Source organism: Ralstonia sp. SET104 (assembly GCF_003851545.1).
GTDB lineage: Bacteria > Pseudomonadota > Gammaproteobacteria > Burkholderiales > Burkholderiaceae > Ralstonia.
This window is the reverse complement of sequence record NZ_BHVX01000002.1, coordinates 113,032-227,010: the sequence shown is the minus strand read 5'-3', so window position 1 is coordinate 227,010 and position 113,979 is coordinate 113,032. Positions and strand designations below refer to the sequence as shown.

General features: G+C 62.8%; 98 protein-coding genes, 5 tRNA genes and 1 other RNA gene (2 of these 104 cut by a window edge). 31 read left to right on the top strand and 73 right to left on the bottom strand.

The annotated features are described in order from the left end of the window. Both ugpA and ugpB read right to left on the bottom strand, forming a co-directional pair. Positions 1-365 carry the start of a sn-glycerol-3-phosphate ABC transporter permease UgpA gene (gene ugpA / locus PSUB009319_RS03670; protein WP_124380899.1) on the bottom strand. It extends 517 nt beyond the left edge of the window, so 365 of the gene's 882 nt are visible here — the first part of the coding sequence; it begins with the start codon at positions 363-365; its stop codon lies beyond the left edge, outside the window. A gap of 76 nt (positions 366-441) precedes the next feature. After that, a complete protein-coding gene (gene ugpB, locus PSUB009319_RS03665) occupies positions 442-1,764 on the bottom strand; it encodes a sn-glycerol-3-phosphate ABC transporter substrate-binding protein UgpB (RefSeq protein WP_124380898.1) in 1,323 nt (440 codons plus the stop codon). Between the two features lie 200 nt (positions 1,765-1,964). Here ugpB and PSUB009319_RS03660 point away from each other — a divergent pair, with 200 nt between their 5' ends. Then, positions 1,965-2,858 (top strand): HAD-IIB family hydrolase, encoded by an 894-nt coding sequence (locus PSUB009319_RS03660; RefSeq protein ID WP_124380897.1) that lies wholly within the window; start codon positions 1,965-1,967, stop codon positions 2,856-2,858. A gap of 211 nt (positions 2,859-3,069) precedes the next feature. Then, positions 3,070-3,399, top strand: a complete 330-nt coding sequence (locus tag PSUB009319_RS03655; RefSeq protein WP_124380896.1) for a hypothetical protein — start codon at positions 3,070-3,072, stop codon at positions 3,397-3,399. 115 nt (positions 3,400-3,514) lie between these two features. Here the strand turns inward: PSUB009319_RS03655 and ntrC are convergent, their stop codons facing one another. The 4 genes from ntrC to PSUB009319_RS03635 all read right to left on the bottom strand — a co-directional run bounded on the left by ntrC (position 3,515) and on the right by PSUB009319_RS03635 (position 8,389). Beyond that, positions 3,515-5,023: a nitrogen regulation protein NR(I) gene (gene ntrC / locus PSUB009319_RS03650; protein ID WP_124380895.1), complete on the bottom strand. Its 1,509-nt coding sequence runs from the start codon at positions 5,021-5,023 to the stop codon at positions 3,515-3,517. 62 nt (positions 5,024-5,085) lie between these two features. Further along, on the bottom strand, positions 5,086-6,285 hold the full coding sequence (gene glnL, locus PSUB009319_RS03645) for a nitrogen regulation protein NR(II) (RefSeq protein ID WP_124380894.1): 1,200 nt from the start codon (positions 6,283-6,285) through the stop codon (positions 5,086-5,088). A gap of 7 nt (positions 6,286-6,292) precedes the next feature. Then, positions 6,293-6,814 carry a DUF4124 domain-containing protein gene (locus PSUB009319_RS03640; RefSeq protein WP_124380893.1) on the bottom strand — a complete coding sequence of 174 codons (522 nt, stop codon included), beginning with the start codon at positions 6,812-6,814 and terminating at the stop codon, positions 6,293-6,295. Positions 6,815-6,973: 159 nt separating this feature from the next. Further along, positions 6,974-8,389, bottom strand: coding sequence for a 3-hydroxylaminophenol mutase (locus PSUB009319_RS03635; RefSeq protein ID WP_124380892.1), 1,416 nt, complete (start codon positions 8,387-8,389; stop codon positions 6,974-6,976). 473 nt (positions 8,390-8,862) lie between these two features. On the opposite strand from PSUB009319_RS03635, the gene PSUB009319_RS03630 reads away from it, so the two are divergent. Continuing rightward, entirely contained in the window at positions 8,863-9,339 is a 477-nt protein-coding gene (locus PSUB009319_RS03630; protein ID WP_124380891.1) for a rhodanese-like domain-containing protein, read from the top strand. Between the two features lie 16 nt (positions 9,340-9,355). On the opposite strand, the gene PSUB009319_RS03625 is transcribed toward PSUB009319_RS03630, so the two are convergent. The 6 genes from PSUB009319_RS03625 to hrpA all read right to left on the bottom strand — a co-directional run bounded on the left by PSUB009319_RS03625 (position 9,356) and on the right by hrpA (position 18,057). Then, complete coding sequence (locus PSUB009319_RS03625) at positions 9,356-10,174, bottom strand: competence/damage-inducible protein A (protein ID WP_124380890.1); 819 nt, start codon at positions 10,172-10,174, stop codon at positions 9,356-9,358. Between the two features lie 15 nt (positions 10,175-10,189). Then, positions 10,190-11,047, bottom strand: coding sequence for an EI24 domain-containing protein (locus PSUB009319_RS03620; protein ID WP_124380889.1), 858 nt, complete (start codon positions 11,045-11,047; stop codon positions 10,190-10,192). A gap of 82 nt (positions 11,048-11,129) precedes the next feature. After that, positions 11,130-12,104: a sterol desaturase family protein gene (locus PSUB009319_RS03615; RefSeq protein ID WP_124380888.1), complete on the bottom strand. Its 975-nt coding sequence runs from the start codon at positions 12,102-12,104 to the stop codon at positions 11,130-11,132. A gap of 1 nt (position 12,105) precedes the next feature. Further along, positions 12,106-12,936 (bottom strand): polysaccharide deacetylase family protein, encoded by an 831-nt coding sequence (locus PSUB009319_RS03610; RefSeq protein ID WP_124381068.1) that lies wholly within the window; start codon positions 12,934-12,936, stop codon positions 12,106-12,108. A gap of 11 nt (positions 12,937-12,947) precedes the next feature. Then, the gene (locus tag PSUB009319_RS03605; RefSeq protein WP_124380887.1) at positions 12,948-13,943 is read right to left on the bottom strand and encodes a cytochrome D1 domain-containing protein; all 996 of its coding nucleotides are present in this window, start codon (positions 13,941-13,943) and stop codon (positions 12,948-12,950) included. 115 nt (positions 13,944-14,058) lie between these two features. Further along, positions 14,059-18,057, bottom strand: a complete 3,999-nt coding sequence (gene hrpA / locus PSUB009319_RS03600; protein ID WP_124380886.1) for an ATP-dependent RNA helicase HrpA — start codon at positions 18,055-18,057, stop codon at positions 14,059-14,061. Positions 18,058-18,140: 83 nt separating this feature from the next. Here hrpA and argA point away from each other — a divergent pair, with 83 nt between their 5' ends. Continuing rightward, the gene (gene argA, locus PSUB009319_RS03595; RefSeq protein ID WP_124380885.1) at positions 18,141-19,538 is read left to right on the top strand and encodes an amino-acid N-acetyltransferase; all 1,398 of its coding nucleotides are present in this window, start codon (positions 18,141-18,143) and stop codon (positions 19,536-19,538) included. Between the two features lie 119 nt (positions 19,539-19,657). After that, on the top strand, positions 19,658-19,933 hold the full coding sequence (locus PSUB009319_RS03590) for an oxidative damage protection protein (RefSeq protein ID WP_124380884.1): 276 nt from the start codon (positions 19,658-19,660) through the stop codon (positions 19,931-19,933). Between the two features lie 70 nt (positions 19,934-20,003). On the opposite strand, the gene PSUB009319_RS03585 is transcribed toward PSUB009319_RS03590, so the two are convergent. Together PSUB009319_RS03585 and rpiA are read right to left on the bottom strand one after the other, a co-directional pair. Beyond that, complete coding sequence (locus PSUB009319_RS03585) at positions 20,004-21,554, bottom strand: methyl-accepting chemotaxis protein (protein WP_124380883.1); 1,551 nt, start codon at positions 21,552-21,554, stop codon at positions 20,004-20,006. Positions 21,555-21,775: 221 nt separating this feature from the next. After that, positions 21,776-22,462, bottom strand: coding sequence for a ribose-5-phosphate isomerase RpiA (gene rpiA, locus PSUB009319_RS03580; RefSeq protein WP_124380882.1), 687 nt, complete (start codon positions 22,460-22,462; stop codon positions 21,776-21,778). A 161-nt stretch (positions 22,463-22,623) separates the two neighbouring features. Here rpiA and tal point away from each other — a divergent pair, with 161 nt between their 5' ends. Continuing rightward, positions 22,624-23,583: a transaldolase gene (tal, locus tag PSUB009319_RS03575; protein WP_124380881.1), complete on the top strand. Its 960-nt coding sequence runs from the start codon at positions 22,624-22,626 to the stop codon at positions 23,581-23,583. A 14-nt stretch (positions 23,584-23,597) separates the two neighbouring features. Here tal and PSUB009319_RS03570 read toward each other — a convergent pair whose 3' ends face one another. The 3 genes from PSUB009319_RS03570 to rnr are packed head-to-tail and all read right to left on the bottom strand — an operon-like array spanning position 23,598 to position 27,733. Next, complete coding sequence (locus PSUB009319_RS03570; protein ID WP_124380880.1) at positions 23,598-24,347, bottom strand: NAD-dependent deacylase; 750 nt, start codon at positions 24,345-24,347, stop codon at positions 23,598-23,600. Then, positions 24,344-25,099 (bottom strand): 23S rRNA (guanosine(2251)-2'-O)-methyltransferase RlmB, encoded by a 756-nt coding sequence (gene rlmB / locus PSUB009319_RS03565; protein ID WP_124380879.1) that lies wholly within the window; start codon positions 25,097-25,099, stop codon positions 24,344-24,346. The genes PSUB009319_RS03570 and rlmB overlap by 4 nt, the downstream gene beginning before the upstream one ends. Positions 25,100-25,138: 39 nt before the next feature. Then, positions 25,139-27,733, bottom strand: a complete 2,595-nt coding sequence (gene rnr, locus PSUB009319_RS03560) for a ribonuclease R (protein ID WP_124380878.1) — start codon at positions 27,731-27,733, stop codon at positions 25,139-25,141. A gap of 70 nt (positions 27,734-27,803) precedes the next feature. On the opposite strand from rnr, the gene PSUB009319_RS03555 reads away from it, so the two are divergent. Further along, positions 27,804-27,888 (top strand) — tRNA-Leu (locus tag PSUB009319_RS03555). Between the two features lie 373 nt (positions 27,889-28,261). On the opposite strand, the gene PSUB009319_RS03550 is transcribed toward PSUB009319_RS03555, so the two are convergent. The 17 genes from PSUB009319_RS03550 to ndk form a co-directional block, all read right to left on the bottom strand. Next, on the bottom strand, positions 28,262-28,834 hold the full coding sequence (locus tag PSUB009319_RS03550) for a phosphoribosyltransferase (RefSeq protein ID WP_124380877.1): 573 nt from the start codon (positions 28,832-28,834) through the stop codon (positions 28,262-28,264). 116 nt (positions 28,835-28,950) lie between these two features. Continuing rightward, positions 28,951-30,291 (bottom strand): adenylosuccinate synthase, encoded by a 1,341-nt coding sequence (locus PSUB009319_RS03545; RefSeq protein ID WP_124380876.1) that lies wholly within the window; start codon positions 30,289-30,291, stop codon positions 28,951-28,953. Between the two features lie 95 nt (positions 30,292-30,386). Then, positions 30,387-31,550, bottom strand: coding sequence for an ATP phosphoribosyltransferase regulatory subunit (locus PSUB009319_RS03540; RefSeq protein WP_124380875.1), 1,164 nt, complete (start codon positions 31,548-31,550; stop codon positions 30,387-30,389). A gap of 57 nt (positions 31,551-31,607) precedes the next feature. Beyond that, the gene (locus PSUB009319_RS03535; protein WP_124380874.1) at positions 31,608-31,808 is read right to left on the bottom strand and encodes a DUF2065 domain-containing protein; all 201 of its coding nucleotides are present in this window, start codon (positions 31,806-31,808) and stop codon (positions 31,608-31,610) included. A 78-nt stretch (positions 31,809-31,886) separates the two neighbouring features. Then, positions 31,887-32,813: a protease modulator HflC gene (hflC, locus tag PSUB009319_RS03530; protein WP_124380873.1), complete on the bottom strand. Its 927-nt coding sequence runs from the start codon at positions 32,811-32,813 to the stop codon at positions 31,887-31,889. Between the two features lie 12 nt (positions 32,814-32,825). Beyond that, the gene (gene hflK / locus PSUB009319_RS03525; protein WP_124380872.1) at positions 32,826-34,202 is read right to left on the bottom strand and encodes an FtsH protease activity modulator HflK; all 1,377 of its coding nucleotides are present in this window, start codon (positions 34,200-34,202) and stop codon (positions 32,826-32,828) included. Between the two features lie 55 nt (positions 34,203-34,257). After that, complete coding sequence (hflX, locus tag PSUB009319_RS03520; protein ID WP_124380871.1) at positions 34,258-35,511, bottom strand: GTPase HflX; 1,254 nt, start codon at positions 35,509-35,511, stop codon at positions 34,258-34,260. A gap of 74 nt (positions 35,512-35,585) precedes the next feature. Then, positions 35,586-35,825 carry an RNA chaperone Hfq gene (hfq, locus tag PSUB009319_RS03515; RefSeq protein ID WP_004626316.1) on the bottom strand — a complete coding sequence of 80 codons (240 nt, stop codon included), beginning with the start codon at positions 35,823-35,825 and terminating at the stop codon, positions 35,586-35,588. Positions 35,826-36,125: 300 nt separating this feature from the next. Continuing rightward, entirely contained in the window at positions 36,126-37,469 is a 1,344-nt protein-coding gene (gene der / locus PSUB009319_RS03510) for a ribosome biogenesis GTPase Der (protein WP_124380870.1), read from the bottom strand. A 196-nt stretch (positions 37,470-37,665) separates the two neighbouring features. Next, the gene (gene bamB, locus PSUB009319_RS03505) at positions 37,666-38,844 is read right to left on the bottom strand and encodes an outer membrane protein assembly factor BamB (RefSeq protein ID WP_124380869.1); all 1,179 of its coding nucleotides are present in this window, start codon (positions 38,842-38,844) and stop codon (positions 37,666-37,668) included. A gap of 48 nt (positions 38,845-38,892) precedes the next feature. Then, the gene (locus PSUB009319_RS03500) at positions 38,893-39,528 is read right to left on the bottom strand and encodes a tetratricopeptide repeat protein (protein ID WP_124380868.1); all 636 of its coding nucleotides are present in this window, start codon (positions 39,526-39,528) and stop codon (positions 38,893-38,895) included. Positions 39,529-39,593: 65 nt separating this feature from the next. Further along, positions 39,594-40,916, bottom strand: coding sequence for a histidine--tRNA ligase (gene hisS / locus PSUB009319_RS03495; protein ID WP_124380867.1), 1,323 nt, complete (start codon positions 40,914-40,916; stop codon positions 39,594-39,596). Between the two features lie 61 nt (positions 40,917-40,977). Continuing rightward, positions 40,978-42,264, bottom strand: coding sequence for a flavodoxin-dependent (E)-4-hydroxy-3-methylbut-2-enyl-diphosphate synthase (gene ispG, locus PSUB009319_RS03490; RefSeq protein ID WP_124380866.1), 1,287 nt, complete (start codon positions 42,262-42,264; stop codon positions 40,978-40,980). Between the two features lie 52 nt (positions 42,265-42,316). Beyond that, positions 42,317-43,411: a RodZ family helix-turn-helix domain-containing protein gene (locus PSUB009319_RS03485; RefSeq protein WP_124380865.1), complete on the bottom strand. Its 1,095-nt coding sequence runs from the start codon at positions 43,409-43,411 to the stop codon at positions 42,317-42,319. Further along, a complete protein-coding gene (gene pilW, locus PSUB009319_RS03480) occupies positions 43,404-44,201 on the bottom strand; it encodes a type IV pilus biogenesis/stability protein PilW (RefSeq protein WP_124380864.1) in 798 nt (265 codons plus the stop codon). Before pilW ends, PSUB009319_RS03485 begins: the two co-directional genes overlap by 8 nt. After that, positions 44,198-45,349, bottom strand: coding sequence for a 23S rRNA (adenine(2503)-C(2))-methyltransferase RlmN (rlmN, locus tag PSUB009319_RS03475; RefSeq protein ID WP_124380863.1), 1,152 nt, complete (start codon positions 45,347-45,349; stop codon positions 44,198-44,200). Before rlmN ends, pilW begins: the two co-directional genes overlap by 4 nt. A gap of 43 nt (positions 45,350-45,392) precedes the next feature. After that, on the bottom strand, positions 45,393-45,818 hold the full coding sequence (gene ndk / locus PSUB009319_RS03470; protein WP_045204261.1) for a nucleoside-diphosphate kinase: 426 nt from the start codon (positions 45,816-45,818) through the stop codon (positions 45,393-45,395). Positions 45,819-46,185: 367 nt separating this feature from the next. On the opposite strand from ndk, the gene PSUB009319_RS03465 reads away from it, so the two are divergent. Continuing rightward, entirely contained in the window at positions 46,186-46,887 is a 702-nt protein-coding gene (locus PSUB009319_RS03465; protein WP_124380862.1) for a Bax inhibitor-1/YccA family protein, read from the top strand. A gap of 84 nt (positions 46,888-46,971) precedes the next feature. Here the strand turns inward: PSUB009319_RS03465 and rlmD are convergent, their stop codons facing one another. Next, positions 46,972-48,324: a 23S rRNA (uracil(1939)-C(5))-methyltransferase RlmD gene (rlmD, locus tag PSUB009319_RS03460; protein WP_124381067.1), complete on the bottom strand. Its 1,353-nt coding sequence runs from the start codon at positions 48,322-48,324 to the stop codon at positions 46,972-46,974. A gap of 160 nt (positions 48,325-48,484) precedes the next feature. On the opposite strand from rlmD, the gene PSUB009319_RS03455 reads away from it, so the two are divergent. Continuing rightward, the gene (locus PSUB009319_RS03455) at positions 48,485-49,348 is read left to right on the top strand and encodes an endonuclease/exonuclease/phosphatase family protein (protein ID WP_124380861.1); all 864 of its coding nucleotides are present in this window, start codon (positions 48,485-48,487) and stop codon (positions 49,346-49,348) included. 31 nt (positions 49,349-49,379) lie between these two features. On the opposite strand, the gene rpoS is transcribed toward PSUB009319_RS03455, so the two are convergent. Genes rpoS through surE form a run of 4 tightly spaced genes read right to left on the bottom strand, consistent with a single transcriptional unit; the run spans position 49,380 to position 53,066 of the window. After that, positions 49,380-50,516 carry an RNA polymerase sigma factor RpoS gene (rpoS, locus tag PSUB009319_RS03450; RefSeq protein ID WP_124380860.1) on the bottom strand — a complete coding sequence of 379 codons (1,137 nt, stop codon included), beginning with the start codon at positions 50,514-50,516 and terminating at the stop codon, positions 49,380-49,382. 8 nt (positions 50,517-50,524) lie between these two features. Continuing rightward, a complete protein-coding gene (locus PSUB009319_RS03445) occupies positions 50,525-51,349 on the bottom strand; it encodes a peptidoglycan DD-metalloendopeptidase family protein (RefSeq protein WP_124380859.1) in 825 nt (274 codons plus the stop codon). Between the two features lies 1 nt (position 51,350). Further along, positions 51,351-52,295, bottom strand: coding sequence for a protein-L-isoaspartate(D-aspartate) O-methyltransferase (locus PSUB009319_RS03440; RefSeq protein ID WP_124380858.1), 945 nt, complete (start codon positions 52,293-52,295; stop codon positions 51,351-51,353). 15 nt (positions 52,296-52,310) lie between these two features. Then, positions 52,311-53,066 carry a 5'/3'-nucleotidase SurE gene (gene surE / locus PSUB009319_RS03435; RefSeq protein ID WP_124380857.1) on the bottom strand — a complete coding sequence of 252 codons (756 nt, stop codon included), beginning with the start codon at positions 53,064-53,066 and terminating at the stop codon, positions 52,311-52,313. Positions 53,067-53,277: 211 nt separating this feature from the next. On the opposite strand from surE, the gene PSUB009319_RS03430 reads away from it, so the two are divergent. After that, entirely contained in the window at positions 53,278-54,252 is a 975-nt protein-coding gene (locus tag PSUB009319_RS03430) for an NADPH:quinone oxidoreductase family protein (protein ID WP_124380856.1), read from the top strand. 73 nt (positions 54,253-54,325) lie between these two features. Here PSUB009319_RS03430 and PSUB009319_RS03425 read toward each other — a convergent pair whose 3' ends face one another. The 7 genes from PSUB009319_RS03425 to PSUB009319_RS03395 form a co-directional block, all read right to left on the bottom strand. Further along, positions 54,326-55,432 (bottom strand): alkene reductase, encoded by a 1,107-nt coding sequence (locus PSUB009319_RS03425; protein ID WP_124380855.1) that lies wholly within the window; start codon positions 55,430-55,432, stop codon positions 54,326-54,328. A 98-nt stretch (positions 55,433-55,530) separates the two neighbouring features. Beyond that, entirely contained in the window at positions 55,531-56,160 is a 630-nt protein-coding gene (locus tag PSUB009319_RS03420; protein WP_124380854.1) for a TetR/AcrR family transcriptional regulator, read from the bottom strand. Positions 56,161-56,264: 104 nt separating this feature from the next. Continuing rightward, a complete protein-coding gene (locus tag PSUB009319_RS03415; RefSeq protein WP_124380853.1) occupies positions 56,265-57,056 on the bottom strand; it encodes an ABC transporter permease in 792 nt (263 codons plus the stop codon). A 21-nt stretch (positions 57,057-57,077) separates the two neighbouring features. After that, entirely contained in the window at positions 57,078-57,890 is an 813-nt protein-coding gene (locus PSUB009319_RS03410) for an ABC transporter ATP-binding protein (RefSeq protein ID WP_124380852.1), read from the bottom strand. Between the two features lie 64 nt (positions 57,891-57,954). Next, positions 57,955-59,004 carry an ABC transporter substrate-binding protein gene (locus PSUB009319_RS03405; protein WP_124380851.1) on the bottom strand — a complete coding sequence of 350 codons (1,050 nt, stop codon included), beginning with the start codon at positions 59,002-59,004 and terminating at the stop codon, positions 57,955-57,957. 98 nt (positions 59,005-59,102) lie between these two features. Beyond that, positions 59,103-60,320, bottom strand: a complete 1,218-nt coding sequence (locus PSUB009319_RS03400; protein ID WP_124380850.1) for a CaiB/BaiF CoA-transferase family protein — start codon at positions 60,318-60,320, stop codon at positions 59,103-59,105. A 22-nt stretch (positions 60,321-60,342) separates the two neighbouring features. Further along, a complete protein-coding gene (locus PSUB009319_RS03395; RefSeq protein WP_124380849.1) occupies positions 60,343-61,257 on the bottom strand; it encodes a LysR substrate-binding domain-containing protein in 915 nt (304 codons plus the stop codon). Between the two features lie 242 nt (positions 61,258-61,499). On the opposite strand from PSUB009319_RS03395, the gene PSUB009319_RS03390 reads away from it, so the two are divergent. Beyond that, the gene (locus tag PSUB009319_RS03390) at positions 61,500-62,816 is read left to right on the top strand and encodes a carbohydrate porin (RefSeq protein ID WP_374704180.1); all 1,317 of its coding nucleotides are present in this window, start codon (positions 61,500-61,502) and stop codon (positions 62,814-62,816) included. Between the two features lie 16 nt (positions 62,817-62,832). Here PSUB009319_RS03390 and recR read toward each other — a convergent pair whose 3' ends face one another. The 4 genes from recR to PSUB009319_RS03370 form a co-directional block, all read right to left on the bottom strand. Then, positions 62,833-63,453: a recombination mediator RecR gene (recR, locus tag PSUB009319_RS03385; protein ID WP_124380847.1), complete on the bottom strand. Its 621-nt coding sequence runs from the start codon at positions 63,451-63,453 to the stop codon at positions 62,833-62,835. Next, positions 63,453-63,752 carry an antibiotic biosynthesis monooxygenase gene (locus PSUB009319_RS03380; protein WP_124380846.1) on the bottom strand — a complete coding sequence of 100 codons (300 nt, stop codon included), beginning with the start codon at positions 63,750-63,752 and terminating at the stop codon, positions 63,453-63,455. Before PSUB009319_RS03380 ends, recR begins: the two co-directional genes overlap by 1 nt. A gap of 23 nt (positions 63,753-63,775) precedes the next feature. Then, a complete protein-coding gene (locus PSUB009319_RS03375) occupies positions 63,776-64,123 on the bottom strand; it encodes a YbaB/EbfC family nucleoid-associated protein (protein WP_124380845.1) in 348 nt (115 codons plus the stop codon). Positions 64,124-64,208: 85 nt separating this feature from the next. Next, positions 64,209-66,392, bottom strand: coding sequence for a DNA polymerase III subunit gamma/tau (locus PSUB009319_RS03370; RefSeq protein ID WP_124380844.1), 2,184 nt, complete (start codon positions 66,390-66,392; stop codon positions 64,209-64,211). Positions 66,393-66,529: 137 nt separating this feature from the next. Here PSUB009319_RS03370 and ffs point away from each other — a divergent pair. Beyond that, an RNA gene (gene ffs / locus PSUB009319_RS03365) (signal recognition particle sRNA small type) lies at positions 66,530-66,628 on the top strand. Between the two features lie 54 nt (positions 66,629-66,682). On the opposite strand, the gene PSUB009319_RS03360 is transcribed toward ffs, so the two are convergent. Further along, the gene (locus tag PSUB009319_RS03360; protein ID WP_124380843.1) at positions 66,683-70,204 is read right to left on the bottom strand and encodes an exodeoxyribonuclease V subunit beta; all 3,522 of its coding nucleotides are present in this window, start codon (positions 70,202-70,204) and stop codon (positions 66,683-66,685) included. Next, on the bottom strand, positions 70,201-73,071 hold the full coding sequence (locus PSUB009319_RS03355) for a PD-(D/E)XK nuclease family protein (protein ID WP_124380842.1): 2,871 nt from the start codon (positions 73,069-73,071) through the stop codon (positions 70,201-70,203). Before PSUB009319_RS03355 ends, PSUB009319_RS03360 begins: the two co-directional genes overlap by 4 nt. A 217-nt stretch (positions 73,072-73,288) precedes the next feature. Here PSUB009319_RS03355 and trxA point away from each other — a divergent pair, with 217 nt between their 5' ends. From trxA to PSUB009319_RS03305, 9 genes are all read left to right on the top strand, one after another. Continuing rightward, positions 73,289-73,615, top strand: a complete 327-nt coding sequence (gene trxA, locus PSUB009319_RS03350) for a thioredoxin TrxA (protein WP_004626253.1) — start codon at positions 73,289-73,291, stop codon at positions 73,613-73,615. Between the two features lie 198 nt (positions 73,616-73,813). After that, on the top strand, positions 73,814-75,076 hold the full coding sequence (gene rho, locus PSUB009319_RS03345; RefSeq protein ID WP_004626250.1) for a transcription termination factor Rho: 1,263 nt from the start codon (positions 73,814-73,816) through the stop codon (positions 75,074-75,076). A gap of 267 nt (positions 75,077-75,343) precedes the next feature. Continuing rightward, on the top strand, positions 75,344-76,717 hold the full coding sequence (locus tag PSUB009319_RS03340) for a sigma-54 dependent transcriptional regulator (RefSeq protein WP_124380841.1): 1,374 nt from the start codon (positions 75,344-75,346) through the stop codon (positions 76,715-76,717). Positions 76,718-77,809: 1,092 nt separating this feature from the next. Beyond that, positions 77,810-78,478 carry a response regulator transcription factor gene (locus PSUB009319_RS03330; RefSeq protein WP_009238433.1) on the top strand — a complete coding sequence of 223 codons (669 nt, stop codon included), beginning with the start codon at positions 77,810-77,812 and terminating at the stop codon, positions 78,476-78,478. A gap of 61 nt (positions 78,479-78,539) precedes the next feature. Then, positions 78,540-79,403 (top strand): zinc-dependent peptidase, encoded by an 864-nt coding sequence (locus PSUB009319_RS03325; protein ID WP_124380840.1) that lies wholly within the window; start codon positions 78,540-78,542, stop codon positions 79,401-79,403. Further along, positions 79,400-79,957, top strand: coding sequence for a hypothetical protein (locus tag PSUB009319_RS03320; RefSeq protein ID WP_124380839.1), 558 nt, complete (start codon positions 79,400-79,402; stop codon positions 79,955-79,957). The genes PSUB009319_RS03325 and PSUB009319_RS03320 overlap by 4 nt, the downstream gene beginning before the upstream one ends. Positions 79,958-80,159: 202 nt before the next feature. Next, on the top strand, positions 80,160-80,420 hold the full coding sequence (locus tag PSUB009319_RS03315) for a type B 50S ribosomal protein L31 (RefSeq protein ID WP_124380838.1): 261 nt from the start codon (positions 80,160-80,162) through the stop codon (positions 80,418-80,420). Between the two features lie 183 nt (positions 80,421-80,603). Next, positions 80,604-82,394, top strand: coding sequence for a glycosyltransferase family 39 protein (locus tag PSUB009319_RS03310; protein ID WP_124380837.1), 1,791 nt, complete (start codon positions 80,604-80,606; stop codon positions 82,392-82,394). 20 nt (positions 82,395-82,414) lie between these two features. Then, positions 82,415-83,761, top strand: coding sequence for an MATE family efflux transporter (locus PSUB009319_RS03305; RefSeq protein WP_124380836.1), 1,347 nt, complete (start codon positions 82,415-82,417; stop codon positions 83,759-83,761). A 104-nt stretch (positions 83,762-83,865) separates the two neighbouring features. Here the strand turns inward: PSUB009319_RS03305 and PSUB009319_RS03300 are convergent. From PSUB009319_RS03300 to gltX, 4 genes are all read right to left on the bottom strand, one after another. After that, positions 83,866-83,942, bottom strand: a tRNA-Asp gene (locus PSUB009319_RS03300). Between the two features lie 64 nt (positions 83,943-84,006). Then, a tRNA-Glu gene (locus PSUB009319_RS03295) sits at positions 84,007-84,082 on the bottom strand. A gap of 119 nt (positions 84,083-84,201) precedes the next feature. Then, positions 84,202-84,277: transfer RNA gene (locus PSUB009319_RS03290), tRNA-Ala, on the bottom strand. Between the two features lie 137 nt (positions 84,278-84,414). Next, positions 84,415-85,812 (bottom strand): glutamate--tRNA ligase, encoded by a 1,398-nt coding sequence (gene gltX, locus PSUB009319_RS03285; protein ID WP_124380835.1) that lies wholly within the window; start codon positions 85,810-85,812, stop codon positions 84,415-84,417. Positions 85,813-86,005: 193 nt separating this feature from the next. Between gltX and PSUB009319_RS03280 the strand changes: the two genes are divergently transcribed. Beyond that, positions 86,006-86,962, top strand: a complete 957-nt coding sequence (locus tag PSUB009319_RS03280) for a patatin-like phospholipase family protein (protein WP_124380834.1) — start codon at positions 86,006-86,008, stop codon at positions 86,960-86,962. 66 nt (positions 86,963-87,028) lie between these two features. On the opposite strand, the gene PSUB009319_RS03275 is transcribed toward PSUB009319_RS03280, so the two are convergent. The 5 genes from PSUB009319_RS03275 to PSUB009319_RS03255 form a co-directional block, all read right to left on the bottom strand. After that, positions 87,029-87,676: a C40 family peptidase gene (locus PSUB009319_RS03275; RefSeq protein WP_124380833.1), complete on the bottom strand. Its 648-nt coding sequence runs from the start codon at positions 87,674-87,676 to the stop codon at positions 87,029-87,031. A gap of 241 nt (positions 87,677-87,917) precedes the next feature. Beyond that, the gene (locus PSUB009319_RS03270) at positions 87,918-89,573 is read right to left on the bottom strand and encodes an ABC transporter ATP-binding protein (protein WP_124380832.1); all 1,656 of its coding nucleotides are present in this window, start codon (positions 89,571-89,573) and stop codon (positions 87,918-87,920) included. Continuing rightward, a complete protein-coding gene (locus PSUB009319_RS03265; protein ID WP_124380831.1) occupies positions 89,570-90,694 on the bottom strand; it encodes an ABC transporter permease in 1,125 nt (374 codons plus the stop codon). Before PSUB009319_RS03265 ends, PSUB009319_RS03270 begins: the two co-directional genes overlap by 4 nt. An 11-nt stretch (positions 90,695-90,705) precedes the next feature. Beyond that, positions 90,706-91,758, bottom strand: a complete 1,053-nt coding sequence (locus PSUB009319_RS03260; RefSeq protein ID WP_124380830.1) for a microcin C ABC transporter permease YejB — start codon at positions 91,756-91,758, stop codon at positions 90,706-90,708. Positions 91,759-91,774: 16 nt separating this feature from the next. Further along, entirely contained in the window at positions 91,775-93,661 is a 1,887-nt protein-coding gene (locus tag PSUB009319_RS03255) for an extracellular solute-binding protein (protein ID WP_124380829.1), read from the bottom strand. Positions 93,662-93,968: 307 nt separating this feature from the next. Between PSUB009319_RS03255 and fabI the strand changes: the two genes are divergently transcribed. Then, complete coding sequence (gene fabI / locus PSUB009319_RS03250; protein ID WP_124380828.1) at positions 93,969-94,763, top strand: enoyl-ACP reductase FabI; 795 nt, start codon at positions 93,969-93,971, stop codon at positions 94,761-94,763. 178 nt (positions 94,764-94,941) lie between these two features. Here fabI and PSUB009319_RS03245 read toward each other — a convergent pair. The 6 genes from PSUB009319_RS03245 to cysS all read right to left on the bottom strand — a co-directional run bounded on the left by PSUB009319_RS03245 (position 94,942) and on the right by cysS (position 101,257). Further along, positions 94,942-95,035, bottom strand: a tRNA-Ser gene (locus tag PSUB009319_RS03245). A gap of 139 nt (positions 95,036-95,174) precedes the next feature. Beyond that, positions 95,175-96,425 carry an aspartate kinase gene (locus PSUB009319_RS03240; protein WP_124380827.1) on the bottom strand — a complete coding sequence of 417 codons (1,251 nt, stop codon included), beginning with the start codon at positions 96,423-96,425 and terminating at the stop codon, positions 95,175-95,177. A 96-nt stretch (positions 96,426-96,521) separates the two neighbouring features. Continuing rightward, positions 96,522-97,949 (bottom strand): tRNA lysidine(34) synthetase TilS, encoded by a 1,428-nt coding sequence (tilS, locus tag PSUB009319_RS03235; protein WP_124380826.1) that lies wholly within the window; start codon positions 97,947-97,949, stop codon positions 96,522-96,524. Continuing rightward, positions 97,918-98,886 carry an acetyl-CoA carboxylase carboxyltransferase subunit alpha gene (locus PSUB009319_RS03230; protein WP_124380825.1) on the bottom strand — a complete coding sequence of 323 codons (969 nt, stop codon included), beginning with the start codon at positions 98,884-98,886 and terminating at the stop codon, positions 97,918-97,920. The genes tilS and PSUB009319_RS03230 overlap by 32 nt, the downstream gene beginning before the upstream one ends. Before the next feature lie 98 nt (positions 98,887-98,984). Next, positions 98,985-99,869: a DNA-3-methyladenine glycosylase gene (locus PSUB009319_RS03225; protein WP_124380824.1), complete on the bottom strand. Its 885-nt coding sequence runs from the start codon at positions 99,867-99,869 to the stop codon at positions 98,985-98,987. Then, entirely contained in the window at positions 99,866-101,257 is a 1,392-nt protein-coding gene (cysS, locus tag PSUB009319_RS03220; RefSeq protein ID WP_124380823.1) for a cysteine--tRNA ligase, read from the bottom strand. The genes PSUB009319_RS03225 and cysS overlap by 4 nt, the downstream gene beginning before the upstream one ends. Before the next feature lie 253 nt (positions 101,258-101,510). Between cysS and PSUB009319_RS03215 the strand changes: the two genes are divergently transcribed. The 4 genes from PSUB009319_RS03215 to PSUB009319_RS03200 are packed head-to-tail and all read left to right on the top strand — an operon-like array spanning position 101,511 to position 104,167. Next, positions 101,511-102,161 carry a hypothetical protein gene (locus PSUB009319_RS03215; protein ID WP_124380822.1) on the top strand — a complete coding sequence of 217 codons (651 nt, stop codon included), beginning with the start codon at positions 101,511-101,513 and terminating at the stop codon, positions 102,159-102,161. Between the two features lie 51 nt (positions 102,162-102,212). Further along, entirely contained in the window at positions 102,213-102,794 is a 582-nt protein-coding gene (locus tag PSUB009319_RS03210) for a peptidylprolyl isomerase (RefSeq protein WP_124380821.1), read from the top strand. Between the two features lie 51 nt (positions 102,795-102,845). Then, positions 102,846-103,352: a peptidylprolyl isomerase gene (locus PSUB009319_RS03205; protein WP_124380820.1), complete on the top strand. Its 507-nt coding sequence runs from the start codon at positions 102,846-102,848 to the stop codon at positions 103,350-103,352. Continuing rightward, positions 103,349-104,167, top strand: coding sequence for a UDP-2,3-diacylglucosamine diphosphatase (locus PSUB009319_RS03200; RefSeq protein ID WP_124380819.1), 819 nt, complete (start codon positions 103,349-103,351; stop codon positions 104,165-104,167). Before PSUB009319_RS03205 ends, PSUB009319_RS03200 begins: the two co-directional genes overlap by 4 nt. A 16-nt stretch (positions 104,168-104,183) precedes the next feature. On the opposite strand, the gene cysE is transcribed toward PSUB009319_RS03200, so the two are convergent. Together cysE and PSUB009319_RS03190 are read right to left on the bottom strand one after the other, a co-directional pair. Then, positions 104,184-104,930: a serine O-acetyltransferase gene (gene cysE / locus PSUB009319_RS03195; RefSeq protein WP_374704179.1), complete on the bottom strand. Its 747-nt coding sequence runs from the start codon at positions 104,928-104,930 to the stop codon at positions 104,184-104,186. Positions 104,931-105,079: 149 nt separating this feature from the next. Further along, entirely contained in the window at positions 105,080-105,973 is an 894-nt protein-coding gene (locus PSUB009319_RS03190; protein WP_374704178.1) for an RNA methyltransferase, read from the bottom strand. 133 nt (positions 105,974-106,106) lie between these two features. Here PSUB009319_RS03190 and PSUB009319_RS03185 point away from each other — a divergent pair, with 133 nt between their 5' ends. Next, positions 106,107-106,919, top strand: a complete 813-nt coding sequence (locus PSUB009319_RS03185; RefSeq protein ID WP_124380816.1) for an inositol monophosphatase family protein — start codon at positions 106,107-106,109, stop codon at positions 106,917-106,919. Positions 106,920-106,982: 63 nt separating this feature from the next. Here PSUB009319_RS03185 and PSUB009319_RS03180 read toward each other — a convergent pair whose 3' ends face one another. Both PSUB009319_RS03180 and PSUB009319_RS03175 read right to left on the bottom strand, forming a co-directional pair. Further along, a complete protein-coding gene (locus PSUB009319_RS03180; RefSeq protein WP_124380815.1) occupies positions 106,983-107,441 on the bottom strand; it encodes a DUF2846 domain-containing protein in 459 nt (152 codons plus the stop codon). Next, positions 107,438-107,824, bottom strand: a complete 387-nt coding sequence (locus tag PSUB009319_RS03175) for a hypothetical protein (protein WP_260392875.1) — start codon at positions 107,822-107,824, stop codon at positions 107,438-107,440. The genes PSUB009319_RS03180 and PSUB009319_RS03175 overlap by 4 nt, the downstream gene beginning before the upstream one ends. A gap of 428 nt (positions 107,825-108,252) precedes the next feature. Between PSUB009319_RS03175 and PSUB009319_RS03170 the strand changes: the two genes are divergently transcribed. Both PSUB009319_RS03170 and PSUB009319_RS03165 read left to right on the top strand, forming a co-directional pair. Beyond that, positions 108,253-108,957, top strand: coding sequence for a glutamine amidotransferase (locus tag PSUB009319_RS03170; protein ID WP_124380813.1), 705 nt, complete (start codon positions 108,253-108,255; stop codon positions 108,955-108,957). Continuing rightward, entirely contained in the window at positions 108,954-109,673 is a 720-nt protein-coding gene (locus PSUB009319_RS03165) for an MOSC domain-containing protein (protein WP_124380812.1), read from the top strand. The genes PSUB009319_RS03170 and PSUB009319_RS03165 overlap by 4 nt, the downstream gene beginning before the upstream one ends. A 12-nt stretch (positions 109,674-109,685) precedes the next feature. On the opposite strand, the gene PSUB009319_RS03160 is transcribed toward PSUB009319_RS03165, so the two are convergent. Both PSUB009319_RS03160 and PSUB009319_RS03155 read right to left on the bottom strand, forming a co-directional pair. Continuing rightward, positions 109,686-111,503, bottom strand: a complete 1,818-nt coding sequence (locus PSUB009319_RS03160) for a methyl-accepting chemotaxis protein (protein ID WP_124380811.1) — start codon at positions 111,501-111,503, stop codon at positions 109,686-109,688. A 61-nt stretch (positions 111,504-111,564) separates the two neighbouring features. Continuing rightward, positions 111,565-113,433, bottom strand: coding sequence for a methyl-accepting chemotaxis protein (locus PSUB009319_RS03155; RefSeq protein ID WP_124380810.1), 1,869 nt, complete (start codon positions 113,431-113,433; stop codon positions 111,565-111,567). 237 nt (positions 113,434-113,670) lie between these two features. Here PSUB009319_RS03155 and PSUB009319_RS03150 point away from each other — a divergent pair, with 237 nt between their 5' ends. Beyond that, on the top strand, positions 113,671-113,979 hold the start of the coding sequence (locus tag PSUB009319_RS03150; RefSeq protein ID WP_124380809.1) for a LysR family transcriptional regulator. 588 nt of this gene lie beyond the right edge of the window; only the first 309 of its 897 coding nucleotides appear in the window; it begins with the start codon at positions 113,671-113,673; the stop codon falls past the right edge of the window.

Here is a 113,979-nt window from a genome sequence, read left to right as displayed (position 1 = left end):
CCTGCCACAGCCGGCGCAATGGCATACGGCCAGATCAGCAGGGTCTTGTAGAACGTGGCGCCACGCAACGCGCGATCAGCAAAGTACGCCAGCGCCAACGAAGAACCCAAGCCGACGAGCGCGACGCCGATGGCGAACACGGCCGTGGTCTGGAACGACCCGAGGTAGGTCGGATCGTTGAAGAGATCACGAAAGTTCTCCAGCCCCACAAATTCGAGGTTGATGCCAAAAGCATCCTGACGCAGCAGCGACTGATACAGCGCCTGTCCTGCGGGCCAGAAGAAGAACACCAGAGTGACGACGATCTGCGGGGCGACCAGCACATAGGGCAGCCAGCGCGATCGGAAAACGACGCGTTTTTCCATACGACATTCCAAAAACGCACCGCCGGCCGGTGCAAGCGCACGAGGCCGGCGGTTGACGACAAGCGCGTTGTTGCGCTTATTCCTTAACGGTCTTCTCGAAGCGAACGAGCAGTTCGTTGCCGCGTGACACAGCCGTGTCCAGCGCTTCCTTCGGCGTCTTTTTGCCGGCCCAGACAGCTTCCAGTTCTTCGTCAATCACCTGACGGATCTGCGGGAAATTGCCCAGACGGATCCCGCGCGACTTGTCGGTCGTCTTCACGATCATCTGCTTGACGGCCACGTCGGCGCCCGGGTTCTTGTCGTAGTAGCCCGACTTCTTCGTCAGCTCATACGCTTCCATCGTGACAGGCAGGTAGCCGGTCGACTGGTGCCAATCGGACTGGATATCCGGGCGCGACAGGAACGTGAAGAACTTCGCCACCCCCTTGTACTCCTCAGCCTTGTGGCCGCCCATCACCCACAGCGAAGCACCGCCGATGATGGTGTTCTGCGGCGCACCCGGCACACCGGCTTCGTACGGCAGCGGTGCGGGGCTGAAGGCGAACTTCGTGCCAACGCCCTTGCGGATGTTCGCCAGGGCTGCCGACGAACCTGTATGCATGGCGCACTCACCCGCGATGAACTTCGCCTTCGGCTCATCCTTGCGGCCGGCGTAGGTGAAGTAGCCCTTCTTCTCCATGTCGAGCAGGTTCTCGATGTGCTTGATCTGCACCGGACCGTTGAAGTTCAGGCGAGCCTTTGCACCACCAAAGCCGTTGTTCTCGGTGGCGAACGACACGTTGTGCCACGCCGAGAAGCTCTCCAGATGCACCCACGACTGCCAATCGGTCGTGTAGCCGCACGGCACGCCAGCCGCCTTCAGCTTGGCCGAGTCGACGGCCACTTCCTGCCACGTTGCGGGCGGCTTGTTCGGATCAAGGCCAGCCTTCTTGAAGGCGTCCTTGTTGTAATACATGATCGTCGTCGAGCTGTTGAACGGGAACGACAGCATCTCGCCCTTGTTCGACGTGTAGTAACCCGCCACCGCCGGCACGTAGGCCTTCGGGTCAAACTTCTCACCCGCGTCTTTCATGATCTTGGCCACCGGCACGATGGCGCCCTTGGCGTTCATCATCGTTGCCGTGCCCACTTCGAACACCTGCAGGATGGCCGGTGCGTTGCCGGCGCGGAATGCTGCGATGCCTGCGGCCAGCGATTCATCGTACTGGCCCTTATAGACCGGCACGATCTTGTAATCGGACTGGCTGGCGTTGAACTTGGTGGCGATCTCGTTCACCTTGTCGTTCAAGGCGCCTTCCATCGAATGCCACCATTGGATTTCCGTCACTGCGTACGCGCTTTGCGCAAACGTACACGCGGCCAACACTGCCGCCGCCCCCGCAATCTTCTTGATCGACATCATTTCTCCTGTTTTTACGACCCCGGCGGGCTCCCTCGCTCCAACCACGGCGCGCCGACTCTAGTTCAACGATCGGGCAGTTTTATGACAGCGGGATGTTACGTGTCTTTTTGTCACAAAGAAATCGGGAAATCCCTCCAAGGTTTGGCTTGCAACGGCCGTTAGAATGGGTTGAAGCCATCCTCTATTGCACTCGCAGCATGCTCGCCCCGCCCGCTACTCCTGCCGCTCCGGACTCGCCTGAAACCACACCCGTCATTGCCGCGCAACGCGCTCCATTGGCGTTGCATCAGCTCTCGGATGATGCACTGCGCAATATCACCGGCGTCTTCACCGACGTGGACGGCACGCTCACCACGCGCGGCAAGCTGCCGGCGCAGACGTACTCGGCGCTGGAGCGGCTGCACCGTGCCAGCATCAAGATCGTGCCGGTAACCGGCCGCTCGATCGCCTGGTGCGAAGTCATCGCGCGGTTGTGGCCCGTCGACGCGGTGATTGGCGAGAATGGCGCGTTTGCCATGCGCGTCGATTCGCGTGGGCATCTGGCCACCGATTTCGTTGACGACGCACAAACACGCGCACGCAATCTGGAGCGCATCCGCGAAGTGGGTGCGGAGATCCGGCGCGCGGTACCGGGTTCAGCGCTGGCAACAGATCAAGCCTGGCACGCAGCCGACCTCGCAGTCGACCATGCCGAACAAGTCCCGCCGCTGCCGCAGCACGCCGTGCAGCACATCGTCGACATCATGCGCACGCATGGCATGCATGCCACTGTCAGCTCAATCCATGTCAATGGCTGGTTCGGCAAGCACGACAAACTGAGCGCCAGCGTATCCCTCGCCCGCCGCGCGTTCGGCATCGACTTGCACGCCGAGCGCGAACGCTGGGTGTTCGTGGGCGATTCGGCCAACGATGCGGCGATGTTCGAGTTCTTCCCACTCTCGGTAGGCGTGGCCAATGTGTTGGACGTGATCGACACGCTGCCCGTACCGCCCGCTTATCTGACCGAGGCTGAGGGCGGTGGCGGTTTTGCCGAAGTGGCTGAGCGCATCCTCGGTGCGCGCTCGCCCGCGCTGCCCGCCCCGCGCGACTGACGCCACCGACGCCACCGACGCCACCGACGCGACTGACGCGGCTGACACCCCTCTCGCACCGCAACAAGCGCTGGAGTTCCGGCGTCGCCTGCTGCACACGGCACGACGCTTGCGCCGAAGTTGGGCGTTGCACCGCTTTGCATCATGTGACGGCCTCATAACGGTGCATGCGGCGCCAACGCCCTTTTCTCGCAACCGACAGGAGCCCTCCATGCAAACAGAGAAACTGCGCCAGCGTTTTGAACATGCGGAAAGCACCATCGCTGAACTGGCCCGGACCTGCGCCTCGCACAAGGACGTGCCCGATTCACTAAAGCAATCGATCCAGCAACTGGACGATCAAGCCCGCCAATGTCACTCGCGCCTGGAAGGCGCTGACGACCAGCAGACCTTCGTCGAAGCCATCGACAAGCTCGAAGCGTGCTCCGACCGCGCAAAGATGGCGTGCCAAAACGCGAGCGGCAAGGTAGACCACTCCGTGGAAACTGCCGTCATGCGGGCCCACGAAGAGCTGTCGCAGCTGAAGCACAAGCTGCACTAAGCGCACCGCGCATTCACGGCGCAAAAAAAAGGGCGGATTCCGCAGTCGGAAATCCGCCCAATCCCAATCGCCAAGCTCGACGATATTCGGTTGGACTGGTCTTGCTGACGGCGTGTCAGTCGAAGCCCAGCTCCTGCAATTTGCGCGTGATGGTGTTGCGACCGATGCCAAGACGCGTTGCCGCTTCAACGCGACGCCCGCGCGTAACCCCGAGCGCAGCCTCCAGAATCGCTTTCTCAAAGCGACGCGTCAGCGCGTCCATCACGTCGGGCTGGCCCGCTTCGAGCATGGCCTTGGCCTCGCCCGCCAGCGCACGCTCCCAACCTGCGGCAATCGATGCGCCCACGGAGGCGCTGGAAAGCAATGTGTCCACCGACGGCGCAACGCCATACGGCTCTCCACCATGCGAAGGCTCACCGATGAAGACCGGCCGTGTGGTGGCATCGCCCATGGCCGGCAACATCTGCGCGTTGCCGCGCACGAGGTCGGCGGGCAAATCCTTGCTTTCGATGGTCTGCGCCGGCGCCATCACGGTGAGCCAATTGCAAAGATTTTCCAGTTGCCGCACGTTACCGGGGAACGGCAGCGTGGCGACATGCGCCAGTGCATCGTCCGACATGCGCTTGGGCTCCACGCCCAGTTCTTTGGCACTTTTCTGCAGGAAATGGCGCGCCAGCAGCGTGATGTCTTCCGGGCGCTCTCGCAGCGCGGGCAGGCGCAGGCGGATCACGTTCAGGCGGTGGAACAAATCCTCGCGGAACAGGCCGTCCTTAACGCGGGTTTCAAGATTCTGGTGCGTGGCCGCAATGACGCGCACGTTGGCCTTGAGCGGGTTGTGCCCACCCACGCGATAGAAGTGCCCGTCTGACAGCACGCGCAACAAACGCGTCTGCAAGTCGAACGGCATGTCGCCGATTTCATCAAGGAACAGCGTGCCGCCCTCGGCCTGCTCGAAGCGGCCGCGGCGCATGGTCTGCGCGCCAGTGAAGGCGCCGCGCTCGTGGCCGAACAGTTCGGATTCCAGCAGGTCTTTCGGGATCGCCGCCGTGTTCAGCGCAATGAACGGGCCGCTCGCGCGCGGGCTGTGTTTGTGCAGCGCGCGCGCCACCAGCTCCTTGCCCGTACCGGATTCCCCGGTGATCAGCACCGTCACGTTCGACTGCGACAGCCGGCCAATCGCGCGGAACACGTCCTGCATGGCCGGCGCCTGGCCGAGGATCTCGGGCGCGTCGCCCAAGCGGTCTTCGATCTCCTCTTCGCGCAGGCTTTCTTCCAGCGCGCGGCGAATCAACTCGACCGCGCGATCCACGTCGAACGGCTTGGCGAGGTATTCGAAGGCCCCGCCCTGGAACGCGGCCACGGCGCTGTCCAGGTCGGAATACGCGGTCATGATGATGACTGGCAGCCCCGGGTGCTTGGCCTTGATGGCCTGCAGCAGATCCAGCCCCGAGCCGCCCGGCATGCGCACGTCGGAGATCAGCACTTGCGGCGTCTCGTCATCCAGCGCATTGAGCGCATCGCGCGCATTGGTGAAGCTGCGCGACAGCAAGCTCTCCCGCGCCAGCGCTTTCTCAAGGACCCAGCGGATGGATTGATCGTCGTCGACTATCCAGATTGGCTTCATGTGTTGGTTCGTCTGCTTGACTTCATATCTCGACACTGCGGCCTGGTCCTTGTGCGCTGCCGTCAGTGCAGTGGCACGAGAATGCGGAAATCCGTCTGACCTGGCCTGCTCTCGCATTCGATCAGGCCATCGTGCTGCTGCACGAACGTCTGCGCGAGTGTCAGGCCCAGCCCACTTCCCCCCTCCCGCCCGGACACCAGCGGAAAGAAGATTCGTTCGCGGATGTCGTCCGGAATACCAGGACCGTTGTCCACCACATGCAAGTCCAATGCCAGCTTGTAAAGGCGTTTTGCAATCGTGACTTTGCGCGCGACGCGTGTTCGCAGAATGATTTCACCGTCGCCCCGCGCAATGCGAGGGCCAAGCGCATGCGCTGCGTTATGAACGATGTTGAGCACCGCCTGGATGAGTTGCTCCTTGTCGCCGCGAAACTCCGGCAGGCTTGCGTCGTAGTCGCGCACGATGCGCAGGCCTTGCGGAAACTCCGCCAGCACTACCGAGCGCACACGCTCCAGCACCTCGTGGATGTTCACGTCGCCAACAATGTGCGGATGCCGGTGCGGCTCCAGCAAGCGGTCGACCAGTGTCTGCAGCCGGTCAGATTCCTTGATGATGACCTGCGTGTACTCGCGCAAAGAGCGCTCGGGCAACTCGAATTCCAGCAACTGCGCTGCGCCGCGAATGCCGCCCAGCGGGTTCTTGATCTCGTGCGCGAGGTTGCGGATCAGTTCCTTGTTGGCAGAAGTCAGATCGAGCAGACGCTCTTCGCGCTCGCTGCGGATCTTCTGCTCGTTGGGCAGCAGCTCCAGCAGCACGGCGCCCGGCGCAAAGTCGATTGCCCCAACCACGGCATGCGCGTGCAGCGGCTCGTGGCCAGGTCGATCGAGCGACACGTCGCGCCGCTTGGCGTCGAACTGGCGGCCGGCAACCGTGGCGATCATCTCGGCAAGCCCGCTCGGATCGGCAAACAGTTCGTGCAGCGACATCTCCACCAACTGGCGGCGGGAGACCGCCAAGGCCGCTTCAGCGGCGGGGTTGGCGTAGAAGATCGTCAGCGCCGGATGGCGGACGAAGAGGATGGGATTGGGCACTGCGTCGAGCCCGGGGAACGACGGCGGTGCGCCATGTGAGAACGGAATTGGCGGCGGCCCGTCGACGGGCTCGCCTGCGGACACCCCCAGCCCGGCGGCGGCTGACGCCGCAGATGGCGTCGGCTGTTCCTGTTCATCGCGGCGTGCCGCTTTGCGGATCAGTCGACGCATCGTTCACCTACTCCTTGAGATTGCCCAGCTCCCGGCGGATCGAATCGACATTGGCCTGGCTGCGCTCGATGTCGCCCTTCAACTGCGCGGTGCGGTCCAGATACTTCTGATAGTTACGCTCATTGCCCTGGCGCTCGGGCTGACCGTTGTTGTATTCGGTCTTCAACGCCTGGAGCTTGCGCTCCTCGTCTGCCAACTCGGCTTCCAGCACCTGGCGGCGTTCGCCGTCACGTGCCTTCTGCGTGGCGTTGTCCACGCGCGGGAAACCGCCGCCCGCATTGTTCTGCGCCGGTGCGGTCGCAGCCCCCGCACTACGCGGGCTGCGCGTGCCCGGCACGGTCACCACATCGGGCAACGTCAGCTTCTTGCAGCCTTTCACGTTGCCGCTGTTGCGGTACTCCGGCACGCCGTTGGGGCCGGTGCACAGATAAACATCATCGGCGTACGCGGGCGCCTGCACGGCCAGAAGCCCAAGCGCCGACAGAGCGGCAAGCAGTCCGGTTGCGAAGCGCGGGGAAGGACGGAACATGAGATGGAACCTGGCGGATACGTCAATCGGGCGCCGGAGTCCGGCGGACGATCATTCTAGCCAGAAAATCCCACTTCATAAAAAGGAAGGGCGACCTGCGCCGCCCCTCCTCTCACAACCGTCTCTTCGCCCCGACACATCACCCGGGGCGCTCGCAGATTACAGCGAGTAGTACATCTCGAACTCGAGCGGGTGCGTCGTCATGCGGAAGCGCGTCACTTCCTCCATCTTCAGCTCGATGTAGGCATCGATCATCGCGTTGGAGAACACGCCGCCACGGGTCAGGAACTCGCGGTCCTTGTCGAGGTAGCCGAGAGCCTGATCCAGGCTGTCGCACACGGTCGGGATCTTTGCATCCTCTTCCGGCGGCAGGTCGTACAGGTTCTTGTCGGCAGCTTCGCCCGGGTGGATCTTGTTCTGCACGCCATCCAGACCAGCCATCATCAGTGCCGAGAAGCCCAGGTACGGGTTCATCAGCGGATCCGGGAAGCGCGTTTCGATACGGCGGCCCTTCGGGTTGGCAACGTACGGAATACGGATCGAAGCCGAACGGTTACGTGCCGAGTAAGCCAGCTTGACCGGAGCCTCGAAGCCCGGCACCAGACGCTTGTACGAGTTCGTACCCGGGTTGGTGATGGCGTTCAGCGCGCGAGCGTGCTTGATGATGCCGCCGATGTAGTACAGCGCGAATTCCGACAGACCGGCGTAGCCGTTGCCTGCGAACAGGTTCTGGCCGTCCTTCCAGATCGATTGGTGAACGTGCATGCCCGAACCGTTGTCGCCCACGACCGGCTTCGGCATGAACGTGGCGGTCTTGCCGTAGGTGTGCGCGACGTTCTGGATCACGTACTTTTGCAGTTGCGTCCAGTCGGCGCGTTGCACCAGCGTGCTGAAGCGCGTGCCGATTTCATTCTGGCCCTGGCCAGCCACTTCGTGGTGGTGCACTTCAACCGGAATGCCCAGCGATTCGAGAATCAGGCACATTTCCGAGCGCATGTCTTGGAACGTGTCGATCGGGGCGACCGGGAAGTAGCCGCCCTTCTTGCCCGGGCGGTGGCCCGAGTTGCCGTGTTCGAATTCCTTGCCCGACGACCACGGGGCTTCTTCGGAATGAATCTTCACGAAGCAACCCTGCATGTCAATGTTCCAGGTCACGCCGTCAAAGATGAAGAATTCGGGTTCCGGACCAAAGTAGGCGGTGTCGCCCAGGCCAGTGCTCTTCAGATAGGCTTCAGCGCGCTTGGCGATCGAGCGCGGGTCGCGGTCGTAGCCCTTGCCGTCCGACGGCTCGACCACGTCGCAGGTCAGCACCAGAGTCGGCTCTTCGTAGAACGGGTCGACGTGCGCGGTGTTTGCATCCGGCACCAGCAGCATGTCCGACGCTTCGATGCCTTTCCAGCCGGCGATCGACGAGCCGTCGAATGCGTGGCCGCTTTCGAACTTGTCTTCGTCGAAGTGCGAAACGGGGACCGAGACGTGCTGCTCCTTACCCTTGGTATCGGTGAAGCGGAAATCGACGAACTTGACGTCGTTTTCCTTCACGAGCTTCATCACGTCTGCAATGCTTTGGGACATGCCATTCTCCTGGTAGCGCAATAACGCAAAGTATTGTGAGCCGGTAGTGTGACGGATCGCCGCTCAATCGGCTGCAACTCGCCCTCACTCCGAAACATCTTCTTTCCAGCAAGGCCGTCCGACACGAACGGACGCCCCCGAAAAAGACCGCGAGAATCTTAGCAGAAACTATGCCAATTACCGCCTGACAATAGGCAAGCGTTCCCGCAAACAGTGCAGCGTCTTGCCAGCCCATGCCTGACACGGTGCGCAGGCCGCGCAGACTGATCGCCCCTCGCCGCACCGGGCCGCCCGCGAGAAGGGTCAAGGCTGTGCAAGCAGCATAGTCAGCGCACACTAAGAGTGCATAAGAACCAGTAATGCACTGTTTTCGTGCAATCAGACCGCGCACGCACCACCATGGGGATTTTCGCTCGCACCATGTGACGGCGGCGCTAGAATGAACGCCTCCCCTTACGCTCACCCTGATCGCCATGACTGCCACCACGCTCACCCGCGAGTCCCTGCTGGAAGCCGCTGCCGCCCGCCGCGAGGCTGACCAGTTGCCGTACTTCGGCGCGCTGTCACCGCAGGAGGCCGCCGCCCTGTTGGCCGCAGACCCACATGCGCGCCTGGTAGACGTCCGCACGCGCGCCGAACTCGACTGGGTCGGCACGCCAGACATTTCGCCCAAGCAGTTCGTGCATGTGGAGTGGAATCAGTATCCGGGCGGCGTGCGCAATGCCAATTTCCTGAGCGCGCTGGAAGCTGCCGTACCGAAGGATGCGCCAGTGCTGTTTCTATGCCGCAGCGCCGCGCGCTCCAAGCATGCTGCTGCGGCGGCCGCGCAAGCGGGCTATGCGGCAGCCATGGATGTGCTGGAAGGTTTTGAAGGCGCCAAAGACACCGATGGCCATCGCAAGACCGTAGAAGGCTGGTGCTTCCGTGGTTTGCCCTGGCACGGCGCATAAGGACCGCGGCTGAGCGTCAGGGTGCCGCCGTGGTGTCCGCCTCGAAAATCTCGCCGCCCAGCGCCAGCGCGCCTTCGCGCAGCATCACATAGGCGCGCGCCACGGCTTCGGGCAACCCTTTCACCCCCAGATCGATGTGCGAGCGGGCATAGCGCTCGCCGCGCGCCGCATCGCCCACGCTGGGGAGGCTGAACACCTTCACGCCATCGAACTCGGCTTCGATGCGCTCCATCAGCGGCGTGAGCCGAGACTCCGGCAAGCCAAACACCAGGAACGAGCGCTCCTCGCGCGGCGCGCGGTGGAATTGATCGGCGTAGTAGGTGTCGAGCACCCACTCCATCATCGGCCACGCCATCACCGGAAAGCCCGGCATGAAATGGTGATGCGCCACCGAGAATCCGGGAATGCGGTTGTAGCTGTTCGGGATGATGCGCGCGCCCTGCGGAAACTCGCCCATCTTGAAGCGGTGCTGGTTCTCGGGCGTGGAGACATCGGCCTTGACCGGATCGCCGTTGGCCGCTTCGGCAATGCGCAGGGTGATCTGCTCGCGCGCATCCGGATGCAGCGCCAGCGGTACGCCCAGCGCGGCAGCAGCGCACTGGCGCGTGTGGTCATCGGGCGTAGCGCCGATGCCACCGGTGCAGAACACCACGTCGTCGCTGGCAAACGTACGCTTGAGCACGCTGGTGATACGCGCGGGCTGGTCGCCGACATACTCGGCCCATTCCAATGCCAGGCCGCGCTCGCCCAGCACTTCGATCAGCTTGCGCAGGTGTTTGTCTTCGCGGCGGCCGGAAAGGATTTCGTCGCCGATGATAATCATGCCGAAAGCCATGTCAGTCCTTGTTACTTACTCGCGAGGCAGTTCGATGGACGTAACGTCGATGACGCTGACTTCGACCATACGTGCCGGCGGCGCCTCGGCGCGCAGACGCGCAAGCGCGCGCAGGCAGAAATGGCCAAACCACAGCGCTGAGAAAATGAAGATCAACACATACAGCCAGATGACGGCGATGGCGATGATCGGGAACAGCACAATGGTCACCACCGACGACACCCACAGCAGCGTCGGCGCCGAGCCCAGCATGCCGACCGCCACACCGATACCCAGCAACGGCAACCGGTAGCGCTGCATGATTGCGCGTCGCTCATCGGCTGTAGCGTGGTCAGCCAGTGCGTCGTATGTCATCAGGCGGTACGTGAGCCAACCCCAGAGCAGCGGCGGGATCAGCGCAAAGAATGGTGGGATGAGCCACAAGGGCAGCGTGACGATCGCCACCAGGATGAACACGAGCGTGCACAGCAGCGCATGCGTCAGGCTGCCCACCACCGAGCCCCCTTTGCGGCGCTCAAGCTGCGGATAGCTGCGGTCAAGAAAACGCATGACCACCGGCACCGACGCCACGCTCACCAGTACGAGAATCGATACGACAATCACCGGCACCAGCAAGGTGATGACCAGCAGCGGCGCAATGGCCGACCACAGCCCTGTCATGCCGATGGCGTTGAGGCCGCTCTTGATCCAACCCATGAAAGCCCAGCCTTCCACGGCGTTGCGAGCCATGCCGTTCATGGCATCCCAGCCGAAATACAGCACCCCGCCCCAGACCACCACGGCCACAACGAAAGGCAGCACCGTCAAGAACAGCATGCGCGGATGCAACTGCGAAAGCAGCGCGCGGCCAAATGAGCGAATCAGGTCGTTCATGCAGAAATCGGGAAATCAGGGAGCGGACAGCCTAGCACAGCATGCGGACATGACGCGGGCGCCGCCCCATCTGCCCTTTACGTTACGCGCGGCCAAACAGGCGTTTGAGGCCGAGCCACTGCTGTCGCAGCACGCCGCGCCCGTAGTCGCGCGAACTGCCCTGCGGCGCGGGCAGTTGATCGCGGATGCCGGTGGCGTGGTAATCCGGCGAAAAGATGGCGGTGCCGAACAGCATGTCCCACCACGGGAAAAGCACGCCGAAATTGCAACCGCCCAGCACTCCCGGCCTGCCCGGCACTTCATGCCCCAGGCCAATGGCGTGGTGCAGACGATGAAAGCGCGGCGAGATCAGCAGCCGCTCGCCCAGCCAGCCGAAATGCAGTCGCACATTGGCGTGTTGCAAGCTCTGCAGCAACTGCGAAATGGCGACCAGCAGCACGTACTGCGAGGGCTCCACCCCAATAACGAGCGCCGCGATGGCAAACACTGCGCCCCGCAGTACATCATCAAGGATGTGGTTGCGATCGTCCGACCACAACGTCATCTGCTGCTGGCTGTGGTGCAGCGAATGCAGGTTCCACCACCAGTGGAATTTGTGCGACAGGCGGTGGTACCAGTAGTCGAGCAGGTCGAACAGCACCAGATAGATGAGGAAACTGACAACGGCAACCGACGTGACGCCCGGCCACCAGTCTTCCACGTTCAGGTGCGCCCACCCCCAGAAACGCAGCTTGCCGTCCAGACTGTCGATCAGCGGCTGCAGGGTGAAGAACAGCAGCAACGGGAAGAAGCCAAGGCGATGGAACAACGTATAAATGATATCGGCGCGCACGGCCTTGCGATCCTGTATCGGCTCCACCGGGCGCCAGCGCTCGAGCGGGCGGAAGATCAGCAGCAGCACCGCGATCTGCACCAGCCCCATCAGCAGCCATTCGGTGCCGGGATACGCATCCTCAACGTAGCCACCCAGGCCGATGGCATAGGTGATCGGCATCACGACGTGCTGAAACAGCACGTCCTGCGCCTGCGTGAAGGTGTCGGCAATCCAGTCGAACATGTCAGCGGGCCGCCGCGTGTGCCGGGCGGGCAGCAAACCAGGCCTTGTACTGCGGATGATCGCGCAGCGTGGCGAAACAGAAACCCTTGCGCTCCAAGCCGACGATCAGCGGTTCCAGATCGGCCGGCGCCCACGGATCCTTGCGCGACCAGATGCCCAGATGCGCCATGGTGATGTCGCCATCACGCAGGGTTGAGAGCGCCTTCTGCAGCAGCGCGTCGTTCGGATAGCGCTCGGAAGGGAGCTCATCGCCCAGGAAGCCGGCTGGCGCCCAAGCTACGTGGGCAAACCCGCATTGCTTGGCCCAGGCTTCGGTCGTCGCTGACAGGTGGCCGCCCGGCGCGCGCCACAGCGGGTCCATCGCCTGGCCGGTCATGGTCTTGAAGCGCTCGGCGCTGTGCTTGAGTTCTGCGCAAAACTCGGGCTCGCCCCAGACGACGTTGCGACCGCTCTGCTCGCCAAATTGCGGGCGGAAGCGGACTTTGCCCGCTCCGGCCTCGCCCTTGTAGTAGACGTGATCGAAGGTGTGCGTGCCGAATGCGTGGCCATCGGCGGCGAGCGATTTCCAATACGGCACCCAGCCATCATCCAGCGTGCTGTCGCCGTGGATGGTCTTCTCGTTGGCCAGGAAGAACGTGGCTTGAATACGATGGCGACGCAGTGTGTCGGCAATCAACTGCGCCTGGCTCATGCTGCCGGTGTCAAACGTGAGGTAGACCGTGCCCTTGCACGCACCAGCGTTCACGCCGCCGGGGCCAGCCACAGCCAAGGTGCACAGCCCCAGCGCCGTCATAGCAGTTGCCGTGCGCAACATCGACAGGCCGGATTTCATCTTCGTCACACTCAGATCAACGGAGCGCGCGTGCGGAAATAAATGCCGTGCGGCGAGCGCCCGACCTTGATCTCTTCCACGACCTTGCGGCTTGCCACATCCACGATCGCCACGCGCTTGGCCCAACGGCATGTCACCCATAGCTGCTTGCCGTCAGCGGTCAACTCCATGTCATCGGGGCCGGGCGGCAGGCCGGTGATTTCACCCACCTTGGTCAGCGTTTGCTGATCGATGATGCTGATCGTGCCCGACACGCGGTTCGAGAGGAACAGGTGGCGCTTGTCGCCCAAAGCGCGGAAGTTGTGCGCGCCCTTGCCGGTTTGGATGCGCTTAACGCTGGTGTGGTTGCGCCAGTCGATTACCTCAACGTAATCCGCACCGGTCATGCCAACCAGCAGATATTTCTGATCATTCGTGACCCACACACCGGCCGGCGCGGAGCCAATGGTCATGCGCCACATCACGGTCTGCGTGGGCAGATCGATGGCCATCACCTCGTTGGAATCCTGGAGGGTGATGAAGGCGATCTTGCTGTCGGCGGTAAAAGCAATGTGGCTCGGCGTCTTGGCGGCCGGGATTTGCTTGGCGATGGTCAGCGCGTGACCATCCCAGCGGTAGATGTCAACACGGTCCAGGCGGTTGCCGGTGGTCAGGAACCATTTCTGGTCAGGCGAGAAGCCGATTTGGTACGGATCGTCGATGCGCGGCACGCGCTGCTGGATCTTGCCGGTCACGGGGTCGAGGAACACCAACTCATTACCGACCGCGTTGGCGACGATCAGTGACTTGTCGTCCGGCGTGGCGATCAGGTGGTGCGGCTCCTTGCCGATCGGGAACGTCTCTAGCACCTTGCGGGTGTCTTTGTCGATCAAAGAGATGCTTGCGTCGCCCGAGTTGAGCACGGTGACGACTTCAGCACGCGCCGCATGCGCCGCCATCAGGGCAGCGGCCGACAGGACAAGTGTGGAAAACCAACGGGGAGCAAACGAGGCGCGCGAGGCAGACATAGCAAGGAGATTCAGCAACTTAGCTCGCCATTTTAACGCTCGCACTTACACCATCGCTGACACAAATCAAAAAAAGAAAGCGGGAACTTTCCCCGCTCTCAACAAAGCATTGCAGCTATCGCTGCATGGATTCCCACACCTTCTGCAGCCGCTTGACCGACATGGGCACCGGCGTGCGCAACTCCTGTGCGAACAGGGCGATGCGCAACTCCTCCAGCATCCAGCGGAATTCCTCCATGCGCGGATCATTGCCGCCCTGCCCCTGCACGCGCAGCGCCTTTTCCGCGCGTTGATATTGCTGGATGAGCGGCGCCATCTCTTGCATGCGCTGCGTATCGCGCGTGGGGTCAGCCTTGAGCTTGTCGACGCGCAACGCGATGCCCTTCAGATAACGCGGGAAATGCGTCAACTGCGCGTACGGCGTCGCCTCAATAAAGCGCTTATGCATCAGCGTTTTCAGTTGCGCGTCGATGTCCGCTGTGGCAGCGGCAAACGGCTTGGCGATCTGCAGCTTGCGCGGCAATTGCGCGTATTCAGCCAAGATGGCGCCGACCAGCCGCGCGATCTCCTGCGCCAACAGCGTCAGGCGGGCGCGGCTTTCATCCTTGCGGGCACCGAAGCTGGCGTCGTCGGTAGGCAACGGGTCTTGCAGGCAGGCGCGCTCGAGCGTGGCATCCAGAATCTGGTCGCGCAGTTCGTCCTGCGTGCCCAGGTTTATGAACTGGATCGCCATCTGCGACAGGCCGGGGATGTTCTTTTCCAGGTACTTCAGCGGCTCGCGCAATTGGATCGCAAACAGCCGGCGCAAGCCCAGCCGATGGATGCGCGCAGCCTCCGCCGGGTCGTCAAAGACTTCCACATCGCAGTGGTCGCCCGCGTCGACGAGCGCCGGATAGCCGAACAGCGTCTGATTGCCCTTGCGGACTTCCAGCAACTCGGGCAGCTCGCCGAAGTTCCAGGTGGTCAGGCCGGAGTACAGCGCGGCGTTGGGCGGCGCATCGGACTTGCCCGCCTTGCCAGCCTTGCCGGGCTTGGCACCGTCGTTCTGGCCGCCAACAGCGGCCGCATCCTGCGCGGCGATTGACTGGAAGGTCTGCTGCGCGCGTCCGCCGAGTTCCGCCCGCAACTGGGTCAGATTACGGCCCATGTCGAGTTGGCGGCCGTGCTCGTCAATCACTTTGAAGTTCATGAAGTGATGCGCGGGCAGCGTTTCGAGCTTGAAGTCGGCACGCTTGAGCGCGATGCCAGTCTGCTCGCGCACATCGGCGATCAGGCGGTCGAGCAGATCGCCATCGCCCAGCTTCACGCGGGAAACAAAACCGGCGGCGTAGTCCGGCAGCGGCACACAGTGGCGGCGCAGCTTCTGCGGCAGGCTCTTCAGGAGCAGGTGCACCTTCTCCTTGAGCATGCCCGGCACCAGCCATTCGGCGCGCTGCGCGGGCACCTGGTTGAGCGCGTACAGCGGCACCGTGAGCGTCACGCCATCGCGCGGGCTGCCGGGCTCGAAATGGTACGTCAGGCCCATGTCGATGCCGGCAATCGGCAGCGTCTTGGGGAACAGATCGGTGGTGATGCCGGCCGCCTCATGCCGCATCAGGTCGTCGCGGTTCAGATACAGCAGCTTCTGGCCGCCCTTGGCGGCGTCGGCATACCAGCGCTCGAAAGCGACAGCGTTGTGGATGTCCGCCGGAATCTGGCTGTTGTAGAACGCGTAGATCAGTTCATCGTCCACCAGCACGTCTTGCCGCCGGGACTTGTGCTCCAGGTTCTCGATCTCGCGCACCAGCCGCTGGTTGTGCGTAAAGAACGGCAGGCGCGTTTCGAATTCGCCATCGACCAGCGCACGGCGGATGAACATCTCGCGCGCTTCCTTTGGCTGCATTGGACCGAAGTGCACGCGGCGCTGCTGGTAGATCGGCAGGCCATACAGCGTGCCGCGCTCGAAGGCCATCACCTGGCCGGCCTTCTTTTCCCAGTGCGGATCGCTCCACGACGCCTTCAACAGATGTGCGCCAACCTTCTCAACCCACTCCGGCTCGATGCGCGCGAGCGTACGCCCGAACAGGCGGCTGGTTTCGACCAACTCGCCCGCCACGACCCACTTGCCGGCCTTGCGCGCGATGACCGAGCCCGGCCACAGGAAGAACTTGATGCCGCGTGCGCCGAGATATTCGCGCCCCTTGCCATCAGCCTCTTCAATGCGCACGCCGATATTGCCGAGCAAGCCCGTCAACAGCGCCAGGTGCAACTGTTCGTATGTCGGATCGGATGCATTGAGTTTCCAGCCCTGCTCCGCCACCGTGGTGTGCAATTGCGAGTGCACATCGCGCCATTCGCGCAGCCGCAAGTGCGAGAGAAAGTGCGACCGACACTGATCCTGCAACTGCTTGTTCGACTTCTTGTGCGCGACGGCCTCTTCAAACCACTTCCACAGCTTCACCCAGCCGAGAAATTCGGATTTCTCGTCGGCAAACTGACGGTGTGCCTGGTCCGCCTGCTGCTGAAGCTCCTGCGGACGTTCGCGCGGGTCCTGCACCGACAAGGCGCTCGCAATGATGAGCATCTCGCGCAGGCATTGATGGTCTCGCCCCGCCAGGATCATCCGCGCCACGCGCGGGTCCAGCGGCAGGTGCGCGACCTGTTTGCCCAGTGGGGTCAGCGCATTCTCGTCGTCGACAGCACCGAGTTCCTGCAGGAGTTGATAGCCATCGGCAATCGCGCGGCCCAGCGGTGACTCAATGAAGGGAAACTGCTCGACGTCGGTCAGCCGCAGCGCCTTCATGCGCAAAATCACCGCCGCCAGCGACGAACGCAGGATTTCCGGATCAGTAAAGCGCGGCCGCGCGATGAAATCCGCCTCTTCATACAGGCGAATGCACACGCCATCGGCCACCCGGCCGCAGCGGCCCGCGCGCTGGTTGGCCGCAGCCTGCGAGACCGGCTCGATCTGCAGTTGCTCGACCTTGTTGCGATATGAATAGCGCTTGACGCGCGCCAGCCCCGTGTCGACCACGTAGCGGATGCCCGGCACCGTGAGCGAGGTCTCGGCCACATTGGTCGCCAGCACGATACGCCGTGCGTTGGACGGCCGGAATACGCGTTCCTGCTCTTGTACGGACAACCGCGCAAACAGCGGCAGGATCTCGGTATGCGCCGGATGGTGCTTGCGCAGCGCCTCAGCCGCCTCCCGGATCTCGCGCTCGCCCGGCAGGAAGATCAGCACGTCGCCGGCGCCTTCGCGGGCGAGTTCGTCCACGGCATCGACGATCGCCTCAAAGAGGTCGCGCTCCTTGTCTTTCTCGTCGCGCTGGACGGGGCGATAGCGCACTTCAACCGGATACAGCCGGCCGCTGACTTCGATGACGGGCGCCGGACCCTTCTTCCCATTCAGCCCGGCAAAGTGCTCGGCAAAGCGCTGCGCATCGATGGTCGCCGAGGTGATGATCACCTTCATGTCCGGCCGCCGCGGCAGGAGCTGCTTGAGATAACCGATCAGGAAATCGATGTTGAGGCTGCGCTCGTGTGCCTCGTCGATGATGATCGTGTCGTAGGCCCGCAGCAGCGGATCATTCTGCGTTTCGGCCAGCAAGATGCCGTCGGTCATGAGCTTGACCGACGCGCCAGCCGACAGCGTGTCGTTAAAGCGCACCTGGAAGCCGACGTGCTCGCCTACTGGCGTACCGATTTCCTGGGCGATGCGCTTGGCCGTAGACGTGGCGGCAATCCGCCTCGGCTGCGTGTGCCCAATCAGCCCGGTGCCGCCCGCGCCAATGCCCCGCCCGATCGACAGACAGATCTTCGGCAACTGCGTGGTCTTGCCCGAACCGGTCTCGCCCGAGACGATCACGACCTGGTTGGCGGCAATAGCCTCGGCGATCTCTTCGCGGCGGGCCGACACGGGCAGCGCTTCGGGAAACGTGATCGGCGGGACGCGGTTGGCGCGTGCGCGGCGGGCCGCAAGTGCGGCGGCCAATTCTTCCGGCGTGGGTTTCGGACGACGCTGCGGACGGCCATTGCCGCCGGGCTTGCGCTCAGGCGGCGGCGTGTCTTTCGGCGATTTCGGGGAGGGAGCCGCCGGGCGTGGCCGGGACGGCTGGGCGTGGGAATCTGACATCGGGCGGGATTATAATCCGCGCATGTTTGCCTGCACTGGCCGCCATCGTTGGCCCAGCCTCCCGCCCCACTCATCCACCGCCCGTGACCGCTCGTTCCTCCGCCCCCGCCTCCGGCGTTTCGCTGGTGGCGCACACGCCCGCCCCCATTGACATCGCCCCGATTCCGCCCACGCCCGAACAGCAGCAGTTCGTGGACTGGCTGCGCGCGGTGGCGCCGTACATCCACGCCTTCCGCGACAAGACCTTCGTGATCGGTTTCGGCGGCGAGCTGGTCAAGGCCGGCATGCTGGGTTCGCTGGTCAACGACATCGCCCTGCTGCACGCCATGGGCATGCGCATCGTGCTGGTGCACGGCTCGCGCCCGCAGGTGGAAGAGCAACTGGCGCTGCGCAACGTGCAAACGCAGTTTGTCGATGGCATCCGCGTGACAGACAACGCCGCACTGGAATCGGCCAAGGAAGCCTCTGGCGAATTGCGCCTCGACATTGAAGCCACCTTCAGCCAGGCGCTGCCGAACACGCCGATGGCCGGTGCGCGCATCTCGGTGGTGTCGGGCAATTTCGTGACGGCGCGGCCGGTGGGCATCGTGGGCGGCGTGGATTTTCAGCACACGGGGCTGGTACGCAAGATCGACGCCGATTCGATCCAGCAATCGCTCTCCAACCGCAAGATCGTGCTGCTCTCACCGCTGGGCTTCTCGCCCACGGGGCAGGCGTTCAATCTGTCGATGGAAGACGTGGCGGCCAACACAGCCACGGCGCTGAAGGCCGACAAGCTCATCTTCATCACCGAGGTGCAAGGGCTCGTCGACCGTGTGGGCAAGCTGCAGCAGGACCTGTCGATGGAAATGGCCATCGAGCGCCTGCGCGACGGCAGCCTCACACCAGACGTGGCCTATTACCTGCAGCACATCACCAAGGCCATGCGCGGCGGCGTACGCCGGGCCCACCTGATTCCGTTCGCGCTGGACGGCAGCATCCTGCTGGAGCTGTTCCTGCACGATGGCGTGGGCAGCATGGTGTCGCACACTGATCTGGAATACCTGCGCGAAGCCACGCTGGACGACGTGGGCGGCATCGTGCAATTGATCGAGCCGCTGGAAGCCGACGGCACGCTGGTACCGCGCGAACGCCGGCTGCTCGAGCGCGACATCACCAACTTCTCGGTCATCGAGCACGACGGCATCATCTTCGGTTGTGCGGCGTTGTATCCGTACCCGAAGGAAGGTGTGGCCGAGATGGCCTGCCTGACGGTTTCACCCGATAGCCAGGGCACCGGTGACGGCGAACGCCTGCTCAAGCACATCGAAACGCGCGCCCGCGCCATCGGCCTCAAGCACCTTTTCGTGCTCACCACACGCACCGAGCACTGGTTCCTCAAGCGCGGCTTCGTGCGTGCCACCGTGGACGATCTGCCGGAAGACCGCCGCAAGCTCTACAACTGGCAGCGGCGTTCAATGGTGCTGATGAAGAAGCTCTAAACGCTAAACCCTTGGCGCGCGTCGTGGAATCCGAGCCCGGCGGCGCGCGGCCTTTACAATAGCGGCACCTGCGTCGCGAAAGAGAAGAGCGACGCTCCCGCCACACAAGAGGAACCCCCATGGCCCGCATGGTCCACTGCGTCAAGCTCAACAAGGAAGCCGAAGGTCTCGACTTTCCGCCCCTGCCCGGCGAACTGGGCAAGAAACTCTGGCAAAGCGTCTCGAAAGAAGCGTGGGCCGGCTGGCTCAAGCACCAGACCATGCTGATCAATGAAAACCGCCTGAACATGGCGGATTCGCGCGCACGCCAGTACCTGCTCAAGCAGACTGAGAAGTACTTCTTCGGCGAAGGCGCAGACGAAGCCGCCGGCTACGTGCCGCCGCCCTCGGCCTGATCTGCCGCCAACAAAAAAAGCCGTTCAGGTTGCGCTGAACGGCTTTTTTGTTCGGCAATGGGTCCGACGCCTATGCGGGCGCGACCACTCCGTCCATATCGACCTTGAAGATCGCCACGGCACGGCGCAGCGCATCGGCCTGATCCGCCATGGCCTGCGCTGCGGCAGAAGCCTCCTCCACAAGCGCAGCGTTCTGCTGCGTCACCTCTTCGATCTGGCCCACCGCGATATTCACCTGTTCGATGCCGGTACTCTGTTCGGCCGATGCGGACGAGATTTCCGTCACGATCTGCGTCACGCGCTGCACCGAAACGACGATCTCGTCGATGATGCTGCCGGCATCCTGCACGAGGCGCGCGCCGGCTTCCACGCGTTCAGTCGATTGACCAATCAGGCCTTTGATCTCCTTGGCCGCGGTGGCGCTGCGCTGCGCGAGCGTGCGCACCTCACCGGCTACCACAGCAAAGCCGCGGCCCTGCTCGCCAGCGCGGGCGGCTTCCACCGCCGCGTTGAGCGCCAGGATGTTGGTCTGGAAGGCAATGCTGTCGATCACGCCGATGATTTCGCCCACCCGGCTGGAACTCTCCGAGATGCCCTGCATTGTCTGCACCACATCGCTCATCACCTTGCCGCCGCGCGCGGCCGTGTCCGACGCGTGGCCCGCCAGCGACGAAGCCTGCACGGCGTTCTCTGAATTGAGCCGAACCGTGGCGGTGATTTGATCCATGTTGGCAGCCGTCTCCTGCAGCGAGGCCGCCTGCTCTTCTGTGCGCGACGACAGGTTCAGGTTGCCCGAGGCGATCTGCGAACTCGCAGCCGCTACGCCCTCGGCATTGCGGCGCACTTCGCTCACCACGCTGGCGAGGCTGCGCTGCATCTCCTTGAGCGCGACGAGCAACTGGCCAATCTCATCGGTGCCGCGCACTTCAAACGGTTTGGCCAGATCGCCGTGCGAAACGGCGCTGGCTACTTCCACGGCGCGCGACAACGGCCGTGTAATTGAGCGGCTGAACAGGAACGCGCCCGCCAGCCCCAGTCCGAACGCCGCAAGCATCAGCACAACACTGACCATCAGCGCGATATGCGCAGTCTGCGCGGTCTTGGCCGATACGGCTGCGCTTTCCTTTGCGATCTCCTGCGCCGCCTCATCCAGCAAGCGTGCCGGTTCGCGGTCCACACCCGCGACCACCTTGTCGCCCACTGTTGGGTCAAACGAGGCAGCAACGAACATGTCATGCCCCTTGCGATAGCCCACGCCCATGGCCGCGTGCGCGGTGGCGAACTGAGCGATCAGGTCTCGACTCTTGCCCGGCGGCAGAGAGATCTGCAGAGCCTTGGCTTGGTCCGTGACCGCCTGTTCGCCTTTGACAAAAGCGCCCCAGTATTTGTCCAGCTTGACGGGGTCTTCTCCGCGCAGCAGCGTGTCCTTCCATTCCTGCACCTGCGTCTTGAAGGTCACGAGCATCTTCGTCACCGCCCGTTCGTCGGCCACGCGCGCTTGCACTGTGGTGTTGTATTCGACGATGGAATGGCTGAGCGATGCAATGCCATAGATGGCCCCGGCAAACATCAGTAACAGCGCCGCTGCAAAGGCCAGGGGAAGTTTGATTGCGAGTTTCATGAGAGGAAGAGGTGAGACGACTTCGGATGGGCAGTTGGGCTGCGGCGTATCCGTGTTATCGGCCACTTTACGTCTCACTTAAGCTCGCTTTCATTCACTGGCCTGCCTCAAACGTGAGCGTACAAATCACATTTGACAATGCGTACGGCGAAGTGGAGCAATGGGCACAAAAAAAGCTGCCCGTTGCATGAGCAGCTTCTTCAACAATGTGCAGACAGCCATCAGAAATCGCGGCGTTGCACTCCAGCCTGAGTACCCAGCAGCAGCACATTGGCACCACGCTTGGCAAACAATCCGACCGTCACCACGCCCGGAATATCGTTGACAACCGATTCCAAGCCCTTCGGATCGGCAATGCGCAGGCCCGCCACGTCGATGATCACATTGCCGTTGTCGGTCTTGTAGATCTGACCTTCCTTTGTCATGCGCAGGCGCGGCTGCCCGCCCAGTGCTGCCAGTTGGCGCGCTACGGCGGCGCGTGCCATCGGCACCACTTCCACTGGCAACGGGAAAGCGCCCATGGTCTCGACCAGCTTGCTGCTATCTGCAATGCACACGAACACGCTGGCGACCGAGGCAACGATCTTCTCGCGCGTGAGCGCACCGCCACCGCCCTTGATCATCGCGCCCGAAGCGTCGATTTCGTCAGCGCCATCCACGTACACGGGAATGGCATCGACTTCGTTCAAATCCAGCACCGTGAAGCCGTGGCCCTGCAGGCGGCGCGTGGAAGCCTCGGAACTGGACACCGCACCGGCAAAGCGCGCCTTGTGCGGCGCCATCGCGTCGATGAACAGGTTGGCCGTCGAGCCGGTGCCGACACCCAGTACCGCACCTTCGGGCGTGTTGGCCAATACATAGTCTGCGGCGGCCTGCGCCACCAGTGCCTTCAGTTCATCCTGCGTCATCGCAAAAACTCGGTCGGGATCGGAAAACCCGGTAGTGTACCGGATCAATATGATGGCTCTCGGCCGGCTGGCGGAGCCAAACGTGCGGAGTACAATCGATTCATCTCCTCTCCTCCGGCACAACGCTGGAACGTCGCTTGAACCTATTGCGGATTCGCTTCATGACTCAGCTCGATCAACTCAAGCAGTTCACCACCGTCGTCGCCGATACGGGCGATTTTCAGGCCATGCGCGCGTATGCGCCGCACGATGCAACGACCAATCCGTCGCTGATCCTCAAGGCCGTGCAGAAAGCCGAGTACCGCCCGCTGCTGGAACAAGCCGTGCGCGATGCGCGCAGCGACAGTGTGGAAGACATCATCGATGCGGTGCTCGTGGCGTTCGGCTGCGAGATCCTGTCGATCATTCCGGGCCGCGTGTCGACTGAAGTCGATGCGCGCCTGTCGTTCGACACGGAGGCGACGGTCGCCAAGGCCAAGCATCTGATTTCGCTGTATGAAGCGCGCGGCGTGGCACGCGAGCGCGTGCTGATCAAGATCGCGTCGACGTGGGAAGGCATCCGTGCGGCTGACCAACTCCGCGCCGAGGGCATCCGCTGCAACATGACGCTGCTGTTCTCGCTGGCGCAGGCCGTAGCGTGCGCGGAAGCGGGCGTGCAGCTCATCTCACCCTTTGTCGGTCGCATCTACGACTGGTACAAGAAAGACGCCGGTGCCAACTGGGACCCAATCGCCCAAGGCGGCGCAAATGACCCAGGCGTGCAGTCCGTCCTGCGCATCTACAACTACTACAAAAAGTTCGACTATCCGACCGAAGTGATGGGCGCGAGCTTCCGCAACATCTCGCAGATTGTCGAACTGGCCGGCTGTGACCTGCTGACAATCAGCCCCGATCTGCTCGCCCAACTGCAGCAATCCGACGCGCCGGTCGAACGCAAGCTGTCCACGGACAACGCAAACGCCGCCAACATCGTGCGCCTGCCCGCCGACGAGAAATCGTTCCGCTGGCACATGAACGCCGACGCGATGGCGACAGAAAAGCTGGCCGAGGGCATCCGCCTGTTTGCAGCGGATGCGATCAAGCTCGAAGCGTTGATTGAGCCGCTGCGCGTGGCGGCTTAAGGGACAGCAGGGGGTTATCCCAGCATGGCGGGCAAACACACGCCCGCCGGCTGATGGATCACGAGGTCAGCCGTTGCATCCAGTGCGCTCGGCTCCGGATTCACGACGATCACCTTTGCGCCGTGGTCCTTGGCCAAGCCCGGTAGCCCGGCTGCCGGATACACCATGCCGGACGTGCCCACCACCAGGCACACGTCGCACGCGTTGGCCGCCTCTTCGGCGCGGTAGTTCGCCACCAGCGGAAGCTGCTCGCCAAACCACACCACACCCGGACGCAGCATCGCACCGCACATCGCGCAACGCGGCGGTCTGCCCGGCTCGGCTGTGGCGATATCGCATTTACCGCATCCGCCCAGCCATTTGTTGGCGAAAAGATTGCCGTGCAACTCGATCACGCCATCACTGCCGGCGCGCTGATGCAAGCCGTCGACGTTTTGCGTGACGAGCGTCACTGTCTTGCGCCTGGCAAGCGCGGCAATGGCCAGATGCGCAGGATTCGGCTGTGCCTGAAGCACGCGCTCACGCCGTTCCTGGTACCAATCCCACACCATGCGCGGGTGCTTTCGGTACGCAGCCTCGGTGGCCATGTCTTCGGGGTTGAAGCGCGACCACAAGCCGGTCAGTGCATCACGAAATGTGGGCACACCGGATTCGGCTGAGACGCCCGCGCCGGTCAACACCATGACGTGCTGCGCGGCCTCAACCCAGGCGTGAGCCTGGGCCAATGCAGCCGCATCCAATGCGGCCGTCGGTTCTGTGCTCATCCCTTCTTGGCAGGTGCCGCTGTGCGCTGGCGCACTGCTTCAAACAGGCACACGCCACTGGCCACCGACACGTTCAGGCTTTCCACGCTGCCCGCCATCGGAATGCTGACCAGCGCGTCGCAGGTTTCGCGCGTGAGGCGCCGCATGCCCTCACCTTCGGCGCCCATCACAATGGCGATGGGGCCCTTGAAATCCGCTTGGTAGAGATCCTGTTCGGCTTCATCGGCGGTACCGATTACCCACACGCCACGCTCCTGCAGCTCGCGCAGCGTGCGTGCCAGGTTCGTTACGGTGATGTACGGGACGGTCTCAGCGGCACCGCTGGCCACTTTGGCAACCGTCGTGTTAATCCCGACGCTGCGGTCCTTCGGCGCAATCACTGCGTGCGCGCCTGCTGCATCGGCCACACGCAGGCAAGCGCCAAGATTGTGCGGATCGGTCACACCGTCGAGCACCAGCAGCAACGGCGTGCCTTCGATACCGTCGAGCAATTCGTCGAGATTCAGCGCCAGCGACAGCGATTCCGCCTTGGCAACCACGCCCTGATGGCGGTCGGTGCCCGCAATGCCACGCAGGCGGTCGGTGTCGGCAGGAATCAGGCGCACGCCGGCTGCTTCCGCCGCCTTCAGGAAATCCTGCATGCGGCGGTCGCGGCGGTTGGCCTCGAAATAGATTTCGTCGATCGACTTCGCGCCGTGGCGCAGTCGGGCGGTTACGGCATGAAAGCCGATGAGGAGCTTGGATTTAGACATGGCGCGATTGTACCCGTCTGCCCTCACCCCTCGGCCGTTTTAACGCCCCTTCGGCTTGCGCGGGGCCTTGCCTGCCGCCTTGCGCGGCGCGGCAGTCTTGGCACCGCTCTTGGGCTTGATCACACGCGCCGCCTGCTTCTTGCGCGCCGGCTTGGCATGCGCATGGCCTGGGGGCTGTGCGCGGCCACCTGGCTCAAAGACGGGCTGCTCTTCAATGACGCGATCAAGCGTTTCGTCGAACGATTCTTCCGGCTTGGCCGTACCGCCCAGCAGCGCCGCCAACTGGCGCGGTTTCTTACGGCCGACCGACGGCGCCGGCGTAGCAACCGCTGGCTGACGCGTCGCCGTGGCTTCTGGTGCGCCGGTCACCTTGGCGGGGCGCAGGGCCTTGGTCGAAGGTTCCTGGATCAGACGGAAATCCATCTTCCGTGCATCCAGGTCCACACGCAGGAGCTGCACGCGCACGCGGTCGGTGAGGCGGTAGCGGATGCCCGTGCGTTCGCCGCGCAACTCGTTTCGGGCTTCGTCGTACTGGAAGTAATCGCTCCCCAGTTCGGTCACGTGCACCAGACCTTCCACGTACAACTCATCGAGCTGCACAAAGATGCCGAACGAAGTGACCGCGCTGACGGTGCCAGAGAACTCGTTGCCGAGCTTGTCGCGCATGAAGTAGCACTTGAGCCAGGCCTCAACGTCTCGCGAAGCCTCATCGGCACGGCGCTCATTGGCCGAACAATGCACGCCCAACTCATGCCAGATTGCCTCGGCCTTGGCCTTGTTGACGACGGCCGCGGGCACGCCCTTCTCAGCCTCGGTCTGCAGACGACGCGCCTTGGGCGACAGCGCACTATTGAGTTGCACGCCCGGTGCCAGTGACGGCACATAGCGCGTGCGATGCAGGATCGCCTTGATGGAGCGATGCACCAGCAAGTCCGGATAACGGCGGATCGGACTGGTGAAATGTGCATACGCCGGATACGCCAGACCAAAGTGACCGATGTTGTCCGGGCTGTAGACCGCCTGCTGCATCGAGCGCAGCAGCATGGTCTGCAGCATCGGCGCGTCAGGACGCGCGGCAATCTTCTCCATCAGCTCGGCGTAATCGGCCGCCTGCGGCTTGTCGCTGCCACCCAGCGTCAATCCGCTGGTTTTAAGGAAAGCGCGCAGGGCCTGCAGCTTTTCTTCGGTCGGGCCGGCGTGCACGCGATACAGCGCCGGGTGTTTGTACTTCTCCAGCATCTCGGCCGCGCAGACGTTGGCCGTCAACATGCATTCTTCGATCAGCCGGTGCGCATCGTTGCGGGTGCGCGGCAGGATCTGCTCGATCTTGCCCTGCGCATTGCAGACGATGTACGTCTCAGTGGTATCAAAGTCGATCGCACCGCGCTCGCGGCGCGCCTTGAGCAACGTCTGATACAGCTCATACAGGTCTTGCAGATGCGGCACCAGTGATGCGCGCTTGGCCGCCTCCGGACCCTTTACGTTCGACAGGATCGCCCAGACCTCGTTGTAGGTCAGACGTGCCTTTGAATGCATCACCGCCGGATAGAACTGATAAGCCTTGATCTCGCCCTTGGCGCTGATGACGGCGTCGCAGACCATGCACAGACGGTCCACTTCCGGGTTCAGTGAGCACAGTCCGTTGGAGAGCTTCTCCGGCAACATCGGGATCACACGGCGCGGGAAATAAACCGAAGTCGCGCGATCAATAGCGTCGGCATCGAGGGGGAGCCCTGGACGCACGTAATGCGACACGTCGGCAATCGCCACAATCAAACGCCAACCCTTACTGCGGCCGATCTTGATCGGCTCTGCGTAGACCGCGTCATCGAAGTCGCGCGCATCCTCACCATCGATGGTGACGAGCGACACATCGCGCAAGTCGATCCGGCCCGCCAAGTCGGCATCGCGCACCACGTCTGGCAACGCTTCTGCCTCGCGTTGCGTCGGCTCGGAAAACTCATGCGGCACGCCGTACTTGCGCACCGCGATTTCGATTTCCATGCCGGGATCGTCAATTTCACCCAGCACTTCGATCACGCGGCCAATCGGCTGCACGTAGCGGTCTGGATATTCCAGGATCTCTACGCTCACCACCTGGCCGACCTTGGCCTTGCCTTGCCCCTTGGGCGCGATCAGGATGTCGCGGCCGAGGCGCTTGTCTTCGGGCGCCACCACCAAGGTGCCGCCCTCTGAGAGCAGCCGGCCGATAACGCGCTTGTTGGCACGCTGCAGAATCTCGACGATCTGGCCTTCCGAGCGCCCACGGCGGTCGTAGCCGACGGCGCGCACCAAGGCGCGGTCGCCGTGCATGGCCTTCTGCATCTCGCGCTCGGGCAGGAAAATATCGGGCTCGCCGTCATCGCGCACGAAGAAGCCGAAACCATCGCGATGGCCGATCACCCGGCCTTCGATGAAATTGGGCTGGTGCGCCAGCTCATAGCGCCCCTTGCGGTTGAGTTCGATCTGACCATCCCGCTCCATGGCGGTCAGACGCTTGATAAAGCCGTCGTGCTCTTTGCGCGTGACCGACAGGGTCTTGGCAATATCGGTGGCTGACAGCGGAGACCCCGACGTGCGCAGCACACCGAGGATTTCCTCCCGGCTCGGGATCGGATAAGTCGGTTGATTCAATTTTTTCTTCTAGAGTGTTGACAGGATCGCAGGATCCCGTAATAATTACAGCTTCGGTACACGCACACCTGCCCAGGTGGCGGAATTGGTAGACGCACTAGTTTCAGGTACTAGCGGGTAACTCCGTGGAGGTTCGAGTCCTCTCCTGGGCACCAGAGTTTAGGAACGGCGCAACGCAAGTTGCGCCGTTTTTCTTTTCCGTCGCCGGATTGTTGTTGTTCACTAGCTGACGCGACATTCCGCGAAGGGCAACGTGCATTGTGTCTTGGCTATCGCGCCAGGGCCAAGCCAGGATCACTGGCCTCACCTGCCCCAAACGCAGGGTGGGCTCGAAGCGCAGCGCATCCACAAAGACGCACCACACTTCGATCAACCGCGCAGCTCGTATTGGGCATGTTCTACAAAGCCAATCCGTACGCGGGTTTCGGGCCAACGTTGCAGCCCGTGACGTCAGGTTACCGAAGTGGCAGGCCCCGCGCAAGCCGCACACGCCACTCCATTCACGCCTCAACGCAGTCGACCACCGGCTTAGACGCCCGGCGCCTCACCGCTACCGTTCGCGCGCGCCTTGCCACGCTTGATCCACGCCGCCAGGTTATGTGGCCGCAGCGTATCGTATTCCTCAAACGGTTGATGGATCCACGGGTTGGTCGGCAAGAACTGCACAGCATAGTCCGGCTTGATCTTCGAGCACCCTTTGTGCCACAGCACGGCGGTACGCACGTCCGTCACGGCCGGATAGCGCTCCTTCAGGTGACGCCCCACACGCTCCAGCGTGATGCCCGAATCCACCAGATCATCCACAAGCAGCACTCGACCCGACAACTCACCACGCGTCATCGTGATGTACTGCGCGATGTCGAGATCGCCCTGCTGCGTGCCAGCCGCCTCGCGATAACTGCTGGTTGCGAGAATAGCCAGCGGCAAGTCGTAGATGCGCGAGAGCTGATCGCCTACACGCAAGCCGCCGCGCGCCAGGCACAGAATTTTGTCGAACTTCCAGCCCGACTCATGCACAACGAGCGCCAGGCGCTCGATCAGGCCATGATAGTCATCCCAGGATACCCACAGATGCGAGTCGTCGTTGATCGGCTGGTTCATGGTGTTCCTCTACGTATCGTAAATGCGGTGTGAGTTGCCGCTATCGTGTTTTATAAAAAACGGCGCTCCATGCAAATTCGCCCGGCGAATGACCGGGCGAATCTGGGAGCAGTGCATCAGTCCTTGTATGGATGACGCAGCAGGATGGTCTCGTCGCGATCAGGGCCGGTCGAGATCATGGCAATCGGAATACCGGCCACCTCCTCGACGCGCTTGAGGTAAGCCTGAGCGGTCTCGGGCAGCGCGCCCCATTCCTTCAAGCCGAAGGTCGAAGTGTTCCAGCCCGGGAACTCTTCGTAGATCGGCTGGCAACGGGCCACGGTATCGGAGCCACGCGGGAGGATGTCGATTTCCTTGCCGTCAAGCGTGTAGCCGACGCACAGCTTGAGGGTTTCAAGGCCATCCAAAACGTCGAGCTTGGTAATGCACAGGCCCGACACACCGTTGATCTGGATCGCACGACGCAGCGCGGCGGCGTCCAGCCAGCCGGTACGACGCGGACGGCCGGTGACCGAGCCAAATTCCTTGCCAACGTTGGCCAGACGCACACCCACTGGGTCCTGACGCGCCGGGTTGTCCGCGTCATACAGCTCGCTCGGGAACGGGCCGGAGCCCACGCGCGTGCAATACGCCTTCGTGATGCCGAGGATGTAATGCAGTTGGCCCGGACCGACGCCCGCGCCTGCGGCGGCGTTACCGGCCACGCAGTTGCTCGACGTGACGAACGGATAGGTTCCATGGTCGATGTCGAGAAGCGTGCCTTGCGCGCCCTCGAACATCAGGTTCTTGCCAGCCGCGTTGGCGGCAAACAGCTCGGCCGACACGTCCGTCACCATCGGGGCCAGGCGGTCGGCGTACGACAGCATCTCGTCCAGCGTCTGCTGGAAGTCCAGCGCCGGGTGGTTCAGATACTGCGTCAGGACGAAGTTGTGGAAGTCCAGGTTCTCGCGCAGACGCTCGGCAAAGTAGGCCGGGTCGAACAAGTCCTGGACGCGCAACGCGCGGCGAGCAACTTTGTCTTCATAGGCGGGACCGATCCCGCGACCGGTCGTACCGATCTTGGCGGCGCCGCGCTTAGCTTCGCGCGCTTTGTCGATGGCAACGTGGTACGGCAGGATCAGCGTAGTCGCTTCCGAGATGCGCAGACGATTCTGCACCTGCACGCCGGCCGATTCCAGTTCGTCGATTTCTTTGAACAGCGCCTCGGGCGAGAGCACCACACCGTTGCCGATATAGCACGCCACGCCATCGCGCATGATGCCCGACGGGATCAGACGCAGAATCGTCTTCTTGCCGCCGATGATGAGGGTATGGCCTGCGTTATGTCCGCCCTGGAAACGAACCACGCCTTGCGCATGATCGGTCAGCCAATCGACGATTTTCCCTTTACCTTCGTCACCCCACTGGGTGCCGATGACGACGACATTGCGTCCTTGGCTCACTGCTGGTGCGGACATGTTGAATTTGCAGATGGGTTAAAAACGTATTCTACCCTTGTTGCCAAGGGCTTCCCTGAAATTACCGGGTATTTACACAACGTTATGCAACAGCCTCAGACAGAAGCGTTGCGGGGCTTGACGATCCAGCGACCACCCTCTTCCACGAGTTGGCGGTCGTAAGCAAACTCCTCCAGGTCTTCCGGATGGCCCGGCAGCGACTGGATGACGATTTCGCCAGCGGCACGCAGGGCAGCAATTGCCTCGCGCAACTTGGCATCACCGGACCACGGCGCGTGGATGGCGGCTGCGCGAGCCTCCACCGGCGAGATGCCGGCGACCTCGCGCAGGTCCAACGAAAAACCGGTTGCCGGGCGAGCACGGCCGAAGGCCTCACCCACCTTGTCGTACCGGCCCCCACGCGCCACGGCGTTCGGCACGCCTGCCACATAGGCCGTGAACATCACACCGCTGTGGTAGTGGTAGCCGCGCAGGTCAGCCAAATCGATATTGATGGTCGCACCGCCCGCACGTTCGGCCAGCGTGGCCAGATCGTCAAGCGCGCGGCCAATGGCGGGCAACGCGGGCAACTGCTTGCGCGCATGGTCCAACACATCAATACCGCCGTACAGCGATGGCAACAAATTGATCGCATCGCGCTGCGCCACTGGCAAATCGGCCGTGATGGCGCGCAGGGCGGGCACATCCTTGGCGGCAAGCGCCGCGAACAGGTCGTCCTGAATGCGAGCGGCAACCAGCGATTGCTCCAGCAGCGCAGCCACCACGCCAACGTGGCAAAGGTCCAGCCGCACATCCGCCAGCCCAGCGGCCGACAGCGCGGCAAGCATCAACTCCTGGATTTCCAAATCGGCTTCCAGACCAGCGTGACCATAGATTTCGGCCCCGATCTGCAGCGGCTCGCGTGTGACGTGAAACCCACTCGGACGCGTATGCAGCACCGAACCGGCGTAACACAAGCGCGTCACGCCGGCGCGGTTCAGCAAATGGGCATCGATACGGGCGACTTGGGGCGTGATGTCGGCACGCAGACCGATCGTGCGGCCAGAGAGCTGATCGACCAGTTTGAAAGTCTTCAGATCCAGATCGTGGCCGGTGCCGGAGAGCAGCGACTCGATGTATTCCAGCATCGGCGGCATGACCAGTTCGTAGCCGTAGGTGCGAAACAGGTCGAGCATGCGGCGGCGCAGCTCTTCAATCTTGCGCGCCTCGGAAGGCAGCACATCGGCAATGGATTCAGGCAGCAGCCAATTGGTCGGCATGGCGGTCTCGCTCAGGAGTCTTGGTACGGCAGAAATTCGAAAAACGCAGGAAGCAGGCTAGCGATGCAGCAACCGCAGGAGGATCAGCCCAATCGCCATCGACACGAGGCCGATCACGCGCAGCTTTTCGTCAGGCAGGTCGGTCAGCGCTTGGAAAGCACGCCGCCAGGCCCGCGGTGCCACGAACGGCAGAATGCCCTCAAAGACGAGAACCAGCGCGCATGCGGCCAGCAAAACGGTGGGGAGTGACTCTTCCATGGGATGCGGGTGGCGAACGAACAAAACCCCGGCAAGCCGGGGTTTGTCCGCCTCAAATACAATCAGCGACGCATTGTACTAGCGATGGCGCCCTGTCTGGGCGGCTGGTGCTGCCGCCGAACCACTGCCCGAGTTACCACCATTTGGGCTGCGCATATATTTGAAGAAATCGCTGTTCGGCTGCAACACCATCACATCCTTGCGATCGCGGAACGACGCACGATACGCCTCCATAGAGCGCCAGAATGCGGCGAACTGCGGATCGCGGCCAAACGCATCGGCGTAGATGTCGGCGGCACGGGCATCGCCTTCACCCTTGATTTTCTGCGCGTCACGATAAGCGTCAGCCAGCACGACTTCACGTTGACGATCGGCATCGGCACGGATCTTTTCGCCTTCGGCCGCACCGGTGGAGCGCAGTTCGTTGGCCACGCGCTTACGCTCTGCTTCCATGCGGCGGTAGACCGATTCGGTCACGCTCGCCAGCAGATCGACGCGCTTCAGACGCACGTCGATGATATCGACGCCGACCGACTTGCCGTATTCCTGCACGCCTTTGAGAATGCTCTGCATCACCGCTTCACGATCCGTCGATACCACGTCGGAGACCGTGCGCCGAGCGAACTCGTCGCGGGCGATGGAGTTGATCTTCTGCGTCATGCTGTCTTGCGCGAGGCGGTTATCGCCCTTGAAGCTCACGTAAAACAGACGCGGATCAGACACACGCCACTTCACGAACCAATCGACCAACAGGTTTTTCTTCTCGGCCGTGATGAAGCGGTCGGCGCCGGCCACATCGATGGTCTGCAGGCGTTTGTCCATGAACACCACGTTCTGCAGCGGCGGGGGCAGCTTGAAATGAAGCCCCGGCTCCTTGATGACCTGCTTGATCTCACCAAAGGCGAACACCACGGCGTACTGCCGCTGGTCCACCACGAACACCACTGACGAGAACACCGCCAGAGCAATGACAAGCGCCACGAAGGCAGAAATCAGACGATTCATCGTGCCCTCCTGTTAGCGCGAATCGCGGTCACGGTTGCGCAGTGCTTCGCGCGAGCGCGAGTCTGCGTCATTGGCCGGTGACGGATGGGAGGGAGTGGGCACACTCTGTGCCGAGCCGCTGTCCTGTGGTGAAGTGCCGGGCGCGGCGGCCGGACGCGACGTGTCGCCCTGCGTTTGTGCGATCAGTTTGTCCAGCGGCAGATACAGCAGGCTGCCGTTGTTTTGATCGACCATCACCTTGGTCGAATTGGCGTAGATGTCCTGCATGGTTTCCAGATAGATACGGTCGCGCGTGACCTGCGGGGCCTTCGCGTATTCGCGTTGCACCGAGGCAAAGCGGGCCGCATCGCCCTCTGCACGTGCCGTGACGCGTGCTTTGTAACCCTGGGCCTCTTCACCCAGGCGGGCGGCTGTACCCTTGGCACGGGGCACCACATCGTTGGCGTAAGCCTGGCCTTCGGAGATGGCGCGCTCACGGTCCTGGCCCGCCTTGGTCACGTCGTCGAATGCGGCCTGCACCTGCTCGGGCGGCTGCACGCTTTGCACGTTGACGCTGAGAATGCGGATACCAGTCTTGTACGCCGACAGGATGCGCTGAATCGATTCCGCCAGATTGCGGCCGACAGCATCACGCCCCTCATACAGCACCGCGTCCATCTTGTTGCGCCCGACAATCTCACGCACAGACGTTTCAGCCGCTTGCGTCACGAGTTCCTCGTCGCCGCCACGGTCTGTGCGGTTGTAGAACAGGTAATCGACCGGGTTGGCAATGTTGTACTGGACCGAGAAGCGCACATCGACAATGTTCTCGTCCTGCGTGAGCATCGACGAGTCTTTCAGGTTCGTATCCTTGATTTGCGTCGTGCGACCGATCTCAAGCGTACGCACGCCCGACAGGTTGACGATCTCGTGCGACTCGATCGGATACGGCAGGCGCCAGTTGATACCCGGCGTGGCCAGATACTTGAAGCGGCCGAACTGCAGGATCACGCCAGTCTGACCTTCCTGCACGATGAAGAAGCCGCTGGCCATCCACAGGCCCACGAGCACCGCCAGCAGCACGCCAACACCAAGGCCCGAACCCGCGCGGCCATTACCCGGACGCAGCGGCGTGGGGCCGTCATTACCATTACCGCTGTCCTTGCGGCCGAACAAGTTATTCAGGCGGCGATTGAAATCGCGCCACAACTCGTCAAGATCGGGCGGCCCATCCTGGGGCGGCTTGCTTTGGCGCTTCGGCTCGTCTTTGTCTTCGCGCTCGGCGTTATTGTCATCGCCGCGACCCCAGCGCGGGTCGTTCAGCGAAAGCAGCACGCGTAAGCGGTGCCACAAACCTCGCGCCGAACGGGGCGAGGCCATGGAAGAAGACTGGGTCGAAATCTCGGGCATGAGCGGTCGGGCTTGTCCTGATTGTCTGACTGCGAAGGAGTAACGGGGCATTCTATCAGCCCTCTTCGTCACCTTTGGCGGAAGAACCGCTGCTCGGCAAGCTTTGCGACAGTTCGTCACGGTGCGCCGGCAGTGAATCACGGCGGGTGTCGAAACGGGGATCGAAATCGCCACCATGCGACGCTGGGTGCTCACGCAGGCGAATCGCGGTCTCGACCAACGCTTGGCGCAGCAGATCCAGCCCGGCCCCCTCGATGGCAGAGACGAACACGCGCCGCACGGCACCGGTTTCATCACGCTCGATGCGCGGGCCGGCGGCACGCAACTCCTCAGCCGCATCGATCTTGTTCATCACCAGAATCTGCGGGATGCCGCTGGCGTTGATTTCATCGAGCACGCGATCGACCTGTTCCATCTGTTCATGCTTGACGGTACTGGCAGCGTCCACCACGTGCAGCAGCACGTCGGCGTGCACGGTTTCTTCCAACGTGGCGCGGAAGGCGGCCACCAGTTGCGTGGGCAGATCGCGGATAAAGCCGACTGTGTCCGACAGCACCACGTTGCCCAATCCCTCCAGATACAACCGGCGCGAGGTCGTATCCAGCGTGGCGAACAACTGGTTGGCTGCGTAGGCGCGTGCCTTGGTCAGCGCATTGAACAACGTCGATTTGCCCGCGTTGGTATAGCCGACCAAAGAAACGGAAAATGCATCGTTGCGGCCGCGCGAACGGCGTTGCGTGTCATGCTGACGCTGCAGCTTGTCCAACTCGGACGATAAGCGCTTGGCGCGTTCATCCAGCATCCGGCGATCCAGTTCGAGCTGGCGCTCGCCAGGGCCACCACGCAGGCCGACCCCCCCCTTCTGACGCTCCAGGTGGCTCCACGCCCGCACCAGACGTGCCGCCTGATAGCGCACGCGCGCGAGTTCCACCTGCACCTTGCCGACGTGGCTCTGTGCGCGCTGGCTGAAGATGTCGAGGATGAGGCCCGTCCGGTCCACCACGTGGCGGCCGAAGAAGCGCTCAAGATTACGCTGCTGGGCGGGGCTCAGCGCGTGGTTGAAGATGACGATTTCAGCGTCTTCCTCGTCCGCGGCGATCTTTACTTCCTCCGCCTTGCCTGAGCCGATGAACAGCGACGCGTCTGGCCTGGAGCGTTTGCCCGTGACCGCGCGCACCGGCTCGGAGCCGGCGGTGGACGCCAGCAGCGCCAGTTCACTCAGACTTTCCTGGAAATCGTGTTTGCCGAAATCAACCGCGACCAGAATGGCGCGAGTCGGCTCCGAGCTGGAGGTGGGATGGGATGCCAAGCGGGGAAATAAAGAAGGAAAAACCGGGGGTGGGTGCGTCCCGCCGCGCGGATGGCGGCGGGAGCGAGGCAGAATCAGGCGTCAGGCGCTTCGTCCACGCGGAAATTCACGGCACGGGCCGGCACCACGGTGGAGATCGCATGCTTGTACACCATCTGCGTCACGGTGTTACGCAAGAGCACAACGTATTGGTCGAACGACTCGATGTTGCCTTGCAGCTTGATACCGTTGACGAGGTAGATCGACACCGGTACATGCTCTTTACGCAGCGCATTCAGAAACGGGTCTTGTAGCAATTGCCCTTTGTTGCTCATGGCACACTCCAGATTTATAGGTTTAGTGATGGGTTATGGGGCTAGGAAGCCCGGGTTCAAGCAGGCGACGCAAAAAAAGTTCGTCAAAAGAGTCGGCCAGACGCGTCCAAATGACGCCAATGGCGCCTGGGTTTGTGGACACCAAGCGCCATGTCTCGAGAATTTAGCCTTAGAAATCAGGGAAAGCAAACGGAAAACCGATGACCCCGCCAGATGAAATGGCTCGGCCGTTTTGGTGATCCCCCGTTCGAATGCCCCCGCGTCACACGCTCCCGCCGTCGAGCACCGCCCGTGCAACGCTCAGTCGTTGGATTGGGCGTACGGGTTTTTGTTCGTACGAAATTCGATCCGCAGCGGAGTGCCCTTCAGTTGGAAGGCCTCGCGGAAACGCCCTTCCAGGAAGCGGCGATAGGTTTCGGGAATATTCGACAGCGCATTGCCATGAATCACCACGATTGGTGGGTTGGAACCACCTTGGTGCGCGTAGCGCAGCTTCGGGCGCGAGACGCCGGCGCGACGCGGTTGCTGATACTCGACCGCCTCCATCAGCACCCGCGTAAGCTTGGGGGTCGGCAGCTTGACCATGGCAGCAGCGTAAGCGGCATCCACAGACTTCATCAGCGCGCCAATGCCCGTGCGCTCCTTGGCGGAGATGTAGTGCACGTTGGCAAACGACAGGAACTGCAGTTTGCGCTCCATATCGTGTTTGATGCGATCACGCGCATGTCCCGTGAGGCCATCCCACTTGTTTACACCGATCACCAGCGCGCGGCCGGACTCGACAATGAACCCCGCGATATGGGCATCCTGGTCGGAAATGTCCTGCTGCGCATCGAGAATCAGCACAACCACATTCGCATCGGCGATGGACTGCAGCGTCTTCACCACCGAAAACTTTTCAATCGCCTCAAACACCTTGCCACGTTTGCGCAGGCCGGCCGTATCGATGAGCGTGTACGGTTTGCCGTTGCGCTCGAAATCCACGTAAATGGCATCGCGCGTGGTGCCCGGCATGTCGAATGCGATCACGCGCTCTTCGCCGATCAGCGCGTTCACCAGCGTTGACTTGCCGACGTTCGGGCGACCGACGATGGCGATGCGGGTACCGTGGTCGTGCGCATCGGCTGCCTCGGCAAGCTCGGGGCGCTCGGCAAATGCCAGATCGAGCGCCTCTGCCACCAAATCGTTGACCCCATCGCCATGTGCAGCGGAAATGGCTGCCGGATCGCCCAGACCAAGTTCGTAGAAATCGCTGGCGACAGCGGTATAGCGCATGCCCTCAGCCTTGTTGACGGCCAAAAGGATGCGACGTCCCGTCTTGCGCAGATAATCGGCAATCACGCGATCCTGCGGGGCCAGTCCCAGGCGGCCATCAACGATGAAGATCACGACATCGGCTTCGACCACAGCCTGGCGGGTCTGCTTGGCCATCTCGGCAACAATGCCTTCCTTGGCGACGGGCTCGAAGCCGCCGGTATCGATGGCGATGAACGGACGCTCACCGACGCGGCCTTCACCATAGTGACGGTCGCGCGTCAGGCCGGGGATGTCCGCGACCAACGCGTCACGCGAGCGCGTCAGACGGTTGAAGAGGGTCGATTTGCCGACATTCGGCCGCCCCACGAGGGCAATGACTGGTTTCATGCTTGTGTGCCGTACGCGAATGGCGTCACGGCAAATTCTGGTTATTGCAACTGCGGTTGGCATCTGCACGGCTGAACGCCTGGATGGCGCAGATGCAAGACGCCCGCGGGGTACGCGGGCGCAAGTTCAAGGCGACGGCGCCGCCCCGATGTGATGCGTGTGCCGCCGCAGCCCATTCGGGCCGAGGCGATCGATACTACTTCGGCAGATAGCCGTAGACGCCGCCGCCGCGAGTCTGCACGACCAGCGTCTGGCCGACCACCACGGGCGCAGCACCGATAGCACTGCTGTCAGTCTTCACGCGGGCAACGAACTTGCCGTCATCACGCGAGAGGAAATGCAGCCAACCTTCGGAATCACCCACGATGACCGTGCGGCCAAATGCCACCGGTGTGCCAAGATCGCGCCACAACAACGCGTCGTTCTTCCACAGGTCCGCACCGTTTTGCGCATTGAAGCCGTAGACCACCGACTTCTCGTCAGCGGCGAACAGCCCGCCATCATCTTGCGTGACACCGGTCGGTGACGAGAAATCACGCCCCCAACGCGGAGCGCCAGTGCTGATATCGAAGCACGCCACGCGCCCCTGGAAGCTGGCGGCACACACTTGCGAACCGTTGATCGACGGTGTGCCAGTCACGTCGTTCAAGCGTTCGATCTCCGATACGCCATGCGGGTACGATACTGCCGCTTCCCAACGCAGCGCGCCATTGCTGGCCGACAGTGCACCCAGCTTGCCACCGGCAAAGCCGAGGATGATGTTGTCGCCGGCAAAGACCATTGGCAGGCTGCTACGCAGGTTCAAAGCCGACGGAGAGCGCTGGTAAATCCACTTGCGTTCGCCGTTGCTGGGATCCAGGCCCAGGACGCGGCCGTCTGTCGTGCGGACGATCACCAGCCCTTGACCCACCAGCGGCGCCGTCAGGACTTCACCGTTGACGGCGATCTTCCACTTCTGCGCGCCCTTCTCGTCGAATGCGATGACAGCGCCCTTCTCTCCCGCCACGGCCGTCAACGTGCCGTCGCTGCCGGGGCCGGTGGTCAGGTCCGCATCCGCTTTCCCTTGCCAAAGCGTGCGGCCCGTGGCGCCATCCAGGGCAGTCACGGTACCGCCGGCTGCCGACACGTAGACATTGTTGCCTGCCACCGCCGGCTGCATTACGTAGCGACCGCTCTTGCCGACGCTCACGCTCCACGCCTGGCGCACGGCCAGCACCTGCTGAACTTCCTTCAGCTTGGTCGGCTCATGCTTGTTCTTGCTGCTGAACAGCGAGCAACCGCCAAGGACAGCCGTCGCTGCCAGTGCCAGCACTGCCACGCGTGCCGCCTGTGCGACACCGCGCGCGACACCACCCTGCTCAAGTGCGTGAATCATGAAATCGGGATCCTTTTGTTATGCGTTGAATAGCACGGGTTGCGCCGATCAAGCGCCGCCCAGGGCATCCAGCTTGAACTGCACAATCTGGCGCGCCGAAGCGTCGGCCGGACCGAACTTCTCCAGCGCCAGCTTGTAGGCAGCGCGGGCATCTTCGTTCTTGTTCTGCGCGGCTAGCAGATCGCCACGACGGTCTGCATACAGCCCGGCAAACGCCGGCGCAACATCGCCGGAGACTAGCGCGATGCCCTGATCGTAGGCTTTCTCGTCTAGCAGCAGACCAGCCAGACGCAGCTTGGCAAGCGCCTTGTACTCATCGTCGCGCGCATGATCAACCGTCCATTGCAACTGCGCCTTGGCGCTGGCCGCATCGTTGGCTTCGTACAGCGCCTTGGCTGCAGCCAACGCGGTCATCTGTGCATAGGCCGTGCCGCCAAACTTGTCTTCCATGTCGGTAGCGGCGCGCTTGATCTTCTCGGCATCTTTGCCGTCAACGGCCTTCTGCACCTGCTCGTACAGCACGGACGCCTCGCCCGCCTGCTTGCGCTGCCAGTTCTTCCAGCCGAACCACCCAGCCACGGCCAGCAGCACCACGATAGCGACCCACGTGATGACGTTGCCGTTATCGCGCCACCAGTGCTTGAGATTCTCTAGTTGTTCCTGTTCTTCGAGATCGTAGGCCATGCTTTGCAGAGCTTGAGTATTGGAAGTGAATCGCGGTCGTTCGTTGCCGAAATCAGCCGCTGCGGTCAGTCGTTGTTGGCCACCATGGCATCAATCAGGCGATCGACCAACTGGTCGGACGGCACGGTCTGCTGGGCATCCGCGGTCGGATCGCCGCGCAGCGGCTTGATCTGCGCCACGCCTTGGGTGACTTCATCGTCGCCAATGATAACCGCATAGGATGCACCACTTGCGTCAGCGCGCTTGAACTGCGACTTGAAGCTACCGTTGCGCCCCTCCGGCGAGGCATGAAGGATGACATCGAGCCCAGCATCACGCAGCCGCTCGGCCGCAATCAGGGCCTGCACCTGTGCCTCGTCGCCCTGGTGGACGATGTAGACGTCGCAACCTTGCGCTTCGGGCTCCAGCTTTTCTTCACGCAACAGCTCGATGATGCGCTCCACGCCCATCGCCCAGCCGCATGCGGGCGCTGCCTTGCCGCCAATTTGTTCGATCAGCGGGTCGTAGCGGCCGCCACCGGCCACCGTGCCCTGCGCACCGAGCTTGTCGGTCGTCCACTCGAACACGGTGAGGTTGTAATAGTCCAGCCCGCGCACCAGACGCGGGTTGATCGTGAACGGAATGTTGTTTGCCTTAAGCAGCTTCTGCACGCCTTCAAAGTGCGCACGCGATGCTTCGCCCAGATAGTCGATCAGCTTGGGCGCGCCGGCAGCCATGTCCTGCAGCGCGGGGTTCTTGGTGTCGAGCACGCGCAGCGGGTTGGTGTACAGGCGGCGTTTGCCGTCTTCATCAAGGATGTCCTGGAAACCCTCCAGGTACTTGATGAGATCGGCACGGTGCGCTGCGCGCTCTTCCGCCTGACCGAGCGAGTTCAATTCGAGCTTCAAGCCGACCAGGCCGAGGTCGTCCCACAGGCGCTGGCACATCAAAATGACTTCAGCGTCGATATCCGGGCCGGCAAAGCCTAGCGCTTCCACGCCCACCTGATGGAATTGGCGATAGCGTCCACGCTGCGGACGTTCATGGCGGAACATCGGGCCCGTGTACCACAGTCGCTTCGGGCCGTCGTACAGCAGGTTGTGCTCGATCACGGCGCGCACGGCGGCGGCTGTGCCTTCCGGGCGCATCGTGAGTTGCTCGCCGTTCAGCGCATCGGTGAAGGTGTACATCTCCTTCTCGACGATGTCCGTCACCTCGCCGATGCCGCGCACGAACAGTTGGGTCTGCTCGACGATCGGCGTGCGAATCTGCTGATAACCATAGGCGCGCAGCATGCTGCGCACGGCGTTGTCAAAGTGCTCCCACAGCGGGGCGTCGTCAGGCAGCAGATCGTTCATGCCTTTGACGCCGGCGATCTTCTGCACGCGTTGTTTTTGTGTATCGCTCATGATGTCACGTTGAAAGCTGACCACCTCTGCGGGCCAGCTTGTCGCTTCGTGTTCCGAAGCCTTATGCCGTCGTCTCGGCTTGCGCGCCGTAATGCGCGCGCACGTACTCGTCGACGATCGTCTGGAATTCTTCTGTGATGCGCTCACCGCGCAGCGTCTTCACCTTCACGCCGTCAACGAACACAGGCGCCGCCGGCGATTCGCCCGTACCCGGCAACGAAATGCCAATGTTGGCGTGCTTGCTCTCACCTGGGCCGTTGACGATGCAGCCCATGACAGCAACGTTCATCTCTTCGACTCCGGGGTACCGTTCCTTCCACATGGGCATCTGCTCGCGCAAGTACGACTGAATGCGCGCCGCCAGTTCCTGGAAGACCGTACTGGTCGTACGCCCGCAACCCGGGCACGCGATGACCATCGGCGTGAAGTTGCGCAGGCCCATGGTCTGCAGAATCTCCTGCGCGACGATGACTTCCTTCTCACGCGGCGCACCCGGCTCCGGGGTGAGCGAAATGCGAATCGTGTCGCCGATACCTTCTTGCAGCAGCACTGACAGCGCCGCCGTCGAAGCGACGATCCCCTTGCTGCCCATGCCGGCCTCGGTCAGGCCAAGGTGCAGCGCGTAGCTGCAACGACGCGCCAGCTCGCGGTACACGGCAATCAGATCCTGCACCGCCGAGACCTTGCACGACAGGATGATCTGGCTACCGGGCAAGCCCAGCTCTTCCGCCTTCTGCGCGGACTGGATTGCCGAGGTGATCAGCGCCTCGACCATCACGGCACGGGCATCCCACGGCGTCGCGCGTTGTGCGTTCTCGTCCATGATGCGAGCCAGCAGATCTTGGTCGAGGCTGCCCCAGTTCACGCCGATACGCACCGGCTTATCGTAGCGGCAGGCGATCTCGATCATCTGCGCGAATTGCGTATCGCGCTTCGCGCCCTGCCCGACGTTGCCCGGGTTGATGCGGTACTTGGACAGCGCTTGCGCGCATTCCGGATAGTCCTGCAACAGCTTGTGGCCGTTATAGTGGAAATCGCCAACCAGCGGCACATCCACGCCCATGCGGTCGAGCTGCTCACGGATGGCAGGCACCGCAGCGGCTGCGGCTGGTGTATCCACCGTGATGCGCACCAGCTCCGAGCCAGCGCGCGCCAGCTCCTTCACCTGGATCGCGGTGCCGATTGCGTCCGACGTGTCGGTATTCGTCATCGACTGCACGCAGACCGGCGCATCGCCGCCCACGTGCACAACGCGGTCGCCCCAGCGGATTTCCGCGGCGCGCGAATTCCGGCGTGGCAGCGGACCAACCAAGGCAGGAGCGCAATCGAGAGGCGTGGAGATTTCCATGATCAGACAAGGCGCGCCGCCTGATCGGGCGGCGCGCCATTTACAAAACGGTTCAGGGCAGCGTGGCCCGTGCCACGCGATTGCGGGCGTACTTCTGAAGATTGACGGACACACCGCCCACTGCCAGCGATTCAACCGCTTCGGCATTGCCGAAGACGACCTTGAACGGCGGCGTTCCAGTGACATCACGCGCGTCGCCCGCCCTGGAGATGCCACTGGCGAGCGTCTTGCCGGATTTGTCCTTGATCTCATACCACGACGAACCCGAGAAGCGCACAGAAACCGTGCCGCTGCCAGCCGCCGCCTCGACTGGCTTGACGGCTTCCGCCGGCAAGGCAGCAATCGGAGCTTCGACGCTGATGACAGACGGCTTGGCACCCGTGACAGCTACCGCAGGCACTGGGGTGGCACCGTTGTCCGAGCGCGGCAGAGTAGACGGCGGCGCCAGCGGCGCAGTCACCACCCCCGAGGCCGAAGCGCCAGGCGTAGCAGGCACAGGCGTCAGCGGTGTCGGCATCGAGGCGGCGGGCGCTTCTGATGGCGCCTGCTCTGGCGCTTGAGCCGTTTGTGCCGGTGCGGCTTGCTCAATTGCCGGAGCTTCATTCGTGCCCGATTCGGCGTTTTGCGTGGCGGCCGTCTGCGTGGCAAACCACTGCTTCAAACGATCCATACCGACCAGCGCACCGGCAGCCACTGCCACAGCAATGAGCACACCGATAAGCCAGCGACCGCCACTACCGCGACGCTTAGCGAAGCTTGGCCTATCGGAAAACGATTCACCCAGCCCGCCTTCGGGTCGCAAACCGATGTTGGTGACCGGCGCACGCGCGTTCAACCGCACAAGCTGGTCGTCGACGTCGACCTGCAGGGCGCGCGCATAGGCGCGGATCAAACCCTTGGTGAACGTCATGTCAGGCAATGCACTGACATCTGCAGACTCCACCGCCGACAACTTGCCTGGCGCCACCTTCAGGCGCGTGGCCAGATCGTCAACCGTCAGACGCTGGCGATCGCGGCCCGCACGCAAGCGTTCGGCAATCTCGCGCAGCGCATCGTCGCGCTCGGGCGATGCAGCGGCGGACGGATTCGGGGCAGGCGCCGCACCGTGAGAGAAGTCGGTAGCGCTTGCCACGTCGCGGTCAGTCATCCCATGCTCCTCGTTCGAATGCCGCCTCTTCGGGCGCATTGGGGAAGCGGCGCTGCAATTGCGCGCTCCATGCGTTCTGCTGCGAAGTGTTGCCCAGGCGGCGCGCGATACGAGCACCCAGCCACAAGCTTTCAGCCGTCGGATTGCCGCGGCCATTTACACGCTCGACGAACGGCATGGCACGCGAATATTCACGGCGTTTGTAATACAGCTGCGCCAACGTAAGGTTGGTCAGCGGATTGTTTGCGTCGATGTAGGTGGCGCGCGTCAGGCTCTTCTCCGCACCGTCCAGATCGCCCTGGCGCATCTGGCAGACACCCAGGTTCGTCCACGACTTGGCCGGACTGCCAGCAGCCGGCACCTCGATGGCCTGGCGCAGCATGGCCATACCCTGATCGGGCTTACCGCCCTGCGAACACAGGAACCAGCCGTAGTTGTTCAGCAAATCGCCATCTTGCGGCGTTGCGGCCAGAGCACTGCGGAAACTCTCGTCCGCCTGCTCGCGCTGCCCGAGGTTCATGTAGGCCAGCGCGCGGATGTGATACGCATTAGGCACGTTGGGGTCGATCGCGATGGCGTTCTTGATTTCCTCAAGCGCAGTCGCGTTTTGACCCGCTTCCAGATATTGCATTGCAAGCTGCAATCGGATCGCGGCCCGTCGACCAGCGTCGGCCGTTTGATCGGGGGCTGTCGTGACTTCTCGTGTCTGTGTCTGGACCGGCGGCGACAACGCGCACCCGGCGGCGGCCAGCGCAAAGACCAGACTGACAGCAGTCGACCAACGCTTCATGCGGTACCCATACGGTGAGTGGAATCGGCCCCGACCACCGGGATCTCGACGATCTTGCCGAATTTACCGCGTTCGGCCAGGCGCGTGCGATCTTTGACCTCGCCAGCGAGTTGGCCGCAAGCCGCGTCGATATCGTCGCCACGCGTCTTGCGGATGGTGGTGACAATGCCGGCGTCCAGCAACACTTGCGAGAAACGGCGGATCTGCTCGTTGTTCGAGCGCTTCAACCCGGATTCAGGGAACGGATTAAACGGGATGAGGTTGAACTTGCATGGCACGTCAGCCACAACGCGCAGCAGTTCACGGGCGTGCTCGACGGTGTCGTTGACGCCATCAAGCATGCAGTATTCAAAGGTGATGAAATCGCGCGGCGCGAACTCAAGATAGCGGCAGCAGGCAGCCATAAGTTCAGCCAGCGGGTACTTCTTGTTCAGCGGCACGAGCATGTCGCGCAGCGCATCGTTGGAGGCATGCAGCGACACGGCCAGCGCTACGGGCACATCGCGCGCCAGGCGGTCCATCATCGGTACCACGCCAGAGGTGGACACCGTTACGCGACGGCGCGACAGACCATACGCGTTGTCGTCCAGCATCATGCGCAGAGCCGGCACCACAGCATCGTAGTTCAGCAGCGGCTCCCCCATGCCCATCATCACGACGTTCGTGATGACGCGGTCATCCTTGGGGCCACGGCCCAACTGCTTGCGCATAGCGAATTCGGCCATCCAGAGCTGACCGACGATCTCGCCCGTGCTGAGGTTGCGTGAGAATCCTTGCTTGCCGGTCGAACAGAATCGGCAATTGACGGCACATCCCGCCTGAGACGACACGCACAGCGTGCCGCGCGTCTCCTCAGGGATGTAGACCGTCTCTACGGCATTGCCCTGCCCTACGTCGACCAGCCACTTGCGCGTGCCGTCCGACGACAGGTGATCAGAGATGACCGCCGGCGCCTGGATGTTGGCGCGGGTCGCGAGCTTTTCACGCAACGACTTGGCGAGATCGGTCATCTCGCCAAAATCGGACGCGCCCGACTGGTGAATCCAACGCTGCAATTGCTTGGCGCGGAACGACTTCTCACCCAGGCTCTCACAGTACGTGAGAAGACCCTGTGCGTCGAAATCGAGGAGGTTCACCACATCGCTCATGACTTGCAACCCGAAACTACCAATCCCAGTCTAGTGTTGACGCTTAGCGGCTGTAAATGTTCAGGCCCGGGAAGAAGAAAGCGACTTCCACAGCAGCCGTTTCGGCAGCATCCGAACCATGCACAGCGTTGGCATCGATGCTGTCAGCGAAGTCGGCGCGAATCGTACCCTTCTCAGCCTTCTTCGGGTCGGTTGCACCCATCAGGTCACGGTTCTTGGCGATTGCGTTTTCGCCTTCCAGTGCTTGCACCATCACCGGGCCCGAGATCATGAAGTCCACCAGGTCCTTGAAGAACGGGCGCTCCTTGTGCACGGCGTAGAACTGCTCGGCTTCAGCGCGCGACAGATGGATCATCTTGGCTGCGACGACCTTCAGGCCTGCGCCTTCAAAACGGGCGTAGATCTGGCCGATGACATTCTTAGCCACGGCATCCGGCTTGATAATCGACAAAGTGCGTTCGAGCGCCATCAAAAACTCCAAAAAATGAAGGTGTTACGTGAAAGATAAACGGCAGATTCTAACACGGTGCGCAGCAGGATTGGATGTCACGCGGTGCAACCCGATACCGCGCATGCTGGCACATAAAAGTGACGCAACAATCATTTACACCGATCGCGCCATCATCCCGATAAAACAGCCTTAGCATCCCCTTATTGGGAGCACAAAAAGTCACGTACGAAGGGCTTTTTCTGTCACCACTGCCCACCGACGGCCGGAACCGCGTGGCATGCTGGCTCTCCAAGCAAGGACGATGTGGCTTGCAAAAGCTTCTTTCGGATGCCACATTCGGTGTGTTGTCGCATTGTCTGCAATGTCATTTACCCAAGGAGTTCGCATGGACAACCAACTCAACACGTACGGTTTTGGCGCTTCCGGCACCGCCGGCGCGTTGGCCGTCCGCAACCGCGTGCTGCGCAATACCTATTGGCTGCTCGCGCTTTCCATGATCCCCACCATCCTGGGTGCGTGGATCGGCGTTACCACCGGCTTCAACCTGATGGGGCGCAACCCGCTGATGGGGTTCGTCATCTTCATGGCAGTGGCTTTCGGCTTCTTCTACGCCATTGAGCGCTTCAAGAACAGCGGCGTGGGCGTAGCCTTGTTGCTCGGCTTCACGTTCTTCATGGGGCTGATGTTGTCGCGGCTGATCGGCATGATCCTGGGTTTCTCGAACGGCGCGTCGCTCATCATGACGGCCTTCGGCGGCACGGCGATCATTTTCGGCGTGATGGCGACGGTGGCCACGGTCAGCAAGCGTGACTTCTCGGGCCTGGGCAAGTGGCTTTTCATGGGCGTGCTGGTGCTGATCGTCGGCTCGGTGGCCAATATCTGGCTGCAACTGCCGGCGATGATGCTAACGATCTCGGTGCTGGCCATCGCAATCTTCTCCGCCTACATCCTGTTCGACGTGCAGCGCATCGTGAATGGCGGCGAGACCAACTACGTGACAGCCACCCTGGCGATCTACCTGGACGTCTACAACATTTTCACGAACCTGCTGGCGATTCTGGGAATCTTCGGCGGCAACCGAAACTAAACCCGCGGCGCCCTCGATGGCGCAAAATAAAAAAACCGGCGCCTGGTGCGCCGGTTTTCTTTGCCTGCAAGATATGCAACGGCCTTAGTCACGCTCAAATACCGCCATCGACTCCACGTGAGACGTGTGCGGGAACATGTTCACCACGCCCGCACCGGCCAGCCGATAGCCTGCTTCATGCACCAGCAAGCCCGCATCGCGCGCCAGCGTCGCCGGATTGCACGACACGTAGACGATGCGCCTCGGCAGCAGATCAGCCGCCTCACCACCGCGCTGCGACAGCTCGGCCAGCGCCTTCGACACAGCCAGCGCCCCTTCGCGCGGCGGATCGACCAACCAGCGATCAAACTTGCCCAACGCGGCGATATCATCCGCCGTGATCTCGAACAGATTACGACACGCAAACGTCGTCTTCGCGTCCAAGCCGTTGTGCTGAGCATTGGCGAGTGCTCGTGTCGTCAGCGCCTCGCTGCCTTCAATGCCCATCACTTCGCGGCCCCGCGTAGCCATTGGCAGCGTGAAGTTGCCGATACCGCAAAACAGGTCGAGCAGACGATCGCCCGGCTGCGCATCAAGCAACTTCAACGCACGCGACATCAGCACACGGTTGATCTGGTGATTGACCTGCGTGAAGTCCGTCGGTTTGAACGGCATGGTGATGCCGAACTCAGGCAGCGTGTAAGTCAGCGTGCGATCGAGTGGATGAAACGGATAGACCGTGTCCGGACCCTTGGGCTGCAGCCAGAACTGTACGTTGTGCTGATCAGCGAAGGCTCGCAGTTCTGCCTCGTCGTCAGGGGTAATCGGCTCCAGATTGCGCAGCACTAGCGCAGTCACGTCCTGGCCGACGGCCAACTCGATCTGCGGCATGCGCTGCACGATCGACAGACGCCCAACCAACTCGCGCAGCGGCACCAGCAGCGACGACACATGTGGCGGCAGCACCTCGCACGATGTCATGTCGGCCACGTAGCTGCTCTTTCGCTCGTGAAAGCCCACCAGCACGCCACCTTTGGCTGCCACGTGACGCACGGTCAAACGCGCGCGGTAACGGTAGCCCCAATCGGGGCCGGCAATTGGCCGGAACACGACATCCGGACGCAGCTTGGCGAGATGCCACAGGTCGTCTTCCAGCACGCGCTGCTTGATGGCGACCTGCGCACGTGAATCCAGATGCTGCATCGAGCAGCCGCCGCACACACCGAAGAATCTGCATTGCGGTGTCACACGCGAAGCAGACTGGCGCAGAATGCTCACGACGCTCGCCTGCTCGTACGACGGCTTCACACGGTGGCTGCGGTACATCACCTGTTCGCCTGGCAGAGCACCTTCCACGAAGACGACCTTGCCCGGCGTGCCATCCTCATTGGTCAGACGGCCGATGCCACGGGCTTCACTATCGAGCGAGATGATGTCCAACGGGCCCGCCACGGGCATCTCTGACTTTCGGCGCCCACGCGGGTTGGCCGCCGGCTTGGTCGGCGCGGCAGTTGCGGAATCCGGAGACGAAGGCGTGACGTTGGGTGCAGCTTGAGACACGAGCGAGCCTGGGCAAAATGGGGACAAGGGCGGCATTGTAAGACACAGGAGGACCAGCATGGGCACCATCATCCTGACGTGGAACATCCAATGGGGCCGTGGTGCAGACGGGCGCGTCAGCCTCACGCGCCAACTCGCACAAGCGCGCGACATGGCCGAGTTCGATGTGCTGTGCCTGCAGGAAGTCACCTCCGGTTTCGGTGATCTGCCTGGTCAGCCGGGCATCGACCAATGGGGCGAAATCGCCGATGTGCTTGGCGCCGAATACACCGTGATCCGCGGCTTCGCGCTGGAGCGCCACAACGGCACACAGGTGCAGCGCTTCGGCAACGCGATCGTCACACGCCTGCCCGTGCAGTACATCATGCGCCACACGTTGCCATGCCCGCCTGATGCCACACCGTATATGCCGCGCATGGCCATCGAAGCGATCGTGCTGGCGCCGTTTGGCCCGCTGCGCGTCGTCACGACGCATCTGGAGTACTACTCGGAGCTTCAACGTCTGGCGCAGATCGATGCGCTGCGAGCCATCCACACGGAGGGCTGCGCACGCGCGAATCAATCACCAGTGCTCGGCACAGAGCCCGAAAGCGGCCCCTTTCGCCCACTGGCGCAAACGACGGCAACCATCGTCTGCGGGGACTTCAATTGCAAGCCCGATTCCACGCCCAAACGCCTGGCCACTGTGCCATTCACCCGGGAACCGGCTCTATACGATGCGTGGGAGATCGCCCATGGCGCGGCACCGCAGCCGCCGACCTTTGGCGTGCACGACCGCGTCGGCTGGACAGACCCTGCGTACGCGTGTGATTTCGTGCTGATCAGTGAACCGCTGAAACCGCGCTTGCTGCGCGTGGAGGTCAACAGCACGACGCAAGCGTCGGATCATCAACCGATGCTGCTGGAACTGAGAAACGACTGAAAGCAGGCAGAAGAACGAGAACAGCGGCGCCTTACAACACCGCGTCCTTACGCACGCCCTGCGAGGCGAAATGCCGCTTGAGCTTGACCAACGCTTCCTGCTGGATCTGGCGCACGCGCTCGCGCGTCAGGCCCATCTCGGCGGCCAACTCTTCCAGCGTCGCAGGTTCGATGTAGTTGAGGCCAAAGCGGCGCTCAACCACGTAGCGGTGCTTATCGGACAGGCGCGCCAGCCACGACTTCATCAACTGCGACAGCTCACGATGCGCCACCTCCTGATCGGGCGAGGCACCGTGCTCATCCGACAAGAAATCAAGCAGGCTCGTGCCCGGATCGAGATCGAACGGCGTATCGAGCGAGGTCGTGTGCTCATTGAGCGAGAGCACGTCCTGCACCTCGTCCGTGGTTTTGCCGAGCAAGTGAGCGATGTCTTCGAGACTCGCGTCGCGGCCGTCCACGCCGCTCTTTTCCAAATGACGCTTGGCGCGCAGCACCTGATTGAGTTCGCGGATCACGTGCACCGGCAAACGCACCGTGCGTGCCTGATTCATGATTGCTCGCTCGATGCTCTGGCGGATCCACCACGTTGCATATGTGGAGAAGCGGAACCCGCGTTCCGGATCGAATTTCTCGATCGCGTGCATCAGGCCGAGGTTGCCCTCTTCGATCAGATCGAGCAGCGGCACACCGCGGTTCAGATAGCCCTTGGCAATGCTCACGACCAAGCGCAGGTTGCGCTCAATCATGACTTGGCGCGCAGCAAATTCACCCGCCTTGGCCAGCGTCGAGAAGTGCAGTTCTTCGGCCGGCGTCAAAAGCGGCTTGATGCTGATGCGATTGAGATAGTGCTGAACGGTATCGGCGGCCAGTTCGGCCTGCAGTACCTTGCGGAAATCCTCTTCGGGCGCGGCCTCCTCGGCCTCCTCGCCCTCTTCCTCTTCTTCGTCCGGCTCGTCGGCACTGTCAGACGTGTCGTTGAGATCGGCAGATTCGGAAGCAGGCACATCGTCGATCAACGCGTCGACGACTTCGATTTCTTCCGCAGGAGGCTGCGCTGCGACCCGCGCACGCCGCCCAGCGCGCCCGTTTTGGGTGCGTTGGCCCTCTACAGCAGCGTCGACGGTGTCATCGGCGGGGGTGACGGGCGTGGCGGCTTTCTGGCGCGGCATGCATTCCTCTATTGAGGCGGCAAGTAGCGCATCGGATCGACCGGCTTACCGTTGCGGCGCACTTCAAAATGAAGCTTCACGCGATCCGCATCAGTGCTGCCCATTTCGGCGATCTTCTGCCCTTTCTTGACCGTGGATTGCTCGGTGACCAGAACCTTGTCGTTGTTGCCGTAGGCGGTCAGGAACGTGTCGTTGTGTTTGATGATGACAAGATTCCCGTACCCACGCAAGGGTCCAACGTGGATCACTTTTCCATCATCGGCAGCGACCACCGCATCACCGCGTTTACCACCGATATCGATACCCTTGTTGCTCTTGTCATCGAAACGGTTGATGAGCGAGCCGTGTGCCGGCCAAGCCAGAGAGACTGCGCTGTCGGTTGCCCCGGCAGGAGCACCTGACGACGCTGCAGGCGGCGTGGCCGGCGTGGAATCAACCGGCTGCGTGCTCGTGTTGCCCGGTCGAACCGGCGTGACGACGGCCCCGCTGCTGCTGACATCCGCGTTCGGCGGAACAACACGTAACAATTGATCGACTTCGATCTGGTTCGGGTTGGCGATGTTGTTCCAGGCCACCAGGTCACGCGGTGCTTGGCCATTGCGCAAGGCGATGCTGTACAGGGTATCGCCACGCTTGACCCGATAGTAGCCCGGGGGCGACGGCTCTTGCGACGCGGCACCGGTGCTGCCGCCACGCGAGGTGCGGTCGAGAACGGGGGCTTGGTTGCCGGAGGATGCGCAAGCCGCCAGTAATGCGGCCGACACCATCGCCACGGCGAGCCGGCCTGCGCGTGCGGGGCTTGGACGGTTCATGGAGCTCCGGGGAGTGAACATACTAAACAGTTCCTGATTTTAACGGGACAAAGAAAACGCCTTCAAGCGCAGTACTGTGAAACTGGAAGCGGCTGCGGCGCTCGATGAGAACGAGCTGCTGCGCAGGGCCGCTATTACGGTCGGTGGCCACCGGGGCGATCAGCCGCCCGCCGATTGCGAGCTGATCGAGCAGCGCCTGCGGCACCTCGAGCCCCGCCGCCGCCAGGATGATGGCATCGAACGGCGCGGCCTTCGGCAACCCCAGCATGCCGTCGCCATAGTGCAGACGGATGTTTGGCACACGGAGTGGCCGCAAGTTCGCTTTGGCTTTTTCGTGCAGCGGACGGACCCGTTCAATCGAGTACACCTCATCGGCGAGCTGCGCCAGAACAGCCGCTTGGTAGCCGCAGCCGGTGCCGATTTCCAACACGCGCGCGAGCGGCATGCCAGTGCGAACGGGCCGTCCGCCCAACAGCAATTCGATCATCCGGCCCACGACCGACGGCTTCGAGATCGTTTGCTGATGACCGATCGGCAATGCGGAATCTTCATACGCCTGTGAAGCCAGGCCAGCGTCGACGAACAGGTGGCGCGGCACCGCGCCGATTGCGGCGAGCACGCGCTTGTCGCTCACGCCACCGGCCTGGACGCGGCCGATCAATGCCTGACGCGCACGGTCCGACGCCATGCCGCCGGCCGCTGCATGCGCTGCCGCCGTACGTGCCTGCACCGCGCTCGCGGCAACCGCGCCGACTGCGGCGTCGACACCGGCCACACGCTGGGGCGAAGGCGTGGGAGCGGATGGGGTCGATGCGCGTTCGACGGATGCTGCGCGCACCGGCGTGGGGCGTGACACAGCGCTCACCCCAGACGAGATGCGCATCTCACGCTGGCGCTCCACAGGTTTGCGCTCGACCACTGCGTCGAGCGGCAACGGAAAGCGCCGGTCGCGCGGGCGTTCAGACATGGGCCACCGTGGCGATCATGGCGTCTGCCAGCGGCGCACGGTGCGCAGTTGGGCTGTGTCGGTCAAGTCGAGCTGCAGTGGCGTCAACGAGACGAAGCCATGCGCGACGGCGTGGAAATCGGTGCCTTCGCTGGCGTCCTTCGCGTCGCCAGCGGCGCCGACCCAGAAGATCGGCTCGCCACGGGGATTGGCTTGGCGGATCACCGGCTGCGATTGGTGCCGCTTGCCCAGACGCGTTGCGCGCCAACCGGCCAGCTCGCCGTACGGCAGATTCGGGATGTTGACGTTGAGCAGGACCGGACCTTCCAGCGGATCGGACAGATAGCGCTCGACCACCTCGCGGGCGACACGCTCGGCGGCGTCGAGATGCGTCCAGCCCTTGTCTGCCTGCGAAAACGCAATCGACGGAATACCGAACAGATGGCCTTCGATGGCAGCGGCGACGGTGCCGGAATACAGCACGTCTTCGCCCATGTTCTGGCCCTGATTGATGCCGGAGACGACCAAATCGGGCTTCTCTTCGATCATGCCGGTGAGCGCGATGTGCACGCAATCCGTCGGCGTGCCGTTGACGAAACGAAAGCCCTTCTGCGCACCCTCGGTGGCTTCAAACACCGAAAGCGGCCGCTGCAGCGTGAGCGAGTTCGACGCGCCGCTGTGGTTCTGCTCCGGTGCGACCACTGTCACGCGGCCGAGGGGACTCAGCGCGCGATGCAGCGCCGCGAGCCCGGGCGCGAGATATCCGTCGTCGTTGGCAATGAGAATATGCATGGCGCGAATTGTAACCGAGCAACGTTCCCGAATCGTGGTCACGCGCACGTTCTACGCGCTTACAAAAAATGCATCGACAAGCCACCCGACGCATCGCACCCCATAAAATCGAACGACCGTGCTTTTACTCGGTTACACTGCCAGACGAGATCGCGTGCAATGCATGCGAGATGGCGAACAATCCACCGCAAGACTGTTGAGGAGACACATCATGAAAGCCGTCGTCTGCAAGACCTGGGGCCCGCCCGAATCGCTGGTGATCGAAACGCTGCCGGACCTTTCGCCGGGCGCCGGTGAAGTCGTGATCGACGTAAAGGCGGCGGGGGTGAATTTTCCTGACGTGCTGATCATCCAGAACAAATATCAGTTCAAGCCGGAACTGCCCTTTACCCCGGGTTCGGAGGTGGCTGGCGTGGTCAATGCGGTGGGTGAAGGTGTGTCGCACCTCAAGGCCGGCGATCACGTGATTGCCTTCCTCGGCCAGGGCGCGTTTGCTTCGCAGGTGAAGACGTCGGCCAAGGTGGTGATGCCAATGCCGCCGGGCATGGCGTTTGACACAGCCGCCGCATTCACGCTCACCTATGGCACATCGCACCATGCGGTGGTCGATCGCGGGCAACTGAAGGCCGGCGAGACAATGCTGGTGCTCGGCGCAGCCGGTGGCGTTGGGTTGGCGGCAATCGAGATCGGCAAGGCCATCGGTGCGCGCGTGATCGCTGCAGCGTCGAGCGACGAGAAGCTCGCGGTCTGCAAAGACCACGGCGCCGACGCACTCATCAACTATTCGACCGAAGACCTGCGCGAGCGCATCAAGGAATTGACGGACGGCAAGGGTCCGGACGTGATCTACGACCCGGTCGGCGGCATTTATGCAGAACCGGCGTTTCGTTCGATTGCCTGGCGCGGCCGCTATCTGGTGGTTGGTTTTGCCAACGGCGAGATCCCGAAGATGCCGCTGAACTTGGCGCTTCTCAAGGGGGCCTCGCTGGTGGGCGTGTTCTGGGGTGAATTTGCACGCCGCGAGCCAAAGGCGAATCTGGCGAACATGATGCAAATGCTCGGCTGGATGCAGGAAGGCAAGATTCGCCCGCATATTTCTGCGCGCTATCCGCTCGAGCAGACCGCGCAAGCGCTGCTGGACATGGCGGCGCGCAAGGTGACGGGCAAGGTGGTGATTCAGCCGTAAGCGCGATCACCGCGAAAAAAAAGCCGCGCTGGGCGATAAACCCGCGCGGCTTTTTCTTTGACGCAACGCCTGGTCAGGCGGCTTCTTCCAGCGTCGGATAGTCGGTGTAGCCCTTTTCCTGGCCGCCGTAGAAGGTCGCGCGGTCCGGTTTGTTGAGCGATGCACCAGCGCGGAAGCGCGCCACCAGATCCGGATTGGCAATGAACGGTCGGCCAAACGCCACCGCATCGGCCAGACCGGAGGCGATCATCTGCTCGCCCTCTTCCGCCGTGTATTGGCCGCACACGATGAGCGTGCCCTTGAAGGCCTCACGCAGTTGGCGGCGGAAATCGTTGGTCAACTCGGGGCCACCCGCCCAATCCGGCTCGGCGATATGCAGATAGGCGATGCCGCGCTTGGTCAACTCGCGCGCGAGGTACAGCGCGCTTTCTTCGGCTTGTGCATCGGCAATATCGTGCGCGACGAAGTGCGGCGACAAACGGATGCCGACGCGTTCGGCGCCGATCTCGGCGATGGCCGTATCGACCACTTCGAGAATCAGCCGCGCGCGGTTCTCCAGCGAGCCACCGTACTGGTCGGTGCGCTGGTTGCTATTGGTCGACAGGAACTGATGCAGCAGGTAGCCGTTGGCGGCGTGGATTTCAACGAAATCAAAACCGGCGCGGCGTGCACGCAACACGGCTTGGCGATACTGCGCGATCACGCCCGGAATTTCTTCCGTGGCCAGGGCACGCGGCTCGCTGGTCGGCACATTGCCGGGGGTGCCGTCGGGCTGTACGACAAAGCTCTGCGCGCCCTTGGCGACGATGGCCGACGGCGCGACGGGCGCTTGACCATTTTCCTGCAGCAGCGTGTTCGAAATACGCCCCACGTGCCAAAGCTGTTGCGAGATGCGACCGCCCTTGGCGTGCACGGCGTCCACCACGGTCTTCCAGCCGGCTTCCTGTGCGTCGGTGTACATGCCCGGCGTCCAAGCGTAGCCCTGGCCTTGGCGGGAAATTTGCGTCGCCTCCGTGACAATCAGGCCCGCAGTGGCACGCTGCGCGTAGTAAGTCACGTTCAGTTCGGTCGGCACGTCACCCGGCTGGCCGGCACGTGAACGCGTGAGCGGCGCCATCACGACGCGATTGGCTAGGGTCGTACGGCCAGTCTGGATGGGGGACAGCAGTTGTTGGGTCATATCAGCTCCTGAAAGAGAATCTATTCGACCGGTCATCTAGAACCGGAGTCAAAGAAAAAGCGAGGAACATGCCTCGCCGGCAATGGCTTCTGGTGTGATCAGTGTTTGGGTTTGGCCAACAGAATTTCGGTTTGCGCCACGCAGCTTTTGAACGCTGCAACAGTGCGATGCGCCTTCGCCAATAGCGCGCCACCCATCCACATGGCGTACAGGCCTTCAGCCAAGTGGTGCGCATCATGCACCGGCGCCAGCGAGCCATCCGCCACACCTGCATTGACGGCGCTGGCGATGCGATCGACCATGCGCGTCATCCCCGTCGACAAGACTTTGCGCATCGGCTCAGACAAGTCCGACACTTCGCCGGACAGCTTGACCGCTAGGCAGGTGACTTCACATGCGCTGCGCTCGTGCAGATCGATCCAGGCCATGAAGTAGCGCAATAACCGTTCACGCGCGGTGATGCGCGTATCGTTGAACAGGCTGACGACGCCGGCATCGTAGTCCTGAAAATAGCGCTCCAGCATGGCGACGCCGAAGTCTTCCTTGGACCCGAAGTAGTAATAGAACGAGCCCTTGGGCACCTGCGCGCGACCGAGAATCTCCGCCAGCCCGACGGCCGAGAAACCGCGTCCGAGAATCAGTTCGGCACCGGCGTCCAGGATGCGGTCGCGGGTGTCGTGCCGGGCTTCGGCGCCTTCAGCGGTGACGGGTTCAGGGTGCTTGCTCATGGTGGATCGCATTGTAGTAGACCGACCGTCTAGTTGCATGATCCTGCCGAATGACCCCACACCGTGCAGGGTCGGTGTGACGTCCACGCCGTTGGCGCGTTCGCTCAGAGTTTCTCAGTCTCGCCGCTTTTGGGCTGCCAGCGCATCAGGCGCTTTTCCATCAGACCAACGAGCCAGTCGAGTACCAGCGCAAACACCGTCAGCACGACGATACCGGCAAACACGGTGTTGATGTCGAACGTGCCTTCGGCCTGCAGGATGAGGTAACCGACACCGCGCGCGGAGCCGAGATATTCCCCCACCACCGCCCCGACGAAGGCCAGGCCCACAGACGTATGCAGCGACGAAAACACCCAGCTCGTCGCACTCGGCAGATATACGAAGCGCAGCAGTTGCCGTTGCGATGCGCCCAGCATGCGCGCGTTGGCCAGCACGACGGGGCTCACTTCCTTTACGCCCTGGTAGACGTTGAAGAAGACGATGAAGAACACCAGCGTCACCGCCAATGCCACCTTCGACCAGATACCGAGCCCGAACCACACCCCAAAGATTGGCGCGAGGATCACGCGCGGCATCGAGTTGGCGGCCTTGATGTACGGATCGAGCACTGCCGATGCGGCCGGGCTCAACGCAAGCCACAACCCGGCGCCCAGGCCCGTAGCCGTACCGATGGCAAACGCCAGGACGGTCTCGGCCAGCGTGACGCCGAGGTGTTGATAGATATCGCCTTCGGTCACAAACCACGCCCAGATGCGCTGGGCAACGACGAGCGGTTCACCAAAGAAGAACGCAACTTCCTGCGACCGCGTGGCGAAGTGCCACACACCCAGCGTGACAACCAGCAGGCCAAGCTGCCAGGTGCGCAGTACGAATGGGGAAAGCGAACGGTTAGCCATGAGTACGATCCCAGATTCAGGTCAAGCTACGCGACGGTGTTGCGCATAGCCCTTGAGCACTTCTTCGCGCAGCACATCCCAGATACGCGAATGCAGATCGACAAAGCCAGCCTGGTCGCGAATCTCCGCCACATCGCGCGGGCGCGGCAGATCGATCACGAATTCACCGATCGGGTGCGTGCCGGGGCCGGCCGCCAGCACGACCACGCGGTCGCTCATGGCAATGGCTTCGTCCAGATCGTGCGTGATGAACAGAACGGCCTTGCGCTTGGCGGCCCAGAGGTCCAGCACCTCGTTCTCCATCAACTGGCGCGTCTGGATGTCGAGCGCGGAAAACGGCTCATCCATGAGGATGATGTCCGGGTCCAGCACCAGCGTCTGCGCCAGGCTCACGCGTTTGCGCATGCCGCCGGAAAGCTGATGCGGATAGCGGTCTTCAAACCCGGCCAGACCCACGCGCACCAGCCACGACATCGCCAGGTCACGGGCTTCCTTATCGGGCATGCCGCGAAACTCCAACCCGGCCATCACGTTGTCGAGCGCACTGCGCCACGGCATCAACGCTTCGGCCTGGAACATATAGCCGGCGCGACGGTTGATGCCCACCAGCGGCTCGCCGAACACCCTCACCTGCCCTGAAGACGGCTGCAACAGCCCCGCCGCCAGATTCAGCAACGTGGATTTGCCGCAGCCCGTCGGGCCCACCACCGAGACGAATTCACCGGCCTGCACCTCCAGCGAGGTGTTCTGCACGGCGGTATAACGCTGGCCCGGTGTGTCGGGTGAGATGAACGTGCAAGTGATCTGATCGAACGAAAGCGCGGAATGGGACATGGCGTGCGGTCCAAAAACAATGCGCCCGGGCGAAACCGGGCGCGCTGCTGAAAGCCTGTGGAAATTACTTGTACTTGGCGTTGGCCTTCTGCACGAAGGTGTTGGTGAAGGTCTGGTCGAGCTTGATCTGCTTGCCCTTGACTTCCGCGTCAAATTCCGACAGCGTGCGCAGCGCCGTGGCGGGGCCGTCGGCCGGCATCGTGCCATCCGGCGAGATGGCCTCACGCACCTTGTCCCAAGCAGCCAGATAGAGCGCACGGTCGCCCAGCAGATAGGTTTCCGGCACGGTCTTGACAATGTCCGACGGGCCGGCCTTCTGCAGCCACTTGAGCGCACGCACCATGGCGTTGGTCATCGCCTGCGTCGTGTTCGGATTCTTCTGAATGAATGCGGTGGAAGCGTACAGGCAGCCGGCCGGCATGTTGCCGCCAAACACCGCCTTGGTATCGGCCAGCGTGCGGGTGTCCGACACGACACGTACTTCGTTCTTCTGCGTGAGCATTGACACCACAGGGTCCAGATTGGCCAGCGCATCGATCTGGCCAGCGCGCACGGCGGCAATGGCGCCGCTGCTCGGGCCCACACCGATGATCGACACTTCGTTCGGCTTGATGCCGGCGCGGGCGAGCACGTAGTTGACCATGATGTTGGTCGATGAACCCGGCGCCGTCACGCCGATCTTCTTGCCTTTCAGATCGGCGATGGACTTGTAGTTGGGCATCGTCTTGTTATTGACGGCCAGCACGATCTGCGGGGCGCGGCCTTGCAGCACGAACTCCTGGTACATCTGCCCCTTGGCCTGCAGCACCAGCGTGTGTTCGTACGCACCGCTCACCACATCAGCGCTGCCGCCCACCACGGCCTGCAACGCCTTGGCGCCGCCGGCAAAGTCGACGATTTCAACATCCAGGCCTTCGTCCTTGAAGTAGCCAAGACGCTCGGCAATCGTTAGCGGCAGGTAGTAGAACAGGGCCTTGCCGCCCACTGCGATCGTGATCTTGTTCTTCTCAGGTTTACCCTGGGCCAGCACGGCGGGGCTCGCCGCCAGCAGGCTCACCGCGCACAGTGCGGCGCCCATCCATGTTGCCCAGCGGCCGATGCCTCGTGTCCCCATGCTCGCCTCCTCAAAAGCGTTGTTTTCCGGCATTGATTGCCTTGGCGGCAAGTCTATCGCAACGATTTGCCACGCAACATGCGGGATGGTCCTAGCTATTAGCTATTGGGCGATGCAGCTTCTGCAATGACACCCTGCGCCGCGAGCGCGTCGATCTGCGTGTCGGTCAGGCCGTGGCTGCGCAGCACGTCGCGCGTGTGCTGACCCAGCCGCGGCGCGCTTGCTTGCACGGCGCCCGGTGTACCGCACAGCTTGGGCATCACGCCTGGCATCTCCACATCGATGCCCGACTGCGCGCGCACAGTCTCGATGACGCCGCGCGCACGGTAATGCGGGTCGGCGGCAATGTCGGCGATGGTGTAGATCGGTCCGCACGGCACCTCGGCCGCATGTAGCGCGGCTAAAACATCGCCGATGGGTAATGTGCCTGTCCAGGCATTGATGGCGGCGTCGATTTCGTCCGCCCGCGCAGCGCGGCCGTCGTTACGGGCCAGGGCCGGATCGTCGGCCATATCCTGTCGCCCCATGTGCTGCATGAGGCGGCGGAAGATGTTGTCGCCATTGGCAGCGATCAGCACGTACTCACCACCGGCGCAGCGGTAGGCGTTGGACGGCGCGATGCCCGGCAGCGCCCCGCCAGCCGGCTGGCGAACGGCACCAAATACCGAGTACTCCGGCAGCAGGCTCTCCGTCAGGTTGAAGACGGACTCATACAACGCCACGTCAATCGCCTGTCCTTTGCCGCCACGCGCATCGCGTTCGTACAGGGCCAGCAGCACACCCAGCGCGCCATGCAATCCGGCAATCGTGTCGCCCAGTGACAGCCCGGCACGGGCCGGCGGACGGCCGGGCTCGCCCGTCAGATAGCGCAGGCCCGCCATCGCCTCAGCGATCGCTGCAAAGCCCGGTTCATCTCGCTTAGGGCCCGTCTGGCCGTAGCCCGACACGCGCAGCATGATCAGCTTCGGATTGACGGCGGAGAGTGCCTCGTATGACAGCCCCCATTTTTCCATCGTGCCGGGGCGAAAGTTCTCGATCAGTACGTCGGCTTGGGCAGCCAGCTTGCGTACAACGTCCTGCCCCTCGGGCACGCGCAAGTCGACACAGACCGACTGCTTGTTGCGCGACTGCGCCTCCCACCAGACAGACGTGCCCTCATACAGCATCCGCCATTTGCGCAGCGGATCGCCCTGTCCCGGTGGCTCGATCTTGATGACCTGCGCACCAAAATCGGCAAGCGTCTTGGCGGCAAACGGCCCGGCAATCAACTGCCCGAGTTCAAGCACACGGATATCCTGCAAAACCTGTGTCGGCATGATCGTATAGAGAGCGTTGAATTCAGAGCGCGGCGGGGTTGCCGAGCAGATACGTCATCAACAGGCGTGCGGAGCTGGTCAGCGCATCAGGGTCACGCACACCCACCAACAGACGGCGATGCGCCCATTCGTCTTGCAGCGCGACCAGCGCGAGCCCCGCACCTGAGAGGCTCGACACATGCCCTTGCGCGGCAAGGCGTGGCAGCACACCCACGCCCAGGCCCGAGGCGACCATCCGGCAGACGGCTTCAAAGCTGCGCACCTGGATGCGCAAACGCAGCGGCTTGCCCAGACGCTGGCTCTCCTCGACCAGTTGTGCGGCCAGCGACGTGCCGGGCGGAAGGCTGACGAAGTCGAAATCCACCGCATCGGCAAAGTGCGCGTGCTTGCGCCCGGCCAACGGGTGCCCACGCGGCGTGACCAAGGCGAGGTCGTCTTCACGGTAGTCGAACGATTGCAGCCCCTCGCACGGCGTACCGGCAGCAAAAATGCCCAGGTCCGCCCGGTTCTCGCGCAATGCGGCAACGATATCGCCGCTGTCCTGCTCTTCCAGCGCGATGCGAATGGCCGGATTGGCCAGCATAAAAGCGGCCAGATCATCAGCCAGAAACTGGGTGATCGACGAGGTATTGGCCCATACGCGCACCAGCCCACGCGTGCCGGCGGCAAAGTCTGACAGAGCGCCAGCCATGCGCTCGACGTCCTGCAGGATGCCAACGGCATGGCGGAAACACGCCTGCCCGGCCTCCGTCAGTTCAACGCCCGCGGCATGCCGATACAGCAACGGCGCGCCCACGGCGGCTTCCAGGTCAGAAATCCGCTTGCTGGCCGCAGCCACTGCCAAATGCGTTTGCCGTGCCCCGGCCGAGATACTGCCCAGCCGGGCCACCGCCACAAACAGGCCGAGGGTGACAAGATCGAAGCGGGCGAGGTTCATCGTGGGGCCGTCCGGGGCTGAGTTGGAGAAACGCGACAGGTCTGTGCAAACGGCGCAGTTTTCACCGGTTGGTCATGACTCGGCGTTTACCATTGCTGGGTTTTTGCCTATTCCGAGCGCGCAAGTTTGGAATTTTAGCGGCTGCCCTCCCTGTTGCGCCTATGCTCTTGCCGTCTCTTTGCTCGGAACCCCGGTCTCCATTCCATCATGCCAAGCGTGCAAATGCCGCACAGCAAGCGCTGATGGCCGCCATGCTGGCGCTTGGCCTGCAAAGCCTTGCCTTGGCAGCAGACGCCGATGCCACCAACACAGACATCCCCGAACCGGAGCGGTGGAGTATCCACGGGCAAGTCACCAACGTGACGCAGTGGCACCCTTCATTCAACGCGCCCTACAGCGGCGCCAACAGCCTGACGCCCGAGAACAGCAACAAGGAAACGACCGACGTCACGCTCTACCTTGGCCTGCGCCTGTGGAAAGGTGCCGAGCTGTATGCCAACCCGGAAATCGACCAGGGTTTCGGCCTGAGCAACACGGTGGGCCTGGCCGGCTTTTCCAGCGGCGAGGCGTACAAGATTGGCAAGAATGGTCCATACCACAAGCTGCCTCGCCTGTTCCTGCGGCAGGTGTTCAACCTCGGCGGTGAGCAGCAGGCCGTCGAGTCGGGGCCCAACCAGCTTGCCGGCAGCCACTCGGCCAACAACGTGACCGTCACCGTCGGCAAGTTCTCGGTGGTGGACATCTTCGATACGAACACCTACGCGCACGACCCGCGCGGCGACTTCCTGAACTGGTCCGTCATCGATGCCGGCGCGTTCGACTACGCCGCAGACGCCTGGGGCTACACGCACGGTATGGCGGTGGAATGGACGCAATCCTGGTGGACGCTGCGCGGGGGGCTCTTCGCACTATCGAAGGAGCCCAACAGCGTCACGATCGATACGACGTGGAAGCAATATCAGTGGGTGGGCGAATTCGAGGCGCGTCAGAACTGGCTGGGCCGCCCCGGCAAGATCAAGCTGCTCGCCTTTGCAACGCGCGGCCGCATGGGCGGATATGGCGATGCGGTCAATCTCGCGCAGCAGACCGGCAGCACGCCGGACGCCGCTCTCGTCCGCCGCCTGGCCTGGCGTCCCGGCATTGCGTTAAACCTGGAGCAGGAAGTCACGGACGATCTGGGCGTGTTCGCCCGCGCGAGCATGAACGACGGCAGCAAAGAGACGTACGAATTCACCGATATCAACCAATCGGTGTCGGCCGGGCTCTCGCTCAAGGGCTCGCACTGGGGGCGCCCGAACGACACGTTCGGCGCAGCAGTGGTGGTGAATGGTTTGTCACGCGCGGCGCGCCAATACTTTGCCGCCGGCGGCATGGGCGTGCTGATTGGTGATGGCGCGCTCAACTACGGCACCGAGCGTATCGCCGAGCTGTACTACAACGTGGCAGTCATCAAACACCTCACGCTCGGTCTGAACTACCAGTACGTCGTTCACCCCGCATACAACCGGGATCGCGGCCCCGTGTCGATCGTCGGGGCACGTATTCACGCAGAGTTCTAAGGAACGTTCCGCAAGATCAAAGCTGGCGCCGATCCAGCACCGCGCGGGCGATGGTGCCCGCATCCACGTATTCCAGTTCACCGCCCACCGGCACACCGCGCGCCAGACGGGTCGCCTTGATGCCGCGTGCCTTGAGCATTTCGCCGATGTAGTGGGCAGTCGCCTCGCCTTCACTCGTGAAGTTGGTGGCAAGGATGACCTCGGTGCACGGCCCGCCCAGCGCGGGGTCAGTCGCGCGGGCCAGCAGGCGTTCGAGGTGAATCTCTTTCGGGCCGATGTTGTCCAGCGGCGAAAGCCGCCCCATCAGCACGAAGTATTGGCCGCGATAGGTGAGCGTCTGCTCGATCATCATCTGATCGGCCGGCGTTTCCACCACGCACAGCACCGACGCATCGCGACGCGAGTCCAGGCAGGTTTCACAAACCTCCTGCTCGGTAAAGGTATTGCAGCGGCTGCAATGCTGAATCGATTCCGTCGCCTCGGACAGTGCCTGCGCCAACTGTGCCGCACCCTCGCGGTCGTGCTGCATCAGGTGATACGCCATCCGCTGGGCAGACTTGGGGCCCACGCCCGGCAGCACGCGCAGGGCTTCAACCAGCATCTGCAGCGCCGACGGCGTACCTGGGGCGTTACGCATCACACATGCTCCAGAACCGTGGTGTGATGCAGCACTTCCGGCATCGGATCATAGAAGTGATGTAGCAGCGCACGCCAGCGTTGGTACTCGGCCGATTGGCGAAAGCCGATCGTGTGGTCTTCCAGCGTCTGCCATTGCACCAGCAGCAGGTAATCGCTCCCCCGCTCCATGCAGCGCGACAGCGACAGCGAAACGAAACCCCGCATCGCACCGATGATGTGGCGAGCCTGGCCGAAAGCTGTCTCGAAGGCAGCTTCGTGGCCAGGCTTGACGTGCAGCAGCGCGGATTCCAGCACCATGGCGCGATCCTGATCGGCGTTGCTTAGAATGGCAGTTTGAAGCCCGGCGGCAACATGCCGGCCATGCCGCCCAGACCCGAGGTGAGCGAGCCCATCTTCTCTTGCGTGGTGGCCTCGGCCTTGCGCACGGCGTCATTGAACGCAGCGGCGATCAGGTCTTCCAGCAGATCCTTGTCTTCGCCTTCGGCCAGCAGGCTCGGGTCGATCGACACGCGCTTCACGTCGTTCTTGCAGGTCATCAACACCTTCACGAGGCCGGCGCCGGACACGCCTTCCACCTCGATCTGTGCGAGTTGTTCTTGCGCCTTCTTCATGTTTTCCTGCATCTGCTGGGCTTGCTTCATCAGCCCGGCGATCTGGCCTTTCATCATGGTCGTAGCTCCTTGAAATGGGTCATGCAAAGCGCGCCGCTCAGGTGGGCGCACCGGTGTTCAATGTTCAGTCTGGGAATGGCATTCAGTGCGCGTGCGGTTGGATCGAACCGGGAACGACCTGCGCGGCAAAATCCCGAACCAGCGCCTGCACAAACGGGTTGGCGGCGATGGCGTCTTCGGCATTGCGTTGACGCTCGGCGCGTTGCTCGGCATCCACGGCGGCGGCCGTAGCGCGCGCAGCGCCGATATCGCACGCCACGCGAACGGGTGTGCCGAAGTGTTCCGTCAGCGCAGCCTCAAGGCGCTCGACGACGTTGGCTTCGGTCAGTGGGGGCAGTGGCACGCGAAGGCGCATCGTGACGCCTTCCACGGCCACCAACTCACTCTGGTAAGCCAGTTGCTGCGCCAGACCGCGCATCGGCAGGCTCGCCGCCAGCGCAGGCCAGTCGCCATTGAATGTGGCAAGGCCGCTGGCACTCAAATCGGGCGGCGTAGCGGCGGCGGCAGGCTCCCGCGCGACCGTCTTGGCTGGCGCGGGAACAGCAACCGGTGCCTCGATCTGTGCAGGACGTGCCACCGGTTCCGGTGTGTCAGGACGTGCGCTCGAAGCTGAATCCCAGCCAGCAAACGCCGCATCCATCTCTTCGAGCGACGGCGAAGCAAATTCGCCCGGCATTTCATCCCAGGGCGGCGGACCATCATCGGCAGATGCGGCTGACGCGATCGGCTGTTCGCGGCGCGGCGGCGCGGATGCGGGCGGCGCAACAGGATTCGGGCGCGGACCCGCGGCAGGAGCAGCAGGACGGGCGGCAGGTGAAGCCGGCGGCGGCGCGGCAGGCGCCGAAGCACCGCCACGACCACGGGTCGATGCCTGGCGCGCGGCGGCCAATGCTTCCATGGCCGGCGAGCGACGCACCGGTGCAGCCGGCGTCTCCACAACCACCGCAACGGGCGCTGGGGCCGGCTGGCTGGCTTGATACGTCGCGCGCGGCGCCTCAACCACCGGCTCCGGACGCGCAACCACCGGTGCAGCCTGAGCAACCGGTGCGGCCACAGGCGCTGTCGCTGTTACCGCTGGACGCTCCGCTGCGGCCGGCGCAGCCGCCAACGGCATCGCCCGCTTGCCGCCCCCACCGCCCGAAGGCGGCGTTGCGTCCCCACCCGACTGTCCGGGCTGGAACGCCAGCATGCGCAGCAGCGTCATCGTGAAGCCGGCATATTCGTCCGGCGCCAAGGCCAACTCATTGCGGCCGAGGTTCGCAAATTGGTAGAACAGTTGCACCGATTGCGCATCGAAACGCTCGGCCAGACGGCGTACATCGTCGGCTTCGGGCCAGTCGTCCTGCACAGCGGCAGGCACAACCTGCGCCAACGCAATCTTTTGCAGCAACGACGCCAGATCCTGCAGCGCCCCCGAAAAACTCAGGCTGCGCCCGGCCATTTCGTCGGCAATCTCGACCAACCCGGCGCCGTTCTCGTCCGCCAGCGCGTCGAGCAGGCGCACGAGATAACTCTGATCAATCGCACCGAGCATGCCGCGTACGGCGGCTTCGCTCACCTCACCGGCGCTGTACGCGATGGCCTGGTCCGTGAGCGACAGCGCATCGCGCATCGAGCCCTGTGCGGCCGCAGCCAGCAGGCGCAGCGCGTTCGGCTCGTGGGCGATCCCCTCTTCACCGAGGATGCGATCGAGATGGGACACGATGTGCCCCGGCGGCATCTGCTTGAGATTGAACTGCAGGCAGCGCGACAGCACCGTCACCGGAATCTTCTGCGGATCGGTGGTCGCCAGAATGAATTTGACGTGCTCCGGCGGCTCTTCCAGCGTCTTCAGCATCGCGTTGAAGGCGTGGTTGGTGAGCATGTGCACTTCGTCGATCATGTAGACCTTGAAGCGGCCGCTCGTGGGAGCGTAGACCGCGCGGTCCAGCAACTGCGCCATCTCGTCGACGCCACGATTGGACGCGGCGTCCATCTCGATGTAATCGACAAAGCGCCCGGCATCGATTTCGGTACAGGCGCGGCACACGCCGCACGGCTGCGCGGTGATGCCGCCCTGCCCGTCCGCACCCACGCAATTGAGCGATTTGGCAAGGATGCGCGACAGCGTCGTCTTGCCGACACCACGCGTGCCCGTGAACAGGTATGCGTGGTGCAGGCGCTGCTGTTCGAGCGCATGCGTGAGCGCTTTCACCACGTGTTCCTGACCGACCAGCGTGGTGAAATCGCGAGGGCGCCACTTGCGGGCGAGCACTTGATAACTCATGCGGCGGATTGTAGCAAAGCGAGGTGGATTTCCGACGCGGTTTCGGAGGGGTCAACCGCCATGCGCGCCGAGCGAATTGCAAGGATATTCAAGTGCAGATACGTAGATGCGGTGCGAGTCGGTTACAATGCCGGTCGGACGGGCCTCCTCGCATGGTGGCGCGGTCAACCTGGTCAGGTCGGGAACGAAGCAGCCACAGCCGTTTTCCGCCAGTGCCGAGGGTCAGGCTCGTCCCCTCTTCTCTTTTCCCGTCCGCATCATCCCTCCCCTTTTTGTTTGTGCCACGCACGTCAGAACAGCGCACCCTGGCTGTCGTCGTGTGACGCCTTAGCCGGCTTCGGCAATGTTTCCAGATCGATCCATTCGCCTTGCGCGGTGGCCACACCGGCGCGTATGGTGCGCCCGGGATACATCGGCGTAACAGCCGCCACATAACCGCGCAATTGATCTGCATAGGCATCGCGTTCAACCGGTAACAGGCGCAGCTTGTAGTCGACCACGAGGACGTCGTTGCCACGTTCGATCAGGCGATCGATGCGCAACAGCGTGCCGTCCGGGCCGAAAAGTTCGACCTCGTTGTGCGCGGCATCGAAGCGTGCGGGATCGAAGACATGCGCCAGCGTATCGGCGGCAAGCATCTGGCGCACGGCGTCGGCAGCGCGCGTGGCGTCGGTTTGGGTGACGCCGGTCGCGCTGAACCAGCGCACGATGGTCGCAGCATCTGGCACCTGTTCGGGCAAGCCGCGGCGTGTCAGGCGCTCAAGCACGGAATGCAGCAATTCGCCTTGCGCGACGGCACCCTGGTCGAACACGACATCGGTAGGGCTCTCAGCCGAAGCGCCAGCGGCACCCACTCGCACCGTCACCGTCAGCGGTGCGCGGAAGTCGTGGTACGAGACAACCTCTGCTCCTACCGAGCTGACAGTCGAATCGGCAGCGCCATCAAGCACCGGTGCAGGCGAGGCAACGCCTGCGGTGGCGAGCAGCGTGTACCAGCTCGCCGTACCGTCCACTTCGGGCGCGTCACCCTCATCGACGGATTGCGCTGCCGCTGCATCGCGCTTGTTCGCAACGCCGGAAACAATCAACGCCTGCCGCGCACGCGTCATCGCCACATAGAGCAGGTTCCAGTTCTCGCGCTCGGCGAGGGCGCTTTCTTGTTGGAAGAGCGGCTCGCGTGCAAGGCCGCGCTCGGACATCTTGCCGAACGCGGAGAAATGCGTGGGCGCCTGCGCGCCGGGTGGCCAGTCGATCAGAATACCGGCGGTATCGACACGCGCATCGCTGTGGTGGCTATCCAGCAGCACGACAAATGGCGCCTCCAGGCCCTTCGAGGCATGCACGGTCAGGATCTGCACGGCGTCCAGGCCTTCGCTGGCGACTTCGGCGTCGATGGCATCCAGGGCATCCATGTCGCCTTGCATGCCTTCGTCGGGGCTCTCTTCGTCGTCGCCCTGGCGGATGGCGCGCAACTCGGCCATGAACTTCGGCAGGCTTGGGTAGCGGCCGCCGTCCAGGTCGAGCGCGAGCTTGAGAAACGCATCGAGGTTGGCGAGCACCTGGTCGCGGTTGGCGGCGGGCGCGCGTTCGGCATAGCGGCGTTTGAGCTCACCGGTGTAGACGATGTGGTCAAGCAGATCATGTACCGGCAGCGTAGGCGCGACCGCCAGCCAGCGCGAAAGCATGCGATGTGCGTGGCGCAAGGCGAGCGCCGCATCGGTCTGGCCGGCCAACGCGGTCAGGCGCTCCCACCATGCCAATGCGACCGCGCCTTCGCCAAACTGCGCAAGTGCGATGAGGTCAGCATCTGTGACGGCGAAGATCGGACTGCGCAGCACATGCGCGAGCGACAGATCGGCCTGCGGCGTCATCAGGAAATCGAGTAGCGCGCACAGATCAAGCGCTTCGAGCGTAGCCAGCAGACCTCCGCGGCGCGGGCTCAGATACGGCACGCCCGCATCGCGCAGAGCACGTTCGTAATCGGCGAGGTAGCGCTTGCGGCGGACAAGCAGTTGGAAATCACTCCAGCGGACGGGGCGCTCGATGTCGCCCTCGCGAATGCGCTCATTGGCATGCAATGCGCGCAGGCAGGCTGCCACTTGACAGCCTTCTTCGTAGCGCTGCGAATCGCCAGCCTCTTTGCGAGGCTCGGTCAGCGTATCTCGGGGCGCTGCTTCGTCAGCCGGCTCCGCTTCGGGCACCGGCACCAGCGGCAACAGCAGCGCCTGGCCGACGGGTGCGTCCACAGCAGTGCTTTGCTCGGCGTAGATCGGATAGTCGCCACGCGCACGTGCTTGCAGGAACACGGCGTTGACCCATTCCAATACGGCCGGCGCATTGCGGCGCGTGCGGTTGGTGCGCAACACGGTCGCGTTGAATTCAGCGACCAGCATGTCACGTGCGGCCTCGAACAACCGCGCATCCGCGCGACGGAAGCGATAAATCGATTGCTTCGGATCGCCCACCAAAAACACGCTCGGCTGCGTGCCGGTGCCTGCATAACCGGCCAACCAGCCTTGCAGGATGCGCCACTGCATCGGGTTCGTGTCCTGAAACTCGTCGAGCAGCAGATGCTTGTAGCGCGCGTCAAGCCGCACCTGCAGGTAGGCAGCCGTGTCTTCTTGCTGCATCAGGCGCGCGGCTTCCCATTCGAGATCGGTGAAGTCCATCGCGCGCGCTTGGCGCTTGTAGGCCTGGTACCGCTCGATGAGCGCATCGCCCAGAGCAAACAATGCGGCATTGACAGCGCGCACCTGCGCTTCCTGGCGGCGAGCCTGGACCTTGGTTAGTGCCTCACACAATGAAGCATGGAGGGTCACCAGTGTTTGCGCATGGTCGTCGCCGACGGCTTTGATAAGCACCTTGGTCGGCTTACAGGCGCGCGCCTTGCCGGCCTGCGTGTGGAAGGCGGCGAAGAGCGTATCAAACGCCTGCGCGCGAGCCGCTTCGTCCGACACATCCATCGCACGCGCTGCGGTAACCGCCGATTCGATCGTGATCGCGCGCTTGCCCTCAGCCGCGCCGCCTTGCCCCAGCCAGCCAGACACGCGCAGCATGTCAGCCAACAAAGCCGCATCTTGCAGCGCTTCGATCAGTGGATCGACTGTCGCATCGTCACCAAGCAACGCGTCCAACGCATCGAGCGGATGTTCGCCCGATTGGGTCTTGTAGGCCCACCAATCGCTGCGCTGATGGAACATCGCATCGAGCAGGCGGCCGGCCTGGAAATCGCCAACCAGATCGGCGAGCATTTCATATGCGGCGCGCAAATCAGCGTGACCTTCGGCCAGCAGACCGCGCCAGAACGGCGCCTCGGATTCACGCCGCAAGCGCCCAGCATCCTCACGCAACGCCGCACCCTGCTGCACGCCCGACGACAACGGCGCCCCGCGCAGCAGCGATCCAAACCAACCGTGAAAGGTATCGATCGCCATCCGAGACGGCGACTCCAGCACGCGCGCATACAATCCGCGCGCGATTTCAATCAGCGCAGGCGCATCGCGTTCATCCACCGTGCGCGCGATCAGTTCGCGCACCACGCCTTCGTCGTCGGCGCTGGCCAGTTGCGCAAGAATGTCAAGCAAGCGCTGGCGCATCTCTTCGGCCGCTTTGCGCGTGAAGGTGATGGCGAGAACGTCCGACGGCGCCGCGCCTGCCAGCAATAAACGCAACATGCGCGTGACCAGCAGCCACGTCTTGCCGCTACCCGCGCACGCCTCTACCACGACAGAGCGCGCCGGATCGCACGCAGCGCGCGAGAAGGCTTCGGGCGATACGGCTGCGCCGTCGCGTTCGTAAGCGTGGTCGCTCATGCCGTGCCCTCCGGCTCGCGGGGCGCGCCTTCTGTCCAGTATCCCTTGCGGCACAGGCCGCGCGCCGCGCAGTAACGGCATGCCGATTCATCGCCAAACGCCGGCAGCGGCGCGCCGGCTGCGAGCGCCGTCATGTCCTTTTGCATCTGTTCGATCAACCAGCCGACGACTTGCGTGAAGTCGGGCAGCCCAACGTCGCGCTTGTCACCGCGCGCCTCGCCATCGAGCGAAACCCAGCCACCCGACTCTGCGCGCGCATCAAGCACGCCGTAAAACGGGAGCTGGCAATCCTCGAATGGCGTCTTGGCGCGACGCACCAGCACCATTTGCGATTGTGTCTTGTAGTCGAGCACCGCCACGCCGTGTTCTTCGTGCACGTCAATGCGATCAATACGGCCGCGCAAGCGCAATGGGCGCCCTGAATGTTCGCCATGCAGCATGATCGACGTATCGACATCAACTTCGCCCGCTTCAAAGCGCCAGCCATCCGCTTCGCGCGCAGCTTGCCACGCCAAGTACGACGGCATCACGCCATGCCAGCGCCGATAGAAGCGCAACGCATTGCCATCCTCGGCCAGCAGCGGGCCGAACAGTTCGTCAGTGATGGTCTGCAGCAACGCCTGACGATCGGCAGGATCGTGCATCGGCGCCGCCAGCAATTGCCGATGAAAGCGATGCAGGATCGCGTGCAGGATCTCGCCAATGTCGCGTTTCTCCAGTTCGTCGGACACCTCTTCCAGCTCGCCCAGCCGCAGCATGCGTCCGACGAAGAACTGGTAAGGGCACCGTCGCAGGCTGTTGTATGCAGCCGCACTCAGCGCCGATGGGGCCAACGCAGGCGCAGCGGGCGCGGGCATGTCGGTCGGTTGGCTCGTCGTCTGCAGGCTGGGCAGCACAACCGACGTATCGATACGCACACCGCTCACCGCCAAACGGCGTTGCAAGCGTTCGAGCCAGCCGGAAAGGCGATGCGGTTCACCGCGTCCTCCATGGCGTTGCCAAGTCAGCACCACCTCGGGCTGATTGAGCAGCACCTCGGCCAAGTCGCGCGCCTGCTGCGCAAAGCGCTGCGCGCGGTCAGGCAAACCCAGTTCGCGGCGCACATCGTTTGAAAAGAACAGCCACTCCGGCTGCGCAGATGGCAATTGCGAATCGTCGCAACCCACCACCACCACGCCATCAAAGCGCCGCATGCGTGCACCGTTCAGCGGCAAGATCACAACACGCCGATCTGCTGGCGGTGAAGGCTCGCTGAACACCGCCGACTCGAGCAGCATCGACAACAATGCGCGCCATTCCGCGAGCGAAAACCGCGCACCGGCGTCGGTGCTGTCATGTACAGATATCCGCAGACGATCGATCCAATCGAGCAGCTGACGGCCAGCGTCATCGCTCTGTAAGCCGGTACGCATGTGCAGACGGTCGAGCGTGCCTGCGAGCAGCGTCACCCAAGCGTCGAGCGTGGTACTGCCGGCGCGGCGCCACAGCGCGGCTTCATCGGCCAGTACGCCCAGGCGATCGGCCAGTCGGCTGATCTTCTGTTCGCCCTCGGCATCGTCGGCCGGGCGATCCGCAACCAGCCGGCGCAATCGACCCCAGCCACCCGACACGTTATGCCGGCGCACGCGGCGCTCAAGTTCAGCAACCCACGCTGGCGTGGCAATGCCGGCGTCGGTATCGCGCAAACAAAACGGGCTCTTGATGAGATCGAGCAGCGCCGCGGTATCGCCGTCACCCTGCACCACGTCAACCCACCGCATGAGCGCCGCGGCGGCGCGCGTAGTGGAAAGCTTCCAGCCGGTCTCGTCACGCACGGGGACGTTCACACGCGCCAGCAATGCGCGAACCCGCCGCGCGACGATGCGGTCCTGCGCCACCAGCGCCAACGATCGGCGCCCCGCGTTCAGCCAATCGACCAGCGTATGCGCCGCGAACGCAGCTTCGTCTTCAAAGCGGGCAGCGCCGGCAATGCGCAGAACTGGTGCGGGAATCTGCGAGTCGGAGCCAACGTCCGGCGCCTGCGCAGACGTGGCAGACATGGCAGACGTGGCGCACTCGGGCCAGGCGTGCAACAGCAGATCGCGAAAATCCGCATGTGTGGAGGGCACCGTGGATGCGCCACGCTCAGGGGCATTCCAGTCGTAACTGATGTTCAGCACCGGCACGCGTTCGGCGGCTCGCTGCAGGAAATCCAGATCGACGGCCTCGGGGTCAGTCGGGCTCATCCACACGATCGGCCCGTGCAATTCGGCCAGCAGGCGTCGCATGGCACGCAACCGCATCGGAATCGGATCTGCCGCGCCTGAGAGCAACCGCCAGAACGTCAGCACAATGCGCGACTCGGTACCGAGAAAGCGTTCGGACAATTGCGCGTAAGTGCGCTCCAACGCCTCGGCCAACGCCGACTCCAGCGCGTCGGGCCGCCCATCTGCGCCACTGTGTGCTGCGTCCAGCGTCAACCAACGCTGCGACAACTCATCCGATACTGTGACAAGCACCTGCGCTACGCCCCACAGCGCGGCATCGTCCTGCGCGCCGAGCGCTTCACGCAGCCATGCTTGCGTCTTGAGTGCCTGGTGCACCGCCAGCAATCGCGAGAGCGGTGTGCGCACAGCGGGCAAGCCCGCTTCCGGCGGCAAATCGAGCAGCCAATGCCCCAACGTCAGGATGCGCGGCAGCAAGCGCGGCGTCCCAGCCGCTTGCGCGCTGGCCTGCAGCGCAGCGCGCACGCCCGGAATCTGCGCGGCCGTCGGCACGACAATCGTGGCGGTACCGGAGGATTGCGCATGCGCATCCAGAAAGCGCCATGCAGCGCCGGCTGCACGGAAAAGGAATGCTGGGCCAGGCGCGAAGGCAAGCGTCTGCATGCGTGGGAACGTGGCGATAAACCGGAAGGCGAAGACCCGCGGCTATCGGCGTGATAGCCACAATCAACGGTTGGATCGGTTGAAAATGGAGGCGTCGGTACTATATCAGCAGCACCCGCGCCGACAGTGGTCCCAATACACGCCGGTTCGTGTAATCGTGTAATGTATGGGTTCGGCGCACGTCGCCAGCTTTTACGAAATAACAGAGGTTCCCGCCATGAGCGAACAGATCAAGTATGTGAGCGACGCGTCCTTCGAGGCAGACGTGCTCAAGTCCGACAAACCCGTGCTGGTCGATTTCTGGGCTGAATGGTGCGGTCCGTGCAAGATGATCGCCCCGATCCTGGACGAAGTTTCCAAGGACTACGGCGAGAAGGTGCAGATCGCCAAGATCAACGTCGATGAAAACCAGGGCGTGCCGGCCAAGTTCGGTATTCGCGGCATCCCGACGCTGATTTTGTTCAAGAACGGCGCTGTGGCCGCGCAGAAAGTTGGTGCATTGTCCAAGTCGCAACTGACTGCATTCCTGGACAGCCACCTGTAAGCCGTTTTTTAGGCTGCGCGCAACCCTTCGCGTCGCCCTCACGCACGCTGGCGCACTTCCGTCTGGAAGCTCGCCAGCGTTGTGCTAAGATTGCAGCCAATCTGTTTCTCCGAGCGTTCGCTCGACCTTTCCCCCTCCCCCCGTTTCTCCCTTTTTGAGCCTTGCTGCCCATTCGGGCCCTTCCCTCATCTTTCGTCTATGCATCTGACAGAACTGAAATCCTTGCACGTGTCCCAATTGCTGGAAATGGCGGGGCAGCTGGAGATCGATAACGCGCAGCGCATGCGCAAACAGGAATTGATGTTTGCCATCTTGAAAAAGAAGGCGAAACAGGGGGAAACGATTTTCGGTGACGGCACGCTTGAAGTGCTGCCCGATGGCTTCGGTTTTCTGCGCTCGCCGGAAACCTCGTATCTGGCCAGCACCGACGACATCTATATCAGCCCGTCGCAGATCCGCCGCTTCAATCTGCACACCGGTGACACGATTGAAGGCGAAGTCCGCACGCCCAAGGATGGTGAGCGCTACTTCGCGCTGGTCAAGGTCGACAAAGTCAACACCCAGCCTCCTGAAGCGGTCAAGAACCGCATCATGTTCGAGAACCTGACGCCGCTGCACCCGAACAAGCCGCTCACGCTCGAACGCGACATCAAGGCTGAAGAAAACATCACCGGCCGCATCATCGACATGATTGCCCCGATCGGCCGCGGCCAGCGCGCACTGCTGGTGGCGTCGCCCAAATCGGGCAAGACCGTGATGCTGCAGCACATTGCGCACGCCATCGCGACCAACCATCCGGAAGCCGAGCTGTTCGTGCTGCTGATCGACGAGCGGCCGGAAGAAGTGACGGAAATGCAGCGTACCGTGCGCGGCGAAGTGGTGGCATCAACGTTTGATGAACCGGCCGTGCGCCACGTGCAGGTGGCCGAAATGGTCATCGAAAAAGCCAAGCGTCTGGTCGAACTGAAGAAAGACGTGGTGATCGTGCTGGACTCGATCACGCGCCTGGCTCGCGCTTACAACACCGTGGTGCCAACCTCGGGCAAGGTGCTGACCGGTGGTGTGGACGCCAACGCGCTGCAACGTCCGAAGCGCTTCTTCGGCGCCGCGCGCAACCTGGAAGAAGGTGGTTCGCTGACTATCATCGGTACGGCGCTGATCGAAACCGGCAGCCGCATGGACGACGTGATCTACGAAGAATTCAAGGGCACCGGCAACATGGAAGTGCACTTGGAGCGTCGCCTTGCCGAGAAGCGCGTCTACCCCGCCATCAACCTGAACAAATCGGGCACGCGCCGCGAAGAACTGCTGATCAAGCCGGATATCCTGCAGAAGGTGTGGATCCTGCGCAAGTTCATCCATGACATGGATGAAGTCGAGGCGATGGAATTCCTGCTCGACAAACTCAAGACAACGAAAAACAACGCCGAGTTCTTTGACATGATGCGGCGCGGCGGCTAAGTCTCCCGCCCGTACCCCGAGAAGCGCACCCACTGTGGTGCGCTTTTTTATTGCTGCGTCAACTGCCGGTTGTTGCACCGGATTTTGACGGCAGCCTCATGAAATCCGCTAGTTCATTTGCATTACAGTCCGCCCGCGCAACCGTTTGCTTCCATCGTCCTAAAACGTCATCGCAAAAGAGAAACCCGGCAACCATACTGCAAGCCTGCCTTGGCCGAGCCGCCTCGCGCAATGAATGAACCACACCAAAAATCGAACGGGGAAACCATGCGCGAAGAGTCACTGGAATGTACTACCGCGTGCCGAACCGTCGTCGTGGCGTCACGCGCAGGGATGAAGGAGATCGACGAGACGATTCTGGGCGCGGACTGGCACGTGCGACGCGTCACGTCGATGCGTGAACTGGGCTGCGCCATCCGCGATGGTGTTCCCAAAGCGGGGTTGGTCGATTTCAGCAGCGCTTTCTCGGCTGCGGAGCTGGATCTGCTTGAGCGCTGCATGCAAGTGCCGCATGTGGGATGGGTAGCTGCGCTGCCGCCGGCCATGCTGAACCATGACCGTGTGCGCCAGCTTGTGCGCGATTACTGCGTCGACTACGTGCAGATGCCGCTGCGTATGGACGAGGCTGCCTACTCGCTGCGTCATGCCTGGGGCATGGCCTCGCTTGCGCAGCAAAGCACGCCGGCGCCCAAGGCCAATCATGCGCGCATGCTGGGCGAGTGCCCCGCCATGCATGGCCTTTTCCGCGCCATCCGCAAGGTCGCGCAGAACAGCGCACCGGCCTTCATCGCAGGCGAATCCGGCACCGGCAAGGAACTGACCGCCCAGGCCATTCACGAAGCCTCGTCGCGCGCCGGGGGGCCGTTCATCGCCATCAATTGCGGGGCGATTCCGCCGCACCTGATCCAGTCGGAATTGTTCGGCTATGAAAAGGGCGCGTTTACCGGCGCGCATCAGCGTCATATCGGCTGGGTCGAGCACGCCAATGGCGGCACGCTGTTCCTCGATGAAATCGGCGACCTGCCGCTGGAGAGTCAGGTCAGTCTGCTGCGCTTCTTGCAGCAAGGCACGATCACCCGGCTGGGCGGACATCAAGCGATTCCGCTGGACATCCGCATCATCTCGGCAACGCACGTGGATCTGGAAGCTGCGCAGCTCCACGGCGGATTCCGTACCGACCTGTTTCATCGACTGTGCGTGCTGACCTTGTCGGTGCCGCCGCTACGCGAGCGCGGCAGCGACATCGTGCTGCTCGCCGAGCACATCCTGGCCCAGCACGCCAGCGAAGCGTCGCACCGCATCCGCGGTTTCACGCCTTGCGCGCTCCACGCGATGATGCATTACCCGTGGCCGGGCAACGTGCGCGAGCTCATCAACCGTGTGCGCCGCGCGCTGGTCATGACCGACAACCGCAAAATCTCCGCCGCCGATCTGCATCTCGAAGGCTACGCGTCCGTGTTGGGGCAGACGCTGGAAGAGGCACGCGAAGGCGCCGAATCGGACGCCATTCGCACGGCCATCGCCCGCAACGGCTTTCACATGGGCATGACGGCGCGTGAGCTGGCGGTGTCGCGCGTGACGCTGTACCGGCTGATGCAGAAGCACGGTATTCGGGCTGAGCATCCGCTGCACCCGGCCTGAGTCTGATCGCATTGGTTTCATTCCAGACGGCGGCGGGCCGTAGCTTGGACGCTGCGCCCTTCCTTCGACATTCAATTCGTTCCCTGCTTGGTTCAATGCGCTGAGCTGAGTTTAGCTGTGGGCATCCTGATAAACCGGGGGCGCCAGCGCGGCAAACGCAGTCCGGTTGGCTTGCATGGGGATCCTTTCAGGATGGCTACTAAGAAAAGAGTGCCCGCCGGGGGACGGAGCACGAAACCGTTGAACAATCGTCATGTCGTCCCGCGCCGCGCACGTTGCGAACGCGCCACATTTTGGTGCATGCATCGTCGTATGACGGAGGCGCGGCTCTTGGCATCCACGTGTGGCGACCGGCATAACGGGAGCACACCCCACTTCCGTGGGGATTGCGCCAGCCCCGTTGCCTTTGGATTGTTAAGCCACGCATGCGACGTACTCAGTTCGCCGTCCGATAGCACGGACACGACAGAACCGGTGGATGGATCGAATGCGCGGGTGGGAACAAGACCGAAGGTGAGTCGCGCCGGCAACGCATCGGCGAGAACACTTCGAAGGGCGACCAGCAGCGTGATTGCACGCCGCACGATGAGGCCGCCGTCTACTGCGAGCGCGGACACCATAACGACCATGGCCGCGCGGTTCGCAACCACTCCGGTCTTCTCGACCGTCCACCTGAACGGCAAACGTCGAGCACAGCGCTGCGCGATTGTCGGCATGGCTCGCCCCTCCCCGACGGGAACAGAGCGACATCCATGCCATGACGGCTAATACCTTGTTTTAACGGGATATTTTTCACACGGAGAACCAACAAGCCCGGCATACCATGCGATTTTTGTGTCGCGACTGAAACAGCCGTCGCCATAAAAACCGCTGTGATCGGGCGCGGGCTTTCCGGTGGGCGAATTGCGCGCCCTGGCAAACGCTGGGCTACAGTAGGCAGGACGCGGCAATGAGGGTCCCGAGGCATGGCCGTGGCGGCTGTCATTTTTGACTTCCGCCACTAAAATGATTCGGAACGGGGGTCTGCTCCGGCCTGTATCTCGCCTGGGCGACAAGGATGTTCGCAAGATCGGTAACAGGTCGAGAACAACGATGAACACTGTTTTGATCGAAGCCCATCCGTTGGTGCGTACGGGCATTGCGCACCTGCTACGGACGCTCAAGGGCGTCACTGGCGTCACGGTCGTCGAGCCAGACGAGGGGATGTTCGACGCCATCGAAACCAATGCTGACGCCGGTCTTCTTGTGATCGGCCTGCCGTTGCCGCATCTCGATGAGCTGTCGGCCATCGGCGAGATCATGCATCGGCCGCACGCCCGTCACGTGGTTGTGCTGGCTGAATCCGAGTCTCCTGACATCATCCGCACGCTCATGCAGATGGGCTTGTCGGGCTACACGCTCAAGCATTCGCCGGGCGAGGTCATCGCGGCTTCGCTGGAGCTGGTGCTGGTGGGCGGGCAATACATTCCGGCCAGCGCCCTGCTGCCGGAATCGCGCCTGGACGGCGCGCCAAACCCGGCGCTTGCCGGCGATCCGCAGACCGACCCCAAGCTGCTTGGCATTACGCCACGGCAGTACGAAATTCTGGTGCTGCTCTCGCGCGGGCATCCGGTCAAGACCATCAGCCGCATGCTGAACATCTCCGAGGCGACAGCCAAGGCGCATATCAGCACACTGTATCGGCGACTGAAAGTCCGCAGCCGCACCGAGGCCGTGTACGTCGCCAATCAGCGCGGCGCGCGGTTGCTGTCGGTCGCCTGATCCCTCACCAGGGCGAAAGCGCGCCGCAAAGCCAGGGGGTCGCGGCCGATATACTGGACGCATGCTTTCGTCCGTCCTCCGCTGGTTCTCCGGCCGCGCACGCACGCGGCGCCTGACGCGTTACGCCATCTCCGACGTGCTGTGGTCACGCACGCTCGACGGCCTGCCATTCCTGCTCGACTGGCCCAACACCGACCTCGCGCGCCTGCGTGAAACAGCCACGCTGTTTATTGCTGAAAAGGAATTCACGACCGCGCATGATCTGCCGCTCACCGACGACATGGTGATCAACATTGCCGTGCAAGCCAGCGTGCCGATTCTGGAGCTTGGCATTGCGTGGTACGGCGGATGGCGCGGCGTGGTGATCTACCCCGGCGAGTTCGTCATCCGCAAAGAAGTCATGGACGAAGACGGCGTTGTGCACGACGTGCGCGAAGAAGCCGCCGGCGAGGCGTGGGAACACGGCCCCGTCATCCTCTCGTGGCAGGACATCGAACTCGGCGTGTTGGCTGAGCCGGGCGCGCAGCCGTACAACGTGGTCGTGCACGAGTTCGCGCATAAGCTCGACATGCTCAATGGTGAATCGGACGGCATCCCGGCGTTCTCGTCGCGCCTGCACGCCAATGTTGACCGAGCGCAATGGGCCAACGATCTCTACGCTGAATACGATGCCTTCGCCGATCGTTGCGGCCAGGTGCCTGAACGCCGGTGGGGCGACGATCCGATCCTCTCGCTACTTGATCCCTACGGCGCGCAACATCCGGCAGAATTCTTTGCGGTGGCCTCCGAGGTATTCTTTGTCGAACCGCAGGCACTGCTTGAGACGCTGCCATTGTTGTATGCGCTCCTGCAGGCCTTTTACCTGCAAGACCCGGCACGGCGCGTGCTGCAGGCTGAGCAACGCCAGGAGGGGTTCCTGTCATGACGATCCGCCAAACGCTTCATGCAACGCTGCTCGGTTGTTGCCTCGCTACGGGCACAGCGTGGGCGCAACCAGCCATGCCTGTGGTCCTCAGCGTAACTGCGCAATTCGATGGGCAATCGGAAACCAAACGCGTCACGCTATCGACCGACTCGGCCGCCACGGGCCAGCATGTCGCGCTGCTCGAACACACCCATACATATGACGTTGGCGGTTCGATGCCACGCAAAGAATGGGAGGAGCGCTTCGCCGCCGGCCTGCCCGACGACACAATCCCGCTTGGCTGCGACACCACCACGTGCCAGTTCATGCGCCACCGCTGGGCCAAGACCGGCGTGGACGTCACCCTGCGGCCGATGATCGTGTCGGGCGAATTCCAGACGCTTTCCATCGGCGTAACACTGCACCGATTCCAGCCCTCACCCGACGCCGAAGCCCCGGCCCGCGTCGACACTTGGACGCGCAATCTCGATACCTCGTTGCGCGTTGGCGACACGCGCAGCATGGATCTGGACGGCCAGGGCGTGCTCACAATCGAGCGTCTCGCCAAACCTTGATCAAAATAAGCCCTGCAAGTCACTTTTCGATATGCTGGGGCGACGGATTTTGGGGTAAGCGCGTTGCCCAAGCCTTTGTTTCTCTGGCATAATCCTCGTTTCTCCACCCGGCAAGTGATTCGATGGCTGGTCGCACGGTGCTCCTGCCATGTGAGCACCTGAAGCGCGCCGCGAATTGGCTACCTCTACCCCAGGGCCCATCATGAAAGAAGGCATTCACCCGAATTACCGCGAAGTCGTGTTCCAGGACATGTCCAGCGACTTCAAGTTCATCACCCGCTCGACAATCCAGACGAAGGAAATGATCACGCTGGACGGCAAGGAATACCCGCTGGCCAAGATCGAAGTCTCGTCCGAATCGCACCCGTTCTACACGGGCCAGCAAAAGGTTCTGGACACGGCCGGCCGCGTCGAAAAGTTCCGCCAGAAGTTCGGCAGCAAGGTCGGCAAGGCTGCCAAGTAATACCGGCGCCGGAGACGGCTCAGCGCATGACCCGTGCAGTGCAGACCCGTCCCACTGAAAAAAAAGGCAGCTCCGGCTGCCTTTTTTGTTTCTCGGCAAATTAGCGGGCTTTTGCTCTGGCCCCTCTTCACGATCCGCACGTCGCTGTGCAACCCTGACTGGGCTCGCCCGGTCTGACACTCGATGAACACCACCCGCGTCTCGCGCATCCGCCTGACTGCCGCCGCCACCCGCGAGCTGCCGCGTTGGCTGCTGCTCGCCATCTGCGCGATCTACGGCCTGTCGGGCTTGTTCTCGCGCGACCCATGGAAAAACGAAGACGCCGCCGGCTTCGGCGCGATGTGGACGCTGGCCACCGGCAACGCGCAAGACTGGTTGATGCCGAACATCGTCGGGCGTCCGGTCGTGCAATCGGGGCCGCTGGTGTTCTGGATTGGTGGCGCGTTCATTCGCCTGTTCGGACAATGGCTGGGCCCGGCGGATGCATCGCGTCTGGCAACCGCCCTCTTCTTTTTCGTCACCAGCGCATGCATCTGGTATGGCGCTTACCTGCTTGGCCGCCGCGCGGAGGTTCAACCGTTTGAGTTCGTCTTCGGCGGCCAGCCAAATACGCGTGACTACGGCCGTACGCTGGCCGATGGCGCACTGCTGATCTTCCTCGCCTGCGTGGGCTTGGCGCAGCGCGGCCACGAGACGACGCCGCTGGTCGGGGCGCTGTGTTTCGTGGCAGTCGCGGTGTACGGCCTGATCCGCGCGCTGGACAAACCGGTGCACGGCAGCTTCATCTACGGCATCGGCATCGGCTGTCTGGCATTGGCGGGCGGGCCAATCCTGCCACTGGCCATTACGGTGGCCGTGCTGATCACTGCGCACGCCACGCGCGTGCTGCCGCTGCGTCCGCTGCTGACGGTGGCGCTGCCGGTGTCACTCGTGCTGGGCTGGTCGTGGCCGGCGATGGCTTACTTGCTGGCAAATAATCCGACCGACGCCGTGACCTATGTCCGCGAGTGGGCGCGTTTTGATCGCCGCCAATACGCGGGCCCAACCGGCCACTCGCTTGGTTTTGTCGCACGCAACCTGCCACTGTTCGCCTGGCCGGTCTGGCCGCTGGCCGCATGGGCCTGGAAGAGCTGGGGAGGCATGCGCACCGCTCCGCATATCGCATTGCCGCTGGCCTTCCTGCTGCCTCAGTTGACCCTGCTGCTGATGCAACCCCACCCCGGCGACGATGGCTTCCTGCTGCTGATTCCGCCGATGGCCGTGATGGCCACCTTCGCGCTGCCGACCCTCAAGCGCGGCGCGATCAGCGCGATCGACTGGTTTGCGCTGCTGGCCTTCACCATCCTGGGCGGCACGCTATGGCTGCTGTGGATCGCCAAGATGACGGGCTTTCCGCCTCAACTTGCGCGTAACGTGTACCGCATCGTGCCGGGCTATCGCCCCGAGTTCAGCTGGACTGCGCTGGCTTGTGCGCTGTTGGTGACCGCGGCGTGGGTGCTCATCGTCGTCTGGCGCACGTCGCGCGCGCCCAAGGCCATCTGGCGCGCGGTGGTCATCTCGGCCGCCGGCACCACGCTGATGTGGGTGCTGATGATGACGCTGTGGCTGCCCACCATCAACTACGCCAAAACGTATCGCGACGTCGCGCAGTCGGCCGCGCTGGCGCTGCCCCGTACTTACACATGCGTGCAGCCGATCCGCATGGGCGATGCACAGCTTGCCTCGTTCGCATACTTCGGCCACATCCGCTTTGGCAGTGCTGAAGACAATTGTGACATCCTGCTGCGCCACGACCCGTACGATTACGGCGCACCGACGAGCGTCTCCAACTACGAATGGCGCCTGATCTGGGAAGGCCGTCGCCCGGCTGACCGCGACGAGCACTTCCGCATGTACCGCCTGACGGAAGCCGCCGCCGCCGCGCATCCGCCACCCACCCCGACAACCACGCACCGACGCAAGCTGCGCCAATAACGTCTTCGGTAGCACCCCACATGTTTGTCGCCGACATCCGCCGCATTACCGCGCTGGCCTGGCCGGTACTCATCGGCCAGTTGGCTGTGGTCGCCTTCGGTGTGCTCGATACAGCGATGGCCGGTCGCGCCTCTGCGGCAGACCTCGCGGCAATCGGGCTGGGCGGGTCGATCTACGTGACGGTGTACATCAGCCTGATGGGCGTGCTACAGGCGCTCTCGCCCATCGCCGGGCAACTTTATGGCGCGCAGAAGCACGCGGAGATCGGCGAAGAAGTGCGACAGGCTGTTTGGCTCGGGATCGCACTCGCGGCAATCGGCATGCTGATCCTCTGGTTCCCCACCCCGCTGCTGCAACTGGCAGACGCAACGCCAGAACTCACAGAGAAAGCCACCGCCTATCTGCGCTATGAAGCGCTCGCGTTGCCCGCAGCGCTCGGCTTCCGGATCTACTCCGCGCTGAACAACGCGCTGTCCCGCCCGGTGATGGTGACCATGCTGCAGCTTGGCGGCCTTGTCATCAAGTTTCCGCTCAACGCACTGTTCCTCTACGGCGGCATGGGCATCCCGGCGATGGGCGGCCCGGGCTGCGCACTCGCCTCGATGATCATCAGCTGGCTCTGGTTTGTGGCTGCGGCCGCAATCTTGATGCGCAATCCGGCTTACAAGCCGCTCGCGATTTTCACGCATTACTCGCCGCCCAACGGGGCACGGCTGCGGGCATTGGTGCGCCTCGGTGTGCCAATGGGCTTCACCTACCTCATTGAGATCACGTCGTTCACACTGATGGCGATCTTCATCGCACGCCTGGGTACAGTCGTACTGGCCGGGCACCAGATTGCTGCCAACCTGGGTGCGGTGGCGTACATGGTGCCACTGTCTCTGTCGATCGCGACGTCAACGCTGGCAGCGCAATCAATCGGCGCGCGAGATCGTATAGCAGCCCGGCGCCTTTCGCTAAACGGCATCAAGTTGGCGGTGGCGTGCGCAGCCATCGTCGGCGCGGCCGTGTTGCTCTTACGACGCGAGCTGGTCAGCCTCTACACACACGATGCAGCGGTGTTGACCATTGCAGTACCGCTATTGCCCTTTATCGCGTTCTACCAGATGTTCGACGCGCTGCAGGTCATGGCAGCGTTCATCCTGCGCGCGTACAAGATTGCACTGATCCCGACCGTCATCTATGCGCTGTCGCTGTGGGGCGTGGGCCTGGGCGGCGGCTATGTGCTCGGGTTTGGGCTGCTAGGCGACACTGCCATGGCGCTGCGCGGCGCAGCCGGCTTCTGGACGGCCAATGGACTCAGTTTGATGGTGGCTGGTGCGCTGCTGGTCGGCTATTTCAATCGCGTAAGCCGCGCTGCTGATTAAAGCAAGCCATTTCCGCCAGCTTTAAAGCAGCATCAAACCCGATCGGCCTGAATTGAATTGAAAGCGCAAAAGAAAAAACCCGCTGCAAGCAGCGGGTTTTGATTTGGCGGAGCGGACGGGACTCGAACCCGCGACCCCCGGCGTGACAGGCCGGTATTCTAACCGACTGAACTACCGCTCCGTGTCGGTTGCAAAGCCAGCTAGAGACTGACTTTGCTAACGAGCTTCTGGTTAAGCTCTTGTTTTGGCGTCCCCTAGGGGATTCGAACCCCTGTACTCACCGTGAAAGGGTGATGTCCTAGGCCTCTAGACGAAGGGGACAGAAACTGTTTTGCAACGCTTTCTGTCTTACGCTGCGAAGTCCGCTACTATAACGAACTTCTTTGCGCTTTGGAAGCTTCTTTTCAAATTTATTTTTTGAACCGAATCTTCCGGCATTTTGGTGGAGCTAAGCGGGATCGAACCGCTGACCTCTTGCATGCCATGCAAGCGCTCTCCCAGCTGAGCTATAGCCCCGAAGTACTGCCTGGGTACTACCCGTTACTGCTTGCTTCTTACTGCATTTCGCTTCGTGTTGCAGCGAAAACAAGAGTATAGGGGAAGTGTTCAGCGCTTGGCAATACCCTTTCGCAAAAATTTTGGCGCCGCACACATCACGCCGCTAGACGGCGCAGAACAACGTCGCGGCCAAACAGTTCCAGCACCGCATCAATCGACGGGGTCTGCAGTTGCCCCGCCACAAGCAGGCGCACCGGCATCGCCAGTTTGGGCATCTTCCAGCCGTGCGCCGCGAGCACTTCCTTAAAGGCAGCACCGATGGCCTCGCGCTTCCACTCGGGCAATGCACCGAGCTTATCGGCCAGCGCGGCAATGCCCGGACGCACTTCATCGGTGAGGTGCTGTGCGGCGAGCTCCGGTTCGACAACCAGATCCGTGCGATAGAACAGCAGCGCGGTCTGTGCGACTTCACGCAGCGTGTTGGCGCGATCCTTCACCAGTGCGATCACGTCTGCCAGCACCGGGCCGCCATCAACCTTACCGCCCAGCTCTTCGATGAACGGCTTCACCAGACCCGCCAAGCGCACGTTGTCGGCCTGCTTGATGTAGTGGTTGTTCAGCCACGCGAGCTTCTCAGGGTTGTATTGCGCGGGCGACTTGCCCAGGTGCTCGAGGTCAAACCACTCGATGAACTGCTCACGGGAGAAGATTTCGGCGTCCCCGTGCGCCCAGCCCAGGCGGGCGAGGTAGTTGACGATGGCTTCGGGCAGGTAACCGGCATCACGGTAGCCGGTCACGGCCATCGCACCATGGCGTTTGCTCATCTTCTCGCCCTGCTCGTTGAGCACGGTCGGCAAGTGCGCGTAGACCGGCGGCGTACCGCCCAGCGCGCGCAGGATGTTGATCTGGCGCGGTGTGTTGTTGACGTGGTCATCCCCGCGAATCACGTGGGTGATCTGCATATCCATGTCGTCGACGACCACGCAGAAGTTGTACGTGGGTGTGCCGTCGGGGCGCGCGATGACGAGGTCATCGAGTTCATCGTTGGAGATTTCGATGCGGCCCTTCACGGCGTCATCCCACACGACGCTGCCGCCGATGGGATTCTTGAAGCGAATGACGGGCTGCACGCCGGCGGGCGGCGTCGGCAGAACCTTGCCGGGTGCGGGGCGCCAGGTGCCGTCGTAACGGGGTTTTTCGCCGCGCTCGCGTTGCGCTTCACGCAAGGCGTCGAGTTCTTCCGTGCTCATGTAGCACGGGTAGGCCAGTTCCTGCTGAACCATTTGCGCGACCACCGCGCGATAACGGTCCATGCGCTGCATCTGATAGAACGGACCTTCGTCGATGTTCATGTCCAGCCAGTCCATCGCTTCCAGGATCACGTCGACGGCTTCCTGGCTGGAGCGCTCCACATCGGTGTCTTCAATGCGCAGGACGAAGTCACCCTTCATCTTGCGCGCGAAGGCCCACGGATAAAGTGCCGAGCGGATATTGCCGAGGTGGATGAACCCCGTGGGGCTGGGAGCGAAACGAGTGCGGACGCGCTGTGTCATAGGAATGGCTGAACGAACAAGGCCGCATGATGAGATCCGGAGAGAATCGCGAGCGGCCTTTATCAAAACCGAAATTATAGCAACCGTGTCCTGCTCACTTGGCTGCCTTGCGCTGGAACTTTGGCACAATGGCGACCGGCCGCAGCGCACCTGAATGCAACTGCCCGACATACTGAACCGCCCCAACCTCCTCATGCAACGCCGCCTCTTCCTGGGTGCCGCCAGCGCCTCCGTGCTTTCCGCCTGTACCGTGACAGGCTTCTCGTCAGGCAAAACGGACACGGCCGCCACACCGCCCACAGCCGTTCTGCCGCCCACGGCCCAGCCCGCCACGCAACCCGTGCGCATCGGGCTGGCGCTCGGAGGCGGCGCCGCGCGCGGTTTTGCGCACATCGGCGTGATCAAGATGCTGGAAGCGCAAGGCATCCAGATCGACTTCATTACCGGCACGAGCGCCGGCAGTGTGGTGGCGGCGATCTACGCGTCGGGCATGTCGGGGCTGGAAATGAATCGCATGGCGCTCAAGATGGACGAGGCCATGATCGCCGACTGGGCACTGCCGTTCGGCACTCGCTTCGGCGGCTGGCTCAAGGGCGAGGCACTGGAGAAATACATCAACCGCCTGGTCAAGCAGAAAACCATCGAGCAGATGCACATTCCGCTGGGCATCGTGGCAACCGATCTGGCAAGCGGCAAGCCGATTCTGTTCAGGCGCGGCAACACCGGCCAGGCGGTGCGTGCGTCGTGCAGCATCCCGGGCGTGTTCCAGCCGGTGACGATCAGCGGCCGCCAATACGTGGACGGCGGCTTGGTGGCGCCCGTGCCTGTCACCTACGTCAAGCAGATGGGCGCAACCTTCGTGATTGCGGTGAATATTTCGGCAGACCCGTCCAACCAGGCGGTCTCGGGGCAGGCCAGCATGCTGCTGCAAACGACGGCCATCATGGGCCAGAGCATCAACAAGACGGAGTTGGCCCAAGCGGATGTGGTGATCACGCCGTCGCTGCCATTTGTGAAGGGCAGCGACTTTACAGCGCGCAACGAAGCGATCCTGGCTGGTGAACAGGCCGCCCAGGCCGCCATGCCGTTGCTGCGCGAGAAGCTGCATCTGACGCAGACCATCGTGGGCACCCCGCTGCCGCCGCGCTGACGCCTGTGTCAGCAGACAACAAAAAAGACCGCCGCGGCGGTCTTTTCTTTATGGAATGACAGCGAATCAACCGCCGTACATTGCCAGCGGCTTGCCGGCGGCATTCGGGTCAACGCGCTTGAGTTGCTCGACAAAGTTGTCGGCGCCGTCCTTGATTGCGGCACCGGAGCTGCCCTCGATGCGGCGGGCGCCGTTGTAGCGCGTCACCCAGTACGAGGCAGTCATGTCGTCCACGCGGATCTTGCTGCCCGTAGAGGGCGCGTGCACAAACTTGTTGTCCCCGATATAGATACCGACGTGCGAGAAAGTGTGGCGCATGGTGTTGAAGAACACCAGGTCGCCGGGGCGCAGCTCAGCCGTTTCGACGCTGGTGCCGACACGGCTCATTTCTACGGCGCGGCGCGGCAGCAGGAAACCGAAAGTGTCGTTAAAGACGTAGCGGACGAAGCCGCTGCAGTCGAGGCCAGATTCCGGCGTGTTGCCGCCGAAACGGTAACGCAAGCCGATCATGCCCAGGGCATTCATGACCACGTCGCCGGTCTTGCTCATCACGTTGGAGATGAGGCCAAGCTTGGCTTCGGGTTTGATGTCGGCGCGGACTTCCGTATCTTTGAAGACCGTATCAGCATGTACTGCATTCGACACGATCACGCCGCAGCCGATCACAACCCCTACCGCCAGGCGCGCCATGGAATGAAGTACGAAATGCTGCATTGGTTCTCCCTCGGAAACTCGTAATGATGCAGCCGGCATATACCGCTGCAAATGAGACCGGTCCGAATCTTGTTAAAACAATCTCGCAGGATGATAAAAGTGACACCTTGACTTGTCAAAGGTCGTTACAAATTCTCTGGAATCCACATGCAAATCAGGCACTTAGACATGACTTTAGATGCGCATTCTTACAAAAACAGCGCATCTAAACTGCTCTGATCTGGGGCGGAGCCTGCGGATTTTAGGGGTTATCCCGCGAAGGAACGAGCGAGGCGGCCGCCATCAGCTTGCAGGTGTAAGGGTGGGAGGGTGACGCCAACACAGCTTCAGTGTCGCCCTCTTCCACCACTTTCCCGTCCTTCATCACCACCACGCGATGTGACATCGCGCGGATGACGGCAAGGTCGTGGCTGATGAATAGATACGACAAGTTGTATTTTTTCTGAAGGGCTGACAGCAGCGAAAGCACCTGCTGCTGGATCGACACATCCAGTGCCGAGGTCGGCTCATCGAGCACCAGCAACTGCGGCTTGAGAATCAGCACGCGGGCAATGGCGACGCGCTGGCGCTGCCCACCCGAGAATTCGTGCGGATAGCGGCCCAACGCGGTGCGGTCGAGGCCAACCTCGCGCAGGGCCTCAAGCACGCGGTGGCGGCGCTCGGTGGGGTTGACGTGCGGTTGGTGCAGGGCGAGTCCCTCGCCGACGATCTCTTCGATCGTCATGCGCGGCGACAGTGAGCCGTATGGGTCCTGAAACACCACCTGCATGCGCGCGCGTACGGCACGGCGCTCCTCTCGGGAAATGCGCAGCAGCGAGTTGCCAAGGAAACGCAACTCACCACTCTTGGCCGCTTGCAGACCGAGCAGCGTTTGCGCCAGCGTCGTTTTGCCCGAGCCGGATTCCCCCACGATGCCAAGCGTTTCGCCTTCACGCAATTGCAGCGACACGGCATCGACCGCCGTAAACGGATCAGTCCGGAACCAGCCGGCAAACCCAGGGCGATGGCGTTCGTAGGTGACGGTCAACTTGTCGGCTTCGAGCAGCACGGGCGCGAGCGGCACCAGCGGCAGCACATCGCGCTGTGGGCGGCTTTCCAGCAAGCGCACGGTGTATGGGTGCTGAGGCGCGGTGAACACCGTGGCGGTATCACCGATTTCAACCAGCACGCCCCGCTCCATCACGCCCACGCGCTCGGCAAAGGCACGCACCATGTTCAGGTCGTGCGTGATCAGCATGATGGCCATACCGAACTCGGCCTGCAGCTCGCGCAGCAATTGCAGGATCTGCATGCGCACTGTCACGTCCAGCGCGGTGGTCGGCTCGTCGGCCAGCAGCAGCTTGGGCGAGCACGCGAGCGCCATGGCGATCATCGCGCGCTGACGCTGGCCACCGGAGAGCTGGTGTGGGAAGGCATCAAAACGGCGCGGCGCCTCGGCGATGCCGGTGCGCTCCAGCAACGCGATCGCCCGTGCCTTGGCGGCGCGCTTGTCCAGGCCTTCGTGCAGCTCCAATGTTTCGACGATCTGGTTGCCGATGGTGTACAGCGGGTTCAGCGCCGTCATCGGCTCCTGGAACACCATGGCGACATCCGCACCCCGCAGGCCACGCATCTCGCGCTCGCTGGCGGCCAGCAGGTCGCGGCCTTCAAGGAGGATGCGGCCGCTGTAGTGCGCATCCGCCAGCAGTCGCATGATCGACAGCGCGGTCACAGATTTACCGGAGCCCGACTCCCCCACCAGCGCGAAACGCTCACCGGCATGCAGGTCTAGCGAGACATGCTTGACGGCTTGGGTCGCCTCGCCGTGCTCGGATTCGAAATGCACGCACAGGTTATCCAGCTGCAGCAGAGGACCATCGTGCTTGGGCGCGGAGGAGCGCAAGTCAACGCGGGTCATTTCACCCCCGCTGGCTTTTGGCGCGTGCGCAACTGTGCGAACGACAAGCGCGTGTCGAAGGCGTCGCGCAACGCGTCGCCCATGAAAGTCAGCAGCACGAGGGTCAGCACGAGCACCACGAAGGTCGATAGCGAGATCCACCACGCATCCAGGTTGGCTTTGCCTTGCGCGAGCAACTCACCGAGGCTGGGTGTGGATGGCGGCACGCCCAGGCCAAGGAAATCAAGGCTGGTCAGCGCAAGAATGGCCGCGCTCATGCGGAATGGCAGAAACGTGATCACAGGCGTCAGGCTGTTGGGCATGATGTGACGCCACATGATCTGCCAGTTGGACAGCCCCATCGCCCGCGCGGCCTTCACGTAGTCGAGCGAGCGATTGCGGTAGAACTCGGCGCGCACGTAATCCGACAGGCTCATCCAGCCGAACAACGACAGCAGAATGATCAGCAGCCCGAGGCTGGGCGTGAAGATCGACGCGAAGATGATCAGCAGGTACAGCTCCGGCATCGAACTCCAGATTTCAATCAACCGTTGCGACACCATGTCGAAGCGCCCGCCAAAGAAACCCATCAGCGCGCCGGTCAGCGTGCCGACCAACACGCCGAGCACCGTAAGCGCCAGCCCGAACAGCACCGACACCCGGAAGCCATACAGCAGCCGCGCAAACACATCTCGTCCACGGTCATCAGTACCAAGCCAGTTCTCCGCCGACGGCGGCGCCGGGTTGGGCTCCTTCGAGAAGTAGTTCAGCGTCTCGTACGAATACGGATTGGGCGGATAGATCGCAAAGCTGCCCGGCGCCTTGAACTTGTCCCGAATGAACGGATCGAGGTAGTCGGTGGGCGTGGGGAAGTCGCCGCCGAAGGTCGTCTCGGGGTACGCCTTCACGATCGGGAAGTACCAGTTGCCGTGGTACTTGGCCACCAACGGGCGGTCATTGGAGATGCACTCGGCGCCAAGGCTGAGCACAAACAGCACGGCAAAGAGGATCAGGCTCCAGTAACCCAGCCGATGCTGCTTGAAGCGGCGCCACGCACGCTTGAGCGGCGAGGGCGAGTGACGCACCGCATGCGGTGCCGCCGTGTTGGACGAATGTGCAGAAGTGCGCGAATACTGGGTCATGATCACCGGCCCTATCGCCCGACCGAGCCGAAATGGATGCGCGGATCAACCAGCACGTAGCACACGTCGGAAATCAACCGCGCGGCCAGGCCGATCAGCGTGAACAGGTACAGCGTGCCAAGCACGACCGGATAGTCGCGCCGCATCACCGCCTCATACGACAGCAGTCCCATGCCATCGAGCGAAAACAATTGTTCGATCAGCAGCGACCCCGCGAAGAACGCGCCGATGAAGGCTGACGGGAAGCCCGTCACGAGCGGCAGCAGCGCGTTACGGAAGATGTGCTTCCACAGCACCCGCCGCTCCGACAAGCCCTTGCTGCGCGCGGTCAGCACGTACTGCTTGCGGATCTCTTCCAGGAACGCGTTCTTTGTCAGCATCGTGATCACGGCGAAGCTGCCCACCACCGAGGCCGTCACCGGCAAGGCGATGTGCCAGAGGTAATCCGTGATCTTGCCAAGCAGACTCAGTTGATCCCAGTTGTCGGACGTGATGCCCCGAATCGGAAACCACTGGAAGAATGTGCCGCCACCAAACAGCACCAGCAACAGCACGCCCAGCACGAACCCCGGGATGGCGTAACCGACCAGCACGATGATGCTCGTCACCAGATCAAACCGGCTGCCCGCCCGTACTGCCTTCGCAATGCCGAGCGGCACCGCTATCAAATACGTGAGGAAGAACGTCCACAACCCAATCGAAATCGATACCGGCAATTTCGACTTGATGAGATCCCACACGCTGCGGTGCTGGAAATAGCTCTCGCCCAAGTCAAAGCGGGCAAAGCGGCCCAGCATCAGAAAGTAACGCTCGACCGGGCTCTTGTCGAAGCCATACAACGCGCGAATTTCCTTGATTTTCTCGGGGTCGACACCGCGGCGGCCGCGATAGTCGAAAGCGCCACCACCACTGGCCTCGCCACCAGCGCCGCGCCCTTTCATCTCCATCATCATCTGTTCGACCGGGCCACCGGGCACGAACTGGATCACGACAAACGTGAGCGTGATCACGCCAATCAACGTCGGGATCAGGAGCAGCAGCCGTTTGATCAGGTACGCAAACATGGTGTCACCGATGCAGTCATTTGCCAGCTGATTGGGCGGATTCCGGCGTTCGCCACCAGGCCGTCAACACCCAGGTCTCAGCCGAGTAGTAATACGGCAGGCGATCCGGGTACATCAGGTTCTTGTTGTAAGCCACGCGATGCGAAGCCGAATACCAGTGCGGGATCACATAGCAGCCGTGCAGCAACACGCGGTCAAGCGTGCGGGAAGCGGTGACCAGCTCGTCGCGGTTGTCGGCGCGCAGCACATCGTCGATCAGCGCGTCCACGGCGGGCGACTTCAGGCCGATCACGTTGTCCGAGCCGGCCTCGTCAGCCGCTGCAGAACCAAAGCGATCCTTCAGTTCGTTGCCAGGGCTTTGCGAATCGGGAAAGCGCAGCGAGATCATGTCGAAATCGAACTCTTCCAACCGCTTTTGGTAAAGCGCGAAATCCGTCATGCGCTGGTTGACCTGGATACCGAGCTTCTCAAGGTTGCGCGCATATGCGGCCATGACGCGGCTCATGGCCCCGCCGTCATCGAGCATCTCGAAGACAAACGGCTCGTCCTTGCTGTTGCGTAACGCGCCGTCGGAGTATGTCCAACCCGCCTGGGCCAGCAGGCGACGCGCCTGGCGCAGGTTGTCGCGCAGTGAGCTGGGTGCATCCGTGGAAGGCGGCGCGGGCAATACGCCAAACACGTCCGGGTCAAGCTTGCTGCGCAACGGCTCCAGCAATGCCAGCTCGCCCTTGCCGGGCATGCCCGTGAGCGAATCCGACGCGGCCAGTTCGCTGTTGGCAAAGTAGCTGTCGAGGCGGCGATACGCACCGTAGAAAAGCTGGCGATTGAGCCATTCAAAATCGAGTGCCAGCGCCAGCGCCTTGCGCACCCGCAAGTCCTGGAACAACGGCCGCCGCAGGTTCATCACAAAGCCCTGCATGCCCGCGCCGTTGCGATGCGGGAATTCGCTCTTGATCAGTTCGCCGCTGCGGAACTTCACACCGACATAGCTCTTGGCCCAGTTCTTGGCGCGGTACTCGACCATGGCGTCGTACTCGCCGGCCTTGAAGGCTTCCAGGCGGGCGGTTTCGTCTTTGTAGAGCTTGTATTGGATGCGCTCGAAATTAAACGCGCCACGACGCACGTTCAGGTCACGGCCCCAGTAATCGGGGTTGCGGCGGAAGGTAATGCCGCGTGACGGATCAAAGCGATCGATCACGTACGGACCGCTGGCGATCGGGTCCTGGAAGGTGAGCTTGTCGAACGCGACATCCTTGCCACCGTCCGGGTCATCTGGCTTGCCGCTACCCTTGCCCCACTTTGGCGAGAACACTGGCAGCCCGCCGACAATCAGCGGCAGCTCCTTGTTCTTGCGCTTGAACTCGTAGCGGATGGTGCTGGTATCTACCGCCGTCACCTTGGCAACGTCAGCAGTCATGCTGCGGTAGGCCGGGCTCGCGCCCTTGCCCATCAGCATGTCGTACGAGTATTTGACGTCCGACGCGCGCACCCGGTCTCCATTGGAGAATCGCGCACGCGGGTTGATGTGGAACGTCACAGAAAGATCGTCGGGGGCGACCACCACATCATCGGCAAGCAGGCCGTAACCGCTGGCGGTTTCATCCCAGCTCGTGATCAGCAGGCTTTCAAAGACAAGCTGGTTCAGCCCCGGCGCAGACGTGCCCTTGATGGTGAACGGATTGAACTTGTCGAAGCTCGTGCGCCGATCAGGGTTGCCCAGCAGCAGCATGCCGCCAACGGGCGCCTTGGGGTTCAGGTAAGCAAAGTTGGAGAAACCTGCCGGGTATTTCAGATCGCCGTATTCGGCGTAACCGTGCGCCGCCCAGACGGGTGTCGCGCAGATAGCCGCCTGCAGGTAGGCCATCACCATCAATCGCTTGTGTGCAGCAACGCGCACGCTCATCGCGCCCCTCGCCCCCGTTGTCTTTGCATGCGTCGGTCCGATGATCGCTATGTGAAAAATTGTTTCTGACGATTCTAACGCCCTCACGCCGTATTCCCGTCAAATCCCGCCCGGGGATCGTCCCGCATTGACAAGGCCGACAGGCGTTGTGCGGCACTGCGCAAATGCAGAGTCGCCCCGCACTTTCCGGTATGATCGCGCCGACCTCATTACCTCGTGCCCGGATACCGCTGCTGCGTGAGCGCAGTGACGAGTGGCCACAGCAACATACGGGCGCGACGTAGCCTCACATTTGTATGGAGAAACCATGGGATTCCTCGCTGGCAAGCGCATTCTGATTACCGGCCTTCTGTCCAACCGCTCGATCGCCTACGGCATCGCCAACGCCTGCAAGCGCGAAGGCGCTGAACTGGCCTTCACCTACGTCGGCGAACGCTTCAAGGACCGCATTACCGAATTCGCCAACGAGTTCGATAGCAAGCTGGTGTTCGACTGCGACGTCGGCAGCGACGAACAGATCGCCAAGGTTTTTGAAGACCTGGGCCAGCACTGGAGCCACTTCGACGGCCTGGTGCACTCGATCGGCTTTGCGCCGCGCGAAGCGATTGCCGGCAACTTCATGGATGGCCTGTCGCGCGAGTCGTTCCGCATCGCGCACGACATCTCGGCGTACAGCTTTCCGGCTCTGGCCAAGGCCGCGCTGCCGATGCTCTCGCCTAATGCCTCGCTGCTCGCCCTGACCTACCTGGGTGCAGAGCGCATCGTGCCGAACTACAACACGATGGGTCTGGCCAAGGCCTCGCTGGAAGCCGGCGTGCGTTATCTGGCCGGCGCGCTAGGCCCGAAGGGGATCCGCGCCAATGGCATCTCGGCCGGCCCGATCAAAACGCTGGCGGCCTCGGGCATCAAGGATTTCGGCAAGCTGCTGAAGTACATGGAAGATGTCGCCCCGCTGCGCCGTAACGTCACGATCGAAGAGGTTGGTAACGTAGCTGCGTTCCTGCTGTCGGATCTGGCAAGCGGCGTGACCGGTGAAATCACTTACGTCGATTGCGGTTTCAACGTAACCGCAGGTGTGCCGGAGAGCGCTGGCCAAGACTGATGCGTTGATGCAGATGCACGCCATCCTCAATGGTGGCGTGCGCATCCGAAGCTCACAAAGAAAAAGCCCGCATGGCGCAAACCATGCGGGCTTTTTGACGTGCATTGCAATGCGAGCCGTCACGTCAGCTCGACTCGCATCCGCCTGTTAGATGCACTTCCCGCGAGAAGCGCCAAACTGGCGGAGACGGAGGGATTCGAACCCTCGATCCAGGTTTTGGCCCGGATGCTCCCTTAGCAGGGGAGTGCCTTCGACCTCTCGGCCACGTCTCCCAAACTTGCGCCGCACGAAGGAGCCCGTGCAACGAAGCGCGTATTCTAGCCACTTCACCCCACCCGGTCAACGACAACCGCATGACACGCGGTGAGAATGTGTGGCTCCGGATCGCCATCCGGCGGCCAGTTCAGTCCATTAGGCCTGATCCAGCTCGAACGCCTTGTGGAGCGCGCGCACGGCCAGCTCCATGTACTTCTCATCGATCAGCACCGAGATCTTGATTTCCGACGTGGAGATCATCTGGATGTTGATGCCTTCTTCCGACAGCGTGCGGAACATCTTGCTGGCGATGCCCACGTGCGAGCGCATACCCACACCCACCACCGACACCTTCGACACCTTCGGATCGCCCGACACGCTGGCCGCACCGATATGCGCCTTCACGCTGTCATTCAGGATCGCCAGGGCACGCTGGTATTCGCCGCGCGGCACGGTGAAGGTGAAATCCGTCTTGCCTTCGACCGACTGGTTCTGGATGATCATGTCGACGTCGATGTTGGCGTCGGCAACCGGGCCCAGAATCTGATACGCAATGCCGGGCTTGTCCGGCACACCAATGACGGTGATCTTGGCTTCGTCGCGGGCAAAGGCGATGCCGGAAATGGCGGCGGCTTCCATGTTCGAATCTTCCTCAAAAGTAATCAGCGTGCCCGAGTTCATCTCGACGTCGAGCGGCATCAGCGGATCGGTCAGCGACGACAGCACGCGGGTCTTCACACGGTACTTGCCGGCAAACTCCACCGAGCGAATCTGCAGCACCTTCGAGCCGAGGCTGGCCATTTCCAGCATCTCTTCGAAGGTGATCTTGTCCAGGCGGCGCGCATCGTCCACCACGCGCGGGTCGGTCGTGTATACGCCGTCGACGTCGGTGTAGATCAGGCATTCGTCGGCTTCGAGCGCGGCGGCAACTGCCACTGCCGAGGTATCCGAACCACCGCGGCCGAGCGTGGTGATATGGCCTTCGCTGTCGATACCCTGGAAGCCAGTGATGACGACCACGCGGCCAGCGTCGAGATCAGCGCGCACGCGTTCGTCGTCGATCGACTGAATGCGGGCCTTAGTGTAGGCGGAATCGGTCTTCACCGGAACTTGCCAGCCGGTGTAGCTGCGGGCGTCGATGCCTTCGGCATGCAGCGCGATGGCCAGCAGGCCCACGCTCACCTGCTCGCCGGTCGAGGCAATCATGTCGAGTTCACGCGGGTCGGGTTGGGCCGAAAGCTCTTTGGCCATACCCAGCAGGCGGTTGGTTTCGCCAGACATGGCCGACGGAACGACCACGATCTGGTGACCTGCACGGTGCCACTTGGCAACGCGCTTGGCGACATTCTTGATGCGTTCAACCGAACCCATCGAGGTGCCACCGTATTTGTGAACGATGAGAGCCATCTTGGAGAGATCAGGAGGAGGCGAAGCGGTGCAAAAGCTTTTGAAAATACAGTAATTTACATCGATCGGCAAGCATTCCGCCGCCGCCGATGTATATCAGGACGCACTCTCAAGGGCAGCAGACCACGTGATCAGCCAACCCGGGCCGTTGTGCGTGGCCGCCCGATCCATTCCCAGCCCGGCGGCAAACACCAGCGTTTCACCTGCATAGAGCAACGGTAGACGCTGGCGCTCCCAAGCCGGAATGCCGGCCTCCTGATACGCCTGCTTGAGCCCCCGCGAGGGCCCGCCGGGGCGCAGTACGATGCGTTCGCCACCGCGGCGGGGCAACAGCGACAAGGGCGCTAGCAAAGTTTGCGCTGCGATGCCATCGCTCGTCACGGGCGAAAACAGCAAGGCCCCGCCCCATGCGTCCACGCTCACACGCTGATCGGCCAAACGTGCCGGATCAAACTGCGTCACCCCGATAGCGATAGCCACCGGTTCGGGGGCATCGTTGGCACCGGTCTCGATCCATGCAATACCCCGATAGCGTCTGATCTGCCCTGCCGGCAATTCAATGCACAACGCGCCGTCATCGCGGGCTTCAATCAGTTGGACGCGCAGATCGTCGAGGCGGCGCGCAGACAGCGCGCGCATGCCCGCCTCGGCCAGCCATGCACGCAACACTGCACGCTGACGCGGCGCGGAGAGCGTAATCAGCGCTGCCACCGCAAGCCCATCGGCCGAAGCGACCTGCGTCAAATCCGCCTGCGCAATCTCGTCGATCAACGCGGCCGCATCCGCCAGATGTGTCGCACTGCGCGAGAGCGCTTCACGATATGCAGGGAAATGTCTGGCCATGCCCAAGAGCAACGGCCGCAGCGCATTGCGCGCGTAGCGTGCATCGCTGTTGGAGGGATCCTCGACCCACGTGAGCGCATGCGTGTGCGCGTACAACTCGATCTCACTGCGCGGCACGTCAATCCACGGGCGCAGCAATGTGACAGCGCCCGCGCGAGCCATCGGCATGGCAGCAAGACCATCAAGACCAGCGCCACGCATCAATTGCAGCAGCACGGTTTCAGCTTGATCGTCTTGATGATGCGCCGTCAGTAAAACGGAGGCGCCGCTCTCTGCGCAAAGCGCCTCCAGTGCTGTGTAGCGGGCTTCGCGCGCCGCTTCTTCCACGCCCTGCCCTGCATCGACAGCCACATGGACGCGGCGCGCATGAAACGCAACGCCAGCAGCTTGCGCCATGCGTTCGCAGGCGCATTCCCAGACATCGGCATCGGCCTGCAAGCCGTGGTGAATATGCAAGGCGACAAGACGCACCTGGGCACTCGCATCGCGCCACGCCGCGCATGCATGCAGCAGCGCGGCGGAATCGCGCCCACCCGACAGCGCAATCGCCACTGTCGGCATCACCGGCATCGGCGCCTCGCCAGAAACAACAAAGGCCGCACACGCGGCAACGCGTTGTGCGACCTTGCTGACCAGCCGGGCTGATGAATCAGCGACCTTCGGTTTCCTTGAACTTGCCATAAGCCATCAGGCGTTCGTGACGGCGCGCCTGGAGTTCCGATGTCTTCATGCCCTGAAACTGGCGCAGCGATTCAGCCAGCGCGCGCTTGAGCATCGTCGCCATGTTCTTCGGATCGCGGTGCGCTCCGCCCAGCGGCTCGTTGACGATCTTGTCGATCAGGCTCAGCGCCTTGAGGCGGTGTGCGGTCAGGCCCAGTGCCTCGGCGGCTTCAGGTGCCTTTTCCGCGGTCTTCCACAGAATCGACGCGCAGCCTTCCGGCGAAATCACAGCGTACGTGGCGAACTGCAGCATGATCACCGCATCGCCCATGGCGATGGCCAGCGCACCGCCCGAACCACCTTCGCCGATGATGGTGGCGATCAGGGGCACCTTCAGGCCAGCCATGACGAAGAGGTTGTGGCCGATGGCTTCGGATTGGCCGCGCTCTTCCGCATCGATGCCCGGGAATGCACCCGGCGTATCGACAAACGTGAAGATCGGCAGACCAAACTTGTCGGCCAGCTCCATCAGGCGCTTGGCCTTGCGGTAGCCCTCGGGCTTGGACATGCCGAAGTTGCGCAGCGCGCGCTCCTTCGTGTCGCGGCCCTTCTGGTGACCGATCACCATGCAAGGCTGGCCGTTGAAGCGTGCCAGACCGCCAACGATCGACAGGTCGTCCGCGAAGGTGCGGTCGCCATGCAGTTCGTGGAAGTCGGTGAAGATTTCGCGGACGTAGTCCAGCGTGTACGGCCGCTGCGGGTGCCGCGCGATCTGCGCGACCTGCCAGGGCGTCAGGTTGGCGTACAGATCTTTGGTGAGCTGCTGGCTCTTGGAGGCCAGGCGAGATATTTCTTCAGAAATATCGACAGCGGAATCGTCTTGAACGAAACGAAGTTCTTCGATCTTCGCCTCAAGTTCTGCGATCGGCTGCTCGAACTCCAGGAAGGTTGTTTTCATGGATCTTCTGAAAGGCTCGTGAAGGCGCGCATTCTACCGGATTTTGACCACGGGTTGATTGTGCAGGTTCATGCTGCGCCTTTCATCGAAATGGACAATCAATAGGTGGTCGCTGTATCGAGGCTGCGCCACATATACCAAGTGGCCACGGTGCGCCACGGTTCCCAGTTGGCCGCCACTTCGCGTGCTTCACTGCGAGTGACGGGCTCGCCACTGAAATAATTTTGTGAAATCGCGTTGATCAGCCCGATATCGTCGAGCGGCAACACATTCGGGCGCATCAGATTGAACATCAGAAACATCTCTGCCGTCCATCGACCGATGCCGCGGATTTGCGTCAGCTCGGCAATCACATCCTCATCTTCCATCTCGGCCCACTTGGCGACATGGACGGTGCCGTTACGGAAGTGGTCGGCAAGATCGAGGATGTATTCCGCCTTGCGCTTGGACAAGCCGCAACCCGCCAGCTTCTCTTGGCCAGCACGCAGGAACTGCGCGGGCACCAGCTTGGGGCACACCGCCACCACACGCTCCCACACCGACTGCGCAGCCTTCACAGAAATCTGCTGACCGACAATCGACCGCGCCAACGTGACGAACGGATCGCCACGCGAAGCCAGGTGCGCAGGGCCATACGTCGGGATGATCTTGCGCAGGATGCGGTCGCGCTTCATGAGGTCAGCGCACGCTTCCTGCCAATACTCGGGTGGGCCGGAGAGCACCACCTCTGCCGGCACAGGCAACGTCTCGTTGGCGGCCAGCGCGTCAGGCAGCGGCACCTTGCTCGCCGGCGCGCGCTTGGCCGGTGCCTTGGCGGACACCTTTCCCGCCTTGATGGTCGTCGTCTTGGCGGCGACCGTTTTGCTCGTCGCGCCGTCGACTTTCTTGGCGGCTGCCTTCTTGGCAGCCGGCGCCTTCACAGCCGGTGTTTCCTTGGCCGTGGTGCTGCGCGCCACGCTGGCTTTCTTGGCCACCGCGTTCATGCGCGTCTCCACTCGGTCACGCCGCCCGGCTTGTCTTCCAGCACGATACCGGCAGCCAGCAGATCGGCGCGGATGGCATCGGCGCGGGCGAAGTCGCGGGCGGCCTTGGCGGCGCGGCGCTCTTCGATACGGGCTTCAACCGCTGCGGCGTCCATGCCGTCCGCTGTCACGCCGCCTTGCAGGAACACGTGCGGATCACGGCCCAGCAGACCCATCACGCCGGCCAGCGCCGCCAGTTGACAGGCCAGCTCGGGCGAGCGCGTCTTGTTCACTTCGCTCGCCAGCTCAAACAGCACTGACACGGCGACCGGCGTGTTGAAGTCGTCGTTCATCGCCTCGAGGAAGCGCTTGCCGTGCGACTCGTTCCAGTCAGGCTGGGCGCCAGCCGCAGCGGGCACATCCTTGAGCGCGGTGTACAGGCGCGTGAGCGCGTGGCGCGCGTCGTCCAGGTGGGCGTCGCTGTAGTTCAGGTCGCTGCGATAGTGCGAGCGCAGGATGAAGAAGCGCACGACTTCGGCGTCGTACACCTTGAGCACGTCGCGGATGGTGAAGAAGTTGCCGAGCGATTTCGACATCTTCTCGTCATTCACGCGCACGAAACCGTTGTGCATCCACGTGTTGACGAACGTCTTGCCGGTCGCGCCTTCGGATTGGGCGATCTCGTTTTCGTGGTGCGGAAACTGCAGGTCGGCACCCCCACCATGCAGGTCGAAATGCTCGCCGAGCAACTCGCAGCTCATGGCCGAGCACTCGATATGCCAGCCCGGGCGCCCCTCGCCCCACTGCGACGCCCAGCGGGATTCGGCTGGTTCGTCGGCCTTGGCGGATTTCCACAGCACGAAGTCGAGCGGATCCTGCTTAGCGTCGTTGGCGGCCACACGCTCGCCGGCACGCAGGTCTTCGAGCGACTTGCCCGAAAGCTTGCCGTAGCCCGGGAACTTGCGCACGGCGTAGTTCACGTCGCCATCAGTGGCCTGATAGGCCAGGCCGTTTGTCTGCAGCTTGCCGATCATGCTCAGCATCTGCGGCACGTATTCGGTGGCGCGCGGCTCGTGATCGGGGCGCTGGACGCCGAGCGCATCGGCATCTTCATGCATGGCCGTGATGAAGCGATTGGTGAGCGCGCTCATCGTCTCGCCGTTTTCAACCGCACGCCTGATGATCTTGTCATCAATGTCGGTGATGTTGCGCACGTAGGTCACGTTGTAACCAGCCGCGCGCAGCCAGCGCTGCACCATGTCAAAGACCACCATGACCCGCGCATGCCCGACGTGACAGTAGTCGTACACCGTCATCCCGCACACGTACATGCGCACATGACCGGGCTCGATGGGGACGAACGTCTGTTTCTCACGCGCGAGCGTGTTGTAGATCTTGAGTGATTCCATGAAGCGGTGTCGGGAGACTCAGCGCGCCGCGCATGCGAGATACAACCTTGCGGGCGGACTAAATTGGAGGCAATCGGCGCCGGCGCGGCGCCTGCAAAACTAGCGGCATATCTTACCGGAACTGCGCTGACAGGGCGGCCTGCCGGCGCGCCTGGCATGCTCCCCGTCAAGAACCCTTCCCGGCACGCACGGCCGCCGCTACGCGCAAAGACGGTTTGTTAGAATGCGGCGGAGTATAACGGAACCGATTCTCATGAACAGACCGCTGCGTCAGACCGCTGCAACCCTGGCTTGCCTGCTCGCCGTGTCAGCGGCACCGGCCCTTGCCCAGACCGCCGGCTTCGCCTTGCCGGCCGACTTGATGCCCAGCACGCAGCAAGCCCCGCAGGTCGCGCGCCAGAAGCGCATCGACGACGAATTGACCAAGAAGCAATACGCGCAGGCACTGGCCGAACTGGACAAAGACGTCGCCTCGCAGCCACGCAACGCGCAGGCCCGCTTCCAGCGCGGCGTAGCACTTGCCGGCCTGGGCCGCGCCGACGATGCCATCGTCGCCTTCAGCCAGATGACGCAGGATTTCCCGGAACTGCCCGAGCCGTACATCAACCTGGCGGCGTTGTACGCCGAGCGCGGTGAACTGCTCCGTGCCCGTGACAGCCTGATCATGGCGAACCGCGTGGCGCCGGAAAACGCGCTGGCGCAATCCAATCTTGGCGATGTCTACGTTCGCCTGGCTGCACAGTCGTACCAGAACGCGATCAAGCTGAACCCGAAGAACGCCGCCGCGCGCGCACGCCTGGATGCCCTGCCCGACCTGCCGGGCGTACATCCTGCGTCCAAACCCGTCACGACCACGCTGCCCGCAGCCAGCGGCGTGAGTGCCAAGCCGGCGAAGCGTCAATAAGAAGACGCGGCCGATCCTGCTTTTCCCACCCCAAGCGCTCTCTTCCTGACCATGCTCCGTATCCGCTCTCTCTTTGCCGGGCTCGTGTGTGCACTGGCCGTAACCGCCACCGCAGCCACGGCAGCCACCGCTTCCGCACAGCGCGTCCAATTCAAGACGTCGATGGGTAACTTCACCGTCGAGGTGTATCCGGACAAGGCACCCAAGACGGTCGCCAACTTCCTGCAATACGTGAAGGACGGCTTCTACAAGGGCACGATCTTCCACCGTGTGATGGATGGCTTCATGATCCAGGGCGGCGGCTTCACGCCCGACATGAAGCAGAAGGACACGCGCCCGCCGGTTGAGATCGAATCGAAGAACGGCCTGAAGAACGACAAGTACACGATCGCCATGGCCCGCACGATGGATCCGAACTCCGCCACCGCGCAGTTTTATGTGAACGTGGTCGATAACAACATGCTGAACTACCCTGGTCAGGACGGCTACGGCTATACCGTCTTCGGCAAGGTGGTCGATGGCACCGACACCATCGACAAGATCAAGGCGGTGGAAACCACCACCAAGTTCCCGCACCAGAACGTGCCCGTGAAGCCGATCCTGATTGAATCGGCCACCGTCGTCTCCAAGTAACGTCCCCGCAACGCCCGAACAACGTATTTCGCATCCCCCAAGGAACTCACCATGACCCAAGTCAAGCTGCACACCAACCACGGCGACATCACCCTGGCGCTGGACGCTGAAAAAGCACCCAAGTCGGTTGCCAACTTTGTCGCCTATGTGAAGGACGGCCACTACAACGGCACGGTGTTCCACCGCGTCATCAAGGGCTTCATGATCCAGGGCGGTGGCTTCGAGCCGGGCGAGAAAATGAGCCAGAAGCCCACCAAGGCGCCGATCGACAACGAAGCCAACAACGGCCTGAAGAACGAGCGTGGCAGCATTGCCATGGCACGCACCAATGATCCGCACTCGGCCACCGCGCAGTTCTTTATCAACACGGTCGACAATGACTTCCTGAACCACAGCTCGCCAACGCCGCAAGGCTGGGGCTACGCCGTGTTCGGCAAAGTGACGGAAGGCATGGATGTGGTCGACAAGATCCATTCGGTGCGCACGGGCAACCGTGGCTTCCACCAGGATGTGCCGATGGAAGACGTGGTCATCGAAAGCGCTGAAGTGATCGAATGATCGACACAGCGCACGCCTTACAGGCATCCGCGCTGAAGACACCGGTCCGGGTTTCGGGGCCGGTGTTTTTTATTTCGGATTTGCACCTGACGGCCAGCATGCCGGCCACCGCCGCCGCGCTCGAGCGCTTCCTGCGCACACGCGCCCGCGAGGCACGCACGCTTGTCATCCTGGGTGACTTCTTCGAATACTGGGTCGGCGACGAAGAGCTGGCTGATCCGTTCCATCAGCACATCGCCAACCTGCTCGCCGAACTTGCGCCGGCCGGCACGCGTGTACTGTTCATGCACGGCAATCGTGACTTCCTGCTCGGCAAGCGTTTTCTGGCTGCCGCGCATGCCACGCTGCTGCCCGACCCCGCCGTGCTCGAAGCCGATGATGGCCAGCGCATCGTGCTTGCCCATGGCGACGCCCTTTGCACGCGCGACACGGCGTACATGCGCTTTCGCCACTGGACGCGCAAACGCTGGGTGCAGCGGATTTTCCTGGCGATGCCGCTGCACTGGCGGCTGAAGATTGCGCAGAAGATGCGCGCGGAAAGCGAAGCCGGCCGCGCCATATCAGCCAACGTTGTGGGTGAACCACGCGCCGCCGCGGTGATGGGCGACGTGGCCCCCGACGCCGTTGATGCACTGTTCAAGGCAGCAGGCTCACCCACGCTGATCCACGGCCACACGCACCGCCCGCAACGGCACCACGAGCCGAGCGGCGAGCGCTGGGTGCTCTCGGACTGGGATTTCGATCACGCACAGCCGCGCGGCGCCTTCCTCAAGCTGGAAAACGGTGCGCTGACGGTCGAGCAAGCGGCCGCATAAGCCGTACTGCCCTTCCTTACTTGAGCATCCGTTTCAGCTCGCTCGCGTCGAACGGGTCGTTCGGCGAGTTCTCCAGATGCGCGCCCAGGCGATCGAGCGCAGAGAGAATCGAGTCGATACGCTCCTGCTGAAGCTCGCTGTGGTCAATCAACCGCTTGAGCGCGAGTGACACCGGGTCATCCGCATCCGGCGTGATGCCGTAGGCTGAAAACTCCTGCTTGAGCGCAGACTTAGCCTCGGCCGCCACATCGCGCTCAATGATGCGCGCCGGAATGCCAACCGCCGTTGCGCCCGGCGGCACCGGCTTGAGCACCACCGCGTTGGAGCCAACGCGCGCGCCATCCCCGATGACGAATCCGCCGAGCACCTTGGCGCCCGCGCTGACCACCACGCCCTTGCCGAGCGTCGGGTGTCGCTTGGCGCCCTTGTAGAGCGAGGTTCCGCCCAGCGTCACGCCCTGGTAGATCGTGCAGTCGTCGCCGATGTCCGCCGTCTCGCCAATCACGACGCCCATGCCGTGATCGATAAACACGCGCCGGCCGATGGTCGCGCCGGGGTGAATCTCGATGCCGGTCAGGAAGCGCCCGAGGTGCGAGAACCACCGCCCGAGCAACTTGAAGCCACCGTGCCAACACGCATGCGCGACCCGATGGACGATGACGGCGTGCAGACCCGGATAGCAGGTCAGCACTTCCCAGCGGCTGCGTGCGGCCGGGTCTCGCTCCATGATGGCGCCGATATCTTCGCGAATGCGTGTGAACATCTTGGGTCGTGTGTGGATCGTTGTATCTATATGCGCAAAGCGCTGAGGGCAGTGTAAGGCATTCCCTTACCGCACCACGGCAAGGGTTTTAGCCCGACATGCAGGGGATGCCGCCCCGTTTTATCAACAACGGGCGGCTTTCAAGAAGGTCAGCGACAGTCGTCGGCTGCGCCGGTGGGCGGGGCAACCGCTTCGGCACGACGGCCAAGCATGCGCTTGGCGATCCCGCGCAGGATGTTGACCTCCTCGCTCTCCAACTGCGTGCGGGCAAACAGCCGCCGCAGGCGCGGCATCAGCTTCTTCGGCTGTGCGGGGTCGAGAAAACCGATCTCGACAAGGCCCTGCTCGAGGTGCTCAAACATCCCGTCGATCTGCTCCGCTGTAGCCGGTTCGCCGACAAAGCCGACACCTTCCATGCGGGTGTCACCGGTGCCGGTGTCGGCCAGCAGCGCCATGCGCACTTCATACGCAATCAACTGCACCGCCTGCGACAAGTTCAGCGATGCATACGCCGGGTTGGCCGGAATGTGCGTGACGACGTGGCAGCGGTCCACCACCTCGTTGGGCAAGCCAAAGCGCTCATTACCGAAGACGAAGGCGACGGTGGCGTCCGGTGCGGCCAGCAATGCAGCCACCTCTTCGGCTGCGGCGCGCGGGCCGATACGGCGTGGGCCGAATTCGCGCGGGCGGGCCGTCAGCGCAATGGTGAGCGAGGCGCCAGCCAGCGCCTCGCCAATGTGGTCAACCACGCGGGCGCCAGCCAGCACGTCGTCTGCGCCGCTTGCCATGGCAACGGCATCGGCGTGGGACTGGTGAGACTGACCAGAGCCCTCGCGCGGGCGCACGAGTATGAAGCTGCCGGGCTCGCCAAACCCCATCGTCTTGAGGGCGCGTGCCGTGGAGCCGACATTGCCAGGGTGGCTGGTCTCCACCAGCACGAAGCGGCAACGCGCGGCACGCTGGCGCAGCGTTTCAGGGTCGACGGGGGTAGTGTTCGATGTGCTCATTGGCGCAATTCGCGGGGCGCCGGGGGCGGGGTTCATATACAATACGGTCACTCTTTTGACGGCGGGCAGGATCATGTGATTGGCCCGCCGCTCGTTCTTCTACAATTTGTTGTGTTGTTCGCCTGCGGCCGCTTCCGAAAAATCGGCACGCCAGGCGCGGAGATCCCTCATGCATCCGATGCTCAATATCGCCGTCCGGGCTGCTCGCAAGGCCGGCACTGTCATCAACCGCGCGTCCTTCGACGTCGATGGCCTGCGCACCGAGCGCAAACAACACAACGATTTCGTTACCGAAGTCGATCGCGCGGCTGAAGCAGCGATCATCGAAGTCATCAAGACTGCCTACCCCGATCACGCGATTTTAGCGGAAGAGTCCGGCCAATCCTGGGCCGATGGCGAAACCGCCAGCGAAAACGTCTGGGTCATCGATCCGCTGGACGGCACCACCAACTTCATCCACGGCTTCCCGCAATATGGCGTGTCGATTGCGCTGATGCAGCGCGGCGTCGTTACCCAGGCCGTGGTGTACGACCCGACGCGCGACGAACTCTTCACTGCCTCCAAGGGCGCCGGCGCGTTCCTGAACAACCGCCGCATCCGCGTTACGCGCCGCGACAAGCTGGCCGACTGCCTGATCGGCACCGGCTTCCCATACCGCGACCTTGAAGGCCTGTACGACTACACCCGCCTGTTCGCCACCATGACGGAAAGCTGCACTGGCCTGCGTCGTCCGGGCGCAGCCGCGCTGGACCTCGCCTACGTGGCCTGCGGCCGCCTCGACGGCTTCTTCGAGCAAGGCCTGAGCAAATGGGACATGGCCGCCGGCTCGCTGCTGGTGACCGAATCGGGCGGCCTGGTCGGCAACTACACTGGCGAATCGGGCTACCTCGACCAAGGCGAAATCCTGGCCGGCAACCCGAAGGCCTTCGTGCAGATGATCAAGATCACCTCACCGTTCTCGCGGTCGAAGGCTGAGGCTTGATTGATACGCCAAGCCAAAACAAAAAAGCCCGCATCGTGCGGGCTTCTTTTTCGGCGATACAACTTACTTCTTGGCAACCGGCGGCTGGTTAGGCGCAAAGCTCAACGACGGCAGCTCGGCTTGCGCCTTCTCCGGCGTTTCCAGCTCCGGCACGATGCGGCCGACCAGCAGACCAAACGATACCGACGTGCGCACGTACTTGGTCTCGCCGGCGTCCAGTGCGAAGCTCAGCGTCTTCTCCGTCTCCGTCGCTGTCGACACAACGTACTTGCCGGCCGGACGATCGACATAGAAGAAGCCGCCCGGCTTGGACTGGCCAACCACCTCGTTATTGAGCTTGACGTCGGGCTGCAACGCGGCACCCATCATTGACGACGAGCGGAAGAAGTACACGCGGCCTTGATCCTGCTTGATGGTCGGAATCGTCGAAGCCATCTCGGAATACTTCACCCCCGACGCGCAACCCGCCATCAGAACAGTGATACCGATGGCGGAAACCAGTGCGCGCAAAACTCCCTTCATTGTGATTCTCCTGTTGTGATTGAAACGGCTGTGGAAAGCGGGGAATACGCCTGCTCGCCGGGCAGGTAAAACCCGACCAGACGTTGCTTGGCGATAACGAGATACGCTTCGTGAACCTGACGGCCCTCGATCGTGAAAATCGTGCCGACCGGGCGATAGACAGTGCCTTGCGACAGCCTGCCAACGCGCTGCCAACTGGAGTTGGCTGTGAGCGTGCGCGTGTAGCCGGTCTCCAGACGGATCTCCGTTGACGATTTGAGCTGAATGCGCGACGGCCCAGTCGCGTCGTCCGTGGCCAACGTGGCCGGTGTGGTTGACACCATTGGCGCGCACGCGCCCAAGCCGGCCAACGCAATACCTGCCGCGACGACCCAATGCAACATCGGCTTTCGCACAACCCCTCCCGAATCTTCTTGTTGGTGCCAAGGCGGCACTCTGTGAGGCGTCATCTTAGTGACGTGGCGCAGATGCAGCATCCCCTCGAATCCGGTTTTTCGGGGGGGTGCGTGATGCATTCTTTTAAAAGCTGATGTAAATAACACTTAGCCAGCACGCGCAGTCCCAAGGCCACATCGCCGTTTTAACAACCACAGGCAGATGGAACGCCAGAGACGCCCAGGATTCCCAGCTCGGCAAGTGGACCTTCTTTTTCTCGGCGCTCCAACCCCTGCGCTCGATGAATGCGCCTTTTGCCCGGTACATCGCGTTCAAAATCCAGCGCACGGCACCACAAGCCCTCACCAGACGCGCGGGTTTTGCCCTCCTGAGCCGTCCTTCACAATGGGCATCACCCGAACCTTCCGTACCCGCCATGAAAACCGCTCTCGCATTGCGCCACGTCCCGTTCGAGCATCTCGGCATACTGCAGCCGCTGCTGGAAGCACGCGGATACTCCGTACGCACGGTGGACGCCGGTGTGCAACTCGTGCCGGGGCGCGACATGCTCGCCGCCGATCTGTTGATCGTGCTGGGCGGGCCCATCGGCGCGCATGACGATGCGATCTATCCGTTTGTACGCGACGAGGCCGAAGCCATTGCGCAGCGGTTGGCAGCGCGCAAGCCACTCATCGGCATCTGCCTGGGCGCGCAACTGATGGCGCGGGCACTGGGCGCTGCGGTCAGGCCGATGGGCATGAAGGAGATCGGCTTCGCGCCCATTACGCTCACAGCAGAAGGTGCCGGCTCCCCACTCGCGCCGCTGGCCGATGGCACGCCGGTGCTGCACTGGCATGGCGATCGATATGACCTGCCGCCCGGTGCGCAACGGCTGGCATTCACGGCGGTCTGCGCGGAGCAGGCTTTCGCCATCGGCGATCACGCACTGGGGCTGCAATTCCATCTGGAGGCGAATCTGGATGAGCTGGAAGCGTGGCTGATCGGGCATGCGGCGGAACTCGGCGCGGCGGGCATCGACCCACGTGCGTTGCGTGCGCAAGCACCAGCGGTTGCGGAGCGCCTGTCACAACGCGCGCGCGAGGTCTTCACTGCATGGCTGAATCGCGCGGAGGCCGCATGACGCTGCCTGGCCCTGTCCGTATCGATACCGTCCTTACCGGCCGCGCAGTCGACTACACGCGTCCTGGCTCACGCAGTGCTATCGACAAGCGCCCCGTGAACGATGCGGTGGAGGTGGGCATCAACGGCATCGTCGGTGATGAGCAAGGCGACCTTCGTGTGCACGGTGGCCGCGACAAGGCGGTCCACCACTACCCGTTCGATCACTACGCGGCTTGGCAAGCAGACATCGGCGCGCAGCCGTTGCTTGCTCAGCCCGGCGCGTTTGGCGAGAACCTGAGCACGGCGGGCGTCACCGAAGCGGACGTCTGCGTGGGCGACCGCCTGCGTGCAGGCGGCGTCGTGCTGGAGGTGTCGCAATTGCGCCAGCCGTGCTGGAAACTCAACGATCGCTTCAGTACGGGCGACAACCCCGTGCGCGACATGGCACGCCGCGTGCAACACACGGGCCGCACGGGCTGGTACTACCGGGTCTTGGAAGGCGGCACGCTTCGCGCGGGCGATACGCTCGAATGGCTTGAGCGGCCATGGCCACAATGGCCGCTGGCGCGTGTGCTGGAGGTGCTCTACCGCAACATGCTCGACCGTGCTGCGCTGACCGACATGCTGGCGCTGCCGCTCACGCCGTCATGGCGCAAGCTGGTGGAAGGCCGCCTCGCGCGCGGCGAGGTAGAGAGCTGGACCAAGCGGATCGATGGCCCAGCGCTCAATGCCTAAGTTCTCAACCGCTCAGAACGTTTCCCAATCCGCATCGGAACCGCCACCGGCCACGGCCAGCGTCTGCTTTCTGGCGGAAGCGGCAACAGGAACAGCGGCGGCGGGTGCAGCCGGCGCAGCAGCTACCGGCTGAGCCGCCAGCTTCGGCTCACGCTTGCGGATGGCTGCGCGCGCAGGCTTGGCCGGGGTGAGCGGCCTAGCGGCAGCCTTGGTCACAGGCTTGGCAACCTTCTCAGGTTTCAGTGGGGCCATGGCGGCGGTCTCCGCCCCGTCCAGCCGGAACTGCGATACCACCTGCGCCAGGTTCTGCGCCTGCTCTTCCAGCGACTGCGCGGCAGCCGCGGCCTGCTCGACCAGCGCGGCGTTCTGCTGCGTGACCTGCTCCATTTCCGTCACGGCCTGGCCGATCTGCAGGATGCCCTGCGTCTGCTCGGCGGATGCGGAGGCGATATCCTCAACAATATTGGCCACGCGGCGCACGGCCTCCACCGTCTCGGTGATGGTCTGGCCAGCCTGCGCGACCTGCGTGTGACCCGCTTGCACACGCGACACCGAGTCGTCGATCAGCGTCTTGATTTCCTTGGCCGCTGCGGCACTGCGCTGGGCCAGCGCACGCACTTCGCCAGCCACCACGGCAAAGCCGCGGCCCTGCTCGCCGGCGCGGGCGGCTTCCACGGCGGCGTTGAGCGCGAGAATGTTGGTCTGGAACGCAATGCCATCAATCACGCCGATGATGTCGGCCATCTTGCGCGAGCCCGCGCTGATGTCGTCCATGGTGGCCACCACGCCGCGAACCACGTCGCCACCGCGCGAAGCCAGATCAGCGGCGTTGGACGCCAGCGCACTGGCTTGGCGCGCATTGTCGGAGTTGTTCGTCACGGTGGAGGTCATCTGCTCCATGCTCGCGGCCGTCTTCTCCAGCGATGCCGACTGCTGCTCCGTGCGCGTGGACAAATCCAGGTTGCCACTGGCGATTTCGTGCGCGCCGGTGTTAACGGAGTCCGAGCTGTTGCGCACCTGGCGCACGGTGTTCACCAGGCTCTCGCGCATGCGGCCCACGGCGGCCAGCAGGCGGCCGAGTTCATTGCGGCCGCCCGTCTTCACGTGGATGGCCAGATCGCCTTCGGCCACGCGGCTCAGCACGGTCACGGCTTCGTTGAGCGGCGTGATCACAAACGCCTTGAGCCCATAGAAGACCGCCACGATCAATGCAAGCGCCATGGCAATACCCAGCGCCACAAACTTCAGGATCGTTTCGTAGCGTGCGCGGCCGCCATCGGCTTGGTCTTTGGCCAGTGTCTTGACGAGCTGCTGGAAGTTCTCGATCTGTACCGACCAGGCCGCACCGGTATCGGTCACGTCCTTGTAGTTAATTGGAGCGTAGGCTGCGGCGTCGCCGGCGCGCAAGGCGGCCAGGGCTCGCTGCACGGCCTCGATATGCGTCTGCGCGGCTTGAACGATCGCTTGGTGCTGCGCCTGGTCGATACCTTCGATGGGCGGCGCATTCTTGAACGCTTCCACCTGCGCGATCGATTTCTTCAAACCCTTTTCCGAACTGGCGAGCGCTGCCGACTTGGCCGCATCGTCCATGTTCTCGCGCAGGACGCTGTACAAGCGCGACATGCCGGTGCGCGCGCGCTGCATGTCTTTGTACGCGTCGTTCAGCAGCATGCTGCGGTCTGAAATGTCATGCACGCGCTCGGTCGCGGAGTTGGTGGTGCGCAGGGCCAGAACGCCCACCGCCGCCCCGACCACGATCATCAGCGCAAAGGTGATCAGAATCGCCAGCAGGCCAGCACGCACACTGGTGTTCTTCAAAATGCGGTCCATCTTTGTCTCCGGAATCCGGCCAGCGCTGAGTAACGTTGCACCGGAGGCAATACGTTGAATATCAGAACGTTTCCCAATCGGAATCGTCGCCGGCCGCGACCAGCGGTTTTGCTTTGGCAAGACTGGCGGGCACGGCAACCGGTGCAGGCTGCTGGGCGGGTTGCTGGGCGGGTTGTTTCGCGGCCGGCTTGGCAGCGCCCTTGCGCAGCACGGGCGCCTTGCGTGACGTGAGCTTGGGGTGGGCGGCTTCGGCGCTCGGCTTCGCAGGCTCGCGGCGTGGCGCTTCGTTCCTGGCCGCCGCCGGAGCTGCGGCTGCAACAGGCTTGAGCGGTGCAACCGCCGGCTCGACCTTGGTCACCATGGCAGGAGCGTGCAGCGCATGCGCGTCCAGGCGGAATTGCGCGACCACTTGCGTCAGGCTCACCGCCTGCTCTTCCAGCGATTGCGCGGCTGCAGCGGCTTGTTCCACCAGCGCGGCGTTTTGCTGCGTGGCGTCGTCGAGCTGCGTGACGGCGTGACTGACCTCTTCAATGCCCGAGCGCTGTTCCTGGCTCGCGGACGCAATCTCGCCGACGATATCGGTCACACGCTTCACGCTCGCAACAACCTCGCGCATGGTCGTGCCCGCCTCTTCCACCAGCGCGCTGCCTGCGTCCACATTGACTACGGAATCGTCGATCAGCGCCTTGATCTCCTTGGCGGCGGCCGCGCTGCGCTGTGCAAGGCTGCGCACTTCGCCAGCAACGACCGCAAAACCGCGGCCCTGTTCACCGGCACGGGCAGCTTCCACCGCGGCGTTGAGCGCGAGGATGTTGGTCTGGAAAGCGATGCCGTCAATGACACCGATGATGTCGACGATCTTGCGCGACGACGCGTTGATCGAACCCATGGTCTCCACCACGCGCGTCACCACATCGCCACCGCGCACGGCCACATCCGAGGCGGACGCGGCCAGTTGATTGGCCTGTTGGGCGTTGTCAGTATTCTGCTGCACGGTCGACATCAGCTCTTCCATGGCCGAGGCAGTTTCTTCCAGCGAGCTGGCCTGCTGTTCCGTGCGCGACGACAGATCAAGGTTGCCGCTGGCGATCTCGCGCGTGGCAGTGCCGATCGTTTCCGAGGCGCCCTTGATGCGGCCGATGGTCTGCACCAGCGCGCCGCGCATGCGGCTCATGGCGTAGAGCAAGCTGTGGTTGTCATCGGCGCGGGTGGCGATCTCGACCGTCAGGTCGCCGCCGGCAATGCGGTTGGCCACCTCGGCTGCGTAGGCGGGGTCGCCGCCCAGCGTGCGCTGCAGGCCGCGGTTGGCGACGCTGCCCAGCAACAACAGCAGGCCCCCGACCAGCACCAGCAGGCCGCCGGTCTGGTACAGCGACGTCATGAACGCAGCGTTGATGTCGTCCATGTAGACGCCAGTCGAGAACACCCAGTCCCACGGCTCATAACGCATTGCGAAGGCCGTCTTGGGCACCGGCTCCGATCCGCCGACTTTCGGCCACACATAGCTGGTGAATCCGCCTTTCGGATCTTTGGCGGCGTTGGTCAGGCCCATGTAGACGGCATTGCCCTGCGCATCCTTGAAGCCGGATTGATCCTTGCCGATGAACTCGGGCTTGATCGGGTGCATCACCACCACGTTGTTGGAACTGGTGATGGTGAAGTAGCCGTCCTTGTCATAGCGCAGCGCCTTGAAGCGGTCGAGCGCCTGTTTCTGCGCGGCATCCTTGGTCAGCGTGCCGCTCTTGGTCAAATCGTCGTACTGCTTGACGAGGTTCATGGCCATGGTGGTCACGCTAACCAGATTGTTCTTGCGCTCTTCCACGCGGATCTCGCGCGCCTGATACGCGTTGAATACCGAGATCAAGGTCAGCGCGACAAGGCTGATGACCAACGGCAACCAAAGCTTTTGGCGAAAGCTGAGCTTGCTCATTCCAGAGTCTCCGAATGCGGAGCCGCGGAGCGCCGTTTGCGCAAACGCGTTTCCATAGAGTTTTAGGGGTTCGATAGGTCTATCGGCAGGTGGCTCACCAATCTTGAGTAGGCGTAACCCCGCAAAACGTGGCGGCTGCGCGCCTGAACCGGCGCCAGGTGCCGCTTGCATCGCCCGATATTTGCAAAAAACGCCGCGTTTGGCAGAATTCTTTTGATCTGAAATTGATAATCAACGATGAAAACGACGCTCGAAGAACTGCTCGCCTTCCGCACCGTGGTCGATACGGGTTCCGTGACGGCCGCCGCCGAGCAGCTCGGCCAGACAGTGTCGGGCGTGAGCCGCGCGCTGCGCCGCCTGGAAGAGAAACTGGACACCACCCTGCTCTCGCGCACCACGCGCCGGCTGTCCCTGACTGACGAGGGCGCGACGTTTCTGGCCCAGGCCCGCAGCATCCTCGCCGCCGTGGACGAGGCCGAGGAGCAGATCGCCCTGCGCCGCCAGCAGCCGGCTGGCCGCCTGCGCGTCAATGCAGCCATGCCGTTC

What these genes read in the sequence shown, in the direction of transcription:
- gltX (WP_124380835.1), bottom strand. Translation starts at nt 85,812, where the DNA reads ATGACACAGCGCGTCCGCACTCGTTTCGCTCCCAGCCCCACGGGGTTC.
- tilS (WP_124380826.1), bottom strand. Translation starts at nt 97,949, where the DNA reads ATGGCAAGTTCAAGGAAACCGAAGGTCGCTGATTCATCAGCCCGGCTG.
- PSUB009319_RS03640 (WP_124380893.1), bottom strand. Translation starts at nt 6,814, where the DNA reads ATGTTCCGTCCTTCCCCGCGCTTCGCAACCGGACTGCTTGCCGCTCTG.
- PSUB009319_RS03545 (WP_124380876.1), bottom strand. Translation starts at nt 30,291, where the DNA reads ATGTCCGCACCAGCAGTGAGCCAAGGACGCAATGTCGTCGTCATCGGC.
- PSUB009319_RS03415 (WP_124380853.1), bottom strand. Translation starts at nt 57,056, where the DNA reads ATGGCTAACCGTTCGCTTTCCCCATTCGTACTGCGCACCTGGCAGCTT.
- cysS (WP_124380823.1), bottom strand. Translation starts at nt 101,257, where the DNA reads ATGGAATCACTCAAGATCTACAACACGCTCGCGCGTGAGAAACAGACG.
- pilW (WP_124380864.1), bottom strand. Translation starts at nt 44,201, where the DNA reads ATGAAGCGTTGGTCGACTGCTGTCAGTCTGGTCTTTGCGCTGGCCGCC.
- PSUB009319_RS03455 (WP_124380861.1), top strand. Translation starts at nt 48,485, where the DNA reads ATGGGCACCATCATCCTGACGTGGAACATCCAATGGGGCCGTGGTGCA.
- tal (WP_124380881.1), top strand. Translation starts at nt 22,624, where the DNA reads ATGACTCAGCTCGATCAACTCAAGCAGTTCACCACCGTCGTCGCCGAT.
- PSUB009319_RS03410 (WP_124380852.1), bottom strand. Translation starts at nt 57,890, where the DNA reads ATGTCCCATTCCGCGCTTTCGTTCGATCAGATCACTTGCACGTTCATC.
- PSUB009319_RS03395 (WP_124380849.1), bottom strand. Translation starts at nt 61,257, where the DNA reads ATGAACCTCGCCCGCTTCGATCTTGTCACCCTCGGCCTGTTTGTGGCG.
- fabI (WP_124380828.1), top strand. Translation starts at nt 93,969, where the DNA reads ATGGGATTCCTCGCTGGCAAGCGCATTCTGATTACCGGCCTTCTGTCC.
- PSUB009319_RS03540 (WP_124380875.1), bottom strand. Translation starts at nt 31,550, where the DNA reads ATGCCGACCAATTGGCTGCTGCCTGAATCCATTGCCGATGTGCTGCCT.
- PSUB009319_RS03210 (WP_124380821.1), top strand. Translation starts at nt 102,213, where the DNA reads ATGCTCCGTATCCGCTCTCTCTTTGCCGGGCTCGTGTGTGCACTGGCC.
- PSUB009319_RS03280 (WP_124380834.1), top strand. Translation starts at nt 86,006, where the DNA reads ATGCAACGCCGCCTCTTCCTGGGTGCCGCCAGCGCCTCCGTGCTTTCC.
- hrpA (WP_124380886.1), bottom strand. Translation starts at nt 18,057, where the DNA reads ATGTCAGATTCCCACGCCCAGCCGTCCCGGCCACGCCCGGCGGCTCCC.
- PSUB009319_RS03585 (WP_124380883.1), bottom strand. Translation starts at nt 21,554, where the DNA reads ATGAAACTCGCAATCAAACTTCCCCTGGCCTTTGCAGCGGCGCTGTTA.
- hfq (WP_004626316.1), bottom strand. Translation starts at nt 35,825, where the DNA reads ATGAGCAACAAAGGGCAATTGCTACAAGACCCGTTTCTGAATGCGCTG.
- PSUB009319_RS03340 (WP_124380841.1), top strand. Translation starts at nt 75,344, where the DNA reads ATGCGCGAAGAGTCACTGGAATGTACTACCGCGTGCCGAACCGTCGTC.
- PSUB009319_RS03615 (WP_124380888.1), bottom strand. Translation starts at nt 12,104, where the DNA reads ATGTTCGACTGGATTGCCGACACCTTCACGCAGGCGCAGGACGTGCTG.
- PSUB009319_RS03215 (WP_124380822.1), top strand. Translation starts at nt 101,511, where the DNA reads ATGAACAGACCGCTGCGTCAGACCGCTGCAACCCTGGCTTGCCTGCTC.
- glnL (WP_124380894.1), bottom strand. Translation starts at nt 6,285, where the DNA reads ATGCGTCGACTGATCCGCAAAGCGGCACGCCGCGATGAACAGGAACAG.
- der (WP_124380870.1), bottom strand. Translation starts at nt 37,469, where the DNA reads ATGAAACCAGTCATTGCCCTCGTGGGGCGGCCGAATGTCGGCAAATCG.
- PSUB009319_RS03425 (WP_124380855.1), bottom strand. Translation starts at nt 55,432, where the DNA reads ATGACCCAACAACTGCTGTCCCCCATCCAGACTGGCCGTACGACCCTA.
- trxA (WP_004626253.1), top strand. Translation starts at nt 73,289, where the DNA reads ATGAGCGAACAGATCAAGTATGTGAGCGACGCGTCCTTCGAGGCAGAC.
- PSUB009319_RS03605 (WP_124380887.1), bottom strand. Translation starts at nt 13,943, where the DNA reads ATGTCTGCCTCGCGCGCCTCGTTTGCTCCCCGTTGGTTTTCCACACTT.
- cysE (WP_374704179.1), bottom strand. Translation starts at nt 104,930, where the DNA reads ATGTTCACACGCATTCGCGAAGATATCGGCGCCATCATGGAGCGAGAC.
- PSUB009319_RS03625 (WP_124380890.1), bottom strand. Translation starts at nt 10,174, where the DNA reads ATGGCTTTCGGCATGATTATCATCGGCGACGAAATCCTTTCCGGCCGC.
- PSUB009319_RS03590 (WP_124380884.1), top strand. Translation starts at nt 19,658, where the DNA reads ATGGCCCGCATGGTCCACTGCGTCAAGCTCAACAAGGAAGCCGAAGGT.
- rlmB (WP_124380879.1), bottom strand. Translation starts at nt 25,099, where the DNA reads ATGTCTAAATCCAAGCTCCTCATCGGCTTTCATGCCGTAACCGCCCGA.
- PSUB009319_RS03165 (WP_124380812.1), top strand. Translation starts at nt 108,954, where the DNA reads ATGACGCTGCCTGGCCCTGTCCGTATCGATACCGTCCTTACCGGCCGC.
- rlmN (WP_124380863.1), bottom strand. Translation starts at nt 45,349, where the DNA reads ATGAGCGATGTGGTGAACCTCCTCGATTTCGACGCACAGGGTCTTCTC.
- PSUB009319_RS03305 (WP_124380836.1), top strand. Translation starts at nt 82,415, where the DNA reads ATGTTTGTCGCCGACATCCGCCGCATTACCGCGCTGGCCTGGCCGGTA.
- PSUB009319_RS03205 (WP_124380820.1), top strand. Translation starts at nt 102,846, where the DNA reads ATGACCCAAGTCAAGCTGCACACCAACCACGGCGACATCACCCTGGCG.
- PSUB009319_RS03635 (WP_124380892.1), bottom strand. Translation starts at nt 8,389, where the DNA reads ATGTCCCAAAGCATTGCAGACGTGATGAAGCTCGTGAAGGAAAACGAC.
- PSUB009319_RS03315 (WP_124380838.1), top strand. Translation starts at nt 80,160, where the DNA reads ATGAAAGAAGGCATTCACCCGAATTACCGCGAAGTCGTGTTCCAGGAC.
- PSUB009319_RS03570 (WP_124380880.1), bottom strand. Translation starts at nt 24,347, where the DNA reads ATGAGCACAGAACCGACGGCCGCATTGGATGCGGCTGCATTGGCCCAG.
- PSUB009319_RS03370 (WP_124380844.1), bottom strand. Translation starts at nt 66,392, where the DNA reads ATGAGTTATCAAGTGCTCGCCCGCAAGTGGCGCCCTCGCGATTTCACC.
- PSUB009319_RS03610 (WP_124381068.1), bottom strand. Translation starts at nt 12,936, where the DNA reads ATGAAATCCGGCCTGTCGATGTTGCGCACGGCAACTGCTATGACGGCG.
- ntrC (WP_124380895.1), bottom strand. Translation starts at nt 5,023, where the DNA reads ATGAAGCCAATCTGGATAGTCGACGACGATCAATCCATCCGCTGGGTC.
- PSUB009319_RS03185 (WP_124380816.1), top strand. Translation starts at nt 106,107, where the DNA reads ATGCATCCGATGCTCAATATCGCCGTCCGGGCTGCTCGCAAGGCCGGC.
- PSUB009319_RS03440 (WP_124380858.1), bottom strand. Translation starts at nt 52,295, where the DNA reads ATGTCTGAACGCCCGCGCGACCGGCGCTTTCCGTTGCCGCTCGACGCA.
- recR (WP_124380847.1), bottom strand. Translation starts at nt 63,453, where the DNA reads ATGCGTAACGCCCCAGGTACGCCGTCGGCGCTGCAGATGCTGGTTGAA.
- PSUB009319_RS03420 (WP_124380854.1), bottom strand. Translation starts at nt 56,160, where the DNA reads ATGAGCAAGCACCCTGAACCCGTCACCGCTGAAGGCGCCGAAGCCCGG.
- PSUB009319_RS03265 (WP_124380831.1), bottom strand. Translation starts at nt 90,694, where the DNA reads ATGACCCAGTATTCGCGCACTTCTGCACATTCGTCCAACACGGCGGCA.
- hflK (WP_124380872.1), bottom strand. Translation starts at nt 34,202, where the DNA reads ATGCCCGAGATTTCGACCCAGTCTTCTTCCATGGCCTCGCCCCGTTCG.
- PSUB009319_RS03155 (WP_124380810.1), bottom strand. Translation starts at nt 113,433, where the DNA reads ATGAGCAAGCTCAGCTTTCGCCAAAAGCTTTGGTTGCCGTTGGTCATC.
- PSUB009319_RS03620 (WP_124380889.1), bottom strand. Translation starts at nt 11,047, where the DNA reads ATGAACGACCTGATTCGCTCATTTGGCCGCGCGCTGCTTTCGCAGTTG.
- PSUB009319_RS03330 (WP_009238433.1), top strand. Translation starts at nt 77,810, where the DNA reads ATGAACACTGTTTTGATCGAAGCCCATCCGTTGGTGCGTACGGGCATT.
- PSUB009319_RS03160 (WP_124380811.1), bottom strand. Translation starts at nt 111,503, where the DNA reads ATGGACCGCATTTTGAAGAACACCAGTGTGCGTGCTGGCCTGCTGGCG.
- PSUB009319_RS03355 (WP_124380842.1), bottom strand. Translation starts at nt 73,071, where the DNA reads ATGCAGACGCTTGCCTTCGCGCCTGGCCCAGCATTCCTTTTCCGTGCA.
- rpiA (WP_124380882.1), bottom strand. Translation starts at nt 22,462, where the DNA reads ATGACGCAGGATGAACTGAAGGCACTGGTGGCGCAGGCCGCCGCAGAC.
- PSUB009319_RS03375 (WP_124380845.1), bottom strand. Translation starts at nt 64,123, where the DNA reads ATGATGAAAGGCCAGATCGCCGGGCTGATGAAGCAAGCCCAGCAGATG.
- PSUB009319_RS03180 (WP_124380815.1), bottom strand. Translation starts at nt 107,441, where the DNA reads ATGAAGGGAGTTTTGCGCGCACTGGTTTCCGCCATCGGTATCACTGTT.
- PSUB009319_RS03630 (WP_124380891.1), top strand. Translation starts at nt 8,863, where the DNA reads ATGACTGCCACCACGCTCACCCGCGAGTCCCTGCTGGAAGCCGCTGCC.
- PSUB009319_RS03325 (WP_124380840.1), top strand. Translation starts at nt 78,540, where the DNA reads ATGCTTTCGTCCGTCCTCCGCTGGTTCTCCGGCCGCGCACGCACGCGG.
- PSUB009319_RS03655 (WP_124380896.1), top strand. Translation starts at nt 3,070, where the DNA reads ATGCAAACAGAGAAACTGCGCCAGCGTTTTGAACATGCGGAAAGCACC.
- rlmD (WP_124381067.1), bottom strand. Translation starts at nt 48,324, where the DNA reads ATGCCCGTGGCGGGCCCGTTGGACATCATCTCGCTCGATAGTGAAGCC.
- rho (WP_004626250.1), top strand. Translation starts at nt 73,814, where the DNA reads ATGCATCTGACAGAACTGAAATCCTTGCACGTGTCCCAATTGCTGGAA.
- PSUB009319_RS03380 (WP_124380846.1), bottom strand. Translation starts at nt 63,752, where the DNA reads ATGGTGCTGGAATCCGCGCTGCTGCACGTCAAGCCTGGCCACGAAGCT.
- PSUB009319_RS03260 (WP_124380830.1), bottom strand. Translation starts at nt 91,758, where the DNA reads ATGTTTGCGTACCTGATCAAACGGCTGCTGCTCCTGATCCCGACGTTG.
- PSUB009319_RS03320 (WP_124380839.1), top strand. Translation starts at nt 79,400, where the DNA reads ATGACGATCCGCCAAACGCTTCATGCAACGCTGCTCGGTTGTTGCCTC.
- PSUB009319_RS03485 (WP_124380865.1), bottom strand. Translation starts at nt 43,411, where the DNA reads ATGACTGACCGCGACGTGGCAAGCGCTACCGACTTCTCTCACGGTGCG.
- PSUB009319_RS03170 (WP_124380813.1), top strand. Translation starts at nt 108,253, where the DNA reads ATGAAAACCGCTCTCGCATTGCGCCACGTCCCGTTCGAGCATCTCGGC.
- PSUB009319_RS03270 (WP_124380832.1), bottom strand. Translation starts at nt 89,573, where the DNA reads ATGACCCGCGTTGACTTGCGCTCCTCCGCGCCCAAGCACGATGGTCCT.
- PSUB009319_RS03255 (WP_124380829.1), bottom strand. Translation starts at nt 93,661, where the DNA reads ATGAGCGTGCGCGTTGCTGCACACAAGCGATTGATGGTGATGGCCTAC.
- PSUB009319_RS03390 (WP_374704180.1), top strand. Translation starts at nt 61,500, where the DNA reads ATGGCCGCCATGCTGGCGCTTGGCCTGCAAAGCCTTGCCTTGGCAGCA.
- PSUB009319_RS03360 (WP_124380843.1), bottom strand. Translation starts at nt 70,204, where the DNA reads ATGAGCGACCACGCTTACGAACGCGACGGCGCAGCCGTATCGCCCGAA.
- rpoS (WP_124380860.1), bottom strand. Translation starts at nt 50,516, where the DNA reads ATGCCGCGCCAGAAAGCCGCCACGCCCGTCACCCCCGCCGATGACACC.
- PSUB009319_RS03550 (WP_124380877.1), bottom strand. Translation starts at nt 28,834, where the DNA reads ATGAACCAGCCGATCAACGACGACTCGCATCTGTGGGTATCCTGGGAT.
- PSUB009319_RS03400 (WP_124380850.1), bottom strand. Translation starts at nt 60,320, where the DNA reads ATGCCGACACAGGTTTTGCAGGATATCCGTGTGCTTGAACTCGGGCAG.
- PSUB009319_RS03275 (WP_124380833.1), bottom strand. Translation starts at nt 87,676, where the DNA reads ATGCAGCATTTCGTACTTCATTCCATGGCGCGCCTGGCGGTAGGGGTT.
- PSUB009319_RS03240 (WP_124380827.1), bottom strand. Translation starts at nt 96,425, where the DNA reads ATGGCTCTCATCGTTCACAAATACGGTGGCACCTCGATGGGTTCGGTT.
- PSUB009319_RS03225 (WP_124380824.1), bottom strand. Translation starts at nt 99,869, where the DNA reads ATGAACGCGGTGGCCAAGAAAGCCAGCGTGGCGCGCAGCACCACGGCC.
- PSUB009319_RS03310 (WP_124380837.1), top strand. Translation starts at nt 80,604, where the DNA reads ATGAACACCACCCGCGTCTCGCGCATCCGCCTGACTGCCGCCGCCACC.
- PSUB009319_RS03405 (WP_124380851.1), bottom strand. Translation starts at nt 59,004, where the DNA reads ATGGGGACACGAGGCATCGGCCGCTGGGCAACATGGATGGGCGCCGCA.
- hflC (WP_124380873.1), bottom strand. Translation starts at nt 32,813, where the DNA reads ATGAATCGTCTGATTTCTGCCTTCGTGGCGCTTGTCATTGCTCTGGCG.
- PSUB009319_RS03660 (WP_124380897.1), top strand. Translation starts at nt 1,965, where the DNA reads ATGCTCGCCCCGCCCGCTACTCCTGCCGCTCCGGACTCGCCTGAAACC.
- ispG (WP_124380866.1), bottom strand. Translation starts at nt 42,264, where the DNA reads ATGGAAATCTCCACGCCTCTCGATTGCGCTCCTGCCTTGGTTGGTCCG.
- surE (WP_124380857.1), bottom strand. Translation starts at nt 53,066, where the DNA reads ATGCATATTCTCATTGCCAACGACGACGGATATCTCGCGCCCGGGCTC.
- PSUB009319_RS03200 (WP_124380819.1), top strand. Translation starts at nt 103,349, where the DNA reads ATGATCGACACAGCGCACGCCTTACAGGCATCCGCGCTGAAGACACCG.
- bamB (WP_124380869.1), bottom strand. Translation starts at nt 38,844, where the DNA reads ATGATTCACGCACTTGAGCAGGGTGGTGTCGCGCGCGGTGTCGCACAG.
- PSUB009319_RS03465 (WP_124380862.1), top strand. Translation starts at nt 46,186, where the DNA reads ATGGACAACCAACTCAACACGTACGGTTTTGGCGCTTCCGGCACCGCC.
- PSUB009319_RS03230 (WP_124380825.1), bottom strand. Translation starts at nt 98,886, where the DNA reads ATGAAAACAACCTTCCTGGAGTTCGAGCAGCCGATCGCAGAACTTGAG.
- PSUB009319_RS03430 (WP_124380856.1), top strand. Translation starts at nt 53,278, where the DNA reads ATGAAAGCCGTCGTCTGCAAGACCTGGGGCCCGCCCGAATCGCTGGTG.
- ndk (WP_045204261.1), bottom strand. Translation starts at nt 45,818, where the DNA reads ATGGCGCTCGAACGCACTTTGTCGATTATCAAGCCGGATGCCGTGGCT.
- PSUB009319_RS03175 (WP_260392875.1), bottom strand. Translation starts at nt 107,824, where the DNA reads ATGTTGCATTGGGTCGTCGCGGCAGGTATTGCGTTGGCCGGCTTGGGC.
- hisS (WP_124380867.1), bottom strand. Translation starts at nt 40,916, where the DNA reads ATGAGCGATACACAAAAACAACGCGTGCAGAAGATCGCCGGCGTCAAA.
- PSUB009319_RS03500 (WP_124380868.1), bottom strand. Translation starts at nt 39,528, where the DNA reads ATGGCCTACGATCTCGAAGAACAGGAACAACTAGAGAATCTCAAGCAC.
- PSUB009319_RS03445 (WP_124380859.1), bottom strand. Translation starts at nt 51,349, where the DNA reads ATGTTCACTCCCCGGAGCTCCATGAACCGTCCAAGCCCCGCACGCGCA.
- ugpB (WP_124380898.1), bottom strand. Translation starts at nt 1,764, where the DNA reads ATGTCGATCAAGAAGATTGCGGGGGCGGCGGCAGTGTTGGCCGCGTGT.
- PSUB009319_RS03190 (WP_374704178.1), bottom strand. Translation starts at nt 105,973, where the DNA reads ATGAACCCCGCCCCCGGCGCCCCGCGAATTGCGCCAATGAGCACATCG.
- PSUB009319_RS03535 (WP_124380874.1), bottom strand. Translation starts at nt 31,808, where the DNA reads ATGGAAGAGTCACTCCCCACCGTTTTGCTGGCCGCATGCGCGCTGGTT.